Below are 115,343 nucleotides of genomic sequence, written 5' to 3' on the forward strand. Positions count from 1 at the left end.
CTTCAAAAACGGCCTCGAATACTTCAACGCCGTCGCAGCAGGATGGAGCCTCAGAGATATGTGCATGCCCTAGTGCGAACGCAGGGACCCATAACCACAGGGAGCGGTTATGGGGCTAAACTGATAACTCCGAGTCGTCGCCAAACCCCTCCCTGTGGTTATGGATCCCGGATCTGCGCTTCGCTTGTCCGGGACGACAGTTGGGGTTGTGGCCGGCGGCCTCTATCTAACCCTCGCCCGCCCCCCTTACGTCGGCGAGACCGCACCCTTCAACGATGCTGCCTGCGGCGCCGCACCGCGCGTCAGCCTGGCCTTTTCCGAGTTCGGCCACAGCAGCAGCAGGCCGAGCAGGCCGGAGCCGACCATGATCACGGCGTTGATGGTGAAGCCGGCCATGTAGCCATCGACCGTGCTGCCGGCGCGCTGGATCATCGCCCCCATCACGGCCGGCGCGATGATGCCGGCCAGCGTGTAGAGCGCACCATAGATCGCGAGGATCGCGCCGCGCTGCGACGTCGGCGTGAACTCGCCGAGCATCGGCGGGCAGACCACATAGATCGCCCCGCACAGGCCAGAGCCGACCACGAGCAGCGCGATCTGCAAGCCCGCGCCCTGAACATGCGGCATCATCGCCAGAATCAGCCCGCCGATGACCAGCGGCACCGAGCCGAGCACGCCGCGAGCCACGCGGGTGTTGTAGCCGCGCGCCATCATCACCTGCGAGATCCACCCGGTGAGAATGACGATGGTGGCACCGAACACCCAGGGCAGGATCGAGATGAAGCCGGCCTGGCTCTGCGAGAAGCCGAGCCCCTTGACGATGAACGGCGTGAACCAGGTCAGGCCGAGCGAGAGTGCCCAATAAGCACCGAAGGTCGCCGCGACGCAGCCGATGAAGGTGCGAGAGGTGAGAAGCTGCAAGTAAGGGATCTTCTGCTCGGTCGCGGCCAGGACCTGCGTGTCCTCCAGCGGGCCTTCCTTGCCGAGCGCGAGCCAGGCACAAACCCAGATCAGGCCGACGATTCCGAGCGCGCCGAAGGCATAGTGCCAGGAATGATTGACGATGACCCAGTTCAGCGCCGGCACCGCCAGGATCACGCCGAAGGCCGAGCCCTGCGACAGGATCGCGGTCGGCAGCGTGCGCTTCTCGTCGGGGAACCATTTGTAGATCGCGTGCGCGGCGACGGAGAAGGCCGGGCCCTCGCCGGCACCCAGCACGATGCGGCAGATCAGCAGCGTAGTGAAGGAGACGGTGCCGACCATCGGAAACTGCGCCAGCGCCCAGATCACTGCGAGCACGAGCAGCACCCAGCGTGTCGGCACCTTGTTGACGATGAAGCCGACCACAATGGCGGCGATCGAGAACAGGAAGAAGAACGAGGAGCCGAGCAGGCCGAACTGCTCCGGGGTGAGCTTCAGATCGGTCATGATCGGCACGCCGGCGAGACCGACGACGATCTTGTCGGCGAAGTTCACGACCATGAAGAGGAAGAGGAGAAACGTCACGGTCCAGGCGCCCTTCGGCGTTCCCTTGGTCCCGATCGTCTTGCCGGCTACCTCCGTCGTTCCCTCAACGCTCATGATTCTCCCCCGTCGATGTCTTTTGGCACTTTTTTGATTTGGCTATCTTGGGAGCTAACAACGGCTTCGAGACCAACGCAACCCGGCATTTCCGCAGCAAGTGTGCTACGCAGCAATTCCGCTAATTCCGCCCGGCGCCATTCATCGTGTTGAGCATCCGAAATCTCTCCAAGACTTTCTCCTCGGCCGGCGAACCGGTCCATGTGCTGCGTGGCGTCGATCTCGACCTTAAGGAGGGTGAACGCGTCGCGCTGACCGGCGAGTCCGGCAGCGGCAAGAGCACATTGTTGCACCTGATCGCAGGGCTCGATGCCGCCGATGGCGGCACGATCCGGCTGCAAGGCACCGAAGTCACCGCGCTGTCCGATGCAGGGCGCGCCAGCTTGCGGCGCGACCGGATCGGCCTGGTTTTTCAGCAATTCAACCTGATCCCGAGCCTGTCGGTCGCGGACAATCTGGTTTTCCAGGCGCGGATCGCCGACCGTCACGATGCAGCCTGGACCAAGGAGCTGGTCGAACGGCTCGGCCTCGGCCCTCTCCTGAAGCGCTATCCCGAGCAATTGTCCGGCGGCCAGCAGCAACGGGTCGCGATCGGCCGGGCACTGGCGACAAAGCCGTCGCTGCTGCTGGCGGACGAGCCGACCGGCAATCTCGACGAGGCCACGGCCGAAAACGTGCTGGCGCTGACGCGCGACCTCGTCGCGCGCACCGGCTGCGGCTTCCTGATGGTGACCCATAGCCTGCATCTGGCCGGCACGCTCGACCGCCACCTCACCCTGCATGCGGGGCGGATCGCATGAGACGCGCGCTCTGGGTGCTCGCAGTGCTGCTCAGCCATTGGCGGCGTCACAAGATGCAGTTCGCGACGCTGCTGGTCGGGTTGATCGCGGCGACCGCGCTGTGGAGCGGCGTGCAGGCCATCAACCAGCAGGCCCGCAATGCCTATGACCGCGCCGCGGCGACGTTCGGCGGCGCCCGCACCGCCATGCTGATCGCGCCTGCTGGCGCGACATTTCCCCAGGAGCTGTTCATCAAACTCCGCCGTGCCGGCTGGCCGGTGTCGCCGGCGCTGGAGGGGCGGGTCCAGATCAACGGACGCTCGGTGCGGCTGCTCGGGATCGAGCCGGTCACCCTGCCGGTCGAAATCGGCAACGCACCGCGTCTCGGTGCTGCGGATCTAGGCAGTTTTGTTGCACCGCCGGGCCAGACATTGGTGGCGCGGGAGACGCTGAGCGACTTGCAGGAAACGGAAGGCGCGGCGCCGCCGATCAGCAACGGCGCGACATTGCCGCCGCTGCGCGTGTTGCCGCAGCTCGCGCCCGGCGTGCTGGTGGTCGATATCGGCGTGGCGCAGCGTCTGCTGAACAAGCCGGATCAGGTCTCGCGGCTTCTGATCGGCAAGCCCAGGAGCAAGCCTGCGCCGCTGGCAAGCGTGGTCGGCGACCGGCTGCAGCTGGTTGAGCCGAACGCGGAGACCGAGCTGGAGCGCCTCACCGACAGCTTTCATCTCAACCTCACGGCGTTCGGCCTGTTATCGTTCTTCGTCGGCCTGTTCATCGTCAACTCGGCCGTCGGCCTCGCCTTCGAGCAGCGGCTGCCGATGTTGCGGACCTTGCGCGCCTGCGGCGCCTCGGCGCGGCTGGTCAACACCGTGCTGGTGATCGAGCTCGTGGCGCTGGCGCTGATCGCCGGCCTGATCGGGCTCGTCTGCGGCTATTTCATCGCGGCAGTGCTGCTGCCCGACGTCGCGGCGTCGCTGCGCGGGCTCTATGGCGCACAGATCCCGGGGCAGCTGACCTTACAGCCTGAATGGTGGCTCGCCGGCATCGGCATCAGCATTGCGGGCGCGCTGGTTGCGGCGGCGACCAGCCTGATCAAGGCGATCAGGATGCCGGTGCTGGCGACGGCGCAGCCGCGCGCCTGGCAGCAGAGGCAGCGCCGCTGGCTGATCCTGCAAAGTCTGGCCGCCTGCGCCGTGTTCGCGGTCGCGCTGCTGCTGCTCCAGTACGGGCAATCGCTGATCGCAGGCTTTGGCGTGCTGGCGGCGTTGATGTTCGGTGCGGCCCTGATCCTGCCGGCGCTGCTCGAGATCATCCTGCTCGCGGGCCAGCGCGCCGCGAGGAAGCCGCTTGCGCTGTGGTTCTGGGCGGACAGCCGGCAGCAGCTTTCCGGATTGTCGCTGGCGCTGATGGCGCTGCTGCTCGCGCTCGCCGTCAATGTCGGCGTGTCCACCATGGTGGAAACCTTCAGCCGCACCTTCCTCGGCTGGCTCAACGGTCGGCTCGCCGCCGACGTCTACATCAGCGCCTCGGACAATGCGCAAGGCGTTGCCATCCGCAACTGGCTGCGCGAGCGCAGCGACGTGCAGGCGATCCTATCGGGCGGCCGCGCCGAGGCGCAGGTTCAGGGCCAGCCGGTGGAGCTGCTCGGCCTGCCCGATCACGCGCTCTATCGCGAGCGCTGGCCGCTGCTGGAAACCGCGCCGCGCGGCTGGAGCCGGCTCGTGCCGGGCAATGCCGCCTTCATCAGCGAGCAGCTCAGCCGCCGCCTCAACGTCCGCATCGGCGACGTCGTCGAGGTGCCGGCGCCAGGCGGGACCTGGGAGCTCGACATCGTCGGCATCTATGCCGATTACGGCAACCCTAAGGGGCAGCTGACCGTCAACGTCGCGGCGCTGATCCGGCAGTTTCCGCAGACGCCGCAGACGCGGATCGGCCTGATCGTCGCGAAGGAGAATATCCCCGGCCTGATCGCGGCGTTGCAGAAACAGTTTGCGCTCGACGACCGCAGTGTCGCCGACCAGGCGACGGTGAAGGCCGAATCGATCCGCATCTTCAACCGCACCTTCGCAGTGACCTCGGCGCTGAACGCCTTCACGCTCGGTGTCGCCGGGATCGCGCTGTTCACGAGCCTGCTGACGCTGGCGAACTCCCGTCTGCCGCACCTCGCGCCACTGTGGGCGATCGGCATCACGCGGCCGCGCCTTGCCGCGATCGAATTGACCAAGACGCTGTCGGTGGCGCTGTTCACGGCGCTACTCGCCGTTCCGCTCGGGCTCCTGGTGGCGTGGTGCCTGATCGCGATCGTGAACGTGAAGGCGTTCGGCTGGCGGCTGCCGTTCCACGTGTTTCCGCTGCAACTGGTCGAGCTGATCGCGGTCGCGCTGTTGGCGTCGCTGCTGGCGGCGCTGTTGCCGGTAGCACGGCTGGCGCGGATGCAGCCGGCAAGTCTCGTCAAGGTGTTTGCCAATGAGCGCTGATCGCATGTCGCGCCGCGCCTTCGCCGGCGGCATCGCTGCGCTGGCCCTCGCACGCCGCGCCGGCGCGCAAGGCTATGCGGGGCTCGGTGAAAAAGCGGATGGCTTTGGGAAGGTGACGCCGGGAAAGCTGTTTGCCTTTCCTGGCGATCACGGGCCGCATCCGGAGTTTCGCATCGAATGGTGGTATCTGACGGCAAACCTCATCGACGGCAGCGGCGCGGCTTGCGGCCTGCAATGGACGCTGTTCCGTCAGGCGGCGCAGCCAGGCCCTCAAGGCGAAGGCTGGGCCAATCAGCAGGTCTGGATGGCGCATGCCGCAGTGACGCGCGCCGACACCCACCGCTTCAACGAAGTCTTTTCACGCGGCGGCGTCGGCCAGGCCGGCGTCACGGCCAAGCCGTTCGATGCCTGGATCGACGATTGGGAGATGAAGGCTCTCGAGCGAACCGATGACCGCACTTTGGCGCCGCTGGCGCTGAGGGCGTCCAGCACAGATTTCAGCTACGCACTGACGCTGGAGGCCGATCGCGCTGTGGTGCTGCAAGGCGATCGCGGCTACAGCCGCAAATCGGAGCGTGGCCAGGCGTCCTATTATTACAGCCAGCCGTTCTACCGCGCCCGCGGCACGCTCACCATCGACGACAAGCCGGTCGATGTCTCGGGCCAGGCCTGGATGGACCGCGAATGGAGCAGCCAGCCGCTCGACGCCGACCAGACCGGCTGGGACTGGCTGTCGCTGCATCTGTCGTCAGGCGACAAGCTGATGCTGTACCGGCTGCGGCAGAAGGACGGCAAAGACTATCCCTTCGGCAACTGGATCAGCGCCGCCGGCGAAACGCAGATGATCGCCGGCGGCGACATCCGGATGATGCCGAAAGCGACGGCGGAGGTTGCGGGACGCAAGCTGCCGGTGGAATGGCAGATCGCGATCCCGTCGCGATCGTTCTCGATCCACTGCAAGCCGCTCAATCCCGGGGCCTGGATGGGGACCGGCTTCTCCTATTGGGAGGGGCCGATCAGCTTTGCCGGGACGCATGACGGCGTTGGCTATCTCGAGCTGACCGGGTATTGAAGCGCGGTCTGTTTGAAGGAACCAGCGATGTATCATTTCACCGCTCTCGTCACGCTGCTGGCGATCGCATTTTATTTCTTCACCGCCATCAACGTCTCGAGCGCGCGCACCAAGACCGGCGTCAAGGTGCCGGCGATGTCGGGCCATCCGGATTTCGAACGCGCCTTCCGCATCCAGGCGAACACGCTGGAATGGATGCCGATTGTCCTGCCGGCGCTCTGGCTGTTCGCGGTCTATATCGGCGACGGCATCGCGGCGGGGATCGGCGCCGTCTGGATCATCGGCCGCATCGTCTATTTCATCGGTTATTCGAAAGCGGCAGCCAAGCGCGGCCCGGGCTTCATGATCCAGGGCATCGCCGCCATCGCACTGTGGGCCGGCGCGCTGGGTGCGGTGGTGTTGCGGCTGGTGTGAGGATGAACTGCGGCCCCACGTTTCGCTGTCGTCCCGGGGCGCGAAGCGAGCCCGGGACCCATAACCACAGGACGAAGTTGTAGCGCGAGCCGATCACTCCGAGTCCCCGTAACCACACAGTCCTGTGGTTATGGGTCCCGGATCTGCGCTTCGCCCTCGACAACGCTACGCGTTGCCAAGGGCTGCGCTTGTCCGGGACGACACTGAGTTATTGGCGCGATCCTCGCCCCTACTTCGTCAGCGGGCAGCCGCTGTCCTTGGCGGTGAAGAAGGCCTTGTCGCCGGGGACGGTGGCGAGCAGCTTGTAATAGTCCCAGGGCTTCTTCGATTCCGACGGCTTCTTGACCTCGAACAGATACATGTCGTGGATCATGCGGCCGTTCTCGAGCACCTTGCCGCCTTGCGCGAAATCGTCGTCGACCGGCAGCTCCTTCAGCTTCCTGGCAACCGCATCCGGATCCTTGGTGCCTGCCGCCTTGACCGCCTTCAGGTAGCTCAGCGTCGCCGAATAGGTGCCGGCCTGGATCATGTTCGGCATCCGGCCGGTGCGCTTGAGGAAGCGTTCGCCGAGATTGCGGGACTTGTCGTTGACGTCCCAGTAATAGCCTTCGGTCAGCACCAGGCCCTGTGCAGCCTGGAGGCCGAGGCCATTTACTTCGGCGAGCGTCATCAGCAGGCCGGCGAGCTTCTGGCCGCTGGCGACGATGCCGAACTCGGACGCCTGCTTGATCGAATTGGTGGTGTCGAGGCCGGCATTGGCAAGGCCGACGATCTTCGCCTTCGAGCTCTGCGCCTGCAGCAGGAACGAGGAGAAGTCCGAGGAGTTGAGCGGCACGCGCACCGAGCCGACCACCTTGCCGCCATTGGCGGTGACGATCTCGCTGGTATCCTTCTCCAGCGCGTAGCCGAAGGCGTAGTCCGCGGTGAGGAAGAACCAGGTGTCGCCGCCGGCCTTGGTCAGCGCACCACCGGTGCCGACGCCGAGCGCGCGGGTGTCGTAGGCCCAGTGGAAGCCGTAGGGCTGGCAGGCATCGCCTGTCAGCCGCGAGGTGGCGGCGCCGACGACGATGTCGATCTTCTTCTTTTCCTTGGACAGCTCGTGGATCGCGAGCGCGACCGAGGAGGTCGTCAGCTCCGTGATCATGTCGACGTTCTCGACGTCGTACCAGCGCCGCGCGATCGAGGTCGCGAGGTCGGCCTTGTTCTGGTGGTCGGCGGTGACGAGCTCGACCTTCTGACCCAGCACCTCGCCGCCAAAATCCTCGATCGCCATCCTGGCCGCCTCGACCGACCATTTGCCGCCGTAATCGGCATAGACGCCGGACTGGTCGTTGAGGATGCCGATCTTGACGCCTTGCGCGGAGGCCGGCGCCGCCAGCACCAGAGCAGAGGTTGCGACGGCGGCCAAAAGTGCTGATTTCATCTGTTATCTCCCAGCAGTTTTCTGTTTTGAAATCGCGCGGATACTAGGGAAGAACCCCGCGCCTGCCCATCCATTTCAAGTTGGTCGTTAGTATGGGCGTGTGCCAATTGGCATCGAGGGTGGCGCGACAAAATGAGCTGTCATCCCGGACGAGCGAAGCGAAGATCCGGGATCCATAGCCACAGGAAGGAGTTTTGCGAAGAGCTTCGCGCCAAACTCCTCCCTGGGGTTATGGATCCCCGCATTCGCGGGGATGACGGCGAGGATGTGGACACACCGGTGGCCATCACGTGCGCTTAAGAAGCCACCACCTCCGGCTTCTTCCCCTCATTCCGCCCTTCCGCCAGGTTCCGCACCACCACGTAGAAGATCGGCGTGAACAACAGGCCGAACAGGGTGACGCCGATCATGCCGAAGAAGACGGCGACGCCGACAGCCTGCCGCATCTCCGAGCCGGAGCCGCTCGATATCACCAATGGCAAGACGCCGAGGATGAAGGCGAAGGAGGTCATCAGGATCGGCCGCAGGCGCAAGCGACAGGCGTCGATCACCGCCTCCAGCCGCGGCTTGCCCTCGTTCTCGATGTCGCGCGCGAACTCGACGATCAGGATCGCGTTCTTGGCCGCCAGCCCCACCAGCACGACGAAGCCGATCTGGGTGAGGATGTTGACGTCCTGGCCCATGATGCGCACGCCGATGGTGGCGGCGAGCAGGCACATCGGCACGATCAGGATCACCGCGAACGGCAAGGTCCAGCTGCCATATTGCGCAGCGAGCACGAGGTAGACGAACAGCACGCAGATCGGGAACACGTAGAGGCCGGCATTGCCGCCGGTGATCTGCTGATAGGACAGATCGGTCCATTCGAAGGTGAAGCCGCTCGGCAAGGTGTCGTCCGCCAGCTTCTTGATGGTGTTGAGCGCGGTGGTCGAGCTGGTGCCCGGCGCCGGCTCGCCCTGGAGCTCGGACGCGGCATAGAGATTGTAGCGCGCGACGCGGTCGGGACCCGAGACATCCCTGAACTCGACCACGCTGCCGAGCATCACCATGTCGCCGGAGGCGTTGCGTGTGCGCAGGCGTGCGAGGTCGCTGGGCTCTTTCCGGAACGGGAAGTCGGCCTGCGCGGTGACGTGATAGGTGCGGCCGAACAGGTTGAAGTCGTTGACATAGGTCGATCCGAAATAGCTCTGGATCGTGTCGTTGATATTGGAGATGGGAACGCCGAGCTTCTGCGCCTTGGTGCGGTCGATGTCGACGAAGAGCTGCGGCGTGTTGGCCGAGAACGGCGAGAACACCGTGGGGCCGAGCAGCGAGGGCGATTTGCGCGCCGCGGCGACAAGCTCGTCGGTGGCCGCAGCGAGCAACTCAGGCCCGCGGCCCTGACGGTCCTGGATGCGGATGGTGAAGCCGCCGCCGGTGCCGATGCCAGGCACGGCCGGCGGCGGGATCACGATGATGAAGGCGCCCTGGATCGCGGACAGGCGCTTGCGCAGCTCGACCGTGATGGCGTTGGCCGTCAATCCTTTCTTGATCCGCGCCTCTGGTTCGTCGAACACCGGGAACAGCGCGGCGGCATTGCCCGCCTGTGTGCGGGTGGCACCGGAGAAGCCGGCAAAGGCGGCGACACGAACGATGCCCGGCGTGTCCAGCGAGATCCGCTCGATCTCGCGCACGACCTCGGTGGTGCGCGCCAGCGAAGCCGCGCCCGGCAATTGCACGGATACGATGACGTAGCCGCGATCCTGCGCCGGGATGAAGCCTTGCGGCGTGGTCGCGATCAACCAGCCGGCGCTTCCGATCAGCACGACATAGATCAGGATCATCACCACCGAGTGCCGGATCACGAAATTGGCGAGGCCGGCATAGCCGTGCGCCAGACGGTCGAACACGCGATTGAATACGCCGGTGAAGGCATTCCAGCCGCGCGCGATGACATTCCAGCTTGCCGGCGGCTGCTTCTCCTCGTGCGGCACCAGGATCTGCGAGGCCAGCGCCGGCGACAGCGTCAGCGAGCAGAAGCAGGAGATCGCGGTCGCAACCGCAATGGTGACGGCGAATTGCTGGAAGAACTGCCCGGAAATACCGCCCAGAAAGGCGGTCGGCACGAACACCGCGCAGAGCACCAGCGCGATCGAGACCAGCGCGCCGCCGACCTCCTCCATCGTCTTGAGCGCGGCATCGCGCCGGCTCATGCCATGCTCGAGATGCCGCTCGACGTTCTCGACCACCACGATGGCATCATCGACCACGATGCCGACCGCGAGGACGAGGCCGAACAGTGTGAGGTTGTTGATCGAGAAGCCCAGCGCCGCCATCACCGCGAAGGTACCGACCAGCGACACCGGGATCGCGATGATCGGAATGATCGCGGGACGCCAGCCCTGCAGGAACACCAGCACGACGATGACGACGAGCAGCATGGCCTCATAGATGGTCTTGATCAGCTCGTGGACGGACTGAGCGATGAATTCGGTCGGGTTGTAGCCGATATTGTAGTCGAGGCCTTTCGGGAAGCTCTCCTTCAGCCTCGTCATGGTGTCGGTAATGTTCTTCGCGGTAGCGAGAGCGTTCGATCCCGGCCGCTGCGTCACCAGCATGGCGACCGCGGATTTGCGCAGCAGGAAGCTGTTGGTGCTGTAGGCGAGCGCCCCGAGCTCGATGCGGGCGACGTCACGCAGCCGCACCACGCGGCCGTCCGAGCCGGCCTTGATCAGGATGTCCTCGAACTGCTTCTGGTCCTTCAGGCGGCCCGTGAAGGTGAGGTTCGGCTGGAAGGCGCGGTCGGCGATCGGCGGCTCGGCGATCTGGCCGCCGGCGATCTGCACGTTCTGCGCGCGGATCGCGGCCAGCACCTCCGCCGAGGTCAGGCCGAGATTGGCAATCCGGTCAGGATCGAGCCACAGCCGCATCGAATAGTCGCGGGCACCGAAGATCTGGATGTCGCCAACGCCGTCGAGACGCAGCAGCTGGTCGCGGACCTGGAGCAGCGCGTAATTGGAGATGTAGAGCTGGTCGAAGGTGTCGTCCGGCGACAGCATGAACACGACCATCAGGATGTCGGGCGAGTTCTTGCGGGTGGTGACGCCGTTGCGCTGGACCTCCTCGGGCAGGCGCGGCTGCGCGATCGCGACGCGGTTCTGCACCAGCACCTGGGCCTTGTCGAGATCGGTGCCCAGCTTGAAGGTGACGGTGATGGTGAGCTGGCCGTTCGAGGTTGCCTGGCTGTAGAGATACAGCATGTCCTCGACGCCGTTGATCTCCTGCTCGATCGGAGCTGCGACCGTGTCGGACACGGTCTGCGCGGAGGCGCCGGGATATTGCGTGGTGACGACGACGGTCGGCGGCACCACTTGCGGATATTCGGACACCGGCAGCGTGGTGTAGGCGAGCGCACCCACGATCAGGAGCACGATCGACAGCACCATCGCGAGGATGGGCTGGTTGATGGAGAGACGACCGAGATTCATGACTTGCCACCGGCCGGCGCTGGCGCAGTCTGCGGGGCAACCTTGGCACCGACACGGGCACGCTGGATGCCGTTGACGATGACGCGATCCTCGGCCTTCAATCCTTCGCGGATCACGCGCAGGCCGTCGTCCAGCGGCCCGAGCACCACGGGACGCGCCTCGACGGTGTCGTCGGGCTTCACCACGAACACGATCTTGCGGGACTGGTCGGTCGCAACAGCGACGTCCGGAATCAGCAGGGCCTCATAGGGCGCGCTGCCGATCATCCGGACGCGACCGAATTGGCCGGGCAGGATCGACAGATCGGTATTCTTGACCACGGCGCGGCTGCGCAGCGTGCCGGTCGAAACGTCGAGCCGGTTATCGAGGAAGTTGATGGTGCCTTCATGGGACGGCTTGGTTTCGCCGGCGAGCGTCACCTGCACCGGATTGGCCGTGTCGCGCGAGCTCGGACGCCGCCCTTCGAACCACAGCTTGCTGTATTTGATGAAGGTCGCCTCATCCATGTCGAAATAGACGTAGATCGGGTCGAGCGTGACGATGGAGGTCAGGAGGGTCGAAGAGCCATTGTCGCTGCCCTGCACGAGATTGCCGGGGCTGACGAGATGGCGGCTGACGCGGCCGGTCAACGGTGCCGTCACATGCGTGAATTCGATGTTCAGTCTGGCCGCTTTGAGCGCGCCTTCAGCCTGCACCTCCGCGGCATGCGCAGCTTGCAGGGCCTGACGGCGCTGATCGACGACCTGCTCGGAGACCGCGCTGGTCTGCACCAGGCTGAGGCCGCGGTCGAGCTCGCGCTTGGCAAGTTCCACCTTGGCCCGTGCATCCGACAGCTGCCCTTCCGCCTGCGTGGCCACCGCCTCGAACGGACGCGGGTCGATCACGTAAAGCAGATCGCCCTGATGCACGATGGCGCCGTCCTGGAATTCGACCGAGTTGACGAAGCCGCCGACGCGCGGGCGCACCTGCACCTCCTCGACCGCTTCGAAGCGGCCGGTGAACTCGTCCCAATCGGTAACGGTGCGCTTGACCGGCTGGGCGACCGTCACGGGCGCCGGCGGCGGCGCAGACGCTTGCGAGGTGGGCTGCCCGCAACCGGTGAGCGCGAACGAAGCGACGAGGAGGCCCGCGAGTGCGTAATGCCGCGGCTGGACGAATTCGTGCTTTTTGACAAGTCGCTCGCTTCCATCCGGTCCAGCCATCCCAGGTCCTCGCATCGTCCTCATGCCAAAAGCCGCGGAAAAGGCAGGGTAGGCATTTACCCGCGGGCGTCCCAAGATGGGTGGAGTTGATGAACACTTCAAGACCAAAGCGCGTGCAGGGCTCCAAGCGCGCCCTGACCGGATGGCGGGTTGACAGGGGGTGGCAACCCGCCCGGCACGCGCTGAATAGCCGGCAGGTTTGCGATTGGACTTTGTTCGCCGGGCTCATGAATGGAAACGTCCTTCCCTTTCCCGCACGCGGGGAAAGGGAAAGAGCGCCAGCGCCTTCGCACATGACGAACGCCATCCGCTCGGCTAGATTGCCCTCACAAAAACAAGACGAATTGTCCGGGAGGGCAGGCGTGCACCAGGGACGTGTCGTTTTCGGCGCGATCGAGGAGGTCGTGTTCGGCCATCCTGCAACTGAGGCCATCGTCGCGCAGATGGACCGGCTGGGAACGCGCCGCGCCTTCCTGATGGTTTCGGGCACGCTGAACCGGCAGACCGACGAAATCGAGAAGATCAAGCAGGCTTTGGGCCCCCGCTGCGCCGGCCTGTTCGATGCCATGCCGGCGCACACGCCGCGCGAGGCGGTGATCGCGGCAACCAACGCGGCGCGCGGGGCCGGCGCCGATCTGATCGTCACGGTGGGCGGCGGCTCGATCACCGACGGCGCCAAGGCGGTGCAGCTTTGCCTCGCCAACGGCATCGACGATATCGACGGCATCGAGCGGATCCGCGTGCACAAGGGCGTCGCACCGGAGATGACGGCGCCAACCGTGCGCCAGGTTAGCGTGCCCACCACGATCGCCGGCGGCGAATTCAGCGCGATCGCGGGCGTCACCGACCGAGCTGCGCATGTGAAGCAGATGCTGCGGCATCCGCTCGCCGTGCCGCGCGCGACCATCCTCGATCCCGCGATCACCGTGCACACCCCGGAATGGCTGTTCCTGTCGACCGGCATCCGCGCCATCGACCATTGCGTCGAGGCGATCTGCTCGCGCGAGACGCATCCCTATGCCGACGCGCAAGCGGTGAAGGGCCTCGCCATGCTCGCCGACGCGCTGCCGCGGGTGAAAGCCGACCCCGCCGATCTCGACGCGCGGATGGACGCGCAGATCGGCACCTGGCTGTCGATGGGCGCGCTCGCGGCCGGCGTTCCCATGGGCGCGAGCCACGGCATCGGCTACGTGCTGGGCGCGGCCTTCGACGTGCCGCACGGCTACACGTCCTGCATCATGCTGCCGGCGGTGATGCGCTGGAATGCGAGCGCCAATGCCGAGCGGCAGATGATCGTCGCGGCCGCCATGGGCTTTCCCGGCCACGACGCTGCCGACGTGCTCGATGCCTTCATCCGCTCGCTGGGCATGCCGCGCAGCCTCACCGAGGTGCAGGTGTCGCCGCAGCATTTCGACGCCATCGCCGAGCAGGCGATGCGCACCAACTGGATCCCGCGTAACCCGCGCAAGATCGAAGGCCCGGCGCAGGTGCGCGAAATCCTGCTTCTCGCCGCATAAATCAAAGCCGGAGGATAGATGTACCCAGGTCAGCATGCCCGCCTACGCCCGCTGCAGCCCGCCTTCATCATGGCGGCCACAGGCGAGGCCGTCACCTATCGCGAGCTCGATGCGCGCAGCAACCGGCTGGCCCACCTGTTCCGCAAGCACGGCTTGAAGCGGCTCGACCACTACTCGATCTTCATGGAGAACAATTCGCGCTATCTGGAGGCCTGCGGCGCCGGCGAACGCTCCGGGCTGTACTACACCTGCATCAACTCGTTCCTGACGCCGGGCGAGCTCGCCTATCTGCTGGTCAACAGCCAGTCCAAGATCCTGATCACTTCGGTGGCGAAGCTCGACATCGCCCGCGAGGCGATCAAGGCCTGCCCCGACATCAAGCTCTGCATCGTCGCCGACGGCCCCGGCGAGAGCGAGCGCATCGTCGGACTTGCGGACGTCACCGCGGATATGTCGGCAACATCGATCGCGGATGAGTGGCTCGGCACCGCCATGCTCTATTCGTCCGGCACGACGGGACGGCCGAAAGGCATTCTGCGGCCGCTGCCGGAGGAGCCGCCGAAGCATAATCTGCCGCTGTTCGATTTCCTCACCAAGCTCTGGCACTACCGCGAGGGCATGGTCTACCTCTCGCCGGCCCCGCTCTATCACTCGGCGCCGCAGGCGGCCGTGAACCTCACGATCCGCATGGGCGGCACCGTGATCATCATGGAGAGTTTCGATCCCGAGCGTTACCTCGAACTCGTCCAGCACTGGGGCATCACCCACACCCAGCTGGTGCCGACCATGTTCTCGCGCATGCTGAAGTTGCCGGCGGAGGTGCGCGGCCGCTACGACCTGTCCTCGCTGGAGATCGCGATCCACGCCGCCGCGCCCTGCCCGGCGCTGGTCAAGGACGACATCATCAAATGGTGGGGGCCGATCATTCACGAGTATTACGGCGCGACGGAGGGCCTCGGCTTTACCGCCTGCAACAGCGAGGAATGGCTTAGCCACCGCGGCACCGTCGGCAAGGTGCTGCTCGGCGATCTCCACATCCTCGACGAGAACATGCGGGAATGTCCGACCGGCACCCCCGGCCAGGTCTGGTTCAAGACCGCCTCGCCGTTCGAATATTTCAACGATCCGGAGAAGACCAGGGAGGCGCGCTCGGCCGACGGCAGCATGAGCACGGTCGGCGATGTCGGCTATGTCGATGCCGACCGATTTCTCTACCTCACCGATCGCGCCACCTTCATGATCATCTCCGGTGGCGTGAACATCTACCCGCAGGAATGCGAGAATTTGCTCATCACCCATCCGAAGGTCGCCGATGCCGCGGTGTTCGGCGTGCCCAATCCCGATCTCGGCGAAGAGGTGAAGGCGGTGGTGCAGCCGATGCCTGATGTCGTGCCGGGCGAGGCGCTCGCCGAAGAGCTGATCGCATTCTGCGCAAAATCGCTGTCGCGACAGAAGGTGCCGCGCTCGGTCGATTTCGAGAAGGAATTGCCGCGGCTGCCGACGGGGAAGTTGTACAAGCGCCTGCTGCGGGATCGGTATTGGGGAAACAAGGCGTCGAGGATCGTGTGAGGGCGTCGCTCCACTCGCGGGCGATATGCGCGAGACGCGTCCAAACAAATGGTGTCGTCCCGGGGCGACGAAGTCGCGAGCCCGGGATCCATAACCACAGGGAATAGTCGTAGGGCGAGCAGGTCACCCCGAGTCTTCGCCAAACGTCTCCCTGTGGCTATGGGTCCCGGAACTGCGCTTCGCTTGTCCGGGACGACAGTGAGTTTGTTGATTCTGCATCGCGCAACATCACCGCAGGAACCATCTCTTCGCACCTGCACTCTCACATCGTGAGCATGATAACCTGCGGCCTTCCGTCATCCGAATTGTCGAGGCGGCATGCGGCCTTACCGGTTGCCTCCCTCAACTCGCGTGCTATCGTCGCGACAAACAGGCCGCAAAGGCCAAAAAGACTGATGTCCAGGGAGGATGAGCATGCGGAGCGTGTGGGCGCTCGCCGCAATGGCGGCGCTATCTGTGCTGACGGCCTCAACCACCACGCTCGCCGGCGAGCCCAAGCAGGGCGGCGTCCTGCGAATGTATCACCGCGACAGCCCGGCCAACGCATCGATCCTCGAGGGCGCGACCTATTCGGTCAACGTACCGTTCATGGGCGTCTTCAATAATCTCGTCATTTACGACCAGCACATCGCGCAGAACAGCCCTGATACCCTCCGGCCCGAGCTGGCCGAAAGCTGGTCCTGGGGCAACGACAACAAGAAGCTGACATTCAAGCTGCGCCAGGGTGTCAAATGGCATGACGGCAAGCCGTTCACATCGGCCGACGTCAAATGCACCTTCGATCTCCTGATGGGCAAATCGCAGCAGAAGCTTCGGCAAAATCCGCGCAAGGCCTGGTACAATGAAGTCAACGAGATCACGACGAGTGGCGATTTCGAGGTCTCCTTCGACCTGAAGCGGCCGCAACCGTCGCTGTTGGCGATGCTGGCGTCAGGCTATACGCCGATCTATCCCTGCCACGTCTCGCCCGCGGACATGCGCACCCATCCGGTCGGTACCGGACCGTTCAAGTTCGTCGAGTTCAAGGCCAATGAATCGATCAAGCTGACGCGAAATCCGGACTATTGGAAGAAGGGCCTGCCCTATCTCGACGGCATCGAGTACACGATCATCACGAACCGATCGACCGCGATCCTCGCTTTCGTCGCCGGAAAGTTCGACATGACCTTCCCGACGCACATCACGATCCCGCTCCTGAAGGACATCAAGTCGCAGGCGCCGAACGCGACTTGCGTCGTCGAGCCGACCAACGTTTCGACCAACATCATCGTCAATTCGACCTCCGCGCCGTTCGACAACATCGATATTCGCCGCGCGATGGCGATGGCACTCGACCGCAAGGCGTTCGTCGATATCCTGTTCGAAGGCCAGGCCGACATCGGCGGCACCATGCTGCCACTGCCTCAAGGCGTCTGGGGCATGCCCAAGGACAAGCTCGAGACCATTCCGGGCTATGGCCGGGACGTGAACGCGAACCGCGAGGAAGCGAAGAAACTGATGCAGAAGGCGGGCTACGGCCCCGACAAGCACCTCGCGGTGAAGGTCTCGACGCGCAATCTCGCGGAATATCGCGACCCCGCCGTGATCCTGATCGACCAGCTCAAGAGCATCTATATCGACGGCGAGCTCGACGTCGTCGAAACCGCGAACTGGTTCCCGAAAGTCGCGCGCAAGGACTACATGCTCGGCCTCAATCTGACCGGCAATTCCGTCGACGATCCCGACCAGTCCTTCTACGAAAACTATTCCTGCGGCTCGGAGCGGAACTACACCAATTACTGCAACAAGGAGATCGAGAAGCTGTTCGACGTGCAATCGCAGGAGACCGACACCAGCAAGCGCAAGCCGCTGGTCTGGGATATCGACAAGAAGCTGCAGGAGGATGTCGCCCGTCCGATCATCTTCCATGCACGGGCCGGCACCTGCTGGCAGCCCTACGTCAAGGGCATCACGATCATGTCGAACAGCTCCTATAACGGCTTTCGCTACGAGGACGCGTGGCTCGACAAGTAGCGCGGCAGGCTGAAGAGTAGCGGCTCGCGGAGGGCGAAGGATGTTTGCCTATCTGGTGCGACGCCTGTTCCTGATGCTCGTGACCCTGTTCGGGATCTCGATCGTCATCTTCCTCCTGCTGCGCATCGTGCCCGGCAACATCGTCGACATCCTGTTCGCCGCGGCCGGCTATGTCGATCCCGCCGACAAGGCCAACCTGGAGAAGGAGCTCGGCATCGACCAGCCGCTGATCGTGCAGTATTGGCACTGGATCAGCGGTTTTCTGCGCGGCGACTTTGGTTACTCCTACGTCTCCGAGAAGCCGGCGCTCCAGGAGATCCTGCCGCGGATCCCGATCACGGCGCGGCTCGCCGGCCTTGCGCTGTTGTTCTCGGTCTCGATTGGCATTCCGCTCGGCGTCATCAGCGCGGTGAAGCAAGGCACGCGGCTGGATTACGCCTTGCGCGTCGTCAGCTTGAGCGGCTTGTCGCTGCCCTCATTCTGGCTCGGCCTGCTCATCCTCACGGCGTCGGTGGCGATGTTCGGCCAGATGCCGATCTTCAATCCGAATCCGCAGACCTGGCTCGAGGCGTTCGCAACCTATGCCGTGCCCGCCGCCGCCGTCGGCTTCCGCAGCGCGGCGCTGACCATGCGCATCACGCGGTCCTCGATGCTGGAGGTGCTGCGGCAGGACTACATCCGCACCGCGCGCGCCAAGGGCGCCTCCGATGCCGCCGTGAACTATCAGCACGCGCTGAAGAACGCGATCCTGCCGGTCATCACCGTGATCGGCATCGAGGCGGCGTTCCTGATCGGCGGCCTGATCGTCACCGAGACGGTGTTCAACATCCCCGGCGTCGCCCGCTTCCTGGTCGAGGCGATCCGCTGGCGCGATTATCCGATCGTGCAGAACCTCGTGATGCTGATCGCCGTCGTGGTGGTGAGTGCGAATTTCATCGTCGACATGCTCTACGCCGTGTTCGATCCGCGCATCAGGTACACGGATTAGCCGCATGACCTTCTCTCACACAGTATGTGCGCTCTCCTTCACCTCTCCCCGCCTGCGGGGAGAGGTCGGATTGCGCAGCAATCCGGGTGAGGGGGAGTCTCCGCGAGTCCAACTCCCACCTCCCCCGCGGAGAGCCCCCCTCACCCCTACCCTCTCCCCGCAGGCGGGGAGAGGGGGAAGATAGAGTTCACATGGCCGCGATCGACTATGACGTTGAACTGAGACGCGCCGGCGCCTACGCGACCGGCGGCTGGCGGCGCGTGCTGTATCTGGCACAGCGGCATGTGCTGGGCGCCGCTGGCCTCGTCATCATGACCGTGTTCGTGTTCACCGCCATCTTCGCCGATTTCATCGCGCGCTATGATCCCCTGTCGATCGATTCGGCCCGCGCTCTGGCCCGCCCGAGCCTGGCGCACTGGATGGGAACGGACTCCTTCGGCCGCGACGTGTTCAGCCGCATCATCCACGGTGCGCGGATCTCGCTTGCGGTCGGGATCGGCTCGACCGCGCTCGGCGGCACGATCGGCGTCATCGTCGGCCTGACCTCCGGCTATCTCTCCGGGTGGGTCGATCTCGTGTTCCAGCGCGTCTCCGACGTCCTCCAGGCGCTGCCGCTGCTGGTGCTGGCGCTGGTGATGACGGCGGCACTCGGCCCGTCGCTGCCGAACGTGATCATTGCGATTGCCATTCCGCTGATCCCGACGGTCGCGCGCGTCATCCGTGCCAACACGCTGGCGCTGCGCGAACTCCCCTTTATCGAAGCCGCCAAGTCGATCGGCATGAGCGAAGTGCGCATCGCGCTCCGCCACGTACTGCCGAACACGCTGGCGCCGCTGATCGTGCTCGCGACCGCGCAGCTGGGCTCGACCATCCTGACGGAAGCTTCTCTCTCCTTCCTCGGCCTCGGCATTCCCGAGCCTTATCCGTCTTGGGGCCGCATGCTCTCCGAGTCCGCCGCCGAATATGTCCGCACCGCGCCGTGGCTGGTGATCTTCCCGGGCATTGCGATCAGCCTCGCCGTGTTCGGCGCCAACCTGTTCGGCGACGCCCTGCGCGACATCCTGGATCCGAGGCAGCGCGGCTGATGACGGACAAATCCCACCTTGTGCTCGAAGTGAAGAACCTGAAAACGGTGTTCTTCACCAATTCCGGTTTGTTCAAAGCGGTCGACGACCTCTCCTTTACCGTGAAGCGCGGCGAGACGCTGGCGATCGTCGGCGAATCCGGCTGCGGCAAGAGCGTCACGGCGCTGTCGCTGATGCGGCTGGTGCCCGATCCGCCCGGCCGCATCGTCGGCGGCTCGATTTCGCTCGAAGGCACCGACCTGCTGGCGCTGGATGAGGCGGAGATGCGTGCCGTCAGGGGCAACCGCATCTCCATGATCTTCCAGGAGCCGATGACCTCGCTCAATCCGGTGATGCGGATCGGCGACCAGATCGTCGAAGCGGTGCGGCTGCACCGGAACATCCCGGCCAAGGAGGCCCGGAATATCGCCGTCGAGATGCTGCGCCTGGTGCGCATTCCCGAGCCGGCGCGACGCGCCAAGGAATATCCGCATCAACTCTCCGGCGGCATGCGCCAGCGCGCGATGATCGCGATGGCGCTGGCCTGCCGGCCGGCGCTGCTGATCGCGGACGAGCCGACCACCGCGCTCGACGTCACCATTCAGGCGCAGATCCTGGCGCTGATCCTCGACCTTCAGAAGGAGCTCGGCACCGGGCTCGTGCTGATCACGCATGATCTCGGCGTCGTCGCGCAGACGGCGCAGCGCGTGATCGTGATGTATGCGGGGCGAAAGGTCGAGGAAGCCAGCGTCGAAGCGCTGTTCGCCGGGCCAAAACATCCCTATACGCGCGGGCTGATGGCGTCGATCCCGGCTGTGCCGGCGGCCGGCGTCCCGGCGCAGGCTCGGCTGAATGAAATTCCCGGCACCGTGCCGTCGCTGGTGCGGCTGCCGAAGGGCTGCGCCTTCGCACCGCGCTGCAAGCTCGCAATCAAGCGCTGCGAGGCCGAGTATCCGCCGCTGGCGGATTGGGGCGGCGGACATCTTGCAGCCTGCTGGCGTGCGGCTGAAGTCGCGGAGGTGGCATGAGCGAAGTTCTGCTCGAAGTCACCAACCTCAAGAAGCACTACCCGGTGCGGGCCGGCTTATTGCGCAGGCAAGTCGGCACCGTGCACTCGGTCGACGGCGTCTCGTTCTCGGTTCATGCCGGCGAGACGCTCGGGCTCGTCGGCGAATCCGGTTGCGGCAAGTCGACGGTGGCGCGCAGCGTATTGCGGTTGGTCGAGCCGACCTCGGGCCAGATCCACCTCGAAGGCGAGGATATCACCCATCTGTCCAAGGCGGCACTGCGTCCGCACCGGCGCTCGATGCAGATCGTCTTCCAGGACCCGTTCGCCTCGCTCAATCCGCGCATGACCGCCGGCGACATCGTCGGCGAGCCGCTTATGGTGCACGGGCTCGCCAGCGGCAAGGAGCTGGAGGCCCGGGTCGCGAAGCTTTTCGAACAGGTTGGCCTGCGCCCTGACCAGATGCGCAATTTCCCGCATCAATTCTCCGGCGGCCAGCGTCAGCGCATCTGCATTGCGCGGGCGCTCGCGCTGGAGCCGCGGCTGATCGTCTGCGACGAGCCGGTCTCGGCGCTCGATGTCTCGATCCAGGCGCAGGTCATCAACCTCCTGATCGACCTGCAACGCCAGCACGGCTTCTCCTATCTCTTCATCGCCCACGATCTCGCCGTAGTCGCTCATATCAGCCATCGCGTCGCCGTGATGTATCTCGGCCGCATCGTCGAGATCGCAGCCAAGGACGAGCTATTTCGCAATCCCAGGCATCCCTACACGCAAGCGCTGCTCGCCTCGGTGCCGGTTGCCAACCCGCTGGCGAAGAAGCTCGCGCCGCTGGTCGACGGGGATGTGCCGAGCCCGGTCAATCCGCCGCCCGGATGCGCGTTTCACACCCGCTGCCGATATGCGATGGAGCGATGCGGGGTTGAGCGGCCCGCACTGCTGGATGCGGGCAACGGGCATCAGGTGGCGTGTCTGCTCAATGAGGGCACGGGGCGGAGCAACATAGTCCCGTAGGGTGGGTTACGTCAGCGGACCGCGCTTCGCACGGCCGCGGGCTCGCTACGATTGCGGAGCGTGCTGATCACCGGCCAGGCCGCCAAGGCAGCGGCCAGATGCTTGAGCGTGTGGCCCGAGACGACGTGCCCTGTGGCTTCGAAAATGAGCGCGTCACCGAGTTCGAAAAGCTTCGCCAGCACATAAAAGAAGATCACGCCACCGAGCGGCACGCCGAGCGCGCCAGGCCGCGGCCGCGTCAACGCCAGTCCCACGGCAACTGCCATGCCGCCGAACTGCACGACCACCCATGGCGTGAGATTCTCGCGCGCCACCCAGGCAGCTAACAGGCCGGCCATCATCATCAGGACCAGCACCGCCTCGCCGGCACGCACGCTGATGCGTTCACTGGCTGCGATGCCCAGAAAGCCCGCGAACGCCACCGCCATACCGAGACGATCGGCCACGAGGCGTTGCGGCATGTCGGGGTCCAGGTGATAGAAGCCAGATCCCAGGCAGGTGAGGATCAGGCCGACGAAAAGCCAACTTGCACCCACAGGCGCGTCATGGCGGGCGCGCAGCCGCTCCGAACCCCAGACGCCCATCGCGAGAAAGGCGAGATTGCTCAGCACATCGCCGGCGTTGGGCACACCGAGCCAAGTGCGACTGTCGACGAAGTGCGGGACGTGCCAAGCGGCGGCGGGCAGCGCGGGAGCGAGGAGTGCCGACAGCGTCAGAACGCTGAGGGCCCCAATCAGGTATCTCTCGCGGAGTTGTGGGGCGGCGAACGAGAAGCGTCGGGATACCGACGGGAGCGGCGGATTGGTCGCTTGGGCGGGATCATTTGGGCGCAACATGCCGGCTCCAAAATTGAACAATGTTCAATATATGTAGGCCGAAAATGAAAGACGTTCAAATTGAATTTCCCCCTTGCGCCAATACGCAATTAAGCAACTGAAATAATAGGGAGTTTTTACCGCACGCGAGGTGCCGTAGGGCGGCAAAGCGGAGCCTGCCGACGATGCCGCTCCACCACTTTTGAACATCGATGGCGGGCACGGCGCTTTGCGCCTTTGCCCCGTTCGTTGCGCTAACCTGCCTCGATCTCGGCGACGATCCTGCCCGTCGTCACCTGCTCGCCTTCGGCGACGTCGATCGCCGCCACCACGCCGTCGACGCCGGCCTTGTGGACGTGCTCCATCTTCATCGCTTCCAGCGTCAGCACCGGTTGGCCGGCTTTGACACGGTCACCCGGCTTGACCAGCACGGCGACGACGCGTCCGTTCATGGCGGCGCGCACCTTGCCGTCACCGCCGTTGGCTGCGGCGGCCTTCGGCGCGGCGAGGGTGAGATCGGTGACCGCGAGCGGGATGCCGCGGTGCTGGAGGTAGAGCCGGTCGCCGTCGCGCAAGAACTTTGCGCTGTCCATCACGCCATCGTGGCGGAAGCGGACGGCGTCGGAATCGAGTTGGTCGATCTCGAACTTGTCTTGCCGGCCGTCGGCGGCGACAGTGTAACTACCATCGCGCTCGCGCGTGACTTCGAGTTCGTATGTCTGACCGGCGATCTCGATTTTCGCTGGCAACGGAAAGGTGGCGGCGAGGCTCCGCCCGCCCTGCCATGACGGTGTGCGCGGGTTGGTGACGTAGAGCAGCAGGCTCGCCAGCGCCATGTCGAATGCCCCGTTCGCGCGCGGTGCCAGCAGCTCGTCGCGATGCGCGCCGATGAAGGCTGTCGTCGCCTCACCCTTGGCAAAGCCGGGATGACGCAGGCAGGACAACAGGAACGCCTGATTAGTCGTCACGCCGAAAGCCGTGAGCTGCTCAAGGCCGACGACCAGCTGCGCCCTCGCCTCCTCGCGCGTGGCGCCATGGCTGATCACCTTGGCGATCATGGAATCGTAGAACGGCGGGATCTCCGAACCCGATTGCAGCGCGTGCTCGACGCGGATGCCATCAGGCACCTGCCAGCGCGCCATGCGGCCCGACTGCGGCATGAAGTCGTGCCCGGCATCCTCCGAGCAGAGCCGCACCTCGATGGCATGGCCTGTGAAGCGGATGTCCTGCTGCTTCACCGGCAATTGCTCGCCACGCGCGACGCGCAGCTGCAACTCGACGAGATCGAGCCCGGTGATCGCCTCGGTCACGGGATGCTCGACCTGGAGGCGCGTATTCATCTCCATGAAGTAGAACTCGCCGCTGGCATCGAGCAGGAACTCCAGCGTGCCGGCGCCCTCGTAACGCAACGCCTTTACCGCGGCGACCGCGACCTCGCCCATTTTCGCACGCAACTCCGGTGTGACCGCGGGCGACGGCGCCTCCTCGATCAGCTTCTGGTGCCGCCGCTGCACCGAACAGTCGCGCTCGCCGAGATGGATGGCGTTGCCGTGGCTGTCGCCGAACACCTGGATTTCGATGTGGCGCGGGTTCTGGATCGCGCGCTCGAGGATGACGGTGGGATCGCCGAACGCCGCTTTCGCCTCCGATCGCGCGCTGCGCAGGGCATCAGGGAACGAGGCCGCGTCGATGACGAGCCGCATGCCACGACCGCCGCCGCCGGCGACCGCCTTGATCATCACGGGGAAGCCGATCTTTTTGGCCTCCGCGAGCATGACCTCGTCACCCTGCTCGGCGCCCTGATAGCCGGGCACGCAGGGAACGCCGGCCTTCTTCATGATCTCCTTGGCGCCGGCCTTGTTGCCCATCGCCTCGATCGCCTGCGGCGAGGGACCGATGAAGACGAGACCCGCATCCTTGCAGGCTTGCGCAAAATCCTCGTTCTCGGCGAGGAAGCCATAGCCGGGATGAACGGCATCTGCGCCGCTCGCTCTCGCCGCGGCGATGATCGCGGGGATGTTGAGATAGGATTGCGCCGGCAGGGCTTCGCCGATGCGCACGGCCTGGTCGGCCTGTTGCACGTGGAGTGCGTCGCGATCCGCATCCGAATAGACCGCGACGACGCCGAGGCCCAGCTGTCGCGCGCTGCGCATCACGCGCAGTGCGATCTCGCCACGATTGGCGACCAGGACCCTGAAGAACGGCCGGTGCTGCACTGATCCGTTCCTCATGGGCGGGCCACCGAAAACTGCATGCGCTGGGGCGTCCGTGCGTCACCCTCGCGGCAGATCGCGAGCACTTCGGAGAGGACCGCGCGGGTGTCGCGCGGGTCAATCACGCCGTCGTCGAGCACGCGGGCGCTGGTGGAGAACACGTCCATCTGGCCGTCGAACACACCGATGATTTGCGCCTTCATCGCGTCGAGTTTTTCCTTTTCGACCGGCTTTCCGCGCCTCGCGGCGGCCGCTTCCGTCACGATAGCCATTGTCTCGGCCGCCTGCTCGCCGCCCATCACGGCGGTCTTGGCGTTGGGCCAGGAGAAGCAGAAGCGCGGATGGAAGCCGCGGCCGCACATGCCGTAATTGCCGGCGCCGAACGAGGCGCCGCAATAGATGGTGATCTGCGGCACCGTCGCCGAGGTCACTGCCTGGATCATCTTCGAGCCGTGCTTGATCATGCCGGCTTCTTCATAGGCTTTGCCGACCATATAGCCGGTGGTATTGTTGAGATAGAGGATCGGCGTGCGGGTCTGGCAGCACGCCTGGATGAAATGCGTCGCCTTGTTGGCGCCGGCGGGATCGAGCGGCCCGTTGTTGGTGATGATGCCGATCGCCTGTCCTTCGATGCGGGCGTGGCCGCAGACGGTGGCCGGACCGTAATTCGGCGCCATCTCTGTGAAATCGGAATCGTCGACGATGCGTGCGATCACCTGCTTCATGTCGACGGAGCGCTTATGGTCCATCGGCATGATGCCGAGCAGCTCGTCCTGGTCGTAGCGCGGCGGCTTGAATTCCGACGCGGTCCTGCCCGGGCGTTCCCATTGCAGCGCCGCCATGATCTCGCGCGCGATACGCAACGCGTCGCGATCGTCTTCGGCGAGATAGTCGCCGAGACCGGAGACCTGCGTGTGCATCTCGGCACCGCCGAGCTCTTCCTCGGTCGCGATCTCACCGGTCGCGGCCTTCAGCAGCGGCGGCCCGGCGAGGAAGGCGCGGGTACGGCCGCGCACCATGACGATGTAGTCGGACAGGCCGGTCTGATAGGCGCCGCCAGCGGTGGATGAGCCGTGCGTGACGGTGACGACGGGCAGTCCTGCCGCGGAGAGCCGCGCGAGATTGCGAAAGATGTTGCCGCCGCGGACAAAATCCTCGACGCGGTAGCGCAGGAGGTTGGCGCCGGCGCTTTCGACGAGTTGCACATTGGGCAGCTTGTTCTCCAGCGCGAGCTCCTGCACCCGCAGCGTCTTGTCGAGGCCGTAAGGCTGCAGCGCACCGGCATCGATACCGGAATCGCTGGCGCTGACCATGCAGCGGATGCCCGAGACGAAACCGATGCCGCCGATGACGCCGCCGCCGGGCACGCTCTTGGTCGCATCCGGCACGTCGAACATGTAGCCGGCGAGCGTCGACAGCTCGATGAAAGGCGCACCGGAGTCAAGCACCAGCGCGACGCGCTCGCGCGGCAACAACTGCCCGCGCTTGTGAAAGCGATCCTTGGCTGCGGCCGACGCCGCGCGGGTGCGCTCTTCCAGCGCGCGCATGCGGTCGATGAGGCCGAGCATGCCGTCGCGGTTGGCGTGGTAGGCGGCGCTGCCGGGGGAAATGGTGTTTTCGATGGTAGACATTAGTGCTCCTGCCCGTCATTCCGGGGCGCGCGGAGCGCGAGCCCGGAATCCATACTCCCGATCGTGGCTATGGATTCCGGGCATGGCCTTCGGCCATCCCGGAATGACGGAGTGTGGCTTACCTGTTCGTCCCAAAGATCTTCCGCGCCTCGGCGGGGCTCGCGATCTCGCGGCCGGCACGGCGGGCGCAGGCAGCGACGGCTTCGATCAGCTGGCCGTTCGACGTCACCTTCTTGCCGTCGGCGAGATAGAAGGTGTCCTCGAGACCGGTGCGCAGATGGCCGCCGAGCTCGGCGCAGCGCTGGTGCAGCGGCCAGATTTCCTCGCGGCCGATCGCGGTGACCTGAAAATGCGCCTCGGGACGCTTCAGCTTGATCAGGATCGGCAGCAGCTCCGGGTCCGAAGGCATTCCCGAAGCGACGCCCATCACAAAATTATATTCGAGCGGTCCCCTGTACATGCCGACCTGGGTGTACATGCCGACGCAGCGGACGATGCCGACGTCGAAGCATTCGAACTCGGGGATGGTGCCGACCGCATTCATGACGTCGAGATAGTCCTTCACCTTCTCGACCGCGTTGTCGAACATCATCGGTGGCCAGGCCCAGGTGTTGTCGGCCTTGACCTTCAGATAATTCAGCGAGCCGGCATTGCAGGCGGCGATCTCCGGCTTGGTCTCGCGGATGCAGTCGAGCGCGCCGGAGTAGTTCGGTCCTGACACGCCCGAGGTGTGATTGATGATCACGCCGGGACAGGCTTCGCGGATCGCCTGCTGGATCTCCCTGCTGACGCTCACCTCCCAGGACGGCAGATGTCCCTTGCCCGGCGCCTGCTGGCGCAGGTGGATGTGCATGACGGACGCGCCGGCATCGAACGCAGCCCTGGCTTCGCGCGCCATCTGCTCGGGCGTCACGGGGACATTGTGCTGCTTCGGGTCGGTGAGCACGCCGTTCAGCGCGCAGGTGATGACGGCCTTGTCGCTCATGCCTTGGATGTCTCGCACGTTGAGAATTCAACGCTTGCGATCATGGGATGGGCGGCATGCGGCTTCTTGCGCGGAGAAGCTGGAAAACACGACGAATTCGCAGGGTGGGCAAAGCGAAGCGTGCCCACCATCTTTGCCAGTTGCCGAGAGGTGGTGGGCACGGCACAAGAGCGCCTTTGCCCACCCTACGAGAACGAGCCTAACTCGCCTCCGCGAGCCGCACCGTCTCCGTGCTACGATAGATCGCAAGGTCGCGCGAGCCGACGAAGATCGCGCGCGGCTTCAATCCGTAGAAGCGGCGGATTGAATGGCTGAAATGCGTGGAGTCGGGATAGCCGATGTCCTGCGCGAGATGGGCGAGGTTGAGGTCCTGGTTGGCGAAGTGCAGCAAATGCCGCGCGCGCTTCCAGGCGCGGAAGGAGCGGAAGGAGATGCCGGTCTCCTCCTTGAACAGATGCAGGAAGCGCGAGGCCGAGAGCCCCGCCTCCGCCGCGCAGGTATCGGCCGTCACCGGCTCGCCCGAGAAACGCTCGATGCGGGCGACCGCCCGGGTCACGCGCGGATCGAGCACGCGGCGGGCGAGCGCCTCGCCAAAGCACATCTCGTCGAATTCGGCGGTGGTGATGTCGCCATAGCGGCGCTGGCGCAGCAACGCGTAAGCGGCGAGGATCTTGCGGGCATAGAGAGCCTTGTCCGGCCCTCGCAGCCGCTCGGCCAAAGCCTCGATCACGCCATCCGGCATGCTTTCCGGCTCCAGCGTCACGCTGATCACGGTGCGATAGTCGCTGGCGATGGTGTGGCGCTGGTTCGGCAGGGTCACGATCAACTCGTCCGACGTGTGGACGTCGTCGATCGTCAGATGCAGGCTGCCTTTCACCGCGACGTAGATATGGCAGCAGCCGGGGGTCCGCTTGCGAGGGCGGCCGAGCAGGCCGGCATAGAATACCCGCTCCGGCGTGATCAGCATCAGATGGTCGGATTCGCGACCTTTATCTTCCATTGGGATCCTCCTCGCGCGGCTCTCTGGCCGCTGCGGACGGAGGTCACCTTAGCGGAAATTTGGGCGCTGTCACGACGGGATAGCGCTGTCAAAAGACACAGCGAGTCGTTCCGGGGCGGTCGATAGGACCGAACCTCAGGTGCGCAATTGCGCACCGGGGAACCTCGAGATTCTCAGGTGCGCAACGGCGCACCATAGTCGATGCTCCGCATCGCCCGGAATGACGCGTCCTTACGCCCTCACGCGCGGTGCAACATTCTGCTCGGCGCCAGCCTTCTGTTCCGCAGCAACCGCACGCTTGAAACCGTCCCGCTGCTGCAGGCGCGCCCAATAGGCTGCGACATTTGGCCCAAAATCCTTGGCGAGCCCGATATTGTCGGCCAGCCGAAGCGCATAACCGATGACAATGTCAGCGGCGGTGAAGCGGCCGGCGCACAATGTTTCGGCATTGGCCGTCGCTGCCTCGACGGCGCGCAACCGGCCCAGGAACCATTTTGCATAGTCGCCGGCGACCTGCGGATTGCGCCGCTCCTCCGGCTCGAGCTGGGTGTATCGGAGCACCAGCGTCTGCGGGAAGGTTAACGTGGCGTCGCTGAAATACATCCAGTTCAGGAACGCGCCATAGGCGGGATCTTCCGGGCCGACCATCAGGGGCGTCGGGCCGTGCTTGATGCCGAGATAGTGGCAGATGCCGGAGGATTCGGTCATCTTCGTCTCGCCGTCGACCATGAAGGGAATCGTGCCGAGCGGATTGAGCGCCAGATATTCCTTGGCGAAGACCCGCGGCGGGAAGGGCAGCATCTTCAGCTCATAGGGCAGCCCCATCTCTTCCAGCATCCAGAGCGGGCGAAAGGAGCGCGCGGCGTCGCAATGATAGAGCGTGATCATCAGGAACTTCCTTTGCTGCCGGGCAGCGTGCCCATCATCTTGCACAAGACCATCAGCATGACCTCGTCGGCACCGCCGCCGATCGAGGTCAGGCGGCTGTCGCGATAGGCGCGGCTGACCGGCGTCTCGTTGGTAAAGCCCATTCCGCCCCAATATTGCAAGCAGGCGTCGGTGAGCTCGCGGCCGAGCCGGCCGGCCTTCAGCTTGGCCATGGTCGCAAGCTTGGTCACGTCCTCGCCTGCGACCAACTGCTCGGCGGCGCGATAGATCAGCGCGCGCAGCAGCTCGACCTCGGTCTGCATCTCCGCCAGCTTGAAGTGCACGACCTGGTTGTCGAGGATGCTCTGGCCGAAGGCCTTGCGGTTGCGGGTATATTCGATGGTCTGATCGATAATGTATTCATGCGCCTTAAGACAAGCCGCCGCGCCCCAGAGTCGCTCCTCCTGGAATTGGATCATCTGGTAGGTAAAGCCCTTGCCCTCCTCGCCGATCCGGTTGCGCTTGGGCACACGGACATTGTCGAAGAAGATCTGTGCGGTGTCGGATGAGCGCATGCCCATCTTGTCGAGTTTTCGCGCGACAGTGACACCCTTGGCCTTCATGGGCACGCAGATCAGCGACTTGTTGCGATGAACGGGCCCATCGCCGGTGTTGGCGAGCAGGCAGATCCAGTCGGCCTGGGTGCCGTTGGTGATCCACATCTTGCCGCCGGTGATCACGTAGTCATCGCCGTCGGAGCGTGCCTGGGTCTTGATCGAGGCGACGTCGGAGCCTGCGCCCGGCTCGGAGACCCCGATGCAGGCGACGAAATCGCCTGAGATCGACGGCGCCAGAAATTCGCGCCGCACCTCGTCGGAGCCGAACCGCGCCAGCGCCGGCGTCGCCATGTCGGTCTGCACCCCGATCGCCATAGGCACGCCGCCGCAGGTGATGGCGCCCAGCTCCTCCGCCATCATCAGCGCATAGGAGTAGTCGAGGCCGGAGCCGCCGAACTCCACGGGCTTGTTCAGGCCGAGGAAGCCGAGGCTGCCCATCTTCTTGAACAGCTCGTGCGCCGGGAAGATGTCGGCCTTCTCCCAGTCATCGACATGAGGGTTGATCTCATTGGCGATGAACTTTTGTAGGGAGCGGCGGATGTCGTCGTGGTCGGCGGTGAAAAGCATTTTGTCCTCTCGTCATTCCGGGGCATCGCGCAGCGATGAACCCGGAATCCATTTCTCTACGGAGTCTGGAGCCCGATGGATTCTCAGGTGCGCAATTGCGCACCATAGCTCGACGCTTCGCGTCGCCCCGGAATGACGGCGTCCGTCACAATCCCATCTGCCGGCTGGCCAGATCCTTCATGATCTCCTCAGTGCCGCCGCCGATGGCGTTGACCTTGACCTCGCGGTAGATGCGTTCGGCCTTGATGCCGCGCATGAAGCCGGCGCCGCCGAAAATCTGTACAGCTTCCGAGGCGCAGAACGCCATTGTCTGCGTCGCCTGGTTCTTCATCATGCAGATTTCCGCGACCGGGCTCTCGCCCTGCTCGAGCCGCCACGCCAGCATTTCCAGCATCGCCTGACTTGCGGCGACCTTCTGCGCCATGTCCACGATCTTGTGACGGATCACCTGATGCTGGGCCAGCGGCTTGCCGAAAGTCTTGCGCTCCTTGGCGTAGGCGACGGCCTCGTCGAGGCAGACCCGCGCAAAGGCGGTGCAGCCGGCCGCCATGCCCATGCGCTCGCTGTTGAAATTCTGCATGATGATCTTGAAGCCCTGGCCCTCCTCGCCGATCAGGTTTTCGGCCGGCACGCGGCATTCGTCGAAATGCAGCGTCGCGGTGTCGGAGGCCCACCAGCCCATCTTCTTCAGCTTGGTCCTGGACAGGCCGGGCGTGTCGCCCTCGATCAGGAGCAGGCTGACGCCGCCGGCGCCCTCGCCGCCCGTGCGCACGGCAACGGTCAGATAGTCGGCGCGCATCCCTGAGGTGATGAAGGTCTTCTCACCGCTCACAACGTAGTGATCGCCGTCGCGTCGCGCCTTTGTGGCGAGGTTCGCGACATCGGAGCCGCCGCCCGGCTCGGTGATCGCGAGCGCGGAGATCTTCTCGCCTGACAGCACCTGCGGCAGCACGCGTGCCCTGACCTCCGGCCGCGCTGCCCGCGCGATCGGCGGCGAGCCGATGGTGTGACTCATCAGGCTGGCGCTGACGCCTCCGGCGCCCGCCCGCGCCAATTCCTGGCTCGCCACGATCTTCATGAACTGGTCGGCGGCGATCCCGCCATATTCCTCAGGGAATCCCAGCCCCAACAGACCGATCCCGGCCGCCTTGCGATAGAGCTCGCGGGGGAATTCGCCGGCCTCGTCCCACTCATGGGCGAACGGGGAGATCTCTTTTTCGACGAAGCGGCGCATCATGTCGCGGAAGGCATCGTGCTCGGCGGTATAGAACGGGCTCTTCATCGCAGTCTCGCCTCGCGGACGGATTCGTCTCGTTCACCATGGCCGGAACATCGGCGGCTCACTTGCGCAGAGTGGCTGACCGGCGAACCACTCTGGCGCAGGCCCCGGCCTAGCAACTCAACGCAAGACGATTTTGCCCCCTCGCGCGCCAACTCCAAATAAAAAAAGACGTCGATGCACCAACTCCGGCTGGCCCCAAGGCCATGCCGGGCATGGTGCACGGCAATAAGGATGCAGGCGGCACAAGACCGCCGAGGGAGGAATTCTTGGCCGTTCGTTACTACGACTGGATCGTTCATCATGGCCGCCGCACGCCTGACAAGGTTGCGGTGATCGACCTCGCGAGCGAGCGCCGCTTGACCTATGCGCAGCTTGACGCCCGAGTCTCGCGCCTCGCCTCTTTCCTGCGCCACACGCTGAACGTCGCACGCGGCGACCGTGTCGCGGTGCTGGCGCTGAACACGACCGATACGCTGGAGGTCCAGTTCGCCTGCGGCCGCCTCGGCGCGATCTTCGTGCCGCTGAACACCCGCCTCACCGTTCCCGAGCTTCAGTTCATCACCGGCGACTGCGCGCCGAAGGTGATGATCCACGACGCCGATCTCGCCGAGACCGGGCTTGCCGTCGCAAAGCTGTGCGGCATCGCGACCAGCCTGCTGCTCGGGCCCGGCGGGTCCTATGAGGCCGGCATTGCCGGCGCAAAGCCGCTCGAGGCGATCGAGCAGGTCACGCTCGATGACGTCTCGACCATCATGTACACGTCGGGCACGACGGGACATCCGAAGGGCGCGACCATTACCCATGGCATGACCTTCTGGAATTGCGTCAATCTCGGCGGTCCCGCCTGTATCGGACCGTCCTCGGTTCTGCTCACCGTGCTGCCGCTGTTCCACACCGGCGGGCTGAATTGCTACACCAATCCCGTGCTGCATGCCGGCGGCACCGTGATGATCATGCGCGCGTTCGATCCCGGTACCGCGCTCGGCCTGATCAACGATCCCGCACAGGGCATCAACGTGTTCTTCGGCGTGCCCGCGATCTACCAGTTCATGGCGCAACACCCCGCTTTCCCAACGACCGATCTCGGCCGGCTGATCGTCGGAGGCGTCGGCGGCGCGCCGATGCCGGTACCGCTCTTGAAAGTCTGGGAAGCGCGCGGCGTCGCGCTCCAGCAGGGTTACGGCATGACCGAGACCTCGCCGGCCGTGCTGGTGCTCGACCGCGAGGATGCGGCGCGCAAGGCCGGCTCCGCCGGCAAGCCCGTGCTGCACACCGAAGTGCGCATCGTGCGCCCCGACGGCAGCGATGCAGATGTCGGCGAGCTCGGTGAGCTCTGGGTCAAGGGGCCGAACATCACCCCGGGCTACTGGAACAGGCCGGAGGCGAACAAGACCTCCTTCACCGACGGCTGGCTGCACACCGGTGACGCGACGCGCGTCGACGAAGAGGGCTTCTACTACATCGTCGACCGCTGGAAGGACATGTACATCTCCGGCGGCGAGAACGTCTATCCGGCCGAGGTCGAGAACGTCCTGCACCAGCTCGCGGCCGTCGCCGAAGCCGCAGTGATCGGCATTGCAGATCCGCAATGGGGCGAAGTGGGCCTGGCCATCGTCGCGGTCAAGTCGGGCCAAAAGCTGACCGACGCCGATCTCTTCGCGCATTGCGCGGCCAATCTGGCGCGCTTCAAATGTCCACGCCAGATCCGCTTCGTCGACGCGCTGCCCCGCAACGCCACGGGCAAGATCCACAAGCCGACCTTGCGCAAGGAGTTCTCGGTGGCCTCCGAAGTCGACAGGAAAGTCGCCAACGCCTGACCCAAGCGCCCCTCGCGGGCGCTTTTCTTTTTTGAAGTGCCCGCCCTACCCAACAAGAAACCCCAAGGAATTTCCATGAAGAACAAGAAACTCGTCCTGCTCGCCGCGGCAACTGCCCTGACATTGCTCTCCACCCAGGGTGCTTTCGCGCAGAAGAAATACGACACCGGCGCCAGCGACACCGAGATCAAGATCGGCAATGTCGAGGCCTATTCCGGTCCCGCTTCCGCCTACGGCATCATCGGCAAGACCGAGGAGGCCTACTTCAAGATGGTCAACGATCAGGGCGGCATCAACGGCCGCAAGATCAACTGGATCTCTTATGATGACGGCTATTCGCCGCCCAAGACCGTGGAGCAGGTCCGCAAGCTGATCGAGAGCGACGAGGTGTTCCTGATCTTCAACGCGCTGGGCACCCCGACCCAGACCGCTGTGCAGAAATATCACAATGCCAAGAAGGTGCCGCAGCTGTTCCTCGCCACCGGCGCCAGCAAGTGGAACGACCCGAAGAATTTTCCCTGGACCATGGGCTTCCAGCCCAGCTACCGGGTCGAGGCCCAGATCTTCGCCAAGTACATTCTGAAGGAGAAGCCGGACGCGAAGGTCGCGATCTTCTATGCCAACGACGATTTCGGCAAGGACTACGTCGCCGGCATCAAGGACGTGTTCGGTGACAAGGCATCGAAGCTGATCGTGGCCGAAGAGAGCTACGAGACGTCGGAGCCGTCGATTGACGCCCATATCGTCAAGCTCAAGGGCACCGGCGCCGATGTTTTCGTGAACATCGCCACCCCCAAATTCGCGGCGCAGGCCATCAAGAAGATCGCTGAGCTGGAATGGAAGCCGATGCATTTGATGACCGACGTCTCGGTGTCGATCGGCGCGGTAATGAAGCCAGCCGGCCTCGAGGCATCTGAAGGCGTGCTGTCGGCCGGCTATCTGAAGGACGCCTCCGATCCGCAGTGGAAAGACGACGAGGGCATGAAGAAGTTCATGACCTTCATCGACAAGTACATGCCCGGCGCGAACATTTCGGACGCCAATCTGGTTTACGCCTACGCCGCGGCCCAGACGATGGTGCAGGTGCTGAAGCAGTCGGGCGACAACCTGACCCGTGAGAACGTGATGAAGCAGGCCGCCAGTCTCAAGGACTTCGTCCCCGACACGCTGATCCCGGGGATCAAGATCAACACCTCGGCCACAGACTTCGCGCCGATCGAGCAGCTCAAGATGTGGCGTTTCAAGAAGGGCCAGTGGGAGCTGTTCGGCGATATCATCAGCGCCGAAACCGGAGGCTAGCTCGACGCCGGCCAACCTTGCGTGACTGAAGCGCGATGCGATCAGGATGGATCGTCATCGCGCTTCAGGTCGTTGTTTGAGCATGGTCTTCTCGGAAAACCCGCCAGGCACTTGAAGCTCCGGCATCCTGGCTCACCTCGATGGATGCCACGGAAAGACCAAGGCGGCGGGAATCGCCAATCCCCCTCAACTCGGGGCAGGACCATGCCAGGATGGCGATGCCCGAGGGCGGCAGATCGAGGTCCATCGTATAGCTATCGGGGCCGATTGCGATCGCGGAGGCATCAACGTGCACGCCGTCGAGATAGAAATGCACACCGATCTCGCGCAGCGGCGCGCGCAAGGCGGGACTTCGGATCCGAACGGTGTTGCGGCCCGCGCCCCCCTGGATGCGAATCGCGGCCTGGGGCTCGCTCCAGCGGAAGGTGTGCCCCGCTGACGATTCGAGGGCATGGAATCCGGCTTGCCCGAGAACGCGATCTCCCAGGAATTTCACCGCCGGCCCGGCATGGCCGCGAATGCGACGAATGCATTCGAGCCGCTGCAGATGGATCAGCGAGGCGATGTAGCGTCTCATCCATCGCGCGATCGCTTCGCTCGATCCGATCATCGTCAGCGCGCGCAGACCGAAATGCGATTGCAGGACGGCCAGGCGCGCGGCGAAGCGCGCCGGAAGATCGCCGCACAGAGTCAGTGCACCCCAATGCCAGAAGGCGCGCAGTTTTTCCCCAGGCGGCCTCCAGCCGCGGCCTGCAAAGCAGTAATGCAGGAGCGCATTCGACGCAGCGCGGGCGAGCGATACGTCGAATCCGGCCCATTCGACCCATTCGACTGGAACTTCGAGCAGCTCGCTGCCGGGCTCGCGTCGCGCCTCGCTGAGATATCGGATCTCGCCCTCGACGAAATCGAGCGTGAAGGTCTTGAGCTCGCCGATTTCGCCGATGTAATAATGATGGAAGCGCGCCTCCTCCAGATAACCGATGGCGTGACCTCTCGCGTGATAGGCCGCGGCCAGCACCCATTCGGCAAAATGGCCGAGCTCCTCGCGCAGGCCTCCGCATTCCCAATAGACGTCACGCCGCGTCACGAAGCACTGATCGAGCACCTTGCGCCAGGGATGCTGCTTCATGCCGAATTCGATGTCGGCCTGGTACATTGTGGCCTCGGCTTCCGAGAGCCTGTTATGGCAAATCGGCACCGAGCGGCAGGAGAAGGCGGCCCAGTCGGGATGCGCGTCGATCGCGCGGATGCACAGCTCGATTACTTCGGGCTCGGGCCAGCAATGCGACTCCGTGAAGAACAGATAACTGCCGCGGGCCTTGGCGGCGCCAAATGCGCAGAGCCCGATGTCGTGATCCGAAGCGGTGAATTCCAGGCGCGCCTGGTCGCCAGCCAGCACCTTCAGCTCCTCGCGCGCGGCGAAGTCCGGCGGCACCACCAGGATGATTTCGTAAAGCGATCTATCTGCGGTCTGCGACGTCCAACCGAGCCAGGACAGCTCCCATTGCCCGCGGTGATATTCGAGCGGGATGATGATGGAGAACAGCGGAGATTCGCCGATGTATGGGGCGCGCGCGTTCTGCATACCCCCTTATAGACGCAGGCAACGCCATTCCGGATTCTTTCTTGCGGACTATACCGACAGAAACAGTGCGAAGGATTCTTCCACCGTGCGGCGCAGATGCTTTCCGTACAACGCATGGTTGGCGTCGCCGGGCCCGACCCTCCCCAGCGACGGCTTCGGGACGTTCCGGAGCGGCACATAGGCGATCGGCGCCGCGATGGGTGTCAGTTGCGAACCAGGCCCGGCGCGGAGCGTCGAGATGATGCCGTACATCTCGCCGGCGACCGTCGGCCGCGACACCGTGATCACGCGATGCTGGCCGTGCTTGATGATGACGAGGTAGATGAAGCCTGACTGATGCGGGACGGCGACCTCGCCGGTATGCTCGTAGGCGGTATCGGTGCGATCGCCCTCCCGAAAGACCAGCGAAGACACCTTCGGCTCCCAGACAATCTCGGTGCGGTACGCGAAGATCGCGTCCTTGTCGCCGAACGACGGTCGCAGCGTGATGTAGACGTCCTCGAGCCAGGTCACGGCGCGATGCGCATAGGAGCCAAGACTGTCGGGAGCGACATCGTTGGCGGCTTGAGGCGCCGCCACGACGGGGCTCTTCCGCAACGAGACGCCCAGCGCCTGCTCCAGCCGGACCGTCGTCGCCAGCGTAAACGGCCGTCGGCCGCCGAGCACCTTCTCCAGCGTCGACAGGCTGAGCTTGGCCTGCTCGGCCAGCGTCTGCCGGGAGATCCGGCGTCTGGCGAGCTCCTCGCGAATGGTCTCGGCGATCTCGCGGCTCTGCTCGTCCGAAAGCTGCTTGTCGGTGAGTTTATCCTGCATCTGCATCGCTAACCCTGCTCCAGCACGGCCATTCTAGCAGGGCGGACAAACCAGCACAAAACCGCACATGGGCGCCCCACGGCGGCCTGCCCGGGCCGGCCGCGGCGGAACATGACCGATCATTCTGCTCGCGAAATCGGCCCCTCCCAGCGAATGCTCAGAGCCAGCAAACGTCCCTTCGGGAGCAGGCCAATGGACACCTACGACACAGCCGACAACGACGAACACCCCATGCTGAAGGGGCTGATCAAGCTCGGATTGTTTCTTCTCGCGCAGGGCATCGCCGTGATGCTGATGGCCTTCGTGGCCCTGCTCGTCAGCTTCGGGACCAGTTGGTCGGCCACGACAGAGCGGGCCAGCCTGCTTCAGCCCGGCGACGCCAAGTCCGGCTCCCTCCTCCTCAAGGAGGATGGCGCCACCACCGAAGCGATCCGCCTCGGCACCGACATCGACATCACGGTCTCGGGCCCGACGCTGCGCGCGCGCGTCACCCAAATCTTCCGCAACCCGACCAAGGACTGGGTCGAAGCAACCTATGTCTATCCGCTCGCGACCGGCGGCGCCGTCGATACGCTGAAGATGGTGGTCGGCGACCGCGTCATCGTCGGCGACATCAAGGAGCGCCAGCAGGCCCGCGTGATCTACGAAGAGGCACGCCGCACCGGTCAGAGGGCCGCGCTCACCGAGCAGGAGCGGCCGAACATCTTTACCAATTCGGTCGCCAATATCGGCCCCGGCGAAACCGTGCTGGTGCAGATCGAATATCAGGAGCCGGTGCATCAATCCGGCAACGAATATTCACTGCGTCTGCCGCTGGTGGTCGGACCGCGCTACAATCCGGCGCCGATCGTGCAGAGCGTCGACTTCCGCAAGGACGGATCGGGCTGGGGCGCGGCGACCTCGGACCCGGTACCGGACCGCGACCGCCTCTCGCCGCCTGTGCTCGATCCCGCCAGGAATGCACCGGTCAATCCGACCAGCATCACGGTGCGCCTGAAGGCCGGCTTCGCGCTCGGCGAGGTCAAGAGCCACCACCATAAGGTCAAGATCGAAAGTCCGGACAACATGGCGCGTGTCATCACGCTCGCCGACGGCGCCGTCCCGGCTGACCGCGATTTCGAGCTGACCTGGAAGGCCGCCGCCGAGAAGGCGCCATCGGTCGGCCTGTTCCGCGAACATGTCGGCGACGCCGACTACCTGCTCGCCTTCGTCACTCCGCCCAGCGCCGAACAGACGACACAAAAGCCATTGCCGCGTGAGGTCGTGTTCGTGATCGACAATTCGGGCTCGATGGGCGGCACGTCGATCGTCCAGGCCAAGGCGAGCCTCGCCTACGCTCTGTCCCGGCTCCAGCCGACCGACAGTTTCAACGTCATTCGCTTCGACGATACCATGGACATGCTGTTTCCAACCTCCGTGACGGCAGACGCTACCCATGTCGGCGAGGCAACCTCGTTCGTGAGCGCGTTGCAGGCGCGCGGCGGCACCGAGATGGTGCCGGCAATGCGCGCCGCGCTGGCAGACAAGCTCGGCGACACCGGCATGGTTCGCCAGGTCGTCTTCCTGACCGACGGCGCAATCGGCAACGAACAGCAATTGTTCGAAACGATCACGGCGATGCGCGGCCGCTCGCGCGTCTTCATGGTCGGCATCGGCTCGGCGCCGAACACCTATCTGATGACCCGCGCCGCCGAGCTCGGCCGTGGTGCCTTCACCCATATCGGTTCCGTCGAGCAGGTGGAGGAGCGCATGCGCGGCTTGTTCGCCAAGCTGGAAAATCCGGCCGTCACCGGCCTCACCGCGAAATTCTCCGAGGCCAACGCCGACGTGACCCCGGCGATCATCCCAGACGTCTATCGCGACGAGCCGCTGGTGCTGGCAGCAAAGCTCGACAAGCTCGCAGGCTCGCTCGAGATCAGGGGCCGCGTCGACGACCGTCCATGGTCAGTGACGCTGCCGCTGCAAAATGCCGCCCAAGGCAATGGCCTGTCAAAGCTCTGGGCCAAGCGCAAGATCGGCGATGCCGAAGTGGCGCGCGCCATGCGGGAGCTCGCGCCCGAGGAGGCCGACAAGGCGATCCTGGCGCTGGCGCTCGACCATCAGATCGTCACGCACCTGACCAGCCTTGTCGCCGTCGACAAGACGCCGAGCCGGCCCGAAGGCGCGCCGCTCAAGCTCAGCGAATTGCCGATCAACCTGCCGGCCGGCTGGAATTTCGAGAAGGTGTTCGGCGAACGGCCGCAGGTCCCGGCACAATTGCGTGAACGCCATGCCGATGCGCGCACCTCACCCGCCGCGCGGCGTCCGACACCCGCAGCGCCTGACGCGATCCGTCTGCCCAAGACAGCAACTTCAGCCGAGCTGAAGATGATCGCAGGCCTGGTCCTGATCGTGCTCGCCCTGATCCTGTTCGTGTTCAACCGGCGTCGGCTCTTGCTCACCGACGCCGCTTGAGAGAGGAGCCGCCCCGAACTCCTCTGTTAGCGCGCGCGGCTGCCCGTCCCATACCAACGGCCGCGCGCGTCTTTTTCCTGTCATTGCGAGGAGCGAAGCCACGAAGCAATCAGACTGCCGCCGTTCAGACAATCTGGATTGCTTCGCAATGACGAGAGTAGACGTCATGCCCCGCCTCTCATCTCCCCTGGTTCTGGCACTGATCGGCCTCATCCTGTTCGGCGACGGCGCCTACATCCATGCCAAGGCGTGGCTGGCGCAGGTGCTGCTGGAGCGCGCGTTCGACAAGAGCCTTGCGACGGGCGAGGTGATCAAACCATGGGCATGGGCCGATACCTGGCCGGTCGCGCGGATCGAGGTGAAGCGGATAGGCGCCAGCGCGATCGTGCTGGAAGGTACGAGCGGCCAGGCGCTTGCCTTCGGGCCGGGCCATATCAGCCGAACGGCTGATGCGGGCGAGCGCGGTGTTGCCGTATACGCAGCGCATCGTGACACACATTTCCGTTTCTTGCGGAATGTTGCCGTCGGAGACATCGTTGAGATCACCCGCCGCGACGGCAGGCATTTTCGCTATCGGGCGGATTCTTCGGCCGTTGTCCGTTTCGACGCGGCGGGCATCGATCCCTCGACGCAGGGTGTGGAACTCGTGCTCTCGACCTGCTGGCCGTTCGACGCCGTTACGTCCGGGCCGGAGCGCTATGTCATGCATGCCACCTTGATCGAAGCGCGTGAATAGCGGTTCGCAATCGGCCCGTCCGGGAACGATCGAGCCCTCTCAAATCGCGCCGGACACGCCGGTCCATCGCGTTTGACGCGACCGTGAACTGGCGCCGTCGACCAGAGACCTGTAAGAAGGTCCCATTGATTTTGTACGATGTAATTTGCGAAAGCTCGATAGATGGACGACGAGTTCAGGCAGCGCCTCGAACAGCGAATGGAGCAGCTCGAAAATCGCGTCGCGCTGCTCGAAAGGAATCAGGATCTCATCGCCGCCGGGCAAAGGCGATCCTCGCTCCGGAGCCTCTGGCGGCGTCCGCCGATGTGGACTTTCGAGCAATATCCTCCGCGCCTGCTCAACCTGACGGCCTTCCCGCCGGCACCCTCGATCCACGAGAATGCACCGCGGATCGCAATGGTCACGCCGAGCTACAACCAGGTGCAATATCTCGGCGCCACGATCGACAGCATCGTGAGCCAGAACTATCCGAACCTGTATTACCACGTGCAGGACGGCGCCTCGATCGACGGCACGGCTGATCTCCTGAAGAGCCGCGGCGAGAGCATCAGCTGGAGGAGCGAACCTGACAGCGGACAATCGAACGCCATCAATCTCGGCTTCGCCGGCGTCGACAGCGAGATCATGGCCTATCTCAACAGCGACGACATGCTGCTGCCGGGGACGCTGGCCTATGTCGCCAACTACTTCACATCGCATCCGCATGTCGACATCGTCTATGGCCATCGCGTCTTCGTCGATCGCGAGGGACTCGAGGTCGGCCGTGCCGTGCTGCCGCCCCATGACGGGCGCGCGCTGCAATATGCCGACTATATCCCGCAGGAGACGATGTTCTGGCGCAGGCGCGTGTGGGACAGGGTCGGCCCGATCGACGAGAGCTTCCACTACGCGATGGATTGGGACTTCATCCTGCGGGCACAGGCCGCGGGATTCAAATTCGTGCGCCTGCCGCGATTTCTCGCCTGCTTCCGAATCCATGATGCCCAGAAGACGGCGTCGACCTACGCGATCGGCGTCCGGGAGATGGGCATCTTGAGGCGCCGCGCTCTCGGCTTCGATCCGACACAGATACAGATTCGCCGCGCCATCGCCCCCTATCTCGCGAGGCAGGTCGTCTTTCACTACGCCCACAAGCTGAGCCTGCTGGGGTACTGAGCGGTGACGATCACTCACCTCGTGCCGCGCGGACGTCGTGATCGAGCCAGATCCGCTCGAGCCCGATGCCGAGAGGTCGCGCGTCGGAGCTCAGTCCGAGATCCGCGGGAGAGCGTGGATCGGATAGCGACAGGCTGATGGTCAACGTCCCGTCGGCGGCAATCGCGGCGGGATCGAGCATCAACCTGCGCAAGCCCGCGAACGCCTCTCTCGAGAATGTCAGTTGCTGCGGCGCTCCGTTGCCGACGCGGCAGGCCGCCCGCAATTGCGGATTTCCGTCGGAAACGAAGGCCCGGCACGCCAGCACAAGCTCGACCGGCCGTGACGGAATGGGATGGACCTCGAACCGGAGCACGCAATTCCTGGCAATGGACCAGGTGCCCCATTGCTCCGGCTCGCTCCATCCCTCGATCAACGCGGCGACGCCCGCTCCGCCATGCGCGAATTCGAGCTCCTTCACGCCGAGGACCGGCGAGGACACGGGAGCCTTCAGAGCGGCAGGATCGAGCGGCCCCTGATCCGGAACGAACTGCGCGATCACGCGCACTGCGTCCGCAATCGAATTGAGCCCAAGCGCAGAACCATCCAGCTCGTAAACCACACGGTTCGGTCCGGTCACGCGAACACCCCCGCGGGGTGGCGGCCGATCCGCAAGGCGGGCAGGAATGATGATGTCGGCGACGTCAAACCCATGCGTGCGGGCGAGTTCGCCGATGGTCTGCACGGTCCGATCATACAGGGGCGGCCGATGGTTGATGTCGGTCGCGAGCGCCTGTGCCAGCGCCTTGAAGTCGAGCCGCACATCGCCGTGATCCGCCAGCAGCAGACGCTTGAGGACAAACATGTCCTTGGCGATGAAGAGCTGGAGGGCGTTGAGATCGGGGAGTTGGGGATCCTCGTCAATGGGTCCGAAATCGCGCGCCCCTCGCGGCGTCTCGAGCAGATCAGTGGTCTCGAAGAACAGCGCGTGACCGGTGCTGTGCTGCGAGAACCCGGCCATGCTCAGAGGGCGCGACAGTCGGATGAAACTGTCGGTCAGTGCAGCGTTGGCGATACCGGACGCCACGTCGGGCGATAGACCGATGAAGTAGCGCCCACCGATCGCACGCATCCGATCGATGATGCTGCGGCGGACGAACGAATTGTAGATCATCGGCAGATGCGCATAGTGCGCCTGGAAGCCGAAGATGCGCGCCAGCTCGTCGCGTGACGACACTCGCTTCACGGACGAGGTCAGGTCGATCTCGGCGAGCAGCCGGTTGCGGAAGGCCGGATGGTAATAGCTCGGCCAGTGATAGGTGTAGGCGCTCCAGCTCAGGAGATCGATGTTTCGGTCGGAGAGCATCTCCGATGCCGTGGCACATGCGTAGGGCATCAGCCCGTCGTCGTCGCCGATGAAGGCGACGTACTCGCCCGAGGTGTGGCCGAGCGCCGCCTCCCAATTGTCGGTCATGGTCAGAACGGTCTCGCTGGCAAAATGCCTGAAGCGCTCGTCCTTGAGGTCTGCAACGATCTTCGCAATCTCGGGATTACCGCCATTGTTCTGAACGATGAACTCGCAATCTGCATGCGCAGGCTGGCACGCCATGGTCGCGAGCGCGTGGCGAAGCGTGTCGGGACGATCGAGAGTCGGCACCACGATGGACAGCAGCGGCATGATCACCATTTGAGAGAATGAGGGTCACGGTTTCCTAGCATCTTGCCGGACCGTTCGCACTTTCGCCAAAAGTCTCGTGATGCTAGCCTCATCGCCAAATCTTTGTCGTCAAGTCTTGCCCATTCCGTCTCGCGGCATGGAGCGGCCAGGATCAGCCCCCGAAGCCGCCGCGGGGCGCGCGTTGCAACAAGAACAAGAAGTGAGGAAGCGCATGGAAGCTCAAGTGCCCGCCGCCTCGGTCTCTCCGCGCCCATGGTCTCCATCGCCCGACGCCGGAGAGATCGTCAAGGGCATCCATGCCATGCTGCACCCGCACAACATCGTGCTGGTGGGCGCGACCGACAAGCCTGGCAATTATGCCGAACGCATCTGGAACAATCTGATCAAGTACGGTTACGAGGGCGGCCTCTATCCGATCAACGCCAAGCGGGAAACCATCTGGGGCGTCCCTTGCTACAAGGACTTTGCGAGCCTCCCGGAAAAGCCGGATCACGTTCTGGTGCTGGTGCCGGCGCGCTTTGCGGTCCAGGTGATCCGCGATGCCGCGGCAGCCGGTGCACGGTCGGCCACCATCGTCACCTCGGGCTTCAGCGAGTTGCAGGACGAGGAAAGCCAGAAGCTCGCGGCCGAATTGCAAGCGGCGATACGTGAGACCGGACTTGCCGTCACCGGCCCGAATTGCCTCGGCAACCTAAGCGCCGGAGAAAAGCTCTTCACCAACATCGATGATCGCATCGTCACCATGGAACAGGGCGCGGTGGCGATCGCCGGGCAGTCCGGCGCGATCGTCATGGCGATCCGCCAGGCGCTGGAAGACCGCGGTGTCGGTGTCGGCTACATGGTCACATCAGGCAATGAGGCCGGGCTCGAGACGCCGGACCTGATGCGCTATTTCGCCGAGGACCCAAGCATCAAGGTGATCGTCGTCTACCTCGAAGGCGTGCGCAACACCAAGGCCTTTCGCGATGCCTGCAAGGCGGCGCGCGCTGCCAGCAAGCCCGTGATCGCACTCAAGCTCGGCGCCTCCGAGGGCGGCCGCGCCGCGGCGATGGCGCATACCGGCGCGCTCGCGGGCTCGATCGAGACGTTCGACGCCGTTGCAACGCGCGAAGGCGTGATCCGGGTCGGCGGCCTCGACGAGCTGATCGAGACCACCGAGTGTTTCGTTCACTCCGCCGTGCCCAAGGGCGACCGGCTCGCGGCGGTCACGCTGTCGGGCGGCAAGCGCGGCATGCTGCTGGACGCCTTCTATGCCGAGGGCCTGAACTTTGCGCCGCTCAGCCCGCACGTCGGCTCCGAACTGGCGAAGATGCTCGGGCCGGGGTCTATCGTCGGCAACCCGCTCGACGCCGGCTTTGCCGCGGTGGTCGATCCCTCCGTCTACATGAAGTCGATCAAGCTGATGATCGACGATCCTGATATCGACATCGTCATCGTCGATGCCGAGCTGCCGAAGACGCCGCACGAGCTGCGCGAGCGCAACTTGCGCATCGTCGATGACATGGCGCGCCAGGGCGGCAAGCCCGTGATCTACATCAGCGCGATGTCGATCGGCTTCACCGACTTCACCAAGACCTTGCGCAAATCGCTGCCGCATCTCGCGGTCATGCAGGGCATGGACCGGGCGGTGACCGCGATCAAGTCGCTGCTCGACTACGCCAAGCTGCGCAAGGAGGTGCCCGACATCGTCTCGAGCTCGAAACCCGCCGCGCGCGCCGTGCTGGAGAAGGCGCTGAAATCGGCGAGCGGCGCCGCGCTCGACGAGGTCGCCTCGAAGAAACTCTTGAAGGCTTATGGCATTCCGATCTCGAAGGAAGCCATCGCGCAGACGGCAGCCGAGGCGGTGAAGATCGCGAAGCAGATCGGCTTTCCGGTCGTGGCAAAACTCGTCAGCGCCGAGATCCTGCACAAATCCGACATCGGCGGCGTGGTATTGAACCTCAACAGCGCAGCTGACGTGAAGAAGGCGTTTGCCGCCATCACCGCCCGGGTGAGCAAGTTGAAAGGCAAGCCCAAGCTGGACGGCATCCTGATCGCGCAGCAGGTCAAGGCCGAGCTCGAGCTCGTCGTCGGCGCCTCGCTCGATGCCGAGATGGGACCGGTCGTGCTGTTCGGCACCGGCGGCATCGACATCGAGCTGATGAAAGACGTCGTGCTCGCCGCCGCGCCGCTGGACGAGGCCGAGGCGCGGCTCCTGATCGGCCGCACCAAGGCCGGCATCAAGCTGCGCGGCTATCGCGGCAAGCCGTCCCTGCACGAGGCCTCCGCGGTGAAAGCGCTGGTCGGCCTGTCCAATTTGATCGCGGATGCCGGCGACCGGATCGCCTCGATCGACATCAACCCGTTCCTGATCAACACCAGGACGGGCGTAGCGGTCGATGCCCTCATCGTCCTCAACAACGCCGCGGCTAGGCGGGTTGCCGGACATTGATGCCGTAGGGCGGATTAGCGCCAGCGTAATCCGCCAATTTGCACGACTGCCGAGGCGAAAACGGCGGGTTACGCTTCGCTAACCCGCCCTACGTACCATCCGGGCTCCTTCCAACTTGCCTGCTTTGGCCGTAAAACCTTCCCCGCATGGCACGCGCGAGCAATCTGGTGATCGGAACGGCAACGCTGGCGGTGATCGCCGTGGCGTTCGGCGGCCTGCTCGGCGTGCAGAAATGGCGCACCATCCAGAGCCGCAGCCAGTTGCGCGTGGTGTTCGAGGGCGGCTCGGCCAGCGGCCTGCGCCGCGGCGGGCCGGTCAATTTCGACGGCGTGCCCGCGGGCCAGATCCTGTCGATCAAGCTGGACAATCCGCGCAGGATCGTGGCGCTGGTGATGCTCGACAACACCGCGCCGATCCGCAAGGACACCGTGGCCGGCATCGAGTTCCAGGGCCTCACCGGTGTTGCCGCGATCTCGCTGATCGGGGGCGCGCCCTCTGCGCCGCCGGTGCCGCTGGACTCGGACGGCGTCCCCGTGCTGACCGCCGATCTCAGCGACGCCGAATCCATCGTCGACACCCTGCACAGTGTCGACCGCACCATCGTCAGCAACGCCCCCGCGATCAAGGAGGGCCTGCGCACGTTCGAGGACTACACCGCCGACCTCCGGAGCAAGGGTGGCGAAATCGACTCCGTCATGGCCAAGGTCGACAGCGCCTTCGCGGGCTTTGATAAGGCAGTCACGAAGATCGAGGGCGTGGTGCCCGGCTTCGTCGACGGCAAGGCCGACGAGCTGTTCGAGAAGATACAGGGGCTGCACGAGCTCGCCGACACCATGAGAAAGAAATCGGCCGGCTACCTCGAGGACATCCGTCGCTCGCTGCTCGACGTCAGCGAGGCCGCCAACAAGATGAGTGGGACGCCGGCCCCCACTGCCGCCCCGCGCCCGCCGCGCAAGCCGCCGCAGAAGAAGCAGTGACGCCTCCCTTATCCTCCCTCTCAAGGGAGGCGACCATGCCTCACCACGCGTAGCGCACGACGCCCTTGCCGGCGTAGGAGCGGGTGAGGTTCGAGAACTCTCCCTCGAACGTCGCCGATGCAGACCAGCCGTTCATCCAGTTCATCTGCGCTGCCGCCGTGGTCAGCGCCGAATCGCGCGCCTGGGCGGCACCGTTCACGACGAAAGCCGATCCCGGCAGGGTCTGGAACACCGCGCCCACAGTGCGGTCCGGATTGTAGTCATGCGCCCAGGCGAGGCGGCCGCGCAGGGTCATGAGGCCACCGGCCGCGGCAAACGACCTGTCCGCGCGCAGGCCGAGTTCGGTGCGGGTGCTGGTCACGTCCTTGGCGGCATAGTTGAGCGCGAAGACGTTGCTGCCGACCACGGCTGCCTCTGCATAGCTGGGAAGGCTGAACAAGGTGGCCTGGAGCGCCGCATACGGCGTGAGGCCGGCCCACCGCATGGCATAGCGATAGCCGCCCTCGATGCGGCCCGACACGGCATTGGCGTTGAACTGCGCACGCAGCTGGTCATAACCGGCAGCCGTCACGACGCGGTTGGTCGTGACGTCCTGCCAACCATAGGCGAGCGCCGCCGTGATGTAGGCCGGTCCCGCCGTATGACGCACGAAGGCGCCGGCCTGGAATAGATCGGAGCGGCCCCAGCCGAGCCCGTTGACGTTGAAGGCGGTCCCGCCACCTGCGAGTGCAAAGCCCGCAATCGTCGACGGCGAGAAGCGGTAATCGAGGCCCACGGCAGTGCCGTAGACACTGCTCCTCGTGTTGTTCGAGCCGAGGCCGGCATTGCCGTCCGTGGTCTGCGAGCCGCCATAGCCGGCCGTCCACACATCCCAGCGCTGCTCGAAGGTTGCCGCCGGGGCCTTGCGGTACATCGAGGCAAAGGCGTCGCGCGCGCTCTTGTCGCGCGCATTCGCGTCCGCGGCAAATGGCGAGGCGCCAGGCGTGCCGCTGCGTCCTGAGCTGAAGACGTCGGTCAACAGACTCAGGAACAGGTTCATCGCATTGAACGTCGTCTGCTGCGATCCCGTTGCGGATTCACCCGAGGCCTGCGTCAGGCCCCCGGGACCAAGTCCCGCGAGTTCGGCCTGCAGGAAGCCGTTGGTGTTGAAGAAGTTCTGAAGGGTCGTCGCGACGTTCTGCTGGTTGACGTTGAGCGTGTATTTCGCGCCGTAGTTCAGCGTGAAATCGAGGAAGACCTCGTTCGACCCGACGCTCGTCGTGCCGATGAGGCCACCCGGCGCAGCAACGCCCGAAAAATTCCCGACGGAGGTGCCGAAGAAGTTCATGATCGAATAGCGCTTCATCACCGCAGCGCCCGGATACAGCGAGACGCCGACGGTGCCGTCCAGCGCGACATTGCCGGTGACGAGCGCGTGGCTCGTGCTGGATCCGCTGCCGACCTGCACCGCATAGACCGAGCCGGATTGAAGCGCGAGATCGCCCTGAACCTGCATGCTCGAGCCCGGGCCGCCGTCGCCGGGCGCATAGATGCCGCCGTTGGCGATGAGGGTAATTGCCGACGATTCCGGCGCCGAACAACGCACCGCCTGCATTCACGGTTGTCAGGCTCGACTGCGAGATGTCACCATCGACCCGCAGGATGCCGCCGTTCACCGTGGTCGTGCCGGTGTAGGTATTCGTCCCCGAGAGGATCAGCGTGCCGCTGCCGACCTTTTCCAGCGAGCCGGGGCCGGCGGGACCGCAACCGCAGGTATCACCGATGACGCCGCTGACCTCGGTCGAGAGGTTGTTACCGCCGACGACGAGGGTATTGCCGCCGCCGATGTAGTAGAAGCCGCTGCCTTCGATCGATCCTGCGGTGATGCGACCATCGCCGGCCGGACCGGTGCCTCCACCGAAATCGACGACGCCGGTCCCGGTGGTGATGAAGCGTGCGTTGCCGCCGGTGGAGTTGTCGAAGAATTCGGTCCTGCCGCCGTCCTTGGTGATGATCGTGGCATTGCCGGCCGTGGTGAACGCGCCGAAATCGGTGAGACCATCCGCTTCATTGATGATGGTTGCATTGCCGGCGGTCGCCGTGTCGGAGCCGGCGAACGTCCCGAACACGGTCCCGCCAAAATCCTTGTTCACGATCGTCGCCGAGCCCGCCGAAGATTGCTCGATGAATATCGTGCCGCCGCCATTCTGGTTGGTGATGTTGGCCGTGCCTGCATTAGTCCGTCCGAAGAAGCCGATCAGGCCGCTGTCATTGATGATGGTGGCCCGACCGGCCGTCGCGGTGTCGGCTCCACCCCCGAGCGGATCGCCGAAATACACCTGGCCGTTGTTGGTGATCACGATCGAGCTGGCGGAGCTTGCGTTGAGGAACATCGTCGTGCCGGAGAAGTCGTTCAGGATCGACGTGATCCCCGACGTGTCGGCATTGACGATGCTGAAGAGGCCCTCGTTGGTGACGGCGCCGACCATGCTCGCGGTGTGGGTCGCGTCGCCGAGCTGCAGGGATCCGCAATTGCAGATGAAGGTGCCGCCGGTATAGGAGTTCGCGCCGAGCAGCGCCAGGATACCTGGTCCCTGAACATTGATCCCGTCGCTGCCGACGATGCGGGAAGCGATCACGGCCGAGGGATCCGCAGTGCCGGTCACATCGTTGGTGACGAACGTGGTGCCGCCCGCAGCCAGCCTGAGGTCGCCGCCCTGAATGGTATAGATCGAGCCGTCGGCGGTGAGGTCGAAGCCCACGAGGCTGGTGAGTTGCACGCCGCCCGGCGTCACCGTCACCGTGCCGCCCGTCGCCGGCGTCGAGGGAGCGCTGCTTCCGAACAGCGTGCCGGCTGACGCAGGATCGTAGGCCGTGCTGGTCCCGCCAAAGACGTCGGTCCAGTTGGTCGTAGTGTTGTCCCAGACGCCGCCCCCGCCGTTGACGATGCCGTTCGGCGTGGTCTGTGATCCGTTGAAGACCTGTTGTGCCTGGACGGGATCGATCAGAGCGATCGCGCTCAAGACGAGGCCCGCCCCGGATGCCGCGCGCATGACCGCGGCACTCCGAAGCAGGCAACCCCGCCCGCTTGCTCGCAACCAAGCCCCCAAAGCTCGTCCCCCAACCTGCGGCGCTCCCCAATGGCGCCGCGGGAACTTAGGCGATGAAGGCGGGCGGTAGAACTACGGAGGCATGAGAATCCGCCAACGCGACCGCAACTCGGGCAGATTCAACAGCCCATGTTGCAGCCGCGCCACGATTTTACCGAGAGCGACCCCGTCCCGCCCATAGGCGGACGCGCCAGAACGTCCGCCATTATGGACGGCCATTCACATCCCTGGCTTGTCGTCCCACGCGTGGCACCGGCAGGGGCTCAATAGTTGCTCGGAGAGGACCCGTTCGGGATGCCGTCGATCGGACACTCATCGGTCCCCGGCGTCGCGCGGGTCATGGCCTCGACCATGTCGCGCGTGCCCTCGGGGTCTTTGATCCAATTCTTGTAGAAATCATACGGGCAGGCTGCGACGCCGCGCGGGCTTTCGCCGGAATTGATCATGCCGGTATAGCCGCGGTGGACCAGCTTGTAGAGATGGTTCTGCGACTGGCCGTTGCGGCGCGCATCGCGGATCAGATGTTTCGACAGCTGGGCGTACTGGATGCCGTAATCCTCCTCGCCGCACTCGCCGAGCGTACGGCCGTCGAAGCCGATGATCGCGGAGTGGCCGAAATAGGAATAGACGCCGTCGAAACCGGCGGCATTGGCGACGGCGACATAGACGTTGTTGGCCCACGCCATCGCCTTGGAAATAAGGACTTGCTGCTCCTTGGCCGGATACATGTAGCCCTGGCAACGCACGATCAACTCGGCACCCTTCATGGCGCAGTCACGCCAGATCTCCGGAAAGTTGCCGTCGTCGCAGATGATCAGGCTGACCTTCATGCCTTTCGGGCCTTCGGAGACATAGGTGCAATTGCCGGGATACCAGCCTTCGATGGGCACCCACGGCATGATCTTGCGGTACTTCTGCACGATCTCGCCCTTGTCGTTCATCAGGATCAAGGTGTTGTAGGGCGCCTTGTGCGGATGCTCCTCATGGCGCTCGCCGGTCAGCGAGAACACGCCCCACACCTTGGCCTTGCGACAGGCCTCGGCGAAGATCGCGGTCTCTTCACCCGGCACCGCGCATGCCGTCTCGTACATCTCCTTGGAGTCGTACATGATGCCTTGCGTGGAATATTCCGGGAAGATCACGAGGTCCATGCCGGGCAGGCCGGCCTTCATGCCCACCACCATGTCGGCGATCTTGCGGGCATTGTCGAGCACCTCGGCCTTGGTATGCAGGCGGGGCATCTTGTAGTTCACCACGGCGACGCCGACGGTGTCGTTGCTGCTGGAAATGTCGCCGTGAAGCATGTCGGGCGCTCCTGTCGTTTATTGGTTTGAGGTCATCGCGCGCTAATGGCTGATCATCCAGGGCCGCGCCGTTGGGAAACCCTTGGCACCGCTCCCGGTCTTGGTCATCAGCCGCGCCGGTTTTTTCTTGTCTGACGCGCTCTTGTCCTTCACGGTTCTGCCTGTGGAGCAGCAACCGCAGCCGGGCCCGTGCGAGGCCTTGTATTGCGCGAGCGTCTGCGGCGCGTGGGTGCTGCGCTCGTTGACGGCATGCGCCTTGCGCTTCTCGGCCGGCATGCAGAAGAAGTTCGGCGCGGTCAGGATCACGCGCGGCGCCGACGTCTCGCAGTGCGGGCAGCTTTGCGGATCGTCGCACTCGGCCATCGGGCGCAGATCCGTAAAAGGTCCGCAATCGTCACAGAGATATTCGTAGACCGGCATCGCATCACCTAAGTTCTTGCCTGTTCATACAACTCGCTGCCACCATTCGTGTGGAGACAGCCCCTCACCCCAACCCTCTCCCCGTAAGAACGGGGAGAGGGAGCGCACCGGCTACTTGTCGGGCGAAATCGGCATCTGGATATCGCCGGTGATATGCTTGATGGGACCTGCCGCCGACGGCATCACGTCGAAGTCGAAGATCTCCGTCGGCAGCCACAGCGTGGCGCAGGCATTGGGCACGTCGACCACACCGGAGATGTGGCCCTGACACGGCGCGGTGCCGAGGATCGAATAGGCCTGAGCGCCGGAATAGCCGAACTTCTTCAGATACTCGATCGCGTTGAGGCAGGCCTGGCGATAGGCGATGTGGACGTCGAGATAGTGCTGCTTGCCTTGCTCGTCGACCGAGATGCCCTCGAAGATCAGGTAGTCCTTGTAGTTCGGCGTGATCGGCGACGGCTTGAAGATCGGGTTCTTGATGCCGTATTTCGACATGCCGTCCTTGATCACTTCGACCTTCAGATGCAGCCAGCCGGCCATCTCGATGGCGCCGCAGAAGGTGATCTCGCCGTCACCCTGGCTGAAGTGCAGATCGCCCATCGAAAGACCTGCGCCCGGCACATAGACCGGGAAGTAGATCTTCGAGCCGCGCGAGAGATCCTTGATATCGCAATTGCCGCCATGCTCGCGCGGCGGCACCGTGCGCGCACCCTCCGCGCCGATCTTGGCCTTGACGTCGCCCTTGGCGCGGCCGCCATGGGCGGTCGCCGCGAACGGCGGATTGGCAAGGCCCGGGACGCGGGTCGGGTTGGTCGAGATCAGCTCGGCCTCGCGCTTGTTCCAGGTCTCCAGCATCTTCGGATCCGGAAGACAGCCGATCAGGCCGGGATGGATCAGGCCGGCGAAGTTGACGCCAGGCACATGGCGCGACGAAGTGTAGAGACCCTTGATGTCCCAGATCGATTTCTGCGCCAGCGGGAAGTGGTCGGTGAGGAAGCCGCCGCCATTCTGCTTGGAGAAGAAGCCGTTGAAGCCCCACAGGCTTTCCTTCATCGGGCCGACGTCGAGCAGGTCAACCACGAGGAGATCGCCGGGCTCGGCGCCCTTGACGCCGATCGGACCAGACAGGAAGTGCACGATCGACAGGTCGATGTCGCGCACGTCGTCGGCGGAATCGTTGTTCTTGATGAAACCGCCGGTCCAGTCATAGGTCTCGATGATGAAATCGTCGCCGGGATTGACCCAGGCCACGATCGGGATGTCGGGGTGCCAGCGGTTGTGCACCATGTCATTTTCGTAGGCCGACTTGGTGAGATCGACCTTGATCAGTGTCTCTGGCATCGAGATGCTCCCCTTTTACTACGGTTGGTTAGACGGACAGATATTTCGAGACCTGCGCGGCATCGACGGCGTCGCGCGGGTCGTCGCGCACGATCTCACCGTTCTCGATCACCAGCACGCGGTCGGCGATGTCGAGCGCGAAGCTCAGGACCTGCTCGGACACGACGATGGAGAGCCCCTTCTCGTCGCGGATCCGCTTCAGGGTTCGCGCCATCTCCTTGATGATGGAGGGCTGGATGCCTTCGGTCGGCTCATCCAGCAGCAGGACCTTTGGCTTGGTCGCGAGCGCACGTGCAATGGCGAGCTGTTGCTGCTGGCCTCCCGACAGATTGCCGCCGCGGCGGCCCTTCATCTCGAGCAGGACCGGGAACAATTCATAGATGTCACCGGGCACCTCGGATTCGCCCGCGACAACGAGGCCGGTCTCGATGTTCTCCTTCACCGTCATGGTGGAGAAGATCATGCGGCCCTGCGGCACATAGGCGAGACCTTTGGCGACGCGCTCGTAGCTCTTGAGGTTACCGAGCTCGGCGCCGTCCATCGTCACCGAGCCGCTTTTGGCCGGCAGGATGCCCATCAGCGACTTCATCAGCGTGGTCTTGCCCATGCCGTTGCGGCCCATGATCGCGACGATCTCGTTGGGCGCGACCTTGACGTTGAGCCCGTGCAGCACCTCGCTCTGGCCGTAGGCGACGTGAAGATCGGAAATTGCCAGCATCGTCGCGCTTCCTATTTCTTGCGCATGATCTTGTCCGGAAACCGGACGCCACTTTCCGGGATCATGCGCTAATGCCCCAGATAGACTTCGATGACCTTGGGATCGTTCTTGACCTTCTCCATGGTCCCTTCGGAGAGGATCTGGCCCTGATGCAGCACGGTCACCTTGTGGGCGATGTCCTCGACGAACTTCATGTCGTGCTCGATCACCAGCACCGAGCGGTTCTTGATGATGCGGTTGAGCAGTTCGGCGGTCTTGGCGCGCTCAGACACGCTCATGCCGGCGACGGGCTCGTCCAGCATCAACAGATCGGGATCCTGGATCAGCAGCATGCCTATCTCGAGCCATTGCTTCTGGCCATGGCTGAGCTCGTCGGCATAGGTGTTGAGCTTGTCCTTGAGGAAGATCATCTCCGCGACCTCCTCGACCCGATCCTTCACGAGTTGGTCGCGCTGAAAGGTCAATGAGCCGAACACGGTGCGGCCGCGCGGGAACGAGATCTCGAGGTTCTCGAACACGGTGAGGTCCTCGAACACCGACGGCGTCTGGAATTTGCGCCCGACGCCGGTCTGCACGATCTCGTTCTCCTTCAGTTTCGTGAGTTCCTTGCCGCGAAACTGGATCGAGCCCGAGGTCGCCTTGGTCTTGCCGCAGATCAGGTCGAGCACCGTGGTCTTGCCGGCACCGTTGGGACCGATGATGACGCGAATCTCGTTCTCCTCGACGTAGAAAGAGAGATCGTTGACCGCCTTGAACCCGTCGAACGAGACGGTCAATCCGGAGACAGCGAGCAGGAAGTCCTTGGGCTGATGACCGACGAGCATGATCTATCTCCTCACTGCCAGCGTGGCATCGGCATCGTGATGACCGACGAGCATGATCTATTTCCTCACTCTGCCGGTGCGCCGTCGGCGACCGAATTGTCGTTCCAGCCCGGCTTCCGCTTGCGCGAGGCGAACAACCGATCGATGCGCGGCTGCACGTAATCGGCCCAGAGCCCGGACAGACCGTTCGGGAAGGCGAGCACGACCGCGATGAACAGCGCGCCGAGGCCGAACAGCCAGAGTTGCGGGAAGGATTCCGACAGGCTGGTCTTGGCGAAATTCACCAGGATGGCGCCCCAGATCGCGCCGAAGATCGACATGCGGCCGCCGACCGCGGTGTAGATCACCATCTCGATCGACGGCACGATGCCGACGAAGGATGGCGACATGAAACCGACATTGAGCGCGAACATGGCGCCGCCGATCGCGGCGAACACCGCCGCCATGCAGAAGGCGAAGATCTTGAAGTTGGCGACGCTGTAGCCGGAGAAGCGGACGCGGTCCTCCTGTTCGCGCATCGCCACCAGGATGCGGCCGAGCTTGGTCAGGCGGATGAACTGCGCGATGCCGATGCAGGCGAACAGCAGCACCACCTCGACGAAGTACAGGATGACCTTGGCGTGGTCGGGCCGGATGTCCCAGCCCTTGAGCGTGCGCAGATCCGTCATGCCGTTGATGCCGCCGGTATAGCCCTGCTGCCCGACGATCAGGATGGTCAGGATGGCGGCGACGGCCTGGGTGATGATCGCGAAATAGGTACCGCCGACGCGGCGCTTGAACATCGCGGTGCCGATGATCAGGGCGAACAGGCCGGGGACCAGGATGATGGCGAGGATGGTGAAGGTGAGGCTGTGGAATGGTTGCCAGAACAACGGCAGCGACGTGATCTGATTCCAGTCCATGAAATCGGGGATGCCGGGCGTCGACTGGATCTTCGTGTTCTCGGCGCTGGACGCCTCGAGCTTGAGAAACATCGCCATGCAGTAGCCGCCGAGACCGAAGAACACGCCCTGCCCCAGGCTCAAGATGCCGCCATATCCCCAGCACAGCACGAGGCCGAGCGCGACAAAGGCGTAGGTGAGGTATTTCGCGACAAGGTTGAGGCGGAACACATCCAGCGACAGCGGCAGGATCACGAACAGCACGGCGGCCAGGACAATAAAGCCGATGAGCTCGGACCGGTTGAAGAAGCGTGAGTTGATGATCATGATCTGCCTGCTTCTCGTTACTTGCGGACTTTGAGGGCGAAGAGACCCTGCGGCCGCAGCATCAGGATGCCCACGACAGCGAGCAGCGTCAGGACCTTGGCCATCGAGCCCGACATGAAGAATTCGAGCGTCGATTGCGTCTGCGAGATCGAGAACGCGGAGGCGATGGTGCCGAGCAGGCTCGCGGCGCCGCCAAATACGACGACCAGGAACGTGTCCACGATGTAGAGCTGTCCGGAGGTCGGCCCGGTCGAGCCGATCATGGTGAAGGCGCTTCCGGCGATTCCGGCGATGCCGCAACCGAGCCCGAACGTGTAGCGGTCGACCTTCTCGGTGTTGATGCCGACCGCTCCGGCCATGATGCGGTTCTGCACCACCGCACGGACCTGACGGCCCCAGCGCGACATGTACATGACGTAGGCGACCGAGAGGGTGATCAGCACGGTGAGACACATCACGAAGACACCGTTGATCGGCACTTCGATGCTGTCGGTGACGCGCAGCGAGCCCAGCATCCATTGCGGCAACTCGACGCCGACCTCACGCGCGCCGAACACGGAGCGATAGGCCTGCTGCAGCATCAGGCTGAGGCCCCAGGTGGCGAGCAGCGTATCGAGCGGGCGCTTGTAGAGATGCCGTATCAGCACCCACTCCACCAGCATCCCCAACGCGCCGGACGCGACAAAGGCCAGGATCATCGCAAGGAAGAAGTAACCGCTGAACAAGCCGGGCAAATAGGACTGGAAGACATTGGAGGTCATCCAGGTGACGTAGGCCCCCAGGATCATGAACTCGCCATGGGCCATGTTGATGACGCCCATCTGGCCGAAGATGATGGCAAGCCCAAGCGCCATCAGGACGTAGACCGAGAACAGGATCAGTCCGGCAAAGCCCTGCATGACGAAGATGGAGCCGAGATCACCAAGCGAGTAGTCGCCGAACATCGATGTCCTCCGTCGGGGATAAGGGTCCCGCGTCGCGAGCAGGTTCGTGACGCGGGGGTCTTGGGCGTGGATTTGCTGTCCACGCCAGGGAGAGGCTTGGTGTTTGGAAGAAAGCGACTGAGAGCGCTTCTTACTGGTAGCCCTTGGGGAACGGATCCGGCTCGACGAGATCGGCGGTCTCGTAGATCAGCTCGAACTGGCCATCGAGCTTGGCGCGTCCCACCCGGGTCTTCGACCAGAGGTGATGATTTTCGTGGATGCGCACATAGCCTTCCGGAGCGCCCTTGAACTCGACGCCGGGCGAAGCCGCCGCGATCTTGTCGACGTCGAACGAACCCGCCTTCTCCACCGTCAACTTCCACAGCCACGGGCCGAGATAGGCAGCCTGGGTGACGTCTCCAATCACGGTCTTCTCGCCCCACGCCTTCTTGAACGCCGGCACGAAGGTCTTGTTGTTCGGATTGTCGAGCGACTGGAAGTACTTCATGCAGGCATAGGCGCCCGCGATGTTCTCGCCGCCGATGCCGTCGATCTCGTCTTCGGTCACCGAGATCGTCAGCAGCGCCTGCTTGGAGAGGTCGATGCCGGCGGCCTTGAGCTGCTTGTAGAAGGCGACGTTCGAGCCGCCCACGACGTCGGTGAAGATGACGTCGGGCTTGGTCAGCTTGATCTTGTTGATGACCGAATTGAACTGGGTGTTGCCGAGCGGATAATACTCCTCGCCGACCACCTTGCCCTTCAGCACGTTCTCGACGTGCTTGCGCGCGATCTTGTTCGAGGTGCGCGGCCAGATGTAGTCGGAACCGATGAAGAAGAACGACTTCGCACCCTTCTCCTTGGCGATCCAATTCAGACCCGCGAGAATCTGCTGGGTCGCTTCCTGACCGGTATAGATGACATTCTTGGACTGCTCGAGGCCTTCGTAGAAGGTCGGGTAATAGAGCATGCCGTTATACTGCTCCATGACCGGCAGCACCGCCTTGCGCGAGGCGGAGGTCCAGCAGCCCATGATCGCCGCGACCTTGTCGTTGACCAGCAGCTTCTTTGCCTTTTCCGCAAAGGTCGGCCAATCACTGGCGCCGTCTTCCTGGATGAACTTGATCTTGCGCCCGAGCACGCCGCCGGCGGCATTGATCTGCTCGATGGCGAGCTTTTCGGCCTCGATCGACCCGGTCTCGGAGATGGCCATGGTGCCGGTCGCCGAGTGCAGGATGCCGACCGTGACCTCGGTGTCGGTGACCGCAAGGCCGGTGGTGTTGACCGCCGAGGTCGCGGGAGCCTGTGCAAAGGACGCCCGCGGCAGCATCGTGATGGCCGGCACGGCGGCCATTCCCATCAATAGTTTGCGCCGGAGCGGCGACAAAAGGCCCTTGTTTGGTTCGTCTGACATGAGCACCCCACTTTTTTTCGAGGACACGCGATTGGTGCCGGTGAGGATGGCTCGGATCTGGGCGGCGGAAGCATACGCAAGATCGCGTATACTGCACCGCAAAATGCCGACGTAGGCTTTTGGTACGGAATTTGCGAGGGCTCCGGGTCCGTATCAGGAGTGGGGTAAAGCGTGGCAGGGCGGCAGCGAATAGACCGCGTCAGGCGACAGTACAACCAATGGGTCGCCAACCAGACGCTGGAGGACTATGCGCTGCGCTTCACGGCCAAGAGCGCGCGCCGCTGGTCCGCCGCCCGGGTCGCCAACACGGCGCTGGGCGCGATCTCGTTCCTGGCGATGGAGGCGATCGGCGGCACCATCACGCTGAACTATGGCGTCACCAACGCGGCCGCCGCCATCCTCGTGGTCTCGACCATCATCTTCTGCTGTGGCGTGCCAATCGCCTACTATGCCGCCAAATGCGGCATCGACATCGACCTGCTCACGCGCGGCGCCGGCTTCGGCTACATCGGCTCCACCGTCACCTCGCTGATCTATGCGTCCTTCACCTTCATCTTCTTTGCGATCGAAGCCGTGATCCTCGCGTCCGCGCTCGAGATGTGCTTCGGGATTCCGCGGCCGATCGGCTACCTCATCAGCGCGGTCGTCATCATCCCGCTGGTGGCCTACGGCATCACGCTGATCAGCCGCTTCCAATTGTGGACGCAGCCGCTGTGGATCGTGCTCCACATCATTCCGTTCGCGGCGATCGCCTGGCACAACCCGCACTCCTTCACGGAGTGGCGCAAGTTCTCGGGCGAGCACGGCGACCTCACCGGGCATTTCGACCTGCTGCTGTTCGGGGTTGCGGCCTCGGTGGTGTTTTCGCTGGTGGCGCAGATCGGCGAGCAGGTCGACTTCCTGCGATTTTTGCCGCGCGATCGCCGCGCCTCCAGGGCGTCGTGGTGGGTGGCGATGATGAGCGCGGGACCGGGCTGGATCGTGCTTGGCGCCTTGAAGCTCCTCGCGGGTTCCTTCCTCGCCTTCTTCGCGCTCAGCCACGGGGTGCCGCCCGAGGAGGCCGCCGAGCCCGCGCATATGTATCTCGAAGCGTTCCGCTATGTGCTGTCGCAGCCCGACCTCGCGCTGGCGTTGACCGGCACGTTCGTGATCCTGTCCCAGGTGAAGATCAACGTCACCAACGCCTATGCCGGATCGATCGCCTGGTCGAACTTCTTCTCGCGCCTGACCCACAGCCATCCCGGCCGCGTCGTCTGGCTGGTTTTCAACGTCATCGTGGCGCTCCTGTTGATGGAGATCGGCGTCTACAAGGCCCTGGAGCAGACCCTGGCGCTCTATTCGAACGTCGCGATCGCCTGGGTCGGCGCGCTGGTCGCGGATCTCGTCGTCAACAAGCCGCTTGGATTGCGGCCGCAGCAGATCGAATTCAAGCGCGCGCATCTCTACGACGTCAATCCGGTCGGCGTGGGGGCGATGACGATCGCGACCATTGTCTCCATCAGCGCCTTTTACGGCCTGTTCGGGCCGACCGCGAAGGCGCTGTCGGCCTTCATAGCGCTGGCCGTCGCCTTCATTGCCGCACCGTTGATTGCCTGGGCCACGGACGGCAAGTACTACATCGCGCGAAAGCCGAAGCGGAGCTGGCAGGACATCGAGTCGATCCAGTGTTGCATCTGCGAGCACGCGTTCGAGCCGGAGGACATGGCTTCCTGCCCCGCTTACGCCGGACCGATCTGCTCCTTGTGCTGTTCGCTGGATGCCCGCTGCCACGATCTCTGCAAGCCGCACGCGCGGATTCAGGCGCAGGTGTCGGAGACGCTGGGCAAGCTGATGCCGCAGCCGATCTACGCGCGCATCAACTCGCAGCTCGGCCACTATATCGGCGTTTTCGCAGTCTCCGCCGGCCTCGTCGCGCTGGTGCTGGGCCTGATCTATCTGCAGACCTCGGCGAGCGTGCATGGCGAGAACGCGCTCGTCTCCGACGTGCTCTGGAAGGTGTTCTTCTCGCTCAGCATCATCATCGGCGTGGTGGCGTGGCTGTTCGTGCTGGCGCAGCAGAGCCGCCGCGCCGCCGAGGAGGAGACGCGGCGGCAGACAGCGCTTCTGATCCAGGAGATCGACGCGCACAAGCGCACCGACGCCGAGTTGCAGCGCGCCAAGGAGGTCGCCGAATCCGCCAACCTCGCCAAGAGCCGTTATGTCGTCGGCCTGAGCCACGAGCTGCGCTCACCGCTGAACGCGATCAGCGGCTATGCCCAGCTCCTGGAGCAAGATACGACGCTGAGCACGAAGCCGCGCGACCAGGTTCGCGTCGTCCGCCGCAGCGCCGACCACCTCTCCGGCCTGATCGACGGCATTCTGGACATCTCAAAGATCGAGGCGGGACGGCTGTATCTGTCGCGCGACGAGGTGCGCCTCAGCGAATTCCTCGACCAGTTGGTCGGCATGTTCCGCCTGCAGGCTGCTGCCAAGGGCATCGACTTCGTGTTCCGCCGGCCGGCGTATTTACCGCTGGTGGTCTATGCCGATGAGAAGCGCCTGCGCCAGGTGTTGATCAATTTGCTCTCGAACGCCATCAAGTTCACCCAGACCGGCAGCGTGCAGTTCGTCGTGCATTATCGCAGCCCCGTTGCCGAGTTCGAGGTGATCGACACCGGCCCCGGCATCCAGGGCGACGATCTCGAACGCATCTTCGCGCCGTTCGAGCGCGGTGCGCTCGGCGTTTCGCAACCGCAAACCGGAACGGGACTTGGCCTGACCATCAGCCGACTGCTCGCCGGCGTGATGGGCGGCGATATCAAGGTCGTGAGCACGGTCGGCACCGGCTCGACGTTCAAGGTCAAGATCCTGCTCTCGGAGGTCACCAATCCCCAGCGCATCGCGCCGGTGGAGGCTCCGATCTCCGGCTATCACGGCGCGCGCAAGACCATTCTCATCACCGACGATGATCCCGTCCATCGCGATCTCCTGCGCGAGGTGCTGACGCCGCTCGGCTTCATCCTGCTGAGCGCCCCCGACGGCCCCGGCTGCCTCGCGCTGGCGCAGCATTGCCGGCCCGATTTGTTCCTGCTCGATATCTCGATGCCCGCCATGGACGGCTGGGCCGTCGCGGAGGCCTTGCGCGCGAGCGGCCATCACCAGGCGCGCATCCTGATGGTGTCGGCCAGCGCGATCGAGGCCCACGGCGCGCCGCTGGCGCAGCCCTTCCACGACGGCTATTTGATGAAGCCGATCGACATCCCGCGGATTCTGGAGACGATCCGCCAGCTCCTCAGGATCGAATGGCAATATGGCTCGGACGAGATTCCCGTGTCATTCTGGCGCCCCGAAAGCGGATCGAGGCCGCCGGCGCGGCACATCGAGGCCCTGATCGGGCTCGGCCGGATCGGCTACGTCAAGGGCATCCAGTTGAAGCTGGACGAGATCGGCAGCGAACATCCGGAACATGCCGATTTCGTCGCGCAGATGCGGTCGCTGGTCGACCGCTTCGATCTTGAGCAGTACATGTCCACATTGAAGACGTTGCATGCGCATGAACATTGAGTCGAAAAAGCGCGACGTCGCGCTCGTCGTCGATGACTCTCCCGAGACGCTGCGGCTGCTTACCGACGCGCTCGACGGCGCCGGCATGACGGTAATGGTGGCGCTCGACGGCGCGGCGGCGATCCGCATCATCGACCAAATCACGCCCGACATCGTTCTGCTCGATGCCGTGATGCCCGGCATCGACGGCTTCGAGACCTGCCGCCGGCTCAAGCGCGATGCCGGTCTTGCCAATGTCCCCGTGATCTTCATGACGGGGCTCGCTGAAACCGAGCATATCGTTCGCGGGCTCGAGGCCGGCGGCGTCGATTACGTGACAAAGCCGATCGTGATCGAGGAGATGCTGGCGCGCATCCGCGTCCATCTCGGCAATGCCCGCCTGACCCAGAGCGCGCGCGCAGCGCTCGACGTCTCCGGCCGCTTCCTGTTCGCGGTCGATCGCCAGGGCCATGTGCTGTGGGCGACGCCGCAGGCGCAGAAGCTGCTGTCCGATCATCACGGCGCACAGGCCGACGACTTCGTCCTCCCGCCATCGCTGCTGCAATGGCTGGAGCAGGCCAGAGCCAAGGGCAGCGCGAAGTCCCAGGCGGCCTCCTTGCCCGACAACCCGCAGCTGCGGCTCTATTACATCGGCGAGACCGCGCCGAACGAGTTTTTGCTGCGGCTCTCCAGGGAGTCCGGCACCGCGCTGCCGCCGGAATTCACCAGCGAGCTCGGCCTCACCACCCGCGAGGGCGAGGTGCTGGCCTGGCTCAGCAAGGGCAAGACCAACCGCGACATCGCCCAGATTTTGGGATTGAGCCCGCGCACGGTCGACAAGCATCTCGAGCAGATCTACGCCAAGCTCGGCGTGGAGAACCGGACGGCCGCGGCGGCGATTGCGGCGAATGCGACGCGAAGGAATTCGTGAGCTGCGGTGTGGATGAGTTGGCGCGCCGTTGATCCAACAACCGATGTCGTCCCGGACAAGCGGAGCGCCGATCCGGGACCCATAACCACAGGAAGATGTTTGGCGTAGACTCGCAGTTACCTGCTCGCTCCATAATCACTCCCTGTGGTTATGGATCCCGGGTTCGCTTCGCGCCCCGGGACGACGGCGGAGTGTGGTGTGAGCGTCGCCGCCCCCTCACACGAACCCGCACCCACGAACTTCCTCACCCGTACACAAACGCCTTGTCATCCAGGTCCGTCTTCGGGATCTCGTCCTTTTCGGTCCAGTAATCCTGGCTGTGCTGCCATTCCGGCTTGTCGCCGCGCTTGGGCAGCAGGTTCATGTTTCGCATCATGTAGCCGGGATTGAAGTTTTCCGGATCGATCCAGGGCAGGATCGGCATGTTGTGGTCTTCGGGTCGCAGCTTGACCTCGACCTTCTTCTTGCCTTTGGCCTTCATGTGGCCGAGCAGCCGGCAGACGAAGTCGGCGACGAGATCGACTCGCAGCGTCCAGCTGGCGCGGAAATAGCCGAACACCCAGACCATGTTCGGAACGCCCGTGAACATCATGCCGCGATAGGTGACGGTGTCGCCAAAGGCGAGCGGCTTGCCGTCGATCTCGAAGGCGATGTCGCCGAGCGCCGCGAGATTGAAGCCGGTCGCGGTGACGATGACATCGGCCTCCAGCAGCTTGCCGGATTTGAGCTGAATGCCGTTCTCGACGAAGCATTCGATCTCGTCGGTGACGACGGAGGCCTTGCCGCTCGCGATGCCCTTGAACAGATCGGCATCGGGCACGAAGGCGATGCGCTGCCGCCACGGCCGGTAAGTCGGCGTGAAATGCGTCTCGACGTCGTAGTCGGAACCGAGCACCGCGCTGATCTGGCCGATCAGGTCCTTCTTGACCTGCTCCGGCTTGGATAGGCAGAGTTTTGTGAAGGCGTCCTGCTCGAACAGGATCTTGCGCCGAACGATCTCGTGGATCCAGGCCTCGTCGACCTGAAGCCGGCGCAGCTCCTCGGCGATCTCGATGGCGTTGCGGCCGAGGCGAAAATAGGTCGGCGAACGCTGCAGCATGGTGACATGCGCGCAACTGTCCGCGATGTTCGGCACCAGCGTTGCCGCGGTCGCGCCCGAGCCGATCACAACGACCTTCTTGTTCGTGAGGTCGAGATCGTCAGGCCAGGTCTGCGGATGGACGACGCGGCCTTTGAAGCGATCGGTACCCTTCCATTCCGGCGTGTAGCCTTCCGAATGGCGGTAATAGCCCTGGCACATCCACAGGAAGTTCGCCGTGAAGGCTTTTGCTTCGCCGGTGTCGGTCGTCACCGCCTCAATGGTCCAGAGATTCTGCTCGCTCGACCAGCTCGCGGAATTGATCTTGTGCTTGTAGCGGATGTGCTTGGCGATATCGTTGTCGTCGATCACCTCGTTCATATAGGCGAGGATTTCTTCGGCGGTCGCGATCGGCGGCCCGACCCAGGGCTTGAAGCTATAGCCGAACGTATGGAGATCGCTGTCCGAGCGGATGCCGGGATAACGATGCGTGCTCCAGGTGCCGCCGAACGTCGCCTGCGTCTCCAGGATGACATAGCTCGTGCCCGGAAGTTGCTTCTCGATGTGATAGGCGCTGCCGATGCCGGAGATGCCGGCGCCGACGATCAGCACGTCGAAATGTTCAGAAGCCTGTTTGGCCGTGGCGTGACTGCGAACAGCGACATTCATTGTTGCTTCTATGCCTTGCTTGTTTTTGTGGCCGTCCTTGACGAACGACGCGTTTCCTCCGCGGCCGGCATGATCGCCCGCCGCGCTTCCGCTTCAAAATGACATAGATCAAGTTGCGGTCAAATCACAGTGCCGCACCCCAGCTCCGCGCGGTCTGCAAGATCCAGTCGCGGTAGAGCGTGAGCGGCGTGACGCCGGTCAATCCGCCGCAGCCATCGCCGGCGTTCGGTCCCGTCGCCCAGCTGATGACACCGACAAGCACGGCACCGCTCGGCTTGTCCTCGAACACGGGACCGCCGGAATCGCCGGTACAAGCGCCAATTCCGTCGCGAACACCGTTGGTTACGGGATCGACCAGGCGGATCTGAAGCGTGCCGGGCTGGCCCGTGACGACAAGGCCCGCGACGCGCGTGGCCCCGCCGCTCCTGCCATCACCGCGCACGGTGACACCGGTACCGGCAATGACGAAACGGCTACCGACCTGGATTGGAATATTCGGCGCGCCGACCGGCACCGTCGATTTTCCCTTGGGTGGAATTTCCAGTTGCAGCAGCGCCACGTCTGCGCCGGCGCGATGCACCTGCGCCTTGTAGCTGGGATGGATCGCGATGGTGCGCACGTTCAGCAATTGCGGCGCGCCACCGCTGCGATCGACGATCTTGTAGTCCGCGCCCGGCGGCACGCAGTGAGCGCCGGTCAATACGATCCTGGGCGCGATCAGAGTGCCGGTGCAGGAATTGCCGCGCGAGCCGACGATGGTGACGACGGCGCGCGCGACGCCGTCGGCCTGCGGCGCGCCGCCGCCGACGATGGCATGGGCGGGTGTGGCGAGCAGCAGCGCAGTCGTGATGAACGTGGCAGGCTTCTTCATGGGAACACGCTTCGGTATTGGCGGCGGCAGATTGCTTCGGACTGGCCCTTGCCGATAGCGCATGCTAGCCCTCTTGGAAAGGAATTGACGAGGGCAGGATAGTGGCGATCGAGGCGGTGATCTTTGATTTTGGCGGCGTGCTGACGAGTTCACCGTTCGAAGCATTCGCGCGGTTCGAGACCGAGCGCGGCCTGCCCGTCGACATCATCCGGCGGACCAACGCCGCCAACCACCTGGAAAATGCCTGGGCCAAGTTCGAGCGGGCCGAGGTCGATATCGATACCTTCGACGAATTGTTCGCGACGGAATCGCTCGCACTCGGCGCGGAGGTGCGCGGTCGCGACGTGCTGCCGCTGCTGCAGGGCGATCTGCGCCCCGAGATGGTCGAGGCGCTGAAGCGCATCAAGGCGCAATTCAAGACCGGCTGCATCACCAACAATCTGCCTGCCAATGCCATCGGCAGCATGACGGGGCGCTCCCTCTACATCGCCGAAGTCATGGTGCTGTTCGACCACGTGATCGAATCCGCCAAGATCGGCCTGCGCAAGCCCGATCCGCGAATCTACAGGCTGATGGTCGAGACACTGAAGGTCGATCCGAACAATTGCGTCTATCTCGACGATCTCGGCGTCAATCTGAAACCCGCGCGCGAGATGGGCATGACCACGATCAAGGTGACGAGCGGCGCGCAGGCGATTGCGGAGCTTGAGGCGGCGACGGGGCTGAAGCTGGGGTAGGCACCTCGTCGTTGCGAGGCACGAAGCCGTAGGGTGGGCAAAGCGAAGCGTGCCCACCACAAGCAGATGGTGGGCAACGGCGCTTTCGCGCCTTTGTCCGCCCTACGAGAGCTACTCCGCCGCCGCCACGATCCGGTCCGGAAACGCCGCCGCCAGCTCGTCGCGATCCGGCTTCAGCACGCCGCGCTCGGTGATGAGGCCCGTCACGAGCCGTGCCGGCGTCACGTCGAAAGCGTAATTCGCGACCGGCGATCCCTCGGGCACGATGCGCACCGTCTCCAGCCTTCCATCCGCGGTGCGGCCGGTCATGTCTGTGACCTCGACGCCGCTGCGCTGCTCGATCGGAATATCGCGGATGCCGTCATGGACGGTAAAATCAATCGTCGGCGACGGCAGCGCGACATAGAACGGCACGCCGTTGTCGTGAGCGGCGAGCGCCTTCAGGTAGGTGCCGATCTTGTTGCAGACATCGCCATTCGCGGCGACGCGGTCGGTGCCGACGATGGCGAGATCGACCATGCCGTGCTGCATCAGGTGCCCACCGGTGTTGTCGGGGATCACCGTATGCGACACGCCGTGATGACCGAGCTCCCAGGCCGTGAGCGAGGCGCCCTGGTTGCGCGGACGCGTCTCGTCGACCCAGACATGGATCTTGATGCCGCGTTCGTGCGCAAGATAGATCGGCGCCGTCGCCGTGCCCCAGTCGACGGTGGCGAGCCAGCCGGCGTTGCAGTGGGTCAACACGTTGACGATCTCGCCCCGCTTCTTCGACGCGATCGCCTCGATCAGCTTCAAGCCGTTGCCGGCGATGCCGCGGTTGATCTCGACGTCCTGCTCGACGATCTCGTCGGCACGCGCATAGGCTGCCTCGGCGCGCTCCAGCGGAGCGATCGGCGCGAGCGCCACGCGCATCTCGTCCAGCGCCCATTTCAGATTGATCGCGGTCGGCCGCGCCACTACGAGCGTGTCGTAAGCGCGCTTCAGGCCGGCGTCGGAGGCGTCCTCGCGCATGGCGAGTGCCATGCCGTAGGCCGCGGTGGCACCGATCAGCGGCGCGCCCCGCACCAGCATGTCGCGGATTGCGATGGCCGCGTCTTCAGACGATGTCAGCTTCGCGACGACGAACTCATGCGGCAGCCGGCGCTGGTCGATCGCACCGATTGACCAGCCGTCATGCTCGCGCCAGATGCTGCGGAAATGCTTGCCGTCGACCTTCATGGCATTCTGCCTTTCACTTCGCGCGCAGGATGCGCCCGGCCACCGCGTCGAGCTTCTTCAGAAGCTCGGGATCGCGCGCCTCGGGGGCCGTGATCAGCGCGGTGTCGAGGGCGCGATCCGACCCGATCGGACAGGGCTCATGCTCGCGCGGAAAGTCCTTTGCCAGCCGCGCCACCAAGGCCTTGGCCTTGTCGGCGTTCGAGGTCAGCACGCGGATGATATCCTGCACGGTGACGGCATCGTGATCGGGATGCCAACAGTCGAAATCCGTCACCATCGCCACCGTGGCGTAACAGATCTCCGCCTCGCGCGCGAGCTTCGCCTCCGGCATGTTGGTCATGCCGATCACGGAATAGCCCAGCGTCTTGTAGGTCATGCTCTCCGCATAGGTGGAGAATTGCGGCCCTTCCATGCAGACATAAGTGCCGCCACGCGCGATCGCGATGCTCTCGGCTTCAGCGGCCGCGGCAAGATGGATGCGCAAACGTGGAGAGATCGGATGCGCCATCGACACATGGGCGACGCAGCCCCGACCGAAGAACGAGCTCTCACGCTTGTGGGTGCGGTCGACGAATTGGTCGACGAGAACGAAGGTGCCCGGCGGCAGTTCCTCCCTGAAGGAGCCGCAGGCCGATAGCGAGATCAAATCGGTGACGCCGGCCCGCTTCAAAACGTCGATATTGGCGCGGTAGTTGATGTCGGAGGGCGACAGCCGGTGCCCCTTGTCGTGCCGCGGCAGGAATACGATCGGCAACCCCGCGATGGTGCCGCGGCGCACGGGCGCCGACGGCTCGCCCCAGGGGCTCCTGATCACCTCTTCGCGCGCACCCTCGAGGCCCGGCAAATCATAAATGCCCGAGCCGCCGATGATGCCCAATACCGCCTGCGTCATGCCTGCTCCACCCTGTTCGCCACGTGCGACATGGTTAAGCTATGCCAGTTTTGCGGCGGTTTTGGAACCGGGTGGTGGGGCGATGGCGGTGGTGTGAGGAGCGCAAAATGCTCAACTCACACTCGACGTCGTCCCGGCGAACGCCGGGACCCATACCGCGGAATCTATCTAGGATGGTCGGTCGCAATCCCGAACGACCAGTCTTCGCACAACTACGGCCTGGGTTATGGGCCCCTGCGTTCGCAGGGGCGACCCGGGGAAAATTTGCTGCGCCTGACTAAGCCGCCGCCGCCAGCTGCAGCTGGGTCGCCACCATCCGCTCCAGCGTCTCGACGGACTGGAAATTCTCCGGCGTGATCTCGGCTTGCGGGATGGTGAAGTCGAACTCGGCTTCGACGCCGAGCATCAGATTGACCATGTCCATCGAGGTCAGGCCGACATCGACGAGCTTGGCGGACGGCGTGACGTTAGCGGCGAGCGAATTCTGCTCGAGGATGCCCTTCACCAGCTTGATGATGCGATTGCGTACGTCGGTATCAAAGGATTGCATCGGCAAATTCCCGTCTGTCTGTCAAAGGTCGGACCGGCTTGCCGCTACGATGGGCACGGCCTGCCGGTCCCGCAATGGGCGATACCAATACTTCGCGTTTCTTAGTAAACGATGACTCAGATTGTCTGAAATTCAGGCTTCTTCCAGAGTCCTAACGCGATGCTGGAAAAACGGGTGATGCAAACAACCGGACCTTAACTGTTCGTTCGGAATTGGGCTTTGTTTACCCTCTATTTCATCGACGAATTTGAATTAAATCCGTAGCCTCATCTCACAAGCAAAGATGGCCGGAGGATCGCTTACGCGCATCGCGAATGATGCCGGCGATCTCGAACGGCAAACCGGAGGCGGACGAGTATGAACGTGCGTGAAGCAGTCCTCACTGTCGACGAAACGCAGACGGGCTTCCTCGAGCAGGGTCCCTCCCTGATCGAGCGCGCCGCCCGGACCGCCGCAGCTGCCGCGGCCGACGCAGACGGGGTCGATCGCGACGCCCGTTTCCCGCACAAGGCATTCGAGGTCGCGCGCGAGCAGAAGCTGCTCGGCGTCATGATCCCGGTCGAGTTCGGCGGCTTCGGTGCCTCCATCTACGACGTCACCAACATCTGCTACACGCTCGGACGCGCCTGCGCCTCGACCGCGATGATCTACGCGATGCACCAGACCAAGGTCGCCTGCGTCGTCAGGCACGGCCACGGCATCCCCTGGATGGAGACCATGATGCGCCGGGTCGCCCGCGATCAGTGGCTGCTCGCCTCGTCCACCACCGAAGGCCAGAACGGCGGCAACATCCGCGCCAGCGCCGCCGCGGTCGATCACGCCGGCGATACCGTTTCGCTGGTGCGCGACGCCACCGTGATCTCCTACGGCGCGGAAGCCGACGGCCTCGTCACCATCGCCCGCCGCGCTACCGAGGCCGCCGCCTCCGACCAGGTTCTGCTGGCGCTCGCCAAGGACGATTATTCGCTGAAGCGGACGCTGGGCTGGGAAACGCTCGGCATGCGCGGCACCTGCTCGACCGGTTTCGAGCTGAAGGTCGATTGCCCCGCCGATCGCGTCTTCCCGGAATCCTATGACAAGATCCACGCCCAGACCATGACGCCGTTCGCGCATCTGTGCTGGTCGTCGGCCTGGGCCGGCATCGCCGCCGCAGCCGTGACCCGCGCGCAGGCCTTCATCCGCAAGGCGGCCCGCACCTCCGGCGGCCAGATGCCGCCGGCCGCGGCACATTTCACCGCCGCCAAGATGTCGCTGGCAAAGCTGCGTGCGCTGCTGTCGACCAATATCGATGCCTTTGCCCGCGCCGAACATGACGAGCGCGCCCTCGGCTCGCTCGACTTCCAGTCCTCGATCACGCTGCTGAAGGTGCAGGCCTCCGAACTCGCGGTCGAGACCGTGATGCATGCGATGCGCACAGCCGGCCTCTCCGGCTACCGCAACGACGGCGAGTTCACCATGGGCCGGCACCTCCGCGACGTGCTGTCGTCCCCGATCATGATCAACAACGACCGCATTCTGGCCAATGCCGCGACATCGACGCTGATGAGCGGCGTGCCGACAAGCCTTCACGACTGAATCAACAATAACAATTTTGAGATAGCAGGACATCGCCCCATGAACATTGCCATCCTTCCCGACTCGCCCGCGACCGCGCCGCAGATGATCGATCCGCTCGATCATCTCGCCGACAAGCTGTTCCACCGCATGGGCGCCGACGGCGTCTACGCCCGCACTGCGCTCTATGAAGGCGTCGTCGAGAAGCTCGCGGCGATGATCACCAGCCATCGCGAGAGCGGCACCGAGGTGATGCGCTTCCCGCCGGTGATGAGCCGCGCTCAGCTGGAGAAATCCGGCTACCTCAAGAGCTTTCCGAACCTGCTCGGCTGCGTTTGCGGCCTGCACGGGACCGAGCGCGAGATCAACGCCGCGGTGAGCCGCTTCGATGCCGGCGGCGACTGGACCACCTCGCTGTCTCCCGCCGACCTCGTGCTGTCGCCCGCCGCCTGCTATCCGGTCTATCCGATTGCGGCGAGCCGCGGCCCCTTGCCGAAGGGCGGCCTGCGCTTCGACGTTGCCGCCGACTGCTTCCGCCGCGAGCCGTCGAAGCATCTCGACCGGCTGCAATCGTTCCGGATGCGCGAATATGTCTGCATCGGCAGCCCCGATGACGTCGCCGATTTCCGTGAGCGCTGGATGGTGCGCGCGCAGGCGATCGCGACCGACCTCGGCCTCACCTTCCGTGTCGACTATGCCAGCGATCCTTTCTTCGGTCGCGTCGGCCAGATGAAGGCGGTGAGCCAGAAGCAGCAGCAGCTCAAGTTCGAGCTGCTCATTCCGCTGCGCTCGGAAGAGCAGCCGACCGCCTGCATGAGCTTCAACTATCACCGCGAGCATTTCGGCACGACCTGGGGAATCCAGGATGCCGGCGGCGAGCCGGCCCACACCGGCTGCGTCGCCTTCGGCATGGACCGGCTGGCTGTCGCCATGTTCCACACCCACGGCACCGACCTTTCCGCCTGGCCCGCCAAGGTGCGGGACGTCCTGGGCCTGCAGCCGCGGGGCACGGCCGACGCCCATGTCGAAGGCTGGCGCTAGCAGCATGATCCAGATCCGAGGGACCGCGTCAGCAAGAAGTGCGAAGCGGTCTTCCGAAAAGATCATGCTGAAACAATAGACGAAACGAGGCCTGCCATTTCCACGGGTAAGACGAGCGTGATTCACACCAAGGTGCGATGCCGCGAGATCACCGAGTCCGACGCCGAAGCGGTCGCGGACCTGCTGACGCGCGGCTTCGTCGGCCGCTCGCGGAACTATTGGATTCAGGGTCTGCGCCGGCAGGCCTTCCGGTCTGTCCCGGAGGGCTATCCGCGCTTCGGCTACATGCTCGAGAGTGACGGCACGCCGGTCGGCGTGCTGCTGTTGATCTACACGGCGCGGAAGAGCGGCGAAGAGACCGCCATCCAGTGCAATCTATCGAGCTGGTATGTCGATCCGGCCTACCGCAACTATGCCCCACTGCTGACCAAGATCGCACAGCGGCACAAGGACGTGACCTATTTCAACATCAGCCCGGCGCCGTGGACCTGGCCGATCATCGAGACGCAGGGCTTTCGCGCCTACTGCCGTGGCATATTCTTCTCGGTTCCTGCCCTGGCGCGGCCCCCGCGCTGGAGCGAGATCGAGGTCATCTCGCCTCACGCCAAGACGATCGAGGGGCTTTCCGAAGGCGAAACCGAGCTGCTGACGCGGCATGCGCGCTACAATTGCCTCAGCCTCGTCTGCCGCACGCCGAAGGGAACATTCCCCTTCATCCTGCAACCGGTGCGCATCCGTCGCGGCTTCATTGCGCCTCCTGCGATGAAGCTGATCTATTGCCGCAGCGCCTCGGAATACGCCGCCTGCGCAGGCCGCATCGGCCGGCTGCTGCTTCGGCTCGGCAAGATCGCGGTGGCGATCGATTCCAATGGCCCGATTCCCGGCCTTGTCGGTATTTATACCGAGCGGCGCGGTCGCAAATACTTCAAGGGCCCGGATCGGCCGCAGCTCGGCGATCTCACCGATACGGAACTGGTGTTGTACGGGCCGTAGGGAAGGCTGTCGGACCAGACCACCGCTGTCGTCCCTGCGAACGCAGGGACCCATACCGCGTGATCTGTCTCTAAGCCGCAATGCTGGTACCACGGGAAGGCCCCTTCACTTCCAATCTTCGTCAAACCTTTCCCTGTGGTTATGGGTCCCTGCTTTCGCAGGGACGACACTTCATTTGACGCGCCCTCCCGGCCAAGTCTCGCGCGCACCTCCGCATTTCCGACGCGCTCTCCCTCGCCAGTCATCCTCCGTAAACTACTGCGCTTAAGGGAATTTTCCGGCCCCTTCGCTACCCTCGATGGCTGAATTAGGTTGCGTTAAGTCTAGTGCCCGCCGAGACCCCGCCAACCCATGATTTCGACCCGCGACAACGAGCTTGGTGCACGCCGCGAGCAAGGCCCGGAGGCCCTGGTCGCGCTGAGCCAGCTTGCGCTCGACCACATGGAACAGGGTGTCTGCGTCTACGATGCCGACAACCGGATCGTGCTCGTCAACCAGCGCTATTTGAGCCTGTTCAACATGTCGGCCGAGATCGTGCGGATCGGCACGAGCTATCGCGACGTGCTCGCTCACAGCGCCTCGCTCGGCAACTTTCCGGTGAGCGAGATCGAGACGCTCTACACCAGGCGCGTGGAGCAGATCGCGGGGGGAAAGCCGTTCCGGACCGAGCAGCAGCTTGCGACCGGCCTCGTCATGTCGCTCGAGCTGAAGCCGCTTCCCGGCGGCGGCTGGATGACGATCTGCGACGATGTCACCCGCCTCGCCCGGCTCGAGGCGGAATTGCGCGTGCAGACGGAGCGCAGCCAGCACGCTCTCTCCAACATGTCCCACGGCCTCATCATGTACGATGCCGACAGCCGTGTCGTCGTCTGCAACGAACGCTTCCTGAACCTCTACAATCTCGACCCCGAGATCGTGAAGCCAGGGGTCCCGCATAGCACGGTGATCGACCATTGGATGTCACGCGGCAATTTGCCGGGCATGGCGGCCGACGATTTCCAGAACTCCAGGTTGGAGGACGTGCGGGCCAGAAAGGCGAAATCCCTGCTGGTGATGCGCCATGACGGACGCATGGTGCAGGCGGTCTCGCGCTTCCTGCCCGACGGCGGCTGGGTGACCGTGCATGAGGACGTCACGGAGCGGCTGCAATACGAGGAAACGCTGCGGCAGCAGAACTTCATCCTCGACGCGGCGCTGGAAAATATGGCGCATGGGCTCGCCTTCTACGACAGCGACATGCGCCTCCGCGTCTGCAACACCACTTACCGCAAGATCTACCTGCTGTCGCCGCAAGAGACCAGGCCCGGGACGCATCTCGCCGAGTTGATCGAGCGCTCGATGGCGAACGGCGCGTTCTCTTCCGAATACAGTCCGCAACAGCTGCTGGAAGCCGCCAGTGCGAGGATCGCCAATCACGACGCCTCTCCGATGCGCCGACGGATGTCGAACAACACCGTGATTTCGGTCAGGTACTGCGCTCTGGCCCAGGGCGGCTTCGTCGCCACTTATGAGGACATCACCGAACGCGAGCACGCGATCGAGGAGCTGAGCGAGCAGTATCGCCGCTTCGACGCGGCGCTGAACAACATGAGCCAGGGCCTGTGCATGCTCGATGCGAGCCTGCGCGTCATCGTGTGCAATCGCCGCTACATCGAGATGTACGGCCTGTCGCCGGATGTCGTGAAGCCCGGCGTCTCGATGCGCGAGATCATGGAGCATAGCTGCGAGCTCGGTATCCATCAGAACACCACAGCCGCGCGGCTCTATGCCGATTACGTCGAGCGGCTACGCGAGGGCGAGCATACGCTGCACCGCCACTTGAGCGACGGCCGCATCATCAAGCTCAATCACAAGCGGATGGAGCATGGCGGCTGGGTCGTCACCTACGAGGACGTCACCGAGCGCCACAAGGCCCAGGCGCGCGTCGCGCACATGGCGCGGCACGATTCGTTGACCGACCTGCCCAACCGCACGCTGTTCCGCGAGAAGATGGGCGAGGGACTGAACCAGGTCGCGATCGCCGGCGGCGCCATGGCCGTGCTGTGCTTCGACCTCGACAATTTCAAGACCGTCAATGACCGCCTCGGCCACGCCGCCGGCGACCGTCTGCTGCGCTGGGTCGCGGCGCGGCTGAAGGAGAATGTCGGCGAGCACGATACCGTCGCCCGGCTCGGCGGCGACGAGTTCGCCGTGCTCCAGCGCGGACCGCAACCGCGATCGGCGGAAAAGCTGGCCCGGCGCCTGGTCGAGGTCATCGGTCATCCGCCGCCGCTGGAAAGCCAGTCGATCCATGTCGGCGTCTCCGTCGGCATCGCGATCGCGCCCGACCACGGGCTCGATGCCGACGAGCTGATGAAATGCGCCGATCTCGCGCTGTACCAGGCCAAGGCCAAGGGGCGTGGCGCCTATCAGCTGTTCGAGCCCGAGATGGAGGAAGAGGCGCGCAGTCGGCACGCGCTGGAGCACGATCTGCGCGGCGCGCTCGAGGCGCGTGAATTCCATCTGGTGTTCCAGCCGCAGGTGCGGCTGGATTCATCCGAGCTCACCGGGTTCGAGGCGCTGCTGCGCTGGAAACATCCCTCGCGCGGCTTCGTCTCGCCGGCCGAGTTCATTCCGATCGCTGAAGAGACCGGGCTGATCGTTCCGATCGGCGAATGGGTGCTGCGCAGCGCTTGTGCGACTGCCGCATCCTGGCCCGATGTCACCGTCGCGGTAAATCTGTCGCCGGTGCAGTTCCGCTCGCGCGGGTTGGTGGCGATGGTCACGAGCGCACTTGCCGAAGCCGGCCTGCCGCCGCAACGGCTCGAGCTCGAGGTCACCGAAACGGCGCTGCTCGACGACAGCGAGGCGACGATCGAGATCCTGCACCAGCTTCGCGCGCTAGGGGTGCGCGTCAGCCTCGACGATTTCGGCGTCGGCTATTCCTCGCTGAGCTATTTACGCAAATTTCCGTTCGATCGCATCAAGATCGATCGCTCCTTCGTCGGCACGCTCGGCGAAAGTCCGGAGAGCGTTGCCATCGTCCGTACCATCGCGAGCCTCGGCTCCGTGCTCGGCGTCGAAACGACCGCGGAGGGCGTGGAGACCGAGGAGCAACTCGACTTCGTCCGCGAATGCGGCTGCACCGCCGTACAGGGCTATTATTTCGGCAGGCCGTGCCCGGCATCGGAGGTCGGCCGCGCCATAGAGACGCTGAGTTCGGTCCGGCGCGTGGCGTAGCGGCTTTCTGCTCCCTCAAATTCCGTCTCTCGGCACACGAAAAAACGACGAATTGTCGCACGTGCCGCCTCGACCGGGATTGCCGCACCGCCCGGCGCCCGCGATCCGCGCAATGCGCTTTTCTTCTCCGTCGATTTCAGGAACAATCGCCTCGCAAGAACGAGAAACGGCGACCCTCAAAGAGGCCGCCGCGAGGGGAGGAGTTTCAATGCCGCGATACGGGCTGAAGACGATCGCATTTGCCGCGATGCATGCTGTCATGGGCGCATTGCTCTCGACTGCCGCCAGCGCGCAGGACTATCCCAGCAAGCCGATCACGCTGATCGTGCCATGGCCGGCCGGCGGATCGACCGATATCTCCATGCGCGCCATCGCCGACAGCGCCTCGAAGGTGCTGGGGCAGCCGATCGTGATCGACAACAAGGCCGGCGGCGGCGGCACGGTGGGCCCGGCGACCATGGCGGCGGCCGCGAAGCCGGACGGCTACACCATCTCGCAGATTCCGATCACCGTGTTCCGCCTGCCCTTGATGCAGGAAGTGTCGTGGGATCCGGCAAAGGACTTCACCTACATCATCCATCTCACCGGCTACACCTTCGGCGTGACCACCAGCGCGGAGTCGCAGTTCAAGAGCTGGAAGGACGTCGTGGAGTTCGCCAAGGCGAATCCGGGCAAGGTGACCTATGCCACGCCGGGCGCCGGCACCTCGCTGCATATCGGCATGGAGCAGATCGCCGCGATGTCCGGCATCAAGTTGACGCAAGTCCCTTTCAAGGGCGGCGCGGAGACCAATGCCGCGGTGCTGGGGCAGCACACGATGCTTCAGGCGGACTCCACGGGATGGCGGCCGCTGGTCGACGCCGGCAAGTTGCGGCTGCTGATGGTGTGGACCGGCGCACGCTCGCCGAACTATCCCGACGCGCCGACGCTGAAGGAGCTCGGCTATCCCATGGTCTATGATTCCCCCTTCGGCATCGCCGGCCCGAAAGGCATGGATCCAAAGATCGTCGCCAAGCTGCACGATGCCTTCAAGAAGGCGGTCGAGGATCCGGCGGTCGTGGCTACGCTTGCCAAATACGACATGGTGCCGAACTACAAGAACACCGAGGACTACAAGAAGTTCGTGGTCGAGGTCACGGAGTCCGAGCGCAAGGTGATCGAGACCCTCGGGCTCGCGAAGAAGTAGGGCTGAGCCAGTTCCGTGTCCCGGACGCGGTGCAACGCTTCTTCAGCGGTGCATCGCAGAGCCGGAACCCACCTTTGCCACGGGCCTATGGGCCCCGGCTCTGCAGCGCACCGCTTCGCGCTGCGCAGCGTCCGGGGAACGGCCGAGAGAGCGCCGATGAACAGTCAAACCAACGTCAAACTCCGCCTCAGCAATTCCGAGCTCTGGGGCGGGCTGATCGGGCTTGGGCTCGGCGGCTTCGTGATCTGGTCCGGTATGAAGCTCAAGCTCGGCACCATCAACGACCCCGGCTCCGGCTACGTGCTGTTCTACACGGGCATCCTGATGTGCGTGTTCGCAGGCGCCGTCATCGTCTCGGCGGTCACCGAGGGTGCACCGACATTGGCCTCGCGCTGGGAGAATGTGCGCTGGAGCAAGCCGCTCCTGTTGATTGGCTGTCTCGTGGCATTCTCCATTGCGCTGGAACCACTCGGCTTCCTGCTGTCGTCGATCCCGTTGGTGCTGCTGCTGTTGCGGCTGATTGATCCCGTTCGCTGGACGCTGGCGATCCCGATCGCCGTGCTGGTGCCATCAGGCATGTGGTGGGTGCTCAAGCGGCTGCTGTTGATCCAGCTGCCCTCGGGCCTGTTCGGGATCGGCTGACCCTATGGATACGCTTGTCAATGTCGCTCACGGATTCGGCGTCGCGCTGCTGCCGGTCAACCTGCTCTACTGCTTCATCGGTGTCTTCATCGGCACGCTGGTCGGCGTGCTGCCGGGCATCGGGCCGATCTCGGCGATGTCGCTCCTGCTGCCCGTGACGCTGTCGGGCACGCCGGAATCCGGCATCATCATGATGGCTGGCATCTATTACGGCTCGATGTATGGCGGCTCGACCACCTCGATCCTGGTCAACATCCCCGGCGAAGCTGCTTCCGTCGTCACCTGCATCGACGGCCACCAGATGGCGAAGCAGGGACGCGCTGGCCCTGCACTCGGCATTTCCGCCTTCGGCTCCTTCATTGCCGGCACATTCGCGCTGATCGCCTTGATGCTGGTCGCGCCGAAGCTTGCCAGCGTCGCCATCGCGTTCGGCCCGGCCGAATATTTCAGCCTGATGGTGCTCGGCCTCGTGGTGCTCACATTCCTCACCCAGGGTTCGATGCCGAAGGCATTGCTGATGGCGTGCATCGGCGTCGTGCTCGGACTGATCGGGCTCGACAGCATCACGGCACAGCCGCGTCTGACCTTCGGCCGCATGGAGCTGATCGACGGCATCGGGCTCGTGCCTGTCGTGATGGGCCTGTTCGGCGTTGCCGAGGTACTGCTCAACACCGAGCAGGCGATCAAGCGCGACATCATCAACACCAGGATCACCCATCTGCTGCCCACCAGGGAGGACTGGAAGGCGAGTGCAGGTCCGGTCGGCCGCGGCACCATCCTCGGCTTCTTCCTCGGCATCCTGCCGGGCGGCGGCGCGGTCGTGGCGTCCTTTGCCTCCTACGCGCTGGAGAAGCGGCTATCGAAGACGCCCGAGCGTTTCGGCCATGGCGCGATCGAAGGCGTCGCCGGGCCGGAATCGGCGAACAACGCCGCGGCGGGCGGCGCCTTCATTCCGCTGATGACGCTCGGCATTCCGCCGAATGTGGTGATGGCGCTGCTGCTCGGCGCGTTCGTCATTCACGGTCTGCAGCCGGGGCCGCTGCTGATCACGCAAAACCCCGGCCTATTCTGGGGCATCGTCGCCAGCATGTATATCGGCAACGTCATGCTGCTGATCCTGAACCTGCCAATGATCGGCATGTGGGTGCAACTGCTCAAGCTGCCCTACAATATCCTGTTCCCCCTGATCATCCTGTTCACGATCCTGGGCGTCTACTGCTCCAGCAACAACGTGTTCGATGTCTATGTGATGATCGCGTTCGGCATCATCGGCTATTTCATGCGCAAGCTCGGTTACGAGCCGGCACCGCTGGTGCTGGCCTTCGTGCTGGGACCGATGATGGAGAATAACCTACGCAAGTCGCTGATCCTGTCGCAGGGCGACCTCTGGACCTTCGTGCAGCGGCCGATCTCAGGGGTGTGTCTCGTGTTTGCCCTGGTGCTGCTGATCGCGCCACTATTGCCGTCGCTGCGCAAGAAGCGCGAGCTGGTGGCGCTGGATGAGGGAGCGTGAAGGCTTCGTAGGATGGGCAAAGCGACTTGTCCGCCATAGCTCGAAGAGCGACGGCGGGAGCGTGCCCACGATCTTTATCCATCACGGAGGAATGGTGGGCACGGCGCAAGTGCGCCTTTGCCCACCCTAGGGCATCTCAGCTCGCTGCAGGCAGCGCGTTATCCGGCGGGACGCCCCACGGGCGTTCCGCTGATGCCAGCCCGATCAACCTGCCCTGGATGTAGTCGCAGCCCCAGTCGCGCAGCATGTTGGCGGCCTCCTCGTCCTGCACCCATTCAGCCACCGTCTTTATGTCGAGGCGGCGGGCGAGATCGATCAGGGTCTGCACGAAGGCGCGATCGTCGGCGGAATGGGTGATGTTCTGCACGAACGCGCCGTCGATCTTGACGATATCCACGCCGAGCTTGCGCAAGTTTCGGAACGAGGTGTAGCCCGCGCCGAAATCGTCGATGGCGATGCGGCTGCCGAAATGCTTGAGGCGGCCAACGAAGGCACGGACGTCATCGATGTCCTGGATCGCGACCGTCTCGGTGATCTCGACGATCAGCCGCTCGGCAACGCCGGGATGGGCCTGCATCAGCGATTCGATTCCCGCCCACCAGTCCGGATCCATGGTCGTATCCGGCGAGATGTTGAGGCTGAGGCAGATGTCGGGCGCGGCGGCGAGCTCGGCCACCACGAGCTCGAGCACGCGGTGATCGACCAGGCGGATCAGGCCGAGCCGTTCGGCGACCGGCACAATGTCGGGCGCGAGCAGCACCTGGCCGTCGCCCTGGTCCATCCGCACCAGGCATTCATGGAAAGCGCGCTCGCGCGAGCCGGCCGACACCACCGGCTCATAGGCGAGCTTGATGCGGCGCTCGTTCAGTGCGGTGACGATTTCGTCGGTGACGCGGATGTTGACGCGGCGCTGCGCATCGCGTGTGGCATCCGGACGCCATACCGCGAACGAGCCGACGCGGCGGCGCTTGGCGGCATCCAGCGTCTCATGGGCGCGGTTGACGGCCTCGTCGGTGTTGCGGGCATAGCGCGGTACGCTGACCGCGCCGATCGAGGCGGTGACCGAGACCGGACCGGATTTGGTCGGCACCACCTCGTCGCGGATGCCGGCAAGGAAACGCTCGGCGGCGACATTCATGTCGTCGACGGTGCAGTTCTTCAGGATCAGGCCGAACTTGTTGCCGGAAAAGCGGCCGAGCACGTCGCCGCCGCGCAGGCGCGAGCGGATGCGCTTGGCGACGTCGAGGATCACGGCGTCGGCGACGTCGAAGCCGAAGGCGTCGTTGACGCGGGCGAGATGGTCGATGCCGACCAGCATGAAGGCCGCGGTCGAGCGGAAGCGGGTCGTCTCCTCGATCGCCTCGGCCAGCGCGGCAATCAGATGAGAACGATTGAGCTCGCCGGTCAGCGGATCGAGCCGGGCCAGCTTGGTCAGCTCCTCGTCGCGGGCGTGGCGCTCATTGTTGATTCGGACCGAGCCGATCGCGCGCACCGGGCGGCCGTCGGGTCCGGCGAACCAGCGGCCGGTCTCCTCGATCCAGATCACGGGATCGGCGGCGCTCATGCGCACGCCGTACTCGACCCGGTAGGGCGTGCCGTCGGCACCATGCACGGCGTAGGCTTGTGCCAGCGCCGCGGTCCGCAACGATGGCGCGGGCTCGATCAGCTTGGCAAATTCGGCGCCCGTCGCCAGCCGCTCGGCGGGAATGCCCGGAAAGACGCTGGCGACCTGGTCACCCCAGACGATCGCATCACTGCCAATGTCCCAGGCAAACACGGCCTGGCCGAGGGCAGCCAGGATGTCGGAGGCTTGCGGTAATGCGGGGATCAAAATCGCCTCGTTTCGGGACAGGGGGAAAGTCCTGAGCTGACACAGGATAGAGCCAGATTCGTCCCCAACCCTAGGCAAAGTTGATAAACAATTTGGAAACCACGTTTCTACACGCCGGGGGAACCAAACCGGCCCGTCCGGCATAGGCCTTGCGAGTACTGACACGCACCCGGCGCCAGCGTCCCGAAACGCGACAGGCTCTGCCGGATCAACGGTGATAGCGATGTTGAGTACCGATCGAACGGACGCGGCGGATAACGGCACGGGCACGGCCCTAGTGCCGGTGCTTCCGATTTTGCAATGGGTCCACAAGACGCCGTTGCCGCGCCCCGATCCGAGCTTCGTCGCCCAGCTGATCGCGAATGCCGAACATCTGCCCCAGGCGAGCCGGCTGCGTCGCGCCTCTTCCGAAGATGCGCAGACGGCCTATGGCGGCAAGCGCCCGCTGCAGAGCGTCAGCGCGCGCACGCGGCAGGTGGCTTGAGATCGATCAGCGCGGCGGCGTGTCGGGGGACGGAGACGTGCCGTCGCCCGGCTGCAAATGCGGCGAGGGGACTTCCGGCGAGGGCGTGCTCTGCACCGGCTTCGGCGCGGGAGGATCCATCAGCACGGATTCGGCGACCGACTGTGCCGAGGGCGCGGGCGGTGCTGCGAGCGGCGAGGACACCGGCTCGAACTTGGGCTCGGCCACGGCATCTCCCGCCGGAGCTTCCACCTGACGCTTGGCCTTGCGTGGCGCCGGCACCGTTGTCTCGGCGACATAGGTGACGCGGCGGCGCGTGCGCTGGGCAATGCCGCCGAGGAAATCGGCCATCGCGAGCAGCACCAGCAGGAAAAAGGTCGAGTTGCCGAATTTGGGCCACATCACGAATTCGGCAGCGGCCGCGCCGAACAGGATCAGTGACAGCAGATGATCCATCAGGAATTTCGAGCCGGGCCGCGCGCCCTTAACAACTTCGAGCAGCAGCAGCACGATACCGAGCGCCAGCATCACGTCGGCGAGCGTGACCGGCCAGGTCTCGCCTGACACCATCGGCACCTTGAACAGCACATCCGTGAAGGACACGCTCGGCATCAGGAAGGCGATGATGTTGTAGACCGCGAGCGGAATCAGAAGCAGCGGGAAACCGACCATCGGCGAAATGCCTTCTCGATCAAGATATCCAGACAGGACAATGCGGCGGCGAAGCATTAGCTCCGCCGCCGTCACTGTCATATCTCATGGGTTGGCCGAAATCAGGCAGGCCCGATTATCCTGCCTGGAGAAAGGTCCTTAACTCAGGACTCTTTCTTCTTCAGGACCTGACGGCCCTTGTACATGCCGGTCTTGAGGTCGAGATGGTGCGGACGACGGAGCTCGCCAGAGTCCTTGTCTTCCACATAGGTCGGCTTCTTGATGGCGTCTGCCGAGCGGCGCATGCCACGGCGCGACGGCGAGGTTTTTCTTCTCGGAACGGCCATTTCAATATCCTCTAGGGATTGGTGTTATCAGGGCATCGTCCGCGAGGGACGGCTCAGCACCCGCAATCCGAGGCGAGCTGAATGCCGATCAAGGCCGCGCTTATAGAGGAAGGCTGGCCGCAAAGCTAGGCTTTTGGGCCGGAAAATACGCCCGGAAAGGGCCCAAAATCAGCGATTTTCCCGCCAGCAGGTCGTAAGCGAAGAGGCCTGCGCCCTTGCCACATAGGTCCCGGCCAGCCGCCGGACGCCCGGACCGGGGGTTTTAGCGCTGCGTTTGACCGGATTCGGCAGGATCGAGGCCAGAAGGGCCGCCTCCCGGGGGGAGAGGCCGGCGGCCGATTTGCCGAAGGCATAGGCGCTGGCCGCCCCCACCCCGAACTGGCCCTGCGGGCCGAGCTCGGCGATGTTGAGGTAAATCTCCAGGATCCGCGACTTGGGCAGGACGAGATCGATCCAGAGCGCCAGCGGGAATTCGAGCGCCTTGCGGACGAAATCCCGGCCCTGCCAGAGGAACAGATTCTTCGCGACCTGCTGGGTGATCGTGGAGGCGCCCCGGAACGGCATACCATCCTCCTGCGCGTCGTCGATCGCCTCGCGTAGCGCGCCCCAATCGATGGCGTGATGCTTGCAGAAATGGGCATCCTCGGCTGCAACCACCGATCGCGGCAGCGAGGGCGACATCGCCGCCAGATCGATCCATTCCCGCTGCATCGGCGCGCCGCGAAGCGAGCGCCACGCCATCAGCGTCGAAACCGGATGGCCGGTGCGGTAGAACGGCGCGATCACATAGGGCGCGAGAATGACGACCGCGAGCGCTACCAGCAGGATTTTGACGATGCGCAAATCGACCTTTCCGGCACGGAACGAAACGCGGCCACGGCTCTCCCCATTAAGTCTGTGATAATTCGGGCCTTTTCCAGCACTTTTTAGGCCTTCCAAACGATTGACTGGGGCGGGCGCATAAAGGATTGTCCCGCCGAATTTTAGTTCTGGAGCCCTTCTTGATGACCGGCACGTCCCCGTCCGATTTCGCCAAGCGTCTGGACAAGACCGCTGATGACACCGAGGCCCTGCTCGGGCGCCTGTTGTCGGACGACATCCTGCACGATGAGATCGCCCGGCCCAAGCGACTGATGGACGCAATGCGCTATTCGAGCCTGAACGGCGGCAAGCGTCTGCGGCCGTTCCTGGTGGTCGAGAGCGCGGCTGTGTTCGGTATTCCCCGTGAAGCCGCGCTGCTCGTCGGCGCCGCGCTCGAATGCATCCACTGCTATTCGCTGATCCACGACGATCTGCCCGCAATGGACAATTCCGACCTGCGCCGCGGCCGCCCGACCTTGCACAAGCAGACCGATGACGCCACCGCGATCCTCGCCGGCGACGGCCTCTTGACGCTCGCCTTCGACATCGTCACCCGCGACGAGATCCATCGTGACGCCAATGTGCGGCTGCTGCTGACGCGCGCGCTGGCGCGCTGCGCCGGCATCGGCGGCATGGTCGGCGGCCAGATCCTCGACCTCGCCGGCGAAGGCCGCTTTGGCGGCAACGAGCCGATCGATGTCGCCCGCATTCAGCAGATGAAGACCGGCGCGCTCTTGCGTTACGGCTGCATCGCCGGCGCGATCCTCGGCCAGGCCTCGCAGAAAGAATATCAGGCGTTCGACGATTACGGCCGCGCGCTCGGCGAAGCCTTCCAGATCGCCGACGATCTGCTCGACGTCGAAGGCGATGCGGCGGCCCTCGGCAAGCCGGCCGGCGCCGACGCCGCACTCGGCAAGACCACCTTCGTCACCCAGCTCGGCATCGAAGGCGCCAAGCAGCGCGTGCGCGACCTGCTCGCCCGGGCCGACAGCGCGGTCTCGATCTTCGGCGATCGCGCCGCCGTGCTGCAGGCCGCTGCGCGCTTCGTCGCCGAGCGGAAGAGCTGACACGCATCGATGGCGGCCGAGGGCAAAGAAGACCCCGTCCTCGCCCGCTTCCGCCAGATGTCGCGGCCGATGCGGCTGCTCTATGCGCGGCCGCGGACATTCATCGCGCTCGCGGCTGGCGTCCTGGTCTGTCTGCTCTTGCCGGGCTCACACCGGCTGGTGACACGGCTCCTGTTCGGCTGGGATGCGCTGATCGCGGTCTATCTCGTGCTGGTCTACGCAATGATGCTTTGCAACGACCACCAGCACATCCGGCGCGCCGCCGCGATGCAGGACGACGGCCGTTTCGTGATCCTGCTGGTGACGGCGATCGGCGCCTTCGCCAGCATCGCCGCGATCGTCTCGGAGCTCGGCACATCGCATCGGGGCGTATTGGAGCTGACCATCGCCATCAGCACCATCGCGCTGTCATGGGCCGCCGTGCACACGACCTTCGCGCTGCATTACGCGCATGATTATTATCGGAACGCCAAGCCGGGCGGCCTTAAGTTTCCGAGCGGCGACAAGGAAGACCACGCCGACTACTGGGACTTCGTCTATTTCTCGTTCGTGATCGGCATGACCGCGCAGGTCTCCGACGTTGGCATCACCGACAAGACGATCCGCCGCACGGCCGCGGCGCACGGGATCGTGTCGTTCATCTACAACACGGCCTTGCTGGCACTGACGGTCAACATCGCGGCGAGCGCGATTGCGACCTGACGTCGTCCCGGCCTTTCGGGACGACGATCTGGATCATGCACACCCTAACGACACACTTCGGCATTGGCATCGTTGCCGGGACCGCCGCCGCCGCGATATTCGAGGTGGCAACCGCGGCTGACCGGACGGCAGCCGGTGCTATTGCAGATGACTTGCCCGCCACCTGCGGCGCGACCGGCGCCGGCAGCGGCAGCAATGCCGGCCGCGGCACCATAGCCGCCCGCCGCGCCGCCGGCCTGAGGACGCTGCCGGGCGGGACGTTCATCACCGTCGTCGCGCTTCGCCGTTGCAGGCTTGGCCGGCTTGGCGGCGCGCTTCTTCTCGCACTCATTGTCGTCGTTGACCGCATAGCCCTCACGGCAGACGATCTTCGTGCACTTGTCGCCATCGGCCTTGAAGCCGTGGTCGCAGACCACCGGGCAGACGCGTGACGGCTTGGCCTTGACCGCATCCAGTGCATCCGTGCTCGCCACCTTCACGTCGAGCTTGGTGCCGGCATAGCGGTTGAACTGCGACAGCGAGCGCTGCGAGGACGTGCTCCAATTGCCGTCGGCAGTGCCCGAGAAGCAGCCGACGCGGCCGAGCTCGGTCTGCACCGAACGGCTGAGATCGGCCGGCGCGGTCGCCGGTGTCAGGGAGGCAACGTTGGTGCCGGCGGGGCTCGCCGTGCTGGCCGGCGCCGCGCTCGGGGCCGCAGCGGCGAGATTGACGCGCTGCTGCTCGGCGGCAGCTGCCTGCTGCTGCGCCTGCTCCTTGGCTTTCTGCGCAGCGAGCTGCGCCTGCTCGGCGGCCTTCGCATCGGCCGCGGCTTTGGCCTGCGCATCCTTCTGCGCGCCAAGCGCCGCGAGACGATCACGTTCTGCCTCGGCCTGTTTCGCCTTCTCGGTGGCAGCCGCATGGGCCTGCTCGGCACCAATTTTCTCGACTTGAAGCTTGGCGAGGCTCGCATAGAAGCCATCGGGATGCTGGGCAAGGAAGGCGGCCCACGCCGCCTTGTTGCCGACCTGGAGCGCGAGCTCGTAATCGCGGCGGATGTCGGCCTGCGGGTTCGGCGCGGGCGCAACCGTTGCTGCGGCCGTCACCTTGACCGGAACCAACGGCACGTCCTCACCTCCGAGCGAGCCGTAGACGAACGGCTCCTGCTTGTTACCGGTCGACTTGAGCACGTCGTCGCGCACGAAGCCGAAGGCACGGCGGACGTCGAGGCCCGGCGTCGTCAGATGTTTCGACAGCGCGACCGTAAAGGGACTGTTGGCCCCGTCGCCGTCCTGGGCAGTGAAGCCGGCCTTCGCCGAATAGGCGATCAGCGTATTGGGGCTGGTCGGCTCGACCTGGGCGAGGCCCCGGCCGATACCGCGCGCGGCCACCGTGCGCTTCATGGTCTTGCCGAACGGATTATCGCGGCAGGCATCCAGGATCACCAGCCGAAGCTGTTTTGCCGGTTCGACGGCGACCAGGACGCGGTCCAGCGAGAGCGCCTCGTCGTAGACGTCGGTGTCGCGCTCGAGCTTGGCGTCGACGGGGATCAGATAATTCGAGCCCTCGACCTCGATGCCGTGGCCGGCATAGTAAACCACGGCGATGTCGGCATTGCGGGTCGCATCGGCAAAATCGCGCAGCACGCGCCGCGTATCGAGGGCCGATAGATCGTGCCGGAAATCGACGCTGTTGAAACCGGCCTCCTTCAGCGTCTTCGCCATCACCGCACCGTCATTGACGGGATTGGTGAGCGACGGCGCGTGCTGATAGGCCGAATTGGCAATCACCAGCGCGACGCGATTGCCGGCAAAAGCGGGGGCCGTGCCGAACAGCAGCACGGCGGCGAGGAGAAGCGGGCAGAGTCTGAGCAGGTTGCGCATGACACGACTTCCGAAGTTCGGGACGTTTCGGTCCCCCTTGTGACCGCTTTAGCAGGATCCGGTGCCGGCGCTTGTGATGGAGGTCACCAAGGCCGGGCCGGCGACAGCCCGAAGGACCCCCTTTGTTTGTCGCGCCAGCGCGGTCGGGGTTCGCTGCCAAACCGGCGGGCAGACCGAACTCCCCTAGCCATCGCCTATATGCCCCCGATATTGCGGCAGATTGTCCGTAATCTCGTGCCAGGGCGCCTTCGAGGCTACGAAAATGTGGGCGCTTGGCCGGATCGAGGGGGCATCAACGAGGGTTCCCATGGCGACATGGACCCATTGTCCTTCCCGTACCCGGGAATAAAGCAGCGAGCCGCATCGCCCACAATGGGCGTCATGGGTAGTGTCGTCGCCGAAAATCATCCGCTGATCCCCTCCCCGGACAATGCGGAGCTTGTCCTGCGCGATGCCGGCGAACGGCTTGAAGGCGGAGCCGGTGGTGCGACGGCAGTTCGAGCAGTGGCAGTTCATCGCATAGGAGAACGCATCGGCCACCTCAAAGCGCACGGCGCGGCAGTAGCATTCGCCGATCAGCATACGAGCGTTCGAAGTTTCTGATCCGGTCATTCCAACACCCTCGCGCGATTAGCGAGAGACACCCATAGCGCATTTCGAAGTGTACGACTAAGTTCCGCCCAAGCCATCATGCAAAAGGATGACCCATGAGCCAGAACCGTTCGAGTATCGAAGCCGTCGTGCAATCCTATTTCGACGGGCTTTACGAGGGTGACGCCGAGAAGCTCGGCACCATTTTCCATCCCTCCGCTGACTTGCGCTGGGTCGAGAAGGGCGAGCTTCAGGTCCTGACCGTGCCCGACTGGCTCGACCGCGTCCGCAAGCGCGCCTCCGCCAAGGCTGAAGGCAAGCCGCGCGAGGATTTCATCGTCACCATCGACCGTTCGGACGAAAGGACCGCCTTCATCAAGGTCCGTTGCCAGCTGCCTCCGCGCTTCTTCACCGATTATCTGGTGGCGATGAAGCTCGCCGACGGCTGGCAGATCGTGTCGAAGTCGTATCGGTATGACCTGAGGGAGTGAGGAGGGCCTGACGTTCCGCTGCCTGAATTCTGACGCGCTCGCCCTCCACTGCATCATTGCAAGCATGACTCTCGCCGCGTCATTGCGAGGAGCTCTTGCCACGAAGCAATCCAGAATCTCTCCGCGGAGGGATTCTGGATTGCTTCGCTGCGCTTGCAATGACGGCGCGGATGAAGCGTGCGTAATCTCTTCCATCTCTTCTCCCGAAAGCTCCCCATGCATCTCGATCGTCGCTCCCTGCTCGCCTCGCTGTGCTGGATCGCCGCCTCTCCCGCGTTGGCCGCTGAGGCCCTGCCTGAGCTCGAAACCTATGAGCGCGACAGCGGTGGACGGATCGGGGTCTATGCAGAGAACCTTGCGACCGGAAAAAAACTCGCATGGCGCGCCGACGAGCGCTTCGTCATGTGCTCGACCTTCAAGGCCTCGCTTGCGGCTTGCGTGCTGGCCCGGGTCGACCGCGGCGAGGAGCAGCTTGCGGCCATGATCGCTTACGGCAAGCCTGACCTCTTGGACTACGCGCCGACCGCCAAACAGAATCTTGCGGCCGGCGCGATGTCGGTCAGCGACATGTGCAAGGCGATCGTCGAGCTCAGCGACAATACCTGCGCCAATCTGCTGCTGGCGAGGATCGGCGGCCCCGCCACCCTCACCGCCTTCTGGCGATCGCTCGGCGATACCACATCCCGGCTCGACCACAACGAACCCGAGCTCAACCGCTCGCCGCCGGGCGATCCCCACGACACCACAACGCCGGCAGCGATGGCGGGAAATTTGCGGCGCCTGGTGGTGGGCGAGGCGCTGTCGCCGGCCTCGCGTGCCCTGCTCACCGACTGGATGGTGAACTGCAAGACCGGCGCGAACCGGTTGCGCGGCGGCCTGCCCGCGGGCTGGACCATCGGCGACAAGACCGGCAACAACGGCAAGGACGCCTCGGGCGATATCGCGGTGGTCTGGCCCAAGTTCGACAATAAGCCCGGGACGCCGATCCTGATCGCGGCCTATACCCAGGGCGGCACACCGAATGCGGCGCAGATCGAAGCCGCCTTTGCACGCATCGGGCGGATGGTGGCCGAGCGGCTGGCGTAAGCCACGCGCATTGACGTTGAAGCCGCTTCCGGGTCAAGACAGACCATCATGGAAGCGAAGTTTCAGACCTTTCTCATCCTGCTCGCCGTACTGGCAGGCGTGGCGCTGGCCGCACGCCGCTTCAACGTCGCCCCCGCCATCCTGCTGATGCTGGCGGGCGTCGGCCTCGCCTTCGTGCCGGGCATGCCCCCGGTGGAATTGCCGCCGGAATTGGTGCTGCTGATGGTGCTGCCGCCGCTGATCTACTCGGCGAGCGTTGCCATGAGCTGGCGTGAGTTCAAGAACAATTTGCGTCCCATCGTGCTGCTCGCGGTCGGAGCCGTGATCTTCACCGCAGCGATGGTGGCGGCCGCCACGCACTATATGATCGGCCTGCCCTGGACCATCGGCTTCCTGCTCGGCGCCATCGTCGCGCCGCCCGACGTGGTGGCGCCGCTCGCGATCGCGCGCCGGCTCAACATGCCGCGGCGGCTCCTGGTCATCCTCGAGGGTGAGGGGCTTGCCAATGATGCCACAGCGCTGATCCTCTACCGCTTCGCGCTGGCCGCCATCATGGTCGGGCATTTCTCGCTGCCGCTCGCCGCCGGCGAATTCCTCCTCATCGTCGCCAGCGAGATCGCCTTCGGCATCGGCGTCGGCTGGCTCTCCCTTCGCTTCCGCAAATGGTCCGGGGATCCGCAGGTCGAGCTGACTCTGTCGCTGATCACCCCCTACGTGTCGTACTGGCTGCCCGAGCATATCGGCGGCTCCGGGGTGATCGCGACGGTGGCCTGCGGCCTCTATGTGAGCTGGAACGGCCCGCTGCTGATCTCGTCGGCAACGCGCCTGCAGGGCATCTTCTTCTGGGACCTCGTGATCTACCTGATCGAGGGCGTGCTGTTCCTGCTCACCGGATTCCAGATGCGCGCGCTCTACGAGAAATCGAAGGCGTTCCCGCTCGACGACATCCTGATCGCAACCGCCGTGGTCCTGGTGATCGTCGTGGTCGCGCGCTTCGCCTGGCTCTATCCCGCAACCTATCTGCCGCGGATGCTCAGCAGATCGTTGCGCGAGCGCGATCCGTCGCCGCCCTGGCAATGGCCGTTCGTGCTCGCCTTCACCGGCGTGCGCGGCGCGGTGTCGCTGGCGGCCGCGCTGGCACTGCCGTTCACGCTGCCTGATGGCGATGCATTTCCGTATCGCGACCTGATCCTGTTCGTGGCCTTCGGCGTCATCTTCGTCACACTGATCGGCGTCGGGCTGACGCTGCCACCAGTGGTGCGGTGGCTCGGCGTCGCCGAGGCCGGCCGCAACGAGCATGCCGCCGAGCACGAGGCCGAGATCGCCGCACGCCGCCAGGCGCTCGATGCAGCACTGAAATCACTCGACGCGCTCACCGAGCAGAAGGACGTTTCCGACGAGGTGATGCGGCTGCTGCGCGCCCGCCACGACATCCGTGTCAACCAGCTGCCTGATTCACTCGATCCCACCCACCACGACGTCTCCGCCGCCGGCACCGCGCTGACCCGCGACCTGATCGCCGCCGAACGAAAATTCATCCACGATCTCCTGCGCGACGGCCAGATCACCGACGAGACGCGGCGGCGGATCGAGCGCGATCTGGATCTGGAGGAAGCTAGCCTGGCGAACCGGGAGTATCGGCGGACACCGCTGTAGCCTCCCGTCATTGCGAGAAGCCGTTGCGACGAAGCAATCCAGACCGCCTCCACGGAAAGACTCTGGATTGCTTCGCTGCGCTCGCAATGACGGCGGGAGCAACTACCGCCTCGCGCAAAACTCCCCTATGGCCGACGCCACGGCCGCCGCAATCGTCTCATGCCGCTCGGGTGCGTTCATCGCCATCTCCTCGTCGCGGTTGATGATGGAGCCGGCCTCGAGCAGCACTGCGGCACTGCTGGTCCGCGAGAGGACGACGAGCCCGTCATAGCGGTAGACGCCGAAATCCTTGTCGAGCAACTGGCGCCGGTAACGGCCCATCAGCGGCAAAGTGTATTGGCTGGCATAGTGCAGGCCTTGCTCCTTCAACTGTCTGCCGATCATCCGGGCCAGCACCAGGCTGGTGGCGAAGTGCGAATTCTGCTGCGACACGAACAGCGAGTGGCCCGAAAAGCGATCGCTGAAATAGCTCTTCGCGCCATCGAATTCCCAGGTCTCGAGCAGCTTGTCCGGCACCGAATCGTGATGGATCGACAGGAAAAGATCGGCGCGCGACCCATTGGCGCTGCCGACACGTTTGAACAGGCTGGGCCGAGCCTTGCCGTCCGTGACGAGCAGGCGTGTTGCGGCAAAGCCTTCGGACTTGAGTTTCGCCGTGATGAGTCTTGCGAGACGGAAGTTGAAGCCGAACTCCGGATCGTTGCGCGCGCTCAGTGCGCCGTAGGAGTCCGGCGTATGCCCGACATCCACGACGATCCGGAATTTCGGCATCTCACATTTGGCTGGCGCGGGCGAAGGCCTGGGCCTCGCTTTCGCGACCTTTCGGGCCGGGGCGGCCAGACCCGCATCGATCGATGGAAGCAATAGCGCGACCAGCGACACCAGGAGAATTGCGACGATGTCCCGCCCTGACGACAAATCCTACTCCGCTGCCGCGATGCGTGGCCGGCCGACGAAGCCCGCGACATCGCCGAATCGTTCGAGCATGACCGCGGGCAGATCCTTCGACTTGCTGGTGACGCAGGCGCCCGAGCGCACCGCATAGCGATCCTGATGCGCCGCCTGCGGCGGGGCCTCGCCCTGCTGCAGCGCCCGCGCCAGATCCATCACGGTCTTGCGAAAATGCATGATGCCGAGATCGGTCGGCCCGAGATGCTCGCGGGTGCGGTCGGCGATCGGCCCTTGGCTGTCCTGCACGGCAGCGTCCTGCTCGGAGACACCCTTGATGCCGGTGTAGCTCCGGGTCTTCTGGAGCTTGCGGTCGATCAGATAGTCGTTCCCCTTATGGCGCAGCGGCACGTAATTGTCGTCGACCTCCGCGATCACGCCGTTGCCGCGGTCGTAGGCGTCGCGCTCTGCTTGCGTCAGGGGGCGCTCCGGATTCCAGGCATAGGTGTAGATCCAGCAATTGGTGTCGGTGACAGGCACGAAGGTCTGGCCAAAAATGCTCTCGCCCGGCATCGCGCTCGGCGCGTAGGCGTGGAACGGCATCAGGAATTGCGCAATGCGCCAGTAGATGCTGTCGCCGCCGGTGAGCCGGCCGCCGGCAATGGTCAGTCCGGCGTCGTGCGGGCTGATCTTGATCACCGGACGCGGGTCTTCCGCGATCCAGCGCATGTGATCGCTCGCCATCCGCGCGATCGGATTCACAAAGTGCTTCTTGATGTCCAGGATCTCGTTCTCCTCCTTGTCGAAGGAGAGATGGGCAAAGGTGAAATGCGCAGTGTCGATCGAGCCTTCCAGCGCCTGCACCCAGTTGCAGTCCTGCCATTTCTTGCTGACGTAGCGGTGCGAGGCCGGCAGCAGCGCCATTTCGAGATCAGGCAATTCGGGTGTGGCCTCGAGCGGCCCCATATAGGCCCAGACCATCTCGCCCCATTCACGCACCGGATAGGATTTGATGCGGATCAGGTCCTTGGCGTTGAGGTCGGGGTAGGAGGTCGGCATGTCCAGGCAGCGGCCGTCGGTGTCGAATTTCCAGCCGTGATAGACGCAGCGGATGCCGCACTCTTCGTTGCGCCCGAGCCAGAGATTGGCGCCGCGATGCGGGCAATATTGGTCGATGACACCGACGACGCCGCGCGTGTCGCGGAAGGCGAGCAGTTCCTCGCCGAGGACGACGATCTTCTTCGGCTCGCCATCGGGCTCGGGAAGCTCTTCTGACAGCAAGACGGGAATCCAGAAGCGGCGCAGCAATTCGCCCATGCCCGTTCCGGGGCCGGCCTCGGTCAGGAATTTATTGTCCTCTGCGCGAAGCATGGAAGATCCTCCCGATTTGTTTTTAGGAAGATTGGCGCGGACACGGGAGGACGTCAACGCAAGAACGGGCTCTCGTAGGGTGGGCAAAGGCGCGCTCTTCGCGCGCCGTGCCCACCATCCTGTCGCGCGTGCGGCGAGATGGTGGGCACGCTTCGCTTTGCCCACCCTACGGCACCGTCTCCTTAAACCGGCCGCTCCCCCTTCACCGTCACCCGCGTACCCGAGCGCGTGTGGGGCCAGTAGTCCCACATCGCGCGGTGCTGGGTGCAGCGGTTGTCCCAGAAGGCGATGGCGTTCTCGGTCCAGCGGAAGCGGCACTGGAACAGCGGGTTCTCGGCGTGCTGATAGAGATAGGCGAGCATCGCGTCGCTCTCGTCGCGCGGGATACCGTTGATGTGGCGGGTGAAGCCGCGGTTGACGTAGAGCGCCTTCTTGGCCGTGACGGGATGCGTGCGCACAACGGGATGCTCGGCGCTCGGATAGGACGGACGGTCGGCGACGCCATAGTTCGCATAGAGCCCGCGATAGATCGGCTCGCCGTCATGCAGCGCGGTGAGGCCATCGAGATAGGCCTTCATGCGGTCGGACAGCGCCTCATAGGCGGCGTACATGTTGGCGAACAGCGTGTCGCCGCCGCGCGGCGGGCACTGCTTGATGTAGAGGATCGAGCCCATCGGCGGTTCGAGATCGCAGGACACGTCGGAGTGCCAGCCCTCGCCGTTGGCGCGCGGCGAGTTCTTGTCGGCGTAGATCTTCATCAGCGCCGGGTCTTCGTCCTCATGCGGCGCGGCGGGATGGAAATGCAGCTCGCCGAACTTGCGGCCGAAGGCGAGATGCTGCTTCGGCGTGATTTGCTGGTCACGGAAGAAGATGACGAGGTTTTCGGCGAGCGCGCGGTGGATCTCGTCCATCTGCTGGTTGGAGCGCGCGTCGTCGGAGACGAGCCTGCCGATGTCCACGCCCGATATTTCCGCGCCGATGATGGGGGTGAGCTTTTCGACCGCGATGGTCTCATAGGGCGCGCCGTCATCGGCCGTGTGGCGATAGCGCGGGCCCTGCTTGCCGGCGAGTGAGCTCATGGCGTGTCTCCCGATCATTCTTGATTGGGAGCCATCGTAGCGCGCGGTGAGGGATGTGCAATCTGCACCGCACACTCAGTTCGTCGTCCCGGACAAGCGCAAGCGCAGATCCGGGACCCATAGCCACAGGGAGGGGTTTGACGCGAAATTGGCAGCTCCGAGTCTTCGCCAAACCACTCCCTGTGGTTATGGGTCCCTGCTTTCGCAGGGACGACAGCGGCGTGTGGAGCGCTAGCGGAGTGAAATCACTCCGCCGCGGTCACCGGCACCTTGGCGCCCTGGCCGTAACGCTGCTCGATGTAGTCGATGACCAGCGCCTTGAAGTCGGCGGAGATGGTCGGCCCGCGCAGGGTGCGGAACTTCTTGCCGTCGACGAAAACCGGCGCGGCGGGCGCTTCGCCGGTGCCCGGCAGCGAGATGCCGATATTGGCGTGCTTGGATTCGCCGGGGCCGTTGACGATGCAGCCCATCACCGCGACGTTGAGTTCTTCGACGCCGGGGTATTTCGTCTTCCAGGTCGGCATCTCGTCGCGGATGAAATCCTGGATCGAGCGCGCCAGTTCCTGGAACGTGGTCGAGGTGGTGCGGCCGCAGCCGGGGCACGCCGCGACCAGCGGCACGAAGGTGCGGAAGCCCATGGTCTGCAGCAGCTCCTGGCCGACCTGCACCTCGCGGGTGCGATCGCCGCCGGGCTCCGGCGTCAGCGAGATGCGGATGGTGTCGCCGATGCCCTGCTGCAAGAGGATGCCGAGCGCGGCCGAGGACGCCACGATGCCCTTCGAGCCCATGCCGGCTTCGGTGAGGCCGAGATGGATGGCATAATCGGAGCGGCTGGCGAGGTCCTGATAGACCGCGATCAGATCCTGCACCGCCGAAACCTTTGCGGAGAGGATGATGCGGTTCTTGGGCATGCCGAGCTCTTCGGCGCGCGCGGCCGAGAGCAGCGCGGACTGCACCATCGCTTCGCGCGTCACCGCGCGCACGTCGCGCGGATTGGCCGAGGCGGCATTCTCGTCCATCAGCCTGGTCAGCAGCTCCTGATCGAGCGAGCCCCAATTGGCGCCGATGCGCACCGGCTTGCTGTTCTTGTTGGCGATCTCGATGATGTCGGCGAACTGGGTGTCGCGCTTGTCCTTGAAGCCGACATTGCCGGGATTGATGCGGTACTTGGCGAGCGCCTCGGCGCAGGCCGGATAGGCCGCGAGCAGCTTGTGGCCGATATAGTGGAAGTCGCCGATCAACGGCGTGGTGATGCCGCGCTTGGCGAGGCCGTCGCGAATGTGCGGCACGGCGGCCGCGGCTTCCTCCCGGTCCACGGTGATGCGGACCATTTCGGAGCCGGCGCGCGCGAGCGCCGCGACCTGGGCAATGGTACCGTCGATGTCGGCGGTGTCGGTGTTGGTCATCGACTGCACGACGATCGGCGCACCGCCGCCGACGGCGACGTCGCCGACCTTGACCTGGGTGGTGTGATGGCGCGGCGCTGGCCCCGCGATGTCGGAATCGATGGTGGTTTCGGGCTTGTTCATGGGGTCCAAATATCAGGTTTTGGTGACGTTCAGCAATGCATCGCGCGGCGCCGCAGCGACTTGGCTGGGACGGTTAACCAGAAAAAGCCCAGCAATTACAAGGACGGCAGCCGCCCCGAACGCCAAGCTTAGCGTGTCGTGCATGATGAAATAGCTACCGACGACGCCAAACAAAGGGGTGATGAAGGTAAAAGCCGACAATTTGCTGGCCGAATAGGCCTTCACCAGCGCGAACCAAAGCGTGAACGTGGTTCCAACCACCCAGATCGCCTGAAAGGCCATCAGGCCGAGCGACAGCGGCGCCGGGGTATGCGTGATGGTCTCACCGAACAGCCATGCCGCCAGTCCCAGGATCGGGATCGAGATCGCCACCTGATAACCCAGCGCCTTCTCGGGCGCGGCGAACCGCAACCTTGTGCCCTTGGCGACCAGTGTCGTCGCCGCCCACAGCGCGGCGCCACCGACGATCATGAGGTCGCCGAGCAGGACATGCGAATCGACATTGGGCTGCGGCACGCCAATCGCGAGGGCGACGCCGGCAAAGCTGATGGCGAGGCCCAGCCATTGCGAGGCGCCAAGCCGTTCGCCGAGCACCTGATAAGAGCCGAGCGCGACGAAGAACGGCGCGGTGTAGAGGAACACCACCGCGCGCGAGGCTGAGGTGAGACGCAGCCCCTGGAAGATCAGCACGAATTCGATGCCGAACATCAGCCCGGCGATCAGGCCCGGCTTCCACGTGCCATCATTCTCGAAGAATTTGACGCCGCGAAGCGTGCCGATGAGGAACAGCACCGGCAGCGCGCCCGCCGAGCGGATCGTGGCCTGCAGCATCGGCGGAATGTCAGGCAGCACCAGCTTCACCGCGATCTGGTTGAACCCCCAGGTCAGGCACAGCATGAGCATCAGGGCGATGGCGCCGGCACTGAGGGGACGTGCGGCGGAATAGTTGGCTTGTGGCGAGGACATCTCTTCCCGATTACCGGCTTTGCGCCGTTGTTGCTCTATGCAGCTTTCTGACAATGGGTGCAGACGCCCGTGATCTCCACCACGGACAATTTAGGCGCAAAGCCCGAGCTGCGCGCCGCGGCATTGAGGTCCCCGGCGAAGGACGCCGACGGGATCTCGCCGACCAGGCCGCAGCGCTCGCAGATCAGGAACGCCACCGCCGAGGTCGCGTCGTGGTCGTGGGCGGCACAGGCAAGGTAGGCATTGCGGCTTTCAATGCGGTGCACGAGGCCGTTGGCCATCAGGAAATCGAGCGCGCGATAGACCGTGATCGGCGCCGGCCGCGACATCGATTTGGCAAGCTCGTCGATCACCTCATAGGCGCCGAGCGGGCGGTGGCTGGAGAGCAAGGCCCCCAGCACCTGACGGCGTATCGGCGTTAATTTCTGAGCGCGCTGCTTGCAGACCTCCTCGGCATGCGCCAGCGCATCCGCGGTGCAGCGGCCGTGATCGTGGTCAGGCGCGGGAAATGCCGGCTTTGCGAGGGTCATGCGGCCACGTTCTAGCATTTGAGCCCGGGAACCCAAAGCACGACCCTGCGACCGGCTGCCAGCCATGCTCGCGCTGCGGGACACCATCCTGATAATCCGCCATGGAATAATCATAAGCTTGCTTATTATATCCCAAGCTTATTGGAGACCAAGCTTATGACCCGCGGGTCCGTCGACCAGAACTTCCTGTTCACGCTCGGTGAGCTCTACCGCCTCTTGCGCGTCTATGCCGACAAGGAGGCATCGCGCTTCGGCATCACCCGGGCGCAATGGGCGGTGCTGGCCAAGGTCGAGCGCAGCGAGGGCATGAAGCAGTCGGAACTCGCGGAGCTGCTCGAGATGCAGCCGATCACGCTGACCCGCCTGATCGACAAGCTCTGCGACAGCGACTGGATCGAGCGCCGCAACGATCCTTCAGACCGCCGCGTCAAGCGCCTGTATCTGAGGAAGGCCGGCCGGCAATTGCTGGGCCGGATGGGCGGGCTGAAGTCCGAGCTCACCGCCAACGCGCTCGACGGCATCACGCCGGCGGACGCCCATCGCCTCCTGACCCAGCTCGAAACCATCAAGGAAAACGTGCGTACCGCGATCCAGACCAGCGGCGCGGAACAGGCGCGTAAGGAGCAGCGCTATGGCTGACCAAGTCCTCAAGTTCCAGCCCGAGCAGAAGACCGACAGCGGCAAGCCCACCAAGAAGGCCGGCACCGATCCGCGCCGCCGCCTGGTAGCCGGCCTGCGGCGTTACCGCCGCTTCCTGCTCCTGGTCGTGCTGCCTGTCATCGCCGCCATCGGCGGCATCACCTTCTACCTGCATGGCGGCCGCTATGTCGGCACTGACGACGCCTATGTCGGCGCGCAGAAGGTGCTGGTGACGCCCGACATCTCCGGCAAGATCCAGAAGGTCGTCGTGAAGGAAGGCCAGTCCGTCAAGCAGGGCGACGAGCTGTTCGAGATCGACCCCGCTCCGTTTCGCCACGCGGTGGACGAAGCCAAGGCGCAGCTCGCGCAGGCCCGCACGACTTACGACAACCTCGTCGCCAACATCAAGATCTATGGCGACATGCTGGGCCTTGCCCAGCAAGGCATCGATTTGAAGCAGCGCGACGTCGAGCGCAAGCAGGCGCTGGTGAAGAACAATTACGGCTCGCAGCTCGATCTCGACAATGCCTCGAATGCGCTGGTCACCGCCGGCGCGCAGGCGCAATACATCAAGCAACAGCTCTCCAACGCCAAGACGCAGCTGCTCGGCGACCCCGAATTGCCGCTGGAGCAATTCCCATCCTACGCCCAGGCGAAGGCCAAGCTGGACGATGCCCAGCGGAACCTCGACCACACCGTGCTGCGCGCGCCGATGGACGGCGTGGCGACGCAGGTCGAGCAAATCCAGCTCGGCCGCTATGTCGCCGCCGGCACGCCGGTGTTTTCCATCATCGACGTCGCCCACCCCTGGGTCGACGCCAATCCGAAGGAGAGCGACCTCACCCACGTCACCGAAGGACAGCCCGTCACGCTCGAGGTCGACGCGTTCCCGAACCACGTCTTCAAGGGCAAGATCGGCTCGCTTTCGCCCGGCACCGGCGCGCAATTCGCGATCCTGCCGCCGCAGAACGCTACCGGCAATTTCGTCAAGGTGGTGCAGCGCGTGCCAATCCGCATCTATTTCGACGAGACCGACAAATATGTGCGGAAGCTGAAGGCCGGCATGAGCGTCTACGCCACCATCGACACCGGCCATCAGCGCTCGCTCGCCGGCCTGCTCGGCCTGTCGGCGACAGCGAGCCAGGATAAAGACTGAACGCAAGGACTGACCCGATGTCCGGTCCCAATGCCAGCCTGATGGTCCCCGGTCTGCGCCGGAACATGGTGACGATCTGCGCCATGACCGCGACCATCATGCAAGCGCTGGACACCACCATCGCCAACGTCGCCCTGCCCTACATGCAGGGCACGTTGTCGGCCTCGCAGGACCAGATCAACTGGGTGCTGACCTCCTACATCGTCGCCGCTGCGATCATGACGGCGCCGGTCGGCTGGATCGCCAACCGCTTCGGCCGCAAGCGCATCTTCATCATCTGCTCGGCCGGCTTCACCATGGCCTCGGTGCTGTGCGGCCTCGCCCAGGACATCAACCAGATGGTGCTGTTCCGCCTGCTGCAAGGTGTGTTCGGCGCTGCCCTGGTGCCGCTGTCGCAATCGGTGATGCTCGACTATTACACGCTCCAGGAACGCGCCAAGGCGATGTCGATCTGGGGCATGGGCGTGATGATGGGTCCGATCATGGGTCCATCACTTGGCGCCTGGCTGACCGAGACTTATTCCTGGCACTGGGTGTTCTTCGTCAACCTGCCGTTCGGCTTCATCACCGTGCTCGGGCTGATCGTCTTCATGGACGAGACGGACAAGAATCTCAGCCTCAGATTCGACTGGTTCGGCTTCGCCGCGCTGGCGGTCGCGATCGGCTCGCTTCAGCTCGCGCTCGACCGCGGCGAGCAGCTGGGCTGGCTGGAATCCAATGAGATCCTCGCGGAGTTCATCGTTTCGGCCGTCGCCTTCTATTTCTTCCTCGCGCACTCCTTCACGACCTCGACGCCGTTCATCCGGTTCGCGCTGTTTCGGGATCGCAACTTCGTCACCGGTTGCGTGTTCATGATCGTGATGGGGCTCGTGCTGTTCTCGACCATGGCGCTGGCCTCGCCCTATATGCAGAACGTGATCGGCTATCCCATCATCACCGCCGGCCTCTTGTTGGCGAGCCGCGGCTTCGGTACCTTCTTCGCGATGATGCTGGTCGGCCGCATGATGCGCTATTTCGAGGCGCGCACGCTGATCATCGCCGGCCTGACGCTGACCGCGGGCTCGCTGTTCCAGATGACCGGCTGGACCGATTTGACCCAGGTGCCGGAGATCGTCACCGTCAGCGTCATCCAGGGCTTCGGCTTCGGCCTCGTCTTCGTGCCGCTCTCGACCGTGGCGTTCCTGACGCTGTCGAACGATCTGCGCACTGACGGCACCGCGATGCTGACCCTGATGCGCAACGTCGCGAGCTCGGTCGGCATTTCCGTCGTCATCGCCCAATTGACGCAGGGGACGCGGCGGACCTATGCGATCCTGTCCGAGCACATCAACCCGTTCAACCACGCGCTCCAGATGCCCAGCGTCAGCAGCATGATCAACCTGTCCACCGACGCCGGCCGCGCCATGGCCGACAGGATGGTCAGCGTGCAGGCGCAGATCATCGCCTTCGCCTACGACTATCAGCTGGTGATGTTCTTCATCCTCTGCACCATCCCGCTCGCCTTGCTGATCGGCTCGACCAAGGCCACGCTGCGCAAGCAGGCGGCCGGACCGGAACATGCGGTGATGGAGTAGGACGCGGTCGATCACCAATCTCCACTGTCATCCCGGACAAGCGCAGCGAAGCGGAGCGCAGATCCGGGATCCATAATCACAGGGAGTAGTTTGGCGAAGACTCTGAATTACCAGTCTCGCGCCAAACTACTCCCTGTGATTATGGGTCCCTGCGTTCGCAGGGACGACACTGAATATGCGGCGCGACCCCTACAACAACTCCTCGCAGCCCAGATCATCCACGGCCGCAAATATCCGCTCCAGATTGTTCCACCAGATCAGCGGCGGAAGGTTGATGCTCCATTGCCAGACCGGCTTGGTGATGTGCCAGAGCACCGATCGGCGATAGTCCTGGTCAAGTGCGCCGCGCGTGTAGCCGCTGACGCCGTGCGAGATCAGGGTCTCATGATAACGGTTGAGCAGCAGGCGCTCGAGCGTCTGCCTGCGCTCCGGATACCATTGCGTCGCCATCATGTAGGCGAGATCGTGGGTCGGCACGTTGATGCGCCACTGGTCGAAGTCGAAAATGCGCACGGTGTCGGCGATGTCCGCGCGCGGCAGGAGGAAATTCCAAGTATGGGCATCGCCGTGGGCAATAGAGAGATGTCGATGGGAATGATAGCGCTCAAGCAAACGATCCGACTGCTCAATGAACCGTCGATAGAGGATGCGTCGTTCTTCGCTCAGGCGGTCGCCGAGAAGATCGGCAAAACGATCATAGTGGCCAGCAAAGGTCTCCATCAACCTTGACGTATCATCGGCGCTCATCCAACTGCCGACGGTGTCGCCGAGACTTGGGTGGTCCCACCATGCCGCGTGCCAGCTCGCGAGCGTCGTGACGATCGCCAGCGCCTGTTCGCGAGACGGCGGCAGGGGCCACTGGGCCGCGACATCATGGCTATCGGTGAGATCCTCGAGCAGCAGATGCCAACTGACATTTTCCTCATCGAACTGTCCGTCAAAGCAACGCGGCACCAGCCCCGGCGGCATATTCGGTGCAAGTTTCGCATAGAAGGCCACTTCGTGCCGGCCACCATGCGCGAGCGTCTTGGCAAAATCGGCATGCGGCGTCTTCAGGATCAGTGTCTGCGGCGCGCCGCCGGATTCGCCGACATAGCGCAGGCCGAGACGCACGATATGTGACACGACGGTGTCGCGCTGATGCAGCACCTTCACCTCGCGCACGGCGCCGGCATCCAGCACGCCGCCCCTGCGCAGTGCCGCCGTCAGTCGGGCGGGCTCAACGACATCAGGCAGTTGTGGAGGTGTCATGAGATTCACGATGCCCCTGTCCCGCGCCATACTGCACGATCATGACCCCACGCACCAGCCGCCGGTCCGATGCCGCGCTCAAGCCGCCTCGGTCGAGTCGCGCACGGTCCGCACCACGACCGACCGGAGCTGTTCGAGATTGGCCGCCATGCCGGCGATCGCCTGCCTGACCTCGGCGGCGCGCTCGTTCACGGAAGCGGCGTCGCGGCTGACATTGCCGATCTTGGCCGAGACCTCCTTCGCCGCCGACGCCGATTCGGAAATCGACCGCGTGATCTCCCGCGTCGCGGCGTCCTGCTCCTCCATTGCGGCGGCAACCGAGGTCGCCACGCCGTCGATCTCGACGATGTGGCCTCCCATGGTCTCGACGGCATCGACCGCGGCCTGCGTCGAAGCCTGAATCTCGGTGATCAGCCGCGTGATCTCCTCGGTGGATTTGGCGGTCTGGTCGGACAGGGACTTCACTTCGGCGGCGACCACGGCGAAGCCGCGGCCGGCCTCGCCCGCACGGGCGGCCTCGATCGTGGCGTTGAGCGCCAGAAGGTTGGTCTGGCCGGCGATGCCGCCGATGAGGTCGGAGACCTCGGCGATCTTCTTCACCGATCCGGCCAGTGCCTGGATGGTCGAACGCGCCTGCTCGCGGCCGGCGACAGCCGATTTTGTGACGGTGCTGGTCCGCACGACCTGGCTTGCGATCTCGCGGATCGAGGCGCTGAGCTCTTCGGCCGCGGCCGAGACGGCCTGCGAGCTGCCGAGGGCCTGGGTGGAGGCCGCCGCGACCGCCTGCGACTGTGCGGAGAGCGACTTCGCGATCTCCGACAGGCTGGACGCCGCCCGCTCGACGCCTTGCGTCGCTGCGCCGGCGGTGTCGACCGATCGGCCGGTCTCGCGCTCGACGGTCTCGGCCATCTGGTGCAGGGCGGAGCGCTTGGCGAGCGCCGCCTCCTGCTCCTGCCGCAACTGCTCCTCGCGCAGGCGGGAATTCTCGACCGCCGCCTGCTTGAACACCACAAGCGCCCCCGCCATCGAGCCGACCTCGTCCTTTCGGTCAGCGAAAGGAATGTCGGCGGCGAGATCGCCGGTCGCAAGCTTCTGCATCGTATCAGTCATGCGCACGATCGGGCGCACCACGCCGAGGGCGACGCCGAGCAGGCCCGCAGCAACGAAAGCCAGGACAGCGGCGGAGACGCCGAGGAGGATATAAAGCATCGAGCTGTCGCGGTCCGCCGCCAGCTTTTCCATGGCGGCATTCTGCTTGTTGGCGTTCTCGACGATGCTGTCGATCACGGCGCGATGCGCGGTGTAGGCGTCCTTCAGCTGCGCATAGATGCGCTCGGACGCAGCGGCGTCCTTGGCCTTGAGCGCCGGCAGGAGCTGGTCGGACGCCTTCCAGAACTTCTGCACCTCGGCGTCGGACTTGGACACCAGCGCCGTTTTCAGGTCGGCCGAGAGGCTGGAGGTGACCCAGAACGCCTTGCGCTCGTCGTAGTCCTTGCGGAGCTGGACCAGACGTTCGCCGTGGGCCGCCAGCTGGTCCGGCTCGCGCATGGCCAGCGTCGCCTCGAGATAGGCCTCGATGACATATTCCGGCGGCGGCAGAATGTCCGCGATGAGGTCGTTGCCGAGCTTGATGTCGGAGTAGAGCGGACCGCCGACCTTGAGCTCTTTCAAGGCATAGAGGCTGGTCGAAACCACGGCGGCAAAACCGATGGCGAGAACGATGCCGAACGCAATGATCGCAGAGGACAAGGACAGACGAAATTTCATGAAACAATCCGGGGCGGCGTCGAAACTGCAGCCACCCTAGACGAATACGGTAAATACGGGATTGCTTCGCGCCGAAATTGTATCGCGCGAACTCCGCATAACTACGGGAATTTGCCGTCAAGCCATCGGTATTTGAGTCAGCGAGGCTGACGCACACACGTGCGAATCGTTTCGGCCGGAGGCAACCTCGGCTTCGATGCGCCAGATGAGACGTGCGTGCCGAGCATCAAGCCTCCCCGGCACGCATTGCCTCACACGTCGAAGAACACTGTCTCGTTGTCGCCCTGGAGCCGCAGGTCGAGCCGGTAGACGGGCTTGCCGGCTTCGCGCACCGCAGTCAGCGTGGGGCGGCGCTCGGTGGGCACCAGCGCCAGCACGGGGTCGGCGGCGTTGCCGGCCTCGTCGCTGAAATAGATCCGGGTGTAGAGATGCCGCAGCATGCCGCGGCCGAACACCGCAAGGAGGATGTGCGGCGCCTGTGGCTTGCCATCGGGATCAGGCACCGTGCCCGGCTTGATGGTCTCGAACGCGTAATTGCCGTCCTTGTCGGTGCCGCAACGGGCAAAGCCGCGGAAGCTCGCATTCGGCAGCGCACGCTTGTCCTGCGGGTCGGCAAAGCGACCCTGCGCGTCCGCCTGCCAGATCTCCAGCATGCAATCTGGCACGGCAACGCCGTCACCGTCGAACACACGCCCCTCGATGCGGATGCGCTCGCCGGTGACGTCTGGCGTGAGTGTCGAGTTGGTGAACGCGTCGTTCCAGGCGTATTCGCCGTTCGGCGTCAGGCCGTATTTGAAGAACGGGCCGACCGTCTGCGATGGGGTGATCCCGTCTGGCGTCACAGAATCCTGCACTTAGTGATTCTCCATGGGGGTGGCGTTCTTGCCGCGCAGCACGACGTCAAAGCGGTAGCACAGCGCCCATTCGGGCTGGGTGTTCTCGAGATCGAACGAGGAGACCATCCGCGCCCGCGCCTTCTCGTCCGGCACCGAGTTGAAGATCGGATCGAACGGGAACAGCGGATCGTTCGGAAAATACATCTGCGTCACGAGGCGCGTGACGAAGGAATGGCCGAACACCGACAGATGGATATGCGCGGGACGCCAGGCATTGTGGTGATTGCCCCAGGGATAGGCGCCCGGCTTGATGCTGACGAAGCGGTAGTAGCCGGCAGCATCGCTCACGGTGCGGCCGGCCCCCGTGAAATTCGGATCGAGCGGCGCCGGATGCTGGTCGCGGACATGGACGTAACGGCCGCACGAATTAGCCTGCCAGATCTCGACCAGCGAGTTCGGCACGCCGCGACCGTCCTCGTCGCGCACATGGCCGTGCACGATGATGCGCTCGCCGATCGGCTCGCCCTTGTGCTGGGTGGTGAGGTCGTTGTCGCCTTCGCGGACGGTCTCGTGGCCGTAGACCGGGCCTGTCAGCTCCGACAACGTATGGCGCATCGGGATCAAGGGCTTGTTCGGCGCACGCTTGATCGAGCTCTTGTAGTCGGGCGACAGCGGCAGCGGATGCGCCTTGTTGCTGTCGGTGGGATAGATGAATGTCATGGACGAACTCCTCCCCGGCCATTGTGGTCCGGCCGGACAACGCTTCCGCCAATCATTATAGGATATAACTAATTGGGGGAAGCGGGTTTGAGCCCTATTTGATCGGCGGACGCGGCAGTACGGCTTCCCCGACTTCGAGCCGGTAGACATGGTCGAGCGAATACCAGGGCGTCGCAACCTCGCGTTCGGTCGGATGTGGCGCGTCATGGCGTAGGAACTTGCCGATCAGCGCCTGCGTCACGCCGAATTGCACGTCGCTGTCGATATGGGGATCGTTGGGATCGTAGACCTGCGAGATCAGAACCTTGAAGCCCGGCTTGAAGATCAGGGCGTGCAGATGCGCGGGGCGATAGGGATGGCGGCTCTGCGCCTCCAGCAGGCGGCCGACCACGCCGCCCGTCGGAATGGGATAGCCGACCATCATCACCGAACGGAAGGAGAAGCGCCCGTCCTGGTCGGTCGTGAACTTGCCACGCAGGTTCATGTCGGCCTGGTCAGGATCCTGGTTCTCGTAGAGGCCGACCGGAGAGGCGTGCCAGACATCGACCTCGGCGCCAGCGACCGGACGACCGTCCTTGTCCACGACGCGGCCGTTCACGAATAGCGGCGCACCCGGGGTCTCGGAGCGGACGATCGATCCGCCATTCTCGACCCGCGGCGAGTTCAGCCGCCAGAACGGCCCGAGCAGCGACTGATCGGTTTCGGTATTGCCCTGGTCGCCATTGTTGAGCAGGCACACCAGCGGGGAGACGCCGAGCGAGCCCGCCATCAGGGACCACTTCGTTGTGCGTGTCGGTGGTCAGCTTGCCGAGCGCGGCGATGACAGCGGTGGCATCGCGAAACTCCTTCTCGGTCAGGCGAACGTCGCGCACGAAGCCGTGCAAATGCTTGACCAGGGAGATCATGATCTGGCGCATGCGCGGATCGGAAGTCCGCTCCATCACCGCCAGTGCCGCGGCCGTGACGTCCTGCTCGCGCTCGATGATCATGGGACGGTCCTTGAAGCGACCCGCGTAACGCCAACACTGTCATTCCGGGATGGTCCGAAGGATCAGGCCCGGAATCTCGAGATCCCGGGTTCAGCCCTTTCGGGCTGCCCCGGGATGACGGTCCACTGCGTGGACCGTCAGTTCAGCTTCTCGATCGCGACCGCGACGCCCTGGCCGACGCCGACGCACATGGTGGCGAGCGCTAGCTTGCCGCCGCGCTTCTCCATGCCGTGGACGGCGGTGAGCGCGAGGCGCGCGCCGCTCATGCCGAGGGGATGGCCGAGCGCGATGGCGCCGCCATGCGGATTGACGAAATCCGCATCGTCAGCGACGCCGAGCTGGCGCATGCAGGCGATGCCCTGCGAGGCGAAGGCCTCGTTGAGCTCGATCAGGTCGAAATCGCTGATCTTCTTGCCGAGCCGCTCCATCAGCTTGCGGGTCGCGGGCACGGGACCGATGCCCATGATGCGCGGCGGCACGCCGGCCGAGGCGAGGCCGAGGATGCGCGCACGGGGCGTCAGGCCGTGCTTCTTCACCGCGGCTTCGGATGCCAGGATCATGGCCGCGGCGCCGTCATTGACGCCGGAGGCGTTGCCGGCGGTGACCGTGCCGGGATTGCGCACGATCGGCTTCAGTTTTGCCAAACCTTCCAGCGTGGTCTCGGGACGCGGATGCTCGTCCTTGTCGACGGTTACAGGACCCGCCTTGCCGCCGGGAATGGTGATCGGAATGATTTCTTCCGCAAAATAGCCGGCCGCGATCGCCTTGCCTGCGCGCTGCTGCGAGCGGATGGCGAAGGCGTCCTGGTCGGCACGTGAGACCTGGAACTCCTCGGCGACGTTCTCGCCGGTCTCCGGCATGGCATCGACGCCGTACTGCGCCTTCAGCAGCGGATTGATGAAGCGCCAGCCGATGGTGGTGTCGAAGATCTCGGCCGAACGCGAGAAGGCTTCCTGCGCCTTGCCCATCACGAACGGCGCACGCGTCATGGATTCGACGCCGCCGGCAATGGCGAGCTCGATCTCGCCGGAGCGGATGGCGCGGCCGGCCGCACCGACCGCATCGAGGCCGGAGGCACAGAGCCGGTTGAGCGTCTGGCCGGGAACCGAATCCGGCAGGCCTGCGAGCAGGAGCGCCATGCGGGCGACGTTGCGGTTGTCCTCGCCGGCCTGGTTGGCGCAGCCGAAGAAGACTTCGTCCACCTGCGCCCAGTCGAGATTGGGGTGCTTGGCCATCAGCGCCTTGATCGGGGCAGCGGCCAGATCGTCGGCGCGCACCTTGGCGAGCGAGCCGCCGAAGCGGCCAATCGGGGTCCGCACGGCATCGCAGATAAAGACGTCACGCATCGTTGTTCTCCCTGAATGCCGCGGTTCGGCCAGAATTCTTCAATGACGCCGGAGTTTTAGGAGGGCGCCCGCAGCAGGTCAATTGACGGTTTCGCGGGTGGCGCATTCGACCGATGACCATGAAACTCAGTCGTCATTCCGGGGCGCGACGAAGTCGCGAGCTATGGTGCGCAATTGCGACCTGAGAATCCATAACCACGAGCCGGGGTTATGGATTCCGGGCCTGCGCCTGACGGCGCATCCCGGAATGACGACCGGAATGTGGCGCCCATATCCCGCCATGCGGACAGCGTGGAAAACCCGCCCTTCCAAGCCAAACCAATAGGACGCTCAGGCGAAATTTTGTAGGTTGCGCCGCCCATGACAGTACAACAGCCGATACCTGTGCCGCCCCCCGACGAAGCGCCCACCTCGCCAGCGGAAGCCATCGCGCGCGTGACGCCGATGATGGAACAGTACCTGGAGATCAAGGCGGCGCATCAGGGCCTACTGCTGTTCTACCGGATGGGTGACTTCTACGAGCTGTTCTTCGAGGACGCCGAGATCGCCTCCAGGACGCTCGGCATCGTGCTGACGAAGCGCGGCAAGCATCAGGGCGCCGACATCCCGATGTGCGGCGTTCCGGTCGAGCGCTCCGAGGACTATCTGCACCGCCTGATATCGGCCGGGCACCGCGTCGCGGTCTGCGAGCAGACCGAGGATCCCGCTGCCGCGAAGGCGCGTGGCAACAAGAGTGTGGTCCGCCGCGGCGTGGTGCGGCTGGTCACGCCGGGCACGCTGACCGAAGACACGCTGCTCGATGCCCGCGCCAACAATTATCTGCTCGCGATCGCGCGCGCCCGCTCCTCTGCCGGCGGCGACCGCTTCGGCCTCGCCTGGATCGACATCTCGACCGCCGAGTTCACCGTGATGGAATGCTCGGGCGGCGAGCTCGCCGCAACGCTGGCGCGCATCAACCCGAACGAGGCCATCGTCACCGACGCGCTCTATAACGACAACGAGCTCGGACAGACCTTGCGCGAGCTGCCGGCCGTGACACCGCTGACCCGCGACGTCTTCGACGGCGCCACCGCCGAGAAGCGCCTCTGCGACTACTTTGCCGTCGCGACCATGGACGGGCTGGCACAGCTCACACGGCTGGAGGCTACCGCAGCAGCAGCAGCCGTCACCTATGTCGACTGCACCCAGGTCGGCAAGCATCCGCCGCTGTCGCCGCCCGCGCGCGAAGCCTCGGGCGCAACGATGGCGATCGACCCGGCCACGCGCGCCAATCTGGAACTGACGCGAACGCTCGCCGGCGAACGCCGCGGCTCGCTGCTCGATGCGATCGACTGCACGGTGACCTCGGCGGGCTCGCGCCTGCTTGCCCAACGCCTGGCCGCGCCGCTGACGGACGCTCCCGCGATCGCGCGCCGGCTCGATGCGGTGAGCACCTTCGTCGCCGATTCGGCCGCGCGCGAAGACATCCGCAGCATCCTGCGCGGTGCGCCCGACATGTCGCGCGCACTGGCGCGTCTGTCGGTCGGACGCGGCGGCCCACGCGACCTCGCAGGCATCCGCGACGGCATCGTCGCCGCCGACCAGGTGCTGGCGCGGCTTGGCGAACTCGATCAGCCGCCGCAGGAGATCGCGGCGGTGATGGCGGCCTTGCAGCGACCGTCGCGCGAGCTCGCATCCGAATTCGCCAGCGCGCTCGACGAGCAGCTGCCGCTGATCAAGCGCGACGGCGGCTTCGTTCGACAGGGCTATGAGCCCGCGCTCGACGAAGCCCGAAACCTGCGCGATGCCTCGCGTCTCGTCGTCGCCTCGATGCAGGCGCGCTACGCCGACACGACGTCCGTGAAAGGCCTCAAGATCCGGCACAACAACGTGCTCGGCTATTTCGTCGAGGTCACCGCGCAGCACGGCGACAAACTGATGTCGGCGCCGCTGAACGCCACCTTCATCCATCGCCAGACGCTGGCGGGCCAAGTGCGCTTCACCACTTCGGAACTCGGCGAGATCGAAGCCAAGATCGCCAATGCCGGCGACCGCGCCCTCGGGCTCGAGCTCGAGATCTTCGAGCGGCTGTCAGCCAAGGCCATGGCGATCAGCGACGATCTGCGCGCCGCCGCCCACGCCTTCGCCTTGCTCGACGTCGCGACCTCGCTGGCAAAACTCGCGGTCGACGACAATTATGTGCGACCGGATGTGGACGACTCGTTCGGCTTTGCGATCGAGGCCGGCCGCCATCCCGTGGTGGAGCAGGCCCTGAAGCGCAATGGCGAGCCGTTCATCGCCAATGCCTGCGACCTCTCACCAAGCCCGGCGCAAAAGTCCGGTCAGCTCTGGCTGCTCACGGGCCCCAACATGGCCGGTAAATCGACCTTCCTGCGCCAGAACGCGCTGATTGCCCTTCTTGCCCAGATCGGCAGCTTCGTGCCGGCCACGCGGGCGCGGATCGGCATCATCGACCGGCTGTTCTCGCGCGTCGGCGCCGCCGACGATCTCGCCCGCGGCCGCTCCACCTTCATGGTGGAGATGGTCGAGACCGCGGCGATTCTGAACCAGGCCGGCGAGCGCTCGCTCGTGATCCTCGACGAGATCGGCCGCGGCACCGCGACCTTCGACGGTCTCTCGATCGCCTGGGCCGCGATCGAGCATCTGCACGAAAGCAATCGCTGCCGCACGCTATTCGCCACGCATTATCACGAACTGACCGCGCTCTCGGCCAAGCTGCCGCGGATGTTCAACGCCACGGTGCGGGTGAAGGAGTGGCAGGGCAATGTCGTATTCCTGCACGAGGTGCTGCCGGGCTCGGCCGACCGCTCCTACGGCATTCAGGTGGCCAAGCTCGCCGGCCTGCCGCCGGCCGTGATCACGCGCGCGAAGTCGGTGCTCTCCAAGCTGGAGGCGCAGGACCGCGGCCAGACCGCGCGCGCGCTGGTGGACGACCTGCCGCTATTCGCCGTGCCCTCGCGCGCGGCCGCCGAAGCCGCTCCGCCGAGCGAGGCGGACCTCTTGATGGAAGCCGTGAAGGCGCTGCATCCGGACGAGATGTCGCCACGCGAGGCGCTGGATGCGCTGTATGCCTTGAAGGCCAAGCTGCCGAAGCAGTGAAGGTGCAGTAGGGTGGGTTAGCCGAAGGCGTAACCCACCACGTCCGTCACCGCAGAAACTAAAGAGGTGGGTTACGCTGCGCTAACCCACCCTACGCTTCCGAGCGCTGAGCGCTACGCCCGCGCCGCGATCGCCGCGGCTTCCGCGGCGGCGCGCTGCATGCTGGTCGACATCTCGTTCGTCACCGTGCTCTGCTCCTCGACGGCAGCGGCGGTCGATGTCACGTATTCGCTGACATTGTTGATCGCCTGCTTGATCGAGCCGAGCGCGCTGACGACGTCGCCGGAGATGCCGTTGAGGCTGCCGATCTCCTGGCCGATCTTGTCGGTGGCCTGCTTGGCCTGATTGGCGAGGCTCTTCACTTCGGAGGCGACCACCGCAAAGCCGCGGCCGGCTTCGCCGGCCCGGGCGGATTCGATCGTGGCGTTCAGCGCCAAGAGGTTGATCTGGCCGGTGATGCTGTTGATCATCTCGACGATGCCGCTCATCGACTGCGCCGCCTCGGTGAGACGCTGGGCCTGCGCGTCGGCGGAGGCGACCTGATCCACCGCGCTCATCGCGGTCTCGCGTGACTTGGTCATGGCCTCCGAGATCTCCCGCACCGAAGCGTTCAGCTCCTCAGAGCCTGCTGCGACCGATTCCATCATGCCGCGGACGCGCTCGTTGCCCATGCGGACCAGCACCTGCCGCGTGGTGTCGGTGGCATATTTCACGACCTTGAACGGCTTGCCGTTGAGGTCGAGGATCGGGTTGTAGGAGGCCTGGATGTAGACCTCCTTGCCGCCCTTGCCGATGCGCTTGTATTCGGCCGCCTGGTACTGACCGCGGTTGAGCGCGGCCCAGAACTCGCGATAGGCGGCGCCGTCGCGCTCCGTGGGCTCGACGAACATGCTGTGGTGCTTGCCCTTGATCTCGGCCATCGAGTAGCCGAGCGCGCCGAGGAAGTTGGCGTTGGCGGCGATGATCGTGCCGTCCATGTTGAATTCGATCACGGCCTGGGCCTTGTCGATCGCCGATATCTGACCGGCAAGATCGGCGTTCTTCAGCTTGTCCGCGGTGATGTCGGTCGCGAACTTGACGACACCGTACGGCTTGCCGGTCTCGTCGAGCAGCGGATTGTAGGAAGCGAGAATCCAGACCTCGCGGCCACCCTTGCCGATACGCTTGAACTCCCCGGCCTGGTAGTCGCCGCGGTTGAGTGCGGCCCAGAACTCGCGATAGGCCGTGCCGTTGCGGTCGGCCTCGGCCACGAACAGGCTATGATGCTTGCCCTCGATCTCGGCCAACGAATAGCCGAGTGTCTTGCAGAAATTCTCGTTGGCGGTGACGATGGTGCCGTCGAGCTTAAATTCGATGACGGCCTGGGCACGGCTGATGGCGGCGATCTTCGACGCATCCGTCATGCTCCGCATCTTCTTCGCGGTGATGTCGGTCGCGATCTTGGCGACCATCACCGCCTTACCATTGCCGTCGAGCACCGGATTGTAGGCTGCTTCGATCCAGACTTCGCGGCCGCCCTTCGCGATCCGCTTGAACTCGCGGGCCTGACACTCGCCACGGTTCAACGCAGCCCAGAACGCCTTGTACTCGGCGCTGTCGCGCTGGTCGGCCGGCAAGAACATGGAATGATGCTTGCCCTGGATCTCGTCAAGCCGATAGCCGAGGGCGTCGAGAAAGTTCTTGTTGGCCGTGAGAATCGTGCCATCCAGATTGAATTCGATCATGGCCTGGGAGCGGCCGATCGCATCGAGCCGTGCTTGTGCGTCAATCTGGGACTTGCGACCGAACATCAAAGAATCTCCATCTCGAAATTACGTAGACAGCTCGTAGGGGAAGTGACCGTCGCGGCGAAACAGCCGTACTCAAATAACAATTCCCGCGAGTCCCTGCACTCGGATGCAGCTCGGACGAGTTCGCGCCGATGACAGCGGAGCGGGTATGCAGGATCATTCCTACGGTAAAAGCTCGAACAAAGTTCTAATAGAAGTATCGGAAAGCGGCGGGAGCGGGAATGACCGCTACCCACGTCGCGATCAGTCCCGACCGGCGGCACCATTTGAAATGACGCATCTCATTCAATAGCTTGTGAAGATGTCGCGTTGCCCTCGAGCACGAGATCGACATGCCGGACACGACTTTCCGCGACACGGCGTCGCGCGTGTCCGTAGTCTCACGGCCCTTGCCGCGCGTTGCGCATCGCACGTCGGCCGATTCCCCACAGCGTCAGATTCCAGGCGACGCAGGTGCCAAGCGCGAGACACAGACCGACGGCCGAGCCGAACGACACCACTGCAACGTGCAGGACGGCGATTGCGGTGCCGAATCCGAGCAGGCCCCAGGCGGAGTTGGCGAGCACGGCCGCGGTTGGCGGGCCGCCGATGCGCGGATGCAGGATCACCATGATGCTGGAGAACACCACGGGATACAGCGCGATGATGCCGCTGATGCGGGGGCCCACCCAGCCCGAGGTCGAGACCACGATGGCGACCAGGGTCGCGACCAGTGCAGCCCGCATCGGCACGTCGTACCAGCGACGCGTGACCAGCGGCATCTTCACATGGCGATAGCCCGCCAGCAGCGGAATGCAGATGCCGAAGGCGATCAGATTGGCGGCGAGCCCGGCGGCGAGCGACCAGTCGAACTGGCGGATGATCGAGGCAAGCACGATCCAGACGGCAACCGCACTTCCACAACTCGCCGCAAGACCATGCCGCTGCGCCAGCACGACATAAATGAGGCACATGAAGATCGTCGCAGCATTGATCGGAAGGCTCGCCAGCGAGCCCTGCGCGATGAAGGCGGCATCGTGGTCGAGCGCGAGGAAGACGTAGGAGGGACCGGCCGAGATCGGCAGGGTCGCGACCAGCGCACCGATCACTGGACCCGCGCGCTCGGTGATGATCGAGGCCGTCACGACGAACGCCGCCGCGATCGCCATGCGCAGGAGAAGAAAGAGGAGGAAGTGGAGATCGGGGGACATTCTGTCTGTCATTCCGGGGCGCGCGAAGCGCAAGCCCGGAATCCATAGCCACAGGCCGTACTGGTTTGAGAGCTGGAGCAACGACCGTGCGAAATCACGACGGCCTGGGGTTATGGGTTCCCGCCTCCGCGGGAACGACACCATCCGTGGAGTAGCGGCTTTCGCCCCTCACATCCGCTGCATCGACACCGAAACCTTCGGGCCGTTCTTGATGGTCTGGTAGACCACGCAATAGCGCTCGGTCAGCTTGAGCAGGAGGTCTAGCTTGTCCTGCGGCGCCGATGTGTCGACCTCGAAGCGCAGACGGATCTCGGCGAAGCCGACCGGGGTCTCCTTGTCGACGCCGAGCGTGCCGCGGAAATCGAGATCACCCTCGGCATAGACGTTGCCGGTCTTGAGCGGCACCTCGATCGCAGTCGCGACCGACTTCAACGTGACCCCGGCACAGGCGACGAGCGCCTCAAGCAACATGTCCCCGGAGCAAAGCTCGAGGCCGGAACCGCCGGTCGCCGGATGCAGGCCGGCAAGCGCGATGGCGCGGCCGGTCTCGACCTTGCAGGCGATGCCTTCGCTGTCGGTGGAGCCCTTGGCCTTCAGCGTGATCAGCGCGGTCTTGGGATCGGTCTTGTAGCGCTCCTTGATCGGAGCCTGCATCTGGCGCAGCTCTGCAGCGTCCATTTTCGTTCTCTCCCGGAAAATTGCCCCTCGATGTACCGGTTCAGAGCGAAATTGTCACCACCACATGGCCTGACCGGGACCCTGGGTTGCGTCACGGTCGGGCACATTGCGGTCGAGCGAACGGTCGAGTGACGTCAGCACACTTCGCTTGAAATTCTCGAACAGCGACGAATTGCGGTCGCGTGGGCGGCCGAGATTGATCTCGATCTGGTCGAACAACCGGCCCGGCCGCGGCCGCATCACCAGCACGCGGTCGGCCAGCACCACGGCCTCGTCGACGTCGTGTGTGACGAGGATGAGCGTCGGCCGCGTGTCCGCCCAGAGGTCGAGCAGATGATCCTGGAGATCCCTGCGGGTGAAAGCATCGAGCGCGGAGAACGGCTCGTCCAGCAGCAGCACCTCCGGCTGCGGCACCAGCGCGCGTGCGATCGCAACCCGCTGCGCCTGTCCGCCGGAGAGCTCGCGCGGCCAAGCCTGCGCCTTTTCCGCCAGCCCGACGCGTTCGAGCGCACGCGCGACCTTCTCGCGCCGCTGCGCCGCGGACAAATCGGCAAGGCCGAAGCCGATATTGTCGGCGACGCTGAGCCAGGGCAGCAGCCGCGGCTCCTGGAAGATGATGCCGATCTTGGCATGCGGCGAGACGATCGCCTCATTGTCGAGCGTCACCGTGCCAGCGCTGGCGCGATCGAGGCCGGCGATGGCGCGCAGCAGCGTGGACTTGCCACATCCGGAGCCGCCGATGATGGCGATGATCTCGCCCAGCCTGATTTCGGCGGAGAAGCGCGAAAGCGCCTGTACGCCGTTGGGATAGGTCTTGCTGACCCGGTCGAGCGCCAGCATTGCCTCAAGCTCCCTTCGCGCGCCCGAAGGCATCCTGCCAGCGCAGGAAAGGTGCGGCCGCAACCTCGATCAGCCAATCGGTGAGCTTTCCCAGGATGGCGAAGATCACGATGGCGGCGAGGATCTGCGCGGGCTTGCCGAGCTGCTGGCCGTCGAGCAGGAGATAGCCGAGCCCTTCGGAGGCACCGATCAGCTCGGCCGCGACCACGAACATCCAGCCGAGGCCGAGACCGACGCGCAGGGAAACCACATAGGCCGGCAGCACCGCCGGCAGCAGGATGCGGCGGATCATGGCGAAGCCCGAGAGGCGAAAGGTCCGGCCGACCTCCACGATCTTGCGATCCACCGAGAGGATCGCGCCCATCACGCCGAGATAGACTGGAAAGAACACCCCGACCGCGATCAGCGCGACCTTCGAGGTCTCGAAGATACCGAGCCAGAGGATAAACAGCGGCACCCAGGCGAGCGACGGAATCGCGCGCAGCGCCTGCACGGTCGGATCGAGCAGCCGGCGCGCCAGCGACCAGTAGCCGGAGACGGCCCCCAGCAACGTGCCTGCGATCACACCGAAGGCGAAGCCGAGCCCGACGCGCCACAGCGTTGCGGTGATGTGGCGGACCAGCTCGCCGGAGCGGGCGAGCTCGGCGAGGGTGGCAAAAACGCGCGAAGGCGGCGGCACCAGCCGTCCGTTCGACCAGCCGAGCCACACCACGAGCTCCCAGCCGAGCGCAAGCGCGACCGGCAGCAGCAGCCCCAGCACCGGCCGTGCATAACGCGCGGCGCGCGAGGGCGCAGCAGCGCTCTCGGCCGGTTCCGAAGTCTGTTGCAAGGCTGGCGCGTCGGAGATCATGGCCGGTAGGAAGCGCGTCTTGTGTGGGATTGCAAGGGCGCGCGGCAATCTCGATTGTCGCCCCGGACAAGCGAAGCGCAGATCCGGGGTCCATAACCACAGGAAGGCATGGTTACGGGGACTCGGAGTGGCCGCCTGCGCGCGGCAGCCACTCCCCGTGGTTATGGGTCCCGGGCTCGCTTCGCGCCCCGGGACGACGGCGGGGTGTGGTGCGCGCTTGCCTCTTCCCTGCCGATCAGTTCGTCGGCAGCGGGACCTGGTCGTCGATCAGGGCGTCGAGCGTCGCCTTCACGTCGACCTTTGCAT

The 115,343-nt window shown here is 64.5% G+C and carries 89 protein-coding genes and 2 pseudogenes (1 of these 91 running past the window's edge); 38 read left to right on the top strand and 53 right to left on the bottom strand.

Annotated elements, in window-relative coordinates:
* Positions 1-246: 246 nt before the first annotated feature.
* A complete protein-coding gene (locus XI03_RS28215) occupies positions 247-1,581 on the bottom strand; it encodes an MFS transporter (RefSeq protein WP_271593961.1) in 1,335 nt (444 codons plus the stop codon).
* Between the two features lie 146 nt (positions 1,582-1,727).
* Here XI03_RS28215 and XI03_RS28220 point away from each other — a divergent pair, with 146 nt between their 5' ends.
* The 4 genes from XI03_RS28220 to XI03_RS28235 are packed head-to-tail and all read left to right on the top strand — an operon-like array spanning position 1,728 to position 6,326.
* Complete coding sequence (locus tag XI03_RS28220; protein ID WP_028139698.1) at positions 1,728-2,381, top strand: ABC transporter ATP-binding protein; 654 nt, start codon at positions 1,728-1,730, stop codon at positions 2,379-2,381.
* Positions 2,378-4,840, top strand: a complete 2,463-nt coding sequence (locus tag XI03_RS28225) for an FtsX-like permease family protein (RefSeq protein ID WP_271593962.1) — start codon at positions 2,378-2,380, stop codon at positions 4,838-4,840. The genes XI03_RS28220 and XI03_RS28225 overlap by 4 nt, the downstream gene beginning before the upstream one ends.
* Positions 4,830-5,912: a lipocalin-like domain-containing protein gene (locus XI03_RS28230; protein WP_271593963.1), complete on the top strand. Its 1,083-nt coding sequence runs from the start codon at positions 4,830-4,832 to the stop codon at positions 5,910-5,912. The genes XI03_RS28225 and XI03_RS28230 overlap by 11 nt, the downstream gene beginning before the upstream one ends.
* A 27-nt stretch (positions 5,913-5,939) precedes the next feature.
* The gene (locus XI03_RS28235; RefSeq protein WP_038946835.1) at positions 5,940-6,326 is read left to right on the top strand and encodes an MAPEG family protein; all 387 of its coding nucleotides are present in this window, start codon (positions 5,940-5,942) and stop codon (positions 6,324-6,326) included.
* 229 nt (positions 6,327-6,555) lie between these two features.
* Here the strand turns inward: XI03_RS28235 and XI03_RS28240 are convergent, their stop codons facing one another.
* The 3 genes from XI03_RS28240 to XI03_RS28250 all read right to left on the bottom strand — a co-directional run bounded on the left by XI03_RS28240 (position 6,556) and on the right by XI03_RS28250 (position 12,418).
* Positions 6,556-7,749, bottom strand: coding sequence for an ABC transporter substrate-binding protein (locus tag XI03_RS28240; RefSeq protein WP_028139694.1), 1,194 nt, complete (start codon positions 7,747-7,749; stop codon positions 6,556-6,558).
* A 296-nt stretch (positions 7,750-8,045) separates the two neighbouring features.
* Complete coding sequence (locus XI03_RS28245) at positions 8,046-11,216, bottom strand: efflux RND transporter permease subunit (protein ID WP_028139693.1); 3,171 nt, start codon at positions 11,214-11,216, stop codon at positions 8,046-8,048.
* Complete coding sequence (locus XI03_RS28250; RefSeq protein WP_271593964.1) at positions 11,213-12,418, bottom strand: efflux RND transporter periplasmic adaptor subunit; 1,206 nt, start codon at positions 12,416-12,418, stop codon at positions 11,213-11,215. The genes XI03_RS28245 and XI03_RS28250 overlap by 4 nt, the downstream gene beginning before the upstream one ends.
* 362 nt (positions 12,419-12,780) lie before the next feature.
* Between XI03_RS28250 and XI03_RS28255 the strand changes: the two genes are divergently transcribed.
* From XI03_RS28255 to XI03_RS28285, 7 genes are all read left to right on the top strand, one after another.
* Complete coding sequence (locus tag XI03_RS28255; RefSeq protein WP_038970725.1) at positions 12,781-13,935, top strand: iron-containing alcohol dehydrogenase; 1,155 nt, start codon at positions 12,781-12,783, stop codon at positions 13,933-13,935.
* A gap of 18 nt (positions 13,936-13,953) precedes the next feature.
* Complete coding sequence (locus XI03_RS28260; protein ID WP_271593965.1) at positions 13,954-15,504, top strand: AMP-binding protein; 1,551 nt, start codon at positions 13,954-13,956, stop codon at positions 15,502-15,504.
* Positions 15,505-15,918: 414 nt separating this feature from the next.
* Positions 15,919-17,517, top strand: coding sequence for an ABC transporter substrate-binding protein (locus tag XI03_RS28265; RefSeq protein WP_028139689.1), 1,599 nt, complete (start codon positions 15,919-15,921; stop codon positions 17,515-17,517).
* A gap of 40 nt (positions 17,518-17,557) precedes the next feature.
* The gene (locus tag XI03_RS28270) at positions 17,558-18,505 is read left to right on the top strand and encodes an ABC transporter permease (RefSeq protein ID WP_028139688.1); all 948 of its coding nucleotides are present in this window, start codon (positions 17,558-17,560) and stop codon (positions 18,503-18,505) included.
* A gap of 191 nt (positions 18,506-18,696) precedes the next feature.
* Positions 18,697-19,590, top strand: a complete 894-nt coding sequence (locus tag XI03_RS28275; protein ID WP_028139687.1) for an ABC transporter permease — start codon at positions 18,697-18,699, stop codon at positions 19,588-19,590.
* Entirely contained in the window at positions 19,590-20,597 is a 1,008-nt protein-coding gene (locus XI03_RS28280; RefSeq protein ID WP_271593966.1) for an ABC transporter ATP-binding protein, read from the top strand. Before XI03_RS28275 ends, XI03_RS28280 begins: the two co-directional genes overlap by 1 nt.
* The gene (locus XI03_RS28285) at positions 20,594-21,589 is read left to right on the top strand and encodes an ABC transporter ATP-binding protein (RefSeq protein ID WP_271593967.1); all 996 of its coding nucleotides are present in this window, start codon (positions 20,594-20,596) and stop codon (positions 21,587-21,589) included. The genes XI03_RS28280 and XI03_RS28285 overlap by 4 nt, the downstream gene beginning before the upstream one ends.
* A gap of 11 nt (positions 21,590-21,600) precedes the next feature.
* Here XI03_RS28285 and XI03_RS28290 read toward each other — a convergent pair whose 3' ends face one another.
* The 8 genes from XI03_RS28290 to XI03_RS28325 form a co-directional block, all read right to left on the bottom strand.
* Entirely contained in the window at positions 21,601-22,425 is an 825-nt protein-coding gene (locus tag XI03_RS28290) for a hypothetical protein (RefSeq protein WP_271593968.1), read from the bottom strand.
* Between the two features lie 233 nt (positions 22,426-22,658).
* On the bottom strand, positions 22,659-24,635 hold the full coding sequence (locus tag XI03_RS28295) for an acetyl-CoA carboxylase biotin carboxylase subunit (RefSeq protein WP_271593969.1): 1,977 nt from the start codon (positions 24,633-24,635) through the stop codon (positions 22,659-22,661).
* Entirely contained in the window at positions 24,632-26,248 is a 1,617-nt protein-coding gene (locus tag XI03_RS28300) for an acyl-CoA carboxylase subunit beta (protein WP_271593970.1), read from the bottom strand. The genes XI03_RS28295 and XI03_RS28300 overlap by 4 nt, the downstream gene beginning before the upstream one ends.
* 118 nt (positions 26,249-26,366) lie before the next feature.
* Complete coding sequence (locus XI03_RS28305; RefSeq protein WP_271593971.1) at positions 26,367-27,233, bottom strand: 3-keto-5-aminohexanoate cleavage protein; 867 nt, start codon at positions 27,231-27,233, stop codon at positions 26,367-26,369.
* A 199-nt stretch (positions 27,234-27,432) separates the two neighbouring features.
* The gene (locus XI03_RS28310; RefSeq protein ID WP_028139680.1) at positions 27,433-28,233 is read right to left on the bottom strand and encodes a helix-turn-helix domain-containing protein; all 801 of its coding nucleotides are present in this window, start codon (positions 28,231-28,233) and stop codon (positions 27,433-27,435) included.
* A 231-nt stretch (positions 28,234-28,464) separates the two neighbouring features.
* Positions 28,465-29,121: a glutathione S-transferase family protein gene (locus XI03_RS28315; RefSeq protein ID WP_028139679.1), complete on the bottom strand. Its 657-nt coding sequence runs from the start codon at positions 29,119-29,121 to the stop codon at positions 28,465-28,467.
* Positions 29,121-30,284 (bottom strand): acyl-CoA dehydrogenase family protein, encoded by a 1,164-nt coding sequence (locus XI03_RS28320; RefSeq protein ID WP_038949538.1) that lies wholly within the window; start codon positions 30,282-30,284, stop codon positions 29,121-29,123. The genes XI03_RS28315 and XI03_RS28320 overlap by 1 nt, the downstream gene beginning before the upstream one ends.
* 145 nt (positions 30,285-30,429) lie before the next feature.
* On the bottom strand, positions 30,430-31,566 hold the full coding sequence (locus XI03_RS28325) for an acyl-CoA dehydrogenase family protein (RefSeq protein ID WP_271593972.1): 1,137 nt from the start codon (positions 31,564-31,566) through the stop codon (positions 30,430-30,432).
* Between the two features lie 266 nt (positions 31,567-31,832).
* Here XI03_RS28325 and XI03_RS28330 point away from each other — a divergent pair, with 266 nt between their 5' ends.
* Complete coding sequence (locus XI03_RS28330; RefSeq protein ID WP_271593973.1) at positions 31,833-33,383, top strand: acyl-CoA synthetase; 1,551 nt, start codon at positions 31,833-31,835, stop codon at positions 33,381-33,383.
* A 75-nt stretch (positions 33,384-33,458) separates the two neighbouring features.
* The gene (locus tag XI03_RS28335) at positions 33,459-34,682 is read left to right on the top strand and encodes an ABC transporter substrate-binding protein (protein ID WP_212475262.1); all 1,224 of its coding nucleotides are present in this window, start codon (positions 33,459-33,461) and stop codon (positions 34,680-34,682) included.
* A gap of 64 nt (positions 34,683-34,746) precedes the next feature.
* Here the strand turns inward: XI03_RS28335 and XI03_RS28340 are convergent, their stop codons facing one another.
* Both XI03_RS28340 and XI03_RS28345 read right to left on the bottom strand, forming a co-directional pair.
* Positions 34,747-36,267: a glycosyltransferase family 2 protein gene (locus XI03_RS28340; RefSeq protein ID WP_271593974.1), complete on the bottom strand. Its 1,521-nt coding sequence runs from the start codon at positions 36,265-36,267 to the stop codon at positions 34,747-34,749.
* A gap of 48 nt (positions 36,268-36,315) precedes the next feature.
* Complete coding sequence (locus XI03_RS28345; protein WP_091964371.1) at positions 36,316-37,086, bottom strand: helix-turn-helix domain-containing protein; 771 nt, start codon at positions 37,084-37,086, stop codon at positions 36,316-36,318.
* A gap of 186 nt (positions 37,087-37,272) precedes the next feature.
* Between XI03_RS28345 and XI03_RS28350 the strand changes: the two genes are divergently transcribed.
* The 3 genes from XI03_RS28350 to XI03_RS28360 all read left to right on the top strand — a co-directional run bounded on the left by XI03_RS28350 (position 37,273) and on the right by XI03_RS28360 (position 41,425).
* Complete coding sequence (locus XI03_RS28350; RefSeq protein WP_271593975.1) at positions 37,273-39,534, top strand: marine proteobacterial sortase target protein; 2,262 nt, start codon at positions 37,273-37,275, stop codon at positions 39,532-39,534.
* Positions 39,535-39,700: 166 nt separating this feature from the next.
* Positions 39,701-40,270: a class GN sortase gene (locus XI03_RS28355; protein WP_271593976.1), complete on the top strand. Its 570-nt coding sequence runs from the start codon at positions 39,701-39,703 to the stop codon at positions 40,268-40,270.
* Positions 40,271-40,432: 162 nt separating this feature from the next.
* Entirely contained in the window at positions 40,433-41,425 is a 993-nt protein-coding gene (locus tag XI03_RS28360) for a glycosyltransferase (RefSeq protein ID WP_271593977.1), read from the top strand.
* 10 nt (positions 41,426-41,435) lie between these two features.
* On the opposite strand, the gene XI03_RS28365 is transcribed toward XI03_RS28360, so the two are convergent.
* Entirely contained in the window at positions 41,436-43,082 is a 1,647-nt protein-coding gene (locus tag XI03_RS28365; RefSeq protein ID WP_271593978.1) for a glycosyltransferase family 2 protein, read from the bottom strand.
* Positions 43,083-43,293: 211 nt separating this feature from the next.
* Here XI03_RS28365 and XI03_RS28370 point away from each other — a divergent pair, with 211 nt between their 5' ends.
* Together XI03_RS28370 and XI03_RS28375 are read left to right on the top strand one after the other, a co-directional pair.
* Positions 43,294-45,513: an acetate--CoA ligase family protein gene (locus XI03_RS28370; RefSeq protein WP_271593979.1), complete on the top strand. Its 2,220-nt coding sequence runs from the start codon at positions 43,294-43,296 to the stop codon at positions 45,511-45,513.
* 146 nt (positions 45,514-45,659) lie between these two features.
* Positions 45,660-46,490, top strand: coding sequence for an MlaD family protein (locus XI03_RS28375; protein WP_028139667.1), 831 nt, complete (start codon positions 45,660-45,662; stop codon positions 46,488-46,490).
* 40 nt (positions 46,491-46,530) lie between these two features.
* On the opposite strand, the pseudogene XI03_RS40595 reads toward XI03_RS28375, so the two are convergent.
* The 9 genes and pseudogenes from XI03_RS40595 to urtA form a co-directional block, all read right to left on the bottom strand.
* Positions 46,531-49,522, bottom strand: a pseudogene (locus XI03_RS40595) (autotransporter outer membrane beta-barrel domain-containing protein).
* Between the two features lie 320 nt (positions 49,523-49,842).
* Positions 49,843-50,883 (bottom strand): aliphatic amidase, encoded by a 1,041-nt coding sequence (locus tag XI03_RS28390; RefSeq protein WP_271593981.1) that lies wholly within the window; start codon positions 50,881-50,883, stop codon positions 49,843-49,845.
* 42 nt (positions 50,884-50,925) lie between these two features.
* Positions 50,926-51,303, bottom strand: coding sequence for an FmdB family zinc ribbon protein (locus tag XI03_RS28395; protein ID WP_271593982.1), 378 nt, complete (start codon positions 51,301-51,303; stop codon positions 50,926-50,928).
* A gap of 111 nt (positions 51,304-51,414) precedes the next feature.
* Positions 51,415-52,644 carry a formamidase gene (gene fmdA, locus XI03_RS28400; RefSeq protein WP_028139663.1) on the bottom strand — a complete coding sequence of 410 codons (1,230 nt, stop codon included), beginning with the start codon at positions 52,642-52,644 and terminating at the stop codon, positions 51,415-51,417.
* A gap of 28 nt (positions 52,645-52,672) precedes the next feature.
* Positions 52,673-53,362, bottom strand: a complete 690-nt coding sequence (gene urtE, locus XI03_RS28405) for an urea ABC transporter ATP-binding subunit UrtE (protein WP_038949525.1) — start codon at positions 53,360-53,362, stop codon at positions 52,673-52,675.
* Positions 53,363-53,430: 68 nt separating this feature from the next.
* A complete protein-coding gene (gene urtD / locus XI03_RS28410; protein WP_028139661.1) occupies positions 53,431-54,186 on the bottom strand; it encodes an urea ABC transporter ATP-binding protein UrtD in 756 nt (251 codons plus the stop codon).
* A 65-nt stretch (positions 54,187-54,251) separates the two neighbouring features.
* Entirely contained in the window at positions 54,252-55,394 is a 1,143-nt protein-coding gene (gene urtC / locus XI03_RS28415; RefSeq protein ID WP_271593983.1) for an urea ABC transporter permease subunit UrtC, read from the bottom strand.
* Between the two features lie 17 nt (positions 55,395-55,411).
* Entirely contained in the window at positions 55,412-56,338 is a 927-nt protein-coding gene (urtB, locus tag XI03_RS28420) for an urea ABC transporter permease subunit UrtB (protein WP_271593984.1), read from the bottom strand.
* 130 nt (positions 56,339-56,468) lie between these two features.
* Positions 56,469-57,728, bottom strand: a complete 1,260-nt coding sequence (gene urtA / locus XI03_RS28425; RefSeq protein WP_271593985.1) for an urea ABC transporter substrate-binding protein — start codon at positions 57,726-57,728, stop codon at positions 56,469-56,471.
* A 171-nt stretch (positions 57,729-57,899) separates the two neighbouring features.
* On the opposite strand from urtA, the gene XI03_RS28430 reads away from it, so the two are divergent.
* Complete coding sequence (locus XI03_RS28430) at positions 57,900-61,271, top strand: hybrid sensor histidine kinase/response regulator (RefSeq protein WP_271593986.1); 3,372 nt, start codon at positions 57,900-57,902, stop codon at positions 61,269-61,271.
* On the top strand, positions 61,255-62,181 hold the full coding sequence (locus tag XI03_RS28435; protein ID WP_271593987.1) for a response regulator: 927 nt from the start codon (positions 61,255-61,257) through the stop codon (positions 62,179-62,181). Before XI03_RS28430 ends, XI03_RS28435 begins: the two co-directional genes overlap by 17 nt.
* A gap of 244 nt (positions 62,182-62,425) precedes the next feature.
* Here XI03_RS28435 and XI03_RS28440 read toward each other — a convergent pair whose 3' ends face one another.
* Both XI03_RS28440 and XI03_RS28445 read right to left on the bottom strand, forming a co-directional pair.
* Positions 62,426-63,928, bottom strand: a complete 1,503-nt coding sequence (locus XI03_RS28440) for a flavin-containing monooxygenase (RefSeq protein WP_271593988.1) — start codon at positions 63,926-63,928, stop codon at positions 62,426-62,428.
* A gap of 124 nt (positions 63,929-64,052) precedes the next feature.
* Entirely contained in the window at positions 64,053-64,799 is a 747-nt protein-coding gene (locus tag XI03_RS28445; protein WP_271593989.1) for a S1 family peptidase, read from the bottom strand.
* A 101-nt stretch (positions 64,800-64,900) separates the two neighbouring features.
* Here XI03_RS28445 and XI03_RS28450 point away from each other — a divergent pair, with 101 nt between their 5' ends.
* Positions 64,901-65,536, top strand: coding sequence for an HAD-IA family hydrolase (locus tag XI03_RS28450; protein ID WP_018316768.1), 636 nt, complete (start codon positions 64,901-64,903; stop codon positions 65,534-65,536).
* 111 nt (positions 65,537-65,647) lie between these two features.
* Here XI03_RS28450 and mtnA read toward each other — a convergent pair whose 3' ends face one another.
* The 3 genes from mtnA to XI03_RS28465 form a co-directional block, all read right to left on the bottom strand.
* Positions 65,648-66,754: an S-methyl-5-thioribose-1-phosphate isomerase gene (gene mtnA, locus XI03_RS28455; protein ID WP_271593990.1), complete on the bottom strand. Its 1,107-nt coding sequence runs from the start codon at positions 66,752-66,754 to the stop codon at positions 65,648-65,650.
* A gap of 13 nt (positions 66,755-66,767) precedes the next feature.
* Positions 66,768-67,646, bottom strand: coding sequence for an S-methyl-5'-thioadenosine phosphorylase (locus XI03_RS28460; RefSeq protein ID WP_038970700.1), 879 nt, complete (start codon positions 67,644-67,646; stop codon positions 66,768-66,770).
* A 277-nt stretch (positions 67,647-67,923) separates the two neighbouring features.
* Positions 67,924-68,196: a phosphopantetheine-binding protein gene (locus XI03_RS28465; RefSeq protein WP_028139652.1), complete on the bottom strand. Its 273-nt coding sequence runs from the start codon at positions 68,194-68,196 to the stop codon at positions 67,924-67,926.
* A 357-nt stretch (positions 68,197-68,553) separates the two neighbouring features.
* Here XI03_RS28465 and XI03_RS28470 point away from each other — a divergent pair, with 357 nt between their 5' ends.
* The 7 genes from XI03_RS28470 to XI03_RS28500 all read left to right on the top strand — a co-directional run bounded on the left by XI03_RS28470 (position 68,554) and on the right by XI03_RS28500 (position 78,344).
* Positions 68,554-69,771 carry an acyl-CoA dehydrogenase family protein gene (locus XI03_RS28470; protein WP_271593991.1) on the top strand — a complete coding sequence of 406 codons (1,218 nt, stop codon included), beginning with the start codon at positions 68,554-68,556 and terminating at the stop codon, positions 69,769-69,771.
* A gap of 39 nt (positions 69,772-69,810) precedes the next feature.
* A complete protein-coding gene (locus tag XI03_RS28475) occupies positions 69,811-70,791 on the top strand; it encodes an amino acid--[acyl-carrier-protein] ligase (RefSeq protein WP_271593992.1) in 981 nt (326 codons plus the stop codon).
* 117 nt (positions 70,792-70,908) lie between these two features.
* Positions 70,909-71,784, top strand: coding sequence for an acyl-CoA acyltransferase (locus tag XI03_RS28480; RefSeq protein ID WP_271593993.1), 876 nt, complete (start codon positions 70,909-70,911; stop codon positions 71,782-71,784).
* Between the two features lie 351 nt (positions 71,785-72,135).
* Entirely contained in the window at positions 72,136-75,003 is a 2,868-nt protein-coding gene (locus tag XI03_RS28485) for a PAS-domain containing protein (RefSeq protein WP_271593994.1), read from the top strand.
* A 208-nt stretch (positions 75,004-75,211) separates the two neighbouring features.
* Entirely contained in the window at positions 75,212-76,189 is a 978-nt protein-coding gene (locus XI03_RS28490; RefSeq protein ID WP_028139647.1) for a tripartite tricarboxylate transporter substrate binding protein, read from the top strand.
* Positions 76,190-76,345: 156 nt separating this feature from the next.
* Entirely contained in the window at positions 76,346-76,831 is a 486-nt protein-coding gene (locus tag XI03_RS28495) for a tripartite tricarboxylate transporter TctB family protein (RefSeq protein ID WP_271593995.1), read from the top strand.
* Positions 76,832-76,835: 4 nt separating this feature from the next.
* Positions 76,836-78,344, top strand: a complete 1,509-nt coding sequence (locus XI03_RS28500; protein WP_095424917.1) for a tripartite tricarboxylate transporter permease — start codon at positions 76,836-76,838, stop codon at positions 78,342-78,344.
* Between the two features lie 136 nt (positions 78,345-78,480).
* On the opposite strand, the gene XI03_RS28505 is transcribed toward XI03_RS28500, so the two are convergent.
* The gene (locus XI03_RS28505; RefSeq protein ID WP_271593996.1) at positions 78,481-80,175 is read right to left on the bottom strand and encodes a putative bifunctional diguanylate cyclase/phosphodiesterase; all 1,695 of its coding nucleotides are present in this window, start codon (positions 80,173-80,175) and stop codon (positions 78,481-78,483) included.
* A 223-nt stretch (positions 80,176-80,398) separates the two neighbouring features.
* On the opposite strand from XI03_RS28505, the gene XI03_RS28510 reads away from it, so the two are divergent.
* Entirely contained in the window at positions 80,399-80,659 is a 261-nt protein-coding gene (locus XI03_RS28510; RefSeq protein WP_271593997.1) for a hypothetical protein, read from the top strand.
* A gap of 6 nt (positions 80,660-80,665) precedes the next feature.
* Here XI03_RS28510 and XI03_RS28515 read toward each other — a convergent pair whose 3' ends face one another.
* The 3 genes from XI03_RS28515 to mtgA all read right to left on the bottom strand — a co-directional run bounded on the left by XI03_RS28515 (position 80,666) and on the right by mtgA (position 82,479).
* Positions 80,666-81,310 carry a hypothetical protein gene (locus XI03_RS28515; RefSeq protein ID WP_212243768.1) on the bottom strand — a complete coding sequence of 215 codons (645 nt, stop codon included), beginning with the start codon at positions 81,308-81,310 and terminating at the stop codon, positions 80,666-80,668.
* Positions 81,311-81,453: 143 nt separating this feature from the next.
* Positions 81,454-81,636: a 50S ribosomal protein L32 gene (rpmF, locus tag XI03_RS28520; protein ID WP_007598106.1), complete on the bottom strand. Its 183-nt coding sequence runs from the start codon at positions 81,634-81,636 to the stop codon at positions 81,454-81,456.
* A gap of 168 nt (positions 81,637-81,804) precedes the next feature.
* Positions 81,805-82,479 carry a monofunctional biosynthetic peptidoglycan transglycosylase gene (mtgA, locus tag XI03_RS28525; RefSeq protein ID WP_271593998.1) on the bottom strand — a complete coding sequence of 225 codons (675 nt, stop codon included), beginning with the start codon at positions 82,477-82,479 and terminating at the stop codon, positions 81,805-81,807.
* Between the two features lie 161 nt (positions 82,480-82,640).
* On the opposite strand from mtgA, the gene XI03_RS28530 reads away from it, so the two are divergent.
* Both XI03_RS28530 and XI03_RS28535 read left to right on the top strand, forming a co-directional pair.
* Positions 82,641-83,564, top strand: a complete 924-nt coding sequence (locus tag XI03_RS28530; protein ID WP_271593999.1) for a polyprenyl synthetase family protein — start codon at positions 82,641-82,643, stop codon at positions 83,562-83,564.
* A 9-nt stretch (positions 83,565-83,573) separates the two neighbouring features.
* Positions 83,574-84,266, top strand: a complete 693-nt coding sequence (locus XI03_RS28535; RefSeq protein WP_271594000.1) for a DUF1345 domain-containing protein — start codon at positions 83,574-83,576, stop codon at positions 84,264-84,266.
* Between the two features lie 44 nt (positions 84,267-84,310).
* Here XI03_RS28535 and XI03_RS28540 read toward each other — a convergent pair whose 3' ends face one another.
* Positions 84,311-86,125, bottom strand: a complete 1,815-nt coding sequence (locus XI03_RS28540; RefSeq protein WP_271594001.1) for a caspase family protein — start codon at positions 86,123-86,125, stop codon at positions 84,311-84,313.
* A 183-nt stretch (positions 86,126-86,308) separates the two neighbouring features.
* Positions 86,309-86,737, bottom strand: a complete 429-nt coding sequence (locus tag XI03_RS28545; protein WP_038949505.1) for a GFA family protein — start codon at positions 86,735-86,737, stop codon at positions 86,309-86,311.
* Positions 86,738-86,832: 95 nt separating this feature from the next.
* Here XI03_RS28545 and XI03_RS28550 point away from each other — a divergent pair, with 95 nt between their 5' ends.
* From XI03_RS28550 to XI03_RS28560, 3 genes are all read left to right on the top strand, one after another.
* A complete protein-coding gene (locus XI03_RS28550; RefSeq protein WP_028139636.1) occupies positions 86,833-87,207 on the top strand; it encodes a nuclear transport factor 2 family protein in 375 nt (124 codons plus the stop codon).
* A gap of 216 nt (positions 87,208-87,423) precedes the next feature.
* Positions 87,424-88,293, top strand: coding sequence for a class A beta-lactamase (bla, locus tag XI03_RS28555; protein WP_038970688.1), 870 nt, complete (start codon positions 87,424-87,426; stop codon positions 88,291-88,293).
* Between the two features lie 48 nt (positions 88,294-88,341).
* A complete protein-coding gene (locus tag XI03_RS28560; protein WP_028139634.1) occupies positions 88,342-89,949 on the top strand; it encodes a Na+/H+ antiporter in 1,608 nt (535 codons plus the stop codon).
* Positions 89,950-90,051: 102 nt separating this feature from the next.
* On the opposite strand, the gene XI03_RS28565 is transcribed toward XI03_RS28560, so the two are convergent.
* From XI03_RS28565 to XI03_RS28590, 6 genes are all read right to left on the bottom strand, one after another.
* Complete coding sequence (locus XI03_RS28565) at positions 90,052-90,867, bottom strand: N-acetylmuramoyl-L-alanine amidase (RefSeq protein ID WP_271594002.1); 816 nt, start codon at positions 90,865-90,867, stop codon at positions 90,052-90,054.
* A 3-nt stretch (positions 90,868-90,870) separates the two neighbouring features.
* Positions 90,871-92,208, bottom strand: a complete 1,338-nt coding sequence (locus tag XI03_RS28570; protein WP_271594003.1) for a Rieske 2Fe-2S domain-containing protein — start codon at positions 92,206-92,208, stop codon at positions 90,871-90,873.
* 182 nt (positions 92,209-92,390) lie between these two features.
* Positions 92,391-93,287: a TauD/TfdA dioxygenase family protein gene (locus XI03_RS28575; RefSeq protein ID WP_038949501.1), complete on the bottom strand. Its 897-nt coding sequence runs from the start codon at positions 93,285-93,287 to the stop codon at positions 92,391-92,393.
* A 245-nt stretch (positions 93,288-93,532) separates the two neighbouring features.
* Positions 93,533-94,816, bottom strand: a complete 1,284-nt coding sequence (ispG, locus tag XI03_RS28580) for a flavodoxin-dependent (E)-4-hydroxy-3-methylbut-2-enyl-diphosphate synthase (protein WP_095424926.1) — start codon at positions 94,814-94,816, stop codon at positions 93,533-93,535.
* Between the two features lie 12 nt (positions 94,817-94,828).
* Positions 94,829-95,782 carry a DMT family transporter gene (locus tag XI03_RS28585; protein WP_028139630.1) on the bottom strand — a complete coding sequence of 318 codons (954 nt, stop codon included), beginning with the start codon at positions 95,780-95,782 and terminating at the stop codon, positions 94,829-94,831.
* 35 nt (positions 95,783-95,817) lie between these two features.
* The gene (locus tag XI03_RS28590) at positions 95,818-96,312 is read right to left on the bottom strand and encodes a Fur family transcriptional regulator (RefSeq protein WP_028139629.1); all 495 of its coding nucleotides are present in this window, start codon (positions 96,310-96,312) and stop codon (positions 95,818-95,820) included.
* A 156-nt stretch (positions 96,313-96,468) separates the two neighbouring features.
* On the opposite strand from XI03_RS28590, the gene XI03_RS28595 reads away from it, so the two are divergent.
* Genes XI03_RS28595 through XI03_RS28605 form a run of 3 tightly spaced genes read left to right on the top strand, consistent with a single transcriptional unit; the run spans position 96,469 to position 99,681 of the window.
* Positions 96,469-96,951 (top strand): MarR family winged helix-turn-helix transcriptional regulator, encoded by a 483-nt coding sequence (locus XI03_RS28595; RefSeq protein ID WP_271594004.1) that lies wholly within the window; start codon positions 96,469-96,471, stop codon positions 96,949-96,951.
* Positions 96,944-98,107 carry an HlyD family secretion protein gene (locus tag XI03_RS28600; protein ID WP_028139627.1) on the top strand — a complete coding sequence of 388 codons (1,164 nt, stop codon included), beginning with the start codon at positions 96,944-96,946 and terminating at the stop codon, positions 98,105-98,107. Before XI03_RS28595 ends, XI03_RS28600 begins: the two co-directional genes overlap by 8 nt.
* A gap of 17 nt (positions 98,108-98,124) precedes the next feature.
* Entirely contained in the window at positions 98,125-99,681 is a 1,557-nt protein-coding gene (locus XI03_RS28605; RefSeq protein ID WP_271594005.1) for an MDR family MFS transporter, read from the top strand.
* Between the two features lie 189 nt (positions 99,682-99,870).
* On the opposite strand, the gene XI03_RS28610 is transcribed toward XI03_RS28605, so the two are convergent.
* The 6 genes and pseudogenes from XI03_RS28610 to pcaF form a co-directional block, all read right to left on the bottom strand.
* Positions 99,871-100,962 carry a phosphotransferase gene (locus XI03_RS28610; protein ID WP_271594006.1) on the bottom strand — a complete coding sequence of 364 codons (1,092 nt, stop codon included), beginning with the start codon at positions 100,960-100,962 and terminating at the stop codon, positions 99,871-99,873.
* 48 nt (positions 100,963-101,010) lie between these two features.
* Positions 101,011-102,699, bottom strand: a complete 1,689-nt coding sequence (locus XI03_RS28615) for a methyl-accepting chemotaxis protein (RefSeq protein WP_028139624.1) — start codon at positions 102,697-102,699, stop codon at positions 101,011-101,013.
* 251 nt (positions 102,700-102,950) lie between these two features.
* Positions 102,951-103,553, bottom strand: coding sequence for a protocatechuate 3,4-dioxygenase subunit alpha (gene pcaG, locus XI03_RS28620; protein ID WP_095424931.1), 603 nt, complete (start codon positions 103,551-103,553; stop codon positions 102,951-102,953).
* Positions 103,554-104,255, bottom strand: a complete 702-nt coding sequence (pcaH, locus tag XI03_RS28625; protein WP_271594007.1) for a protocatechuate 3,4-dioxygenase subunit beta — start codon at positions 104,253-104,255, stop codon at positions 103,554-103,556.
* A 94-nt stretch (positions 104,256-104,349) separates the two neighbouring features.
* Positions 104,350-105,244 (bottom strand): annotated as a pseudogene (locus XI03_RS28630) (dioxygenase family protein).
* A 137-nt stretch (positions 105,245-105,381) separates the two neighbouring features.
* Positions 105,382-106,590 (bottom strand): 3-oxoadipyl-CoA thiolase, encoded by a 1,209-nt coding sequence (gene pcaF, locus XI03_RS28635; protein ID WP_028139620.1) that lies wholly within the window; start codon positions 106,588-106,590, stop codon positions 105,382-105,384.
* A 360-nt stretch (positions 106,591-106,950) separates the two neighbouring features.
* Between pcaF and mutS the strand changes: the two genes are divergently transcribed.
* Positions 106,951-109,689 carry a DNA mismatch repair protein MutS gene (gene mutS / locus XI03_RS28640; protein WP_271594008.1) on the top strand — a complete coding sequence of 913 codons (2,739 nt, stop codon included), beginning with the start codon at positions 106,951-106,953 and terminating at the stop codon, positions 109,687-109,689.
* Positions 109,690-109,802: 113 nt separating this feature from the next.
* Here mutS and XI03_RS28645 read toward each other — a convergent pair whose 3' ends face one another.
* The 6 genes from XI03_RS28645 to XI03_RS28670 all read right to left on the bottom strand — a co-directional run.
* On the bottom strand, positions 109,803-111,479 hold the full coding sequence (locus XI03_RS28645; protein ID WP_271594009.1) for a methyl-accepting chemotaxis protein: 1,677 nt from the start codon (positions 111,477-111,479) through the stop codon (positions 109,803-109,805).
* A 380-nt stretch (positions 111,480-111,859) separates the two neighbouring features.
* Positions 111,860-112,669 carry a hypothetical protein gene (locus XI03_RS28650; protein WP_271594010.1) on the bottom strand — a complete coding sequence of 270 codons (810 nt, stop codon included), beginning with the start codon at positions 112,667-112,669 and terminating at the stop codon, positions 111,860-111,862.
* 168 nt (positions 112,670-112,837) lie between these two features.
* Entirely contained in the window at positions 112,838-113,347 is a 510-nt protein-coding gene (locus XI03_RS28655; RefSeq protein ID WP_028139616.1) for an OsmC family protein, read from the bottom strand.
* Between the two features lie 54 nt (positions 113,348-113,401).
* Entirely contained in the window at positions 113,402-114,187 is a 786-nt protein-coding gene (locus XI03_RS28660) for an ABC transporter ATP-binding protein (RefSeq protein WP_271594011.1), read from the bottom strand.
* A gap of 4 nt (positions 114,188-114,191) precedes the next feature.
* The gene (locus XI03_RS28665) at positions 114,192-115,037 is read right to left on the bottom strand and encodes an ABC transporter permease (RefSeq protein ID WP_028139614.1); all 846 of its coding nucleotides are present in this window, start codon (positions 115,035-115,037) and stop codon (positions 114,192-114,194) included.
* A 235-nt stretch (positions 115,038-115,272) separates the two neighbouring features.
* Positions 115,273-115,343, bottom strand: the end of a protein-coding gene (locus XI03_RS28670; protein WP_038949488.1) for an aliphatic sulfonate ABC transporter substrate-binding protein. The gene runs 901 nt beyond the window's last position; only the last 71 of its 972 coding nucleotides appear in the window; the start codon falls outside the window, past its right edge; the stop codon is at positions 115,273-115,275.

The sequence above is a fragment of the Bradyrhizobium sp. CCBAU 65884 genome (assembly GCF_028128835.1).
Lineage (GTDB): Bacteria > Pseudomonadota > Alphaproteobacteria > Rhizobiales > Xanthobacteraceae > Bradyrhizobium > Bradyrhizobium ottawaense.

Bases quoted from the DNA above. Each gene is read 5' to 3' on its own strand.
- XI03_RS28280 (WP_271593966.1), top strand. From the start codon at position 19,590: ATGACGGACAAATCCCACCTTGTGCTCGAAGTGAAGAACCTGAAAACG.
- XI03_RS28250 (WP_271593964.1), bottom strand. From the start codon at position 12,418: ATGGCTGGACCGGATGGAAGCGAGCGACTTGTCAAAAAGCACGAATTC.
- XI03_RS28265 (WP_028139689.1), top strand. From the start codon at position 15,919: ATGCGGAGCGTGTGGGCGCTCGCCGCAATGGCGGCGCTATCTGTGCTG.
- XI03_RS28335 (WP_212475262.1), top strand. From the start codon at position 33,459: ATGAAGAACAAGAAACTCGTCCTGCTCGCCGCGGCAACTGCCCTGACA.
- XI03_RS28440 (WP_271593988.1), bottom strand. From the start codon at position 63,928: ATGAATGTCGCTGTTCGCAGTCACGCCACGGCCAAACAGGCTTCTGAA.
- XI03_RS28600 (WP_028139627.1), top strand. From the start codon at position 96,944: ATGGCTGACCAAGTCCTCAAGTTCCAGCCCGAGCAGAAGACCGACAGC.
- XI03_RS28395 (WP_271593982.1), bottom strand. From the start codon at position 51,303: ATGCCGGTCTACGAATATCTCTGTGACGATTGCGGACCTTTTACGGAT.
- urtA (WP_271593985.1), bottom strand. From the start codon at position 57,728: ATGTCAGACGAACCAAACAAGGGCCTTTTGTCGCCGCTCCGGCGCAAA.
- XI03_RS28485 (WP_271593994.1), top strand. From the start codon at position 72,136: ATGATTTCGACCCGCGACAACGAGCTTGGTGCACGCCGCGAGCAAGGC.
- XI03_RS28495 (WP_271593995.1), top strand. From the start codon at position 76,346: ATGAACAGTCAAACCAACGTCAAACTCCGCCTCAGCAATTCCGAGCTC.
- XI03_RS28610 (WP_271594006.1), bottom strand. From the start codon at position 100,962: ATGGCGCGGGACAGGGGCATCGTGAATCTCATGACACCTCCACAACTG.
- XI03_RS28290 (WP_271593968.1), bottom strand. From the start codon at position 22,425: ATGTTGCGCCCAAATGATCCCGCCCAAGCGACCAATCCGCCGCTCCCG.
- urtD (WP_028139661.1), bottom strand. From the start codon at position 54,186: ATGCTCGTCGGTCATCAGCCCAAGGACTTCCTGCTCGCTGTCTCCGGA.
- XI03_RS28245 (WP_028139693.1), bottom strand. From the start codon at position 11,216: ATGAATCTCGGTCGTCTCTCCATCAACCAGCCCATCCTCGCGATGGTG.
- pcaH (WP_271594007.1), bottom strand. From the start codon at position 104,255: ATGACATTCATCTATCCCACCGACAGCAACAAGGCGCATCCGCTGCCG.
- ispG (WP_095424926.1), bottom strand. From the start codon at position 94,816: ATGAACAAGCCCGAAACCACCATCGATTCCGACATCGCGGGGCCAGCG.
- XI03_RS28475 (WP_271593992.1), top strand. From the start codon at position 69,811: ATGAACATTGCCATCCTTCCCGACTCGCCCGCGACCGCGCCGCAGATG.
- XI03_RS28560 (WP_028139634.1), top strand. From the start codon at position 88,342: ATGGAAGCGAAGTTTCAGACCTTTCTCATCCTGCTCGCCGTACTGGCA.
- XI03_RS28605 (WP_271594005.1), top strand. From the start codon at position 98,125: ATGTCCGGTCCCAATGCCAGCCTGATGGTCCCCGGTCTGCGCCGGAAC.
- XI03_RS28260 (WP_271593965.1), top strand. From the start codon at position 13,954: ATGTACCCAGGTCAGCATGCCCGCCTACGCCCGCTGCAGCCCGCCTTC.
- pcaF (WP_028139620.1), bottom strand. From the start codon at position 106,590: ATGCGTGACGTCTTTATCTGCGATGCCGTGCGGACCCCGATTGGCCGC.
- urtC (WP_271593983.1), bottom strand. From the start codon at position 55,394: ATGATCATCAACTCACGCTTCTTCAACCGGTCCGAGCTCATCGGCTTT.
- XI03_RS28340 (WP_271593974.1), bottom strand. From the start codon at position 36,267: ATGCAGAACGCGCGCGCCCCATACATCGGCGAATCTCCGCTGTTCTCC.
- XI03_RS28665 (WP_028139614.1), bottom strand. From the start codon at position 115,037: ATGATCTCCGACGCGCCAGCCTTGCAACAGACTTCGGAACCGGCCGAG.
- XI03_RS28295 (WP_271593969.1), bottom strand. From the start codon at position 24,635: ATGAGGAACGGATCAGTGCAGCACCGGCCGTTCTTCAGGGTCCTGGTC.
- XI03_RS28345 (WP_091964371.1), bottom strand. From the start codon at position 37,086: ATGCAGATGCAGGATAAACTCACCGACAAGCAGCTTTCGGACGAGCAG.
- XI03_RS28500 (WP_095424917.1), top strand. From the start codon at position 76,836: ATGGATACGCTTGTCAATGTCGCTCACGGATTCGGCGTCGCGCTGCTG.
- XI03_RS28320 (WP_038949538.1), bottom strand. From the start codon at position 30,284: ATGCTTTTCACCGCCGACCACGACGACATCCGCCGCTCCCTACAAAAG.
- XI03_RS28585 (WP_028139630.1), bottom strand. From the start codon at position 95,782: ATGTCCTCGCCACAAGCCAACTATTCCGCCGCACGTCCCCTCAGTGCC.
- XI03_RS28375 (WP_028139667.1), top strand. From the start codon at position 45,660: ATGGCACGCGCGAGCAATCTGGTGATCGGAACGGCAACGCTGGCGGTG.
- XI03_RS28460 (WP_038970700.1), bottom strand. From the start codon at position 67,646: ATGACGCAGGCGGTATTGGGCATCATCGGCGGCTCGGGCATTTATGAT.
- XI03_RS28465 (WP_028139652.1), bottom strand. From the start codon at position 68,196: ATGCAATCCTTTGATACCGACGTACGCAATCGCATCATCAAGCTGGTG.
- mutS (WP_271594008.1), top strand. From the start codon at position 106,951: ATGACAGTACAACAGCCGATACCTGTGCCGCCCCCCGACGAAGCGCCC.
- XI03_RS28300 (WP_271593970.1), bottom strand. From the start codon at position 26,248: ATGTCTACCATCGAAAACACCATTTCCCCCGGCAGCGCCGCCTACCAC.
- XI03_RS28590 (WP_028139629.1), bottom strand. From the start codon at position 96,312: ATGACCCTCGCAAAGCCGGCATTTCCCGCGCCTGACCACGATCACGGC.
- XI03_RS28315 (WP_028139679.1), bottom strand. From the start codon at position 29,121: ATGATCACGCTCTATCATTGCGACGCCGCGCGCTCCTTTCGCCCGCTC.
- rpmF (WP_007598106.1), bottom strand. From the start codon at position 81,636: ATGGCCGTTCCGAGAAGAAAAACCTCGCCGTCGCGCCGTGGCATGCGC.
- XI03_RS28275 (WP_028139687.1), top strand. From the start codon at position 18,697: ATGGCCGCGATCGACTATGACGTTGAACTGAGACGCGCCGGCGCCTAC.
- XI03_RS28325 (WP_271593972.1), bottom strand. From the start codon at position 31,566: ATGAAGAGCCCGTTCTATACCGCCGAGCACGATGCCTTCCGCGACATG.
- XI03_RS28655 (WP_028139616.1), bottom strand. From the start codon at position 113,347: ATGGACGCTGCAGAGCTGCGCCAGATGCAGGCTCCGATCAAGGAGCGC.
- mtnA (WP_271593990.1), bottom strand. From the start codon at position 66,754: ATGAAGGTCGACGGCAAGCATTTCCGCAGCATCTGGCGCGAGCATGAC.
- XI03_RS28660 (WP_271594011.1), bottom strand. From the start codon at position 114,187: ATGCTGGCGCTCGACCGGGTCAGCAAGACCTATCCCAACGGCGTACAG.
- XI03_RS28515 (WP_212243768.1), bottom strand. From the start codon at position 81,310: ATGGTCGGTTTCCCGCTGCTTCTGATTCCGCTCGCGGTCTACAACATC.
- XI03_RS28535 (WP_271594000.1), top strand. From the start codon at position 83,574: ATGGCGGCCGAGGGCAAAGAAGACCCCGTCCTCGCCCGCTTCCGCCAG.
- XI03_RS28240 (WP_028139694.1), bottom strand. From the start codon at position 7,749: ATGAAATCAGCACTTTTGGCCGCCGTCGCAACCTCTGCTCTGGTGCTG.
- XI03_RS28615 (WP_028139624.1), bottom strand. From the start codon at position 102,699: ATGAAATTTCGTCTGTCCTTGTCCTCTGCGATCATTGCGTTCGGCATC.
- XI03_RS28390 (WP_271593981.1), bottom strand. From the start codon at position 50,883: ATGCTTCACGGCGACATTTCCAGCAGCAACGACACCGTCGGCGTCGCC.
- XI03_RS28230 (WP_271593963.1), top strand. From the start codon at position 4,830: ATGAGCGCTGATCGCATGTCGCGCCGCGCCTTCGCCGGCGGCATCGCT.
- XI03_RS28270 (WP_028139688.1), top strand. From the start codon at position 17,558: ATGTTTGCCTATCTGGTGCGACGCCTGTTCCTGATGCTCGTGACCCTG.
- XI03_RS28645 (WP_271594009.1), bottom strand. From the start codon at position 111,479: ATGTTCGGTCGCAAGTCCCAGATTGACGCACAAGCACGGCTCGATGCG.
- XI03_RS28550 (WP_028139636.1), top strand. From the start codon at position 86,833: ATGAGCCAGAACCGTTCGAGTATCGAAGCCGTCGTGCAATCCTATTTC.
- XI03_RS28235 (WP_038946835.1), top strand. From the start codon at position 5,940: ATGTATCATTTCACCGCTCTCGTCACGCTGCTGGCGATCGCATTTTAT.
- XI03_RS28370 (WP_271593979.1), top strand. From the start codon at position 43,294: ATGGAAGCTCAAGTGCCCGCCGCCTCGGTCTCTCCGCGCCCATGGTCT.
- XI03_RS28490 (WP_028139647.1), top strand. From the start codon at position 75,212: ATGCCGCGATACGGGCTGAAGACGATCGCATTTGCCGCGATGCATGCT.
- XI03_RS28355 (WP_271593976.1), top strand. From the start codon at position 39,701: ATGCCCCGCCTCTCATCTCCCCTGGTTCTGGCACTGATCGGCCTCATC.
- XI03_RS28445 (WP_271593989.1), bottom strand. From the start codon at position 64,799: ATGAAGAAGCCTGCCACGTTCATCACGACTGCGCTGCTGCTCGCCACA.
- XI03_RS28650 (WP_271594010.1), bottom strand. From the start codon at position 112,669: ATGTCCCCCGATCTCCACTTCCTCCTCTTTCTTCTCCTGCGCATGGCG.
- XI03_RS28225 (WP_271593962.1), top strand. From the start codon at position 2,378: ATGAGACGCGCGCTCTGGGTGCTCGCAGTGCTGCTCAGCCATTGGCGG.
- XI03_RS28595 (WP_271594004.1), top strand. From the start codon at position 96,469: ATGACCCGCGGGTCCGTCGACCAGAACTTCCTGTTCACGCTCGGTGAG.
- XI03_RS28350 (WP_271593975.1), top strand. From the start codon at position 37,273: ATGGACACCTACGACACAGCCGACAACGACGAACACCCCATGCTGAAG.
- XI03_RS28540 (WP_271594001.1), bottom strand. From the start codon at position 86,125: ATGCGCAACCTGCTCAGACTCTGCCCGCTTCTCCTCGCCGCCGTGCTG.
- XI03_RS28305 (WP_271593971.1), bottom strand. From the start codon at position 27,233: ATGAGCGACAAGGCCGTCATCACCTGCGCGCTGAACGGCGTGCTCACC.
- fmdA (WP_028139663.1), bottom strand. From the start codon at position 52,644: ATGCCAGAGACACTGATCAAGGTCGATCTCACCAAGTCGGCCTACGAA.
- XI03_RS28575 (WP_038949501.1), bottom strand. From the start codon at position 93,287: ATGAGCTCACTCGCCGGCAAGCAGGGCCCGCGCTATCGCCACACGGCC.
- bla (WP_038970688.1), top strand. From the start codon at position 87,424: ATGCATCTCGATCGTCGCTCCCTGCTCGCCTCGCTGTGCTGGATCGCC.
- XI03_RS28510 (WP_271593997.1), top strand. From the start codon at position 80,399: ATGTTGAGTACCGATCGAACGGACGCGGCGGATAACGGCACGGGCACG.
- XI03_RS28285 (WP_271593967.1), top strand. From the start codon at position 20,594: ATGAGCGAAGTTCTGCTCGAAGTCACCAACCTCAAGAAGCACTACCCG.
- XI03_RS28365 (WP_271593978.1), bottom strand. From the start codon at position 43,082: ATGCCGCTGCTGTCCATCGTGGTGCCGACTCTCGATCGTCCCGACACG.
- XI03_RS28570 (WP_271594003.1), bottom strand. From the start codon at position 92,208: ATGCTTCGCGCAGAGGACAATAAATTCCTGACCGAGGCCGGCCCCGGA.
- XI03_RS28530 (WP_271593999.1), top strand. From the start codon at position 82,641: ATGACCGGCACGTCCCCGTCCGATTTCGCCAAGCGTCTGGACAAGACC.
- XI03_RS28435 (WP_271593987.1), top strand. From the start codon at position 61,255: ATGCGCATGAACATTGAGTCGAAAAAGCGCGACGTCGCGCTCGTCGTC.
- urtB (WP_271593984.1), bottom strand. From the start codon at position 56,338: ATGTTCGGCGACTACTCGCTTGGTGATCTCGGCTCCATCTTCGTCATG.
- XI03_RS28545 (WP_038949505.1), bottom strand. From the start codon at position 86,737: ATGACCGGATCAGAAACTTCGAACGCTCGTATGCTGATCGGCGAATGC.
- XI03_RS28470 (WP_271593991.1), top strand. From the start codon at position 68,554: ATGAACGTGCGTGAAGCAGTCCTCACTGTCGACGAAACGCAGACGGGC.
- XI03_RS28310 (WP_028139680.1), bottom strand. From the start codon at position 28,233: ATGGAAGATAAAGGTCGCGAATCCGACCATCTGATGCTGATCACGCCG.
- urtE (WP_038949525.1), bottom strand. From the start codon at position 53,362: ATGCTGGCAATTTCCGATCTTCACGTCGCCTACGGCCAGAGCGAGGTG.
- XI03_RS28215 (WP_271593961.1), bottom strand. From the start codon at position 1,581: ATGAGCGTTGAGGGAACGACGGAGGTAGCCGGCAAGACGATCGGGACC.
- XI03_RS28360 (WP_271593977.1), top strand. From the start codon at position 40,433: ATGGACGACGAGTTCAGGCAGCGCCTCGAACAGCGAATGGAGCAGCTC.